This is a genomic window from Siminovitchia acidinfaciens (genome assembly GCF_003605385.1).
Taxonomy (GTDB): domain Bacteria; phylum Bacillota; class Bacilli; order Bacillales; family Bacillaceae_C; genus Siminovitchia; species Siminovitchia acidinfaciens.
Genome location: NZ_QYTV02000008.1, coordinates 1 through 115,343 on the forward strand (window position 1 = coordinate 1; position 115,343 = coordinate 115,343).

Here is a 115,343-nt window from a genome sequence, read left to right on the forward strand (position 1 = left end):
AAATACGTCGATGTCAAACCGGGTTCATCGCTGAATGTTCGCAGCAGTGCTTCCAGCAGTGGAAAAATAGTAGGGAAGCTATCTAGCGGCACTGCTGTTTCAGTTGAATCTGAATCCAAAGGGTGGGCAAAAGTGAGAGTGAATGGGATGACTGGTTATGTGAGCACAGACTTTTTGTCCTCCGGTGCGCAGTCAAGCAAGCCGCCAACAGAAGCACCAGTCAAAACTACGACAAAATACGTAAATGTAAAAGCCGGTTCAATTTTGAACATGCGAAGCACGGCTTCAACCAGTGGAAGTATAGTTGACAGGCTCACACGCGGTACGGCCGTCGAGGTTGAGTCTGAGTCCAAAGGCTGGGCAAAGGTTAAAGTCAATGGGAAAACCGGTTATGTTAGCAGCGAATTTTTATCAGCTGATAATGAGGGTAGCCAGGCGGTTCAGCCAAAAACCAAATATATTGTCAGTTTATCCATGTCCGGAGTCAGCATGCACAAGGAACCATCAACTAATTCTTCCACAATGGTGAATGTAGCAGCAGGGGTAGCTGTTCAAGTGTATTCGGAAGAGAATGGCTGGGCTAAAGTCAGCGTCTATGGCTCTGAAGGGTATATTCAATCTAAATTCCTTTCAGAAACAAAGCCTGATACCAAACCGGAAGAAAAGCCAGAGGATCCGACCGATCAAATTCGATATGTGACAGTTAGTCCCGGCTCCAATTTAAACATGCGTTCTGAACCGTCAACAAATGCCGCCATCATTACAAAGCTGGCGAGCGGAACTGCAGTAAAATATCATTCCGAGGCAAATGGTTGGGCAAGAGTCACTGCGAACGGGCAAACCGGATACGTAAGCACCCAATATTTGTCTTCAGGCTCCAATGCACCTGGAGATTTGGACAATGGAACAAAAACAACCGAATACTCCAATTACAATCTGACATTGGATGAAATGGTCAAAATTCAGATGGCAGCTACGCCACAGACAGATAAAAAGTATCAAACGTATATCCGTGAGGATGCATTAAGGCTGGACTCACTGGCAAATCCAAAATCCGGAACTGTCAAAAGCGGAAATTGGAATGTAAGGACTGGGGCAGCGACAAGCTTCTCGGCAGTTGGGCTAGTCCAAAGCGGAACCAACATGAAAATTTTATCATCAGTCAAAGGGGCAGATGGATATACCTGGTACCAGGTGGAATATAATAAAACCTGGGTCAATGCAGCTCCGGAAGATGTAAAATATTACCTTGATCCGAACAACTTTATCAATGATCCTGTAAAATCGCTTCAGTTTATCAATCTATCGAAAACAGCGAATGCCCAGGCACAAGAGATAAATGAAAAAATTCTTTCCGGAAAAGGCATATTAAGCGGTAAAGCGGCTGCTTTTATAGAAGCAGGGAAAATTCATGGAGTCAATGAAATGTATTTGATTTCCCATGCATTGCTTGAGACAGGTAATGGAAAATCTCAGCTTGCTAATGGTGTAGTTGTAAACGGGAAAACAGTTTACAACATGTATGGCATTGGTGCCTTCGATGGAGTTGCCGTACAAAAGGGAGCGGAATTTGCCTACAATGCAGGCTGGTTCACTCCGGAGGCAGCAATCATTGGAGGAGCGCAATTTATCGGCAATAATTACATCAGTGCCGGCCAGAACACTTTATATAAAATGAGATGGAACCCACAGGCAGCAAGTAACACCGGAAAAGCCACCCATCAATATGCGACGGATATCGGTTGGGCGGTAAAACAGATTACACAAATTCATAATTTGTATACATTGGTAAATTCATATACACTCGTTTACGACATCCCGGTTTATAAAAAGTTATAAATGATTGTTCGATATATTGAAGCACTCCCGCAGATTTGCGGTGAGTGCTTCTTTCGTTTAGGCTTTAAATTTCCCTGCGCATTGCTTGAAGGACATCAATCTGCGTAGCTCGCTGTGCAGGCCTCCATCCTGAAAAGACAGTGACCATCAGGCAGATCGCGATGCTGATCAAAGCAAGTGTCCACGGAATATATGAAAACAGCAAATTTTCGGGCGGTGCTTCATCAAAAATATTTTCAACGACGAGCGGCAGTGAAAAATTGACAGCGATACTAATTCCATAAGCGACAATCGTTCCAACCAGAGCTCCAATCAATCCGATATAGCTGCTCTCCAAAAGGAAGATCTTTTTTATTGTACCTGGATTTGCGCCGATTGCTTTCATAATTCCGATATCGGGGGCTCGTTCCGTCACAGCCATCGCCATCGTATTATAAATTCCAATTGATGCAATAATAAGAGCGATTGTACCAACTAATATCAGTCCGATTTTCATTATGGTAAAGATCATATTCACTTGCTTCATTTCACTGACGATGGAATATGTAGCGTAATTGTCCGCTTCCAATACTTCATTGATGCCTGTTACAGATTGAACATTGTCGGCGTAAATCTTCACCTGATCGTAAGTTTTTTCATCCGAATCTTTGATGCCTTCTGTTTCAACATCCAAAGAGCCGCCCGGTGTTCCTGTAAATGCTTCTATTTCTTTTAAAACTGCTTCAGAGATGAATACATCTGAATTAGCCATCCAGTCCCTGGCCGGTTTTTTGGCTATCCCCACAATAGTGAGAGGAATCGTTGTAGACGACTCTTTTTTGTCCAACACTTCCATTTGAACAGTTTTTCCGAGCACCTTATCCGTAAAGGCGAATTCCTTTTTTACAGTCCCATCCTCGTTATAAGGGTTGACATCTTCTCCGACTTCCCGTGACAATCCTTCCGGAAAGGTATAGCCAACGACAATTTCATTGGGGTTCCCAGGAAGCCGGCCTTCCGATAACTCGAACCCCGCTTTTACTTCTTCCGGGAAAAAAGTGACAAGGGTATTTGCCTGAATATGATACTCTCCAATCTGAAACACAGGCGTCTGCTGAAGCATTTGCCTCCGGGTGACCGCCTTGACATCATCCAGCGCCTCGAAATATTCGATATGGCGTTCATTGATTGCTTTATAGTTTCCTTGATCATCCATTTGGGCATGCACTTCGATCTCCGTTACAAGCCGGTCTTCCATCAATTCCTGAATGATCGACTTATGCAAGCCAAAACCGACGGAGGCAAGGACGATCAGGAATGCACATCCAATCGCTGTTGCTAAAATCGTCATGAAAACACGCGACTTGTTCTTTTTCATATTTTGTCTGACAAACTTGATTTGATCTTTCATAGTCATGCCAAAACAGCCTCCAATACTTTTCCGTCAGCAATTTCAATCGTTCGATGGCCAATTTCCGCAACCTTGTCGTCATGAGTGATAATCAAAAAAGTGATGCCGGACTCCTCGTTCAACTCTTTAATAAACTGAAGGAGCTGATCCTCTGTTTCACTATCGAGGCTCCCCGTTGGCTCATCCGCTAGAATAAGAGGAGGATTGACCGCAAGGGCGCGCGCAATGCTCACTCGCTGCTGCTGACCCCCTGACAGCTCGTTCGGGTAATGGTTTTTATATTCAAGCAAACCAACCCGGTCCAACGTTTCATCTGTCTTCAATTTGCGCTCCTGCTCATTCATGCCTTTTAAAACGAGCGGCAGCTCCACATTTTGAAACGCGGTCATACTCGGGATTAACTGGAAGTTCTGAAAAATAAATCCTAGTTGTTCTAAGCGGAAATCCGCAAATTTCGCTTCATTCAGATCACTGACCTTTACTCCAGCAATCCAAACTTCTCCTTGCGAGGGTTTTAGAAAGCCGCTGATAATATTTAGAAGAGTCGACTTTCCCGAGCCGCTTCGGCCGACAATGGTGACAATTTCACCTTTATTGACTGATAGAGATACATCCTTAAGTATACGAATTTTATGCTTTTTCCCTCTTTTTCCGACTTCAAAAGCATGGCTTACATTTTTTACAACAATCACATTCCATCCCACCTTTAAAAAATGACTCTAACCTATTAGACGAACCAAAGGTGGAAAACACTACGGATAGTTTTAAAGGTTTTTTTATTAAAGGTGAGCAGGTAAAAGAAAGCGAGGAATTTAGTGTAATGATGTAGAATAGGAGGCGACAAGATATGAAGAAATTAAAATAACCCGGCTGTTCCCGATGAAAGGATGCCAGGCGATTGAGTTATTTTGTGAACCATCTCATCAACAAGGCAAACAAGCCAATACCGGCAAAAGATCCAAGAGCAAATCCCAAAGAAAAATAATCAGCGACAAAGAAAACGATCAACATACATACGAAATAGCCGAAAGAAAAGCCGATCAGGTGATTTTTTAATCTCATTTTTAGCAACTCCTTTTTTATATAAAGAGGGAAATCGAGCTGATAAGCAGAGTAAGTAAAGTTATGATCTGCAGCACATTATGCTGGGCATCGGGTATAATATGGTCCTTTATAGGTGGTAAAAATTTGACTGTATTTTTAAAGTGAGATTCATATAAAGATTTTGGAAACTGTTTTAAATGTTTCCCCGTCAAGTACGGCATCCACCAGGTGAGAAGCTGCATCAATAAAAAGATGAACCAAAAAACAACTGAGATGATCATGAGCCATTTGATCTTTGTTATAAAGAGTCCGATAATTATAATCATGATCAGACCATTAACGGTTGCTTCCGTGTATTTTTCCTTAGGTGAATATTTGGATAAATCATTCCAGGGGTAAAGAGGAACCAGAGTTGTCACTTCAAAATAAAGAAGCAGCAGAATCTGAAGACAAATTGCAACGGTATAATAATCCACGCAAATTCCTCCAATCCTTAAAATTGCAGGTCAATATAAACGGCTTTTTTAAAAAATTATAGAGTGCATCTACTAAAATATGAAAGGTGGTACGTCGAATTGCCCCAAAAAAACCATCATCCGGCTTGGCTGGAACAATATATTCAATCACCGGAAAAGCAGCGAGATCTGTATCGACGGACATTATGGATAGTTGTCATTTCTCAGATTTTTGGCGGAGCGGGGCTCGCGGCCGGAGTTACGGTGGGAGCGTTGCTTGCGCGTGACATGCTGGAAACAGACAGTTTTGCGGGAGTGCCAGTCGCTTTATTTACATTGGGTTCTGCTGCAGCTGCACTGATTGTAGGGCGCCTTTCCCAGCGTTTCGGCCGGCGGTTCGGACTTGGTGCCGGATTCATAACAGGAGGCATCGGTGCCATTGGTGTGGTAGCGGCTGCGGTGTTGAGTAATATTTTCCTGCTATTCGTTTCGTTGTTCATCTATGGAGCCGGAACTGCCACCAATCTGCAGGCACGTTATGCGGGAACAGATTTGGCAAATTCGGCCCAAAGGGCAACGGCTGTAAGTATCGCAATGGTCTCTACCACATTTGGTGCAGTTGCGGGCCCAAACCTTGTGGACGTCATGGGAAGATTCGCGGAAGGAATCGGCATTCCACCGTTAGCAGGTCCTTTCATATTGGCTTCTATTGCATATATTCTGGCCGGACTTGCACTGATTGCTATGCTTCGCCCTGATCCTTTGGTAGTCGCCAAAGCGATAGCAGATGCGGCAGAAAAAGGGGAAACTAATGTATCAGGCGAAATGTCCGGTATGTCAAACAAGCGCGGTATCGTTGTTGGGGCCACAGTGATGGCTATAACACAAATAGTCATGGTCGCCATCATGACGATGACGCCGGTACATATGGGGGATCATGGTCACGGTTTAAGAGAAGTCGGGCTAGTGATCGGAATCCATATCGGAGCGATGTATCTGCCATCGCTTGTAACGGGCATACTTGTCGATAAAATCGGCCGGAGAACAATGGCTGCAGCTGCAGGAGCCACTTTATTGGCAGCGGGTCTTCTGTCAGCATTGAATTCCGGGGAGTCATTGCCGATACTTATCACTGCACTCGCCTTGCTAGGTATCGGCTGGAATTTCGGCTTGATCAGCGGAACGGCCCTCATCGTAGATGCAACAACGATGTCAACACGGGCCAAGACGCAAGGTGCAGTCGACGTTTTAATTGCCCTGGCGGGAGCGTCAGGCGGAGCGTTATCCGGTATAATTGCAGCCCAATTCAGCTATGCGGCGCTGTCACTTGCCGGCGGCCTCCTGTCCCTGCTGCTGATCCCGGTTGTCATCTGGTCACGCGGTGAAAAGGAAACTGCAAAAGCGGCTTAATCATCCAGTTCCATCAAGTCCCAATTGATTTCAGACAGCCTGTGTCTGAGGACCAATTGGGACTTTCTTGCTTTTTCATTTAAAGTAGCAATGTCCTCCGTCTGTTCCTGCCAAGGCAAGCCGGTTTCTTTTTCGAGCTTGGATACTTCTTGTTCAAACCATGAGCTGTAGCTTTCATATAATTTTGCGGCTTCCTCTTCATTTTGAAAATCTTCTGGAGTTCTGTAATTCAGATTGCTGTACCAAGCCTGAAATTCATTCTCACCAGATCTTTCAATCCTCTTTTGAAAAACATCAAGGATTTCCTGGGCTAACCCGGAATCTAATCCGTATTGAGTCATTACTTTTTCGATATTGTATAAAGTGATCATAGACAAATCCCTTTTTCTGAGCATAACGAATTCACCTCTATATTCCTATACGAATTTCCTCATTGGAATTCTCCCTTAAATGGTAAAATAAATAGGTTGAATTAATTGCACGAGTTATATAGATAATTGCATAAATACAGCTTATAATTGCACGAACCCCGCGCTTAATTGCACGAACTTGGCCTGGAATTGCACGAGTTTCGTTGGTATTGCACAAACGGACCGTATTCTTCAAAGCTCGGACCATAATGATCAGAATTTGAATCATATTTTTCTCAAATTGATTATATTAGCTCAAACTCGTATCTATTTTCCCATTCGGAACTATTAGCTCTAACTTGGACCAAATTTCATCTCAAACGGATTATAACCTAATTCGAGCGCATAAAACTCCGCACCACGTTTGTATATGAATTCGTTGCAGGCGGGATTGTTTCCTTTTTAGAAAAAATTTTAATAAAAGTGTAGTACCCATACAACTAGCTGGCGTCTATAGGGTTGACGGCTTGAAAGGGGGGAGAGAAGTTTTGGATGATGTGCTCATTGAAAAAATCAAGAGCGGCAATGACCATGCATTCCGATTGCTTGTGGAAAAATACCGCAATTATATTTTCCACACAGTGTATGGCGTCCTACGCAATGAAAAAGATGCGGAAGACGCTGCACAGGAAGTGTTCATGAAAATCTATACTTCTCTCCCCCAATATGAGAAGCAAGGTTTTAAAACATGGATTACAAGAATCGCGGTCAATCATGCCATTGATATTAAAAGGAAAAAGATTCGACGTCAGGAAGAAATGAATGTGGAATATGAAGAAACAAGCCATGCCCCGCCTGGAGTAAGCGTGGAATTCCTTGTTTTAAGAAAGGAACAGCAGCAGCTTCTGAGGGAGCGGCTCGATGACCTTCCGGAAAATTACAGAGGGGTCGTCGAAGGATTTTACATAGAAGACCGCACCTACGAGGAATTGGCACAGGAGCTAGATGTCAAAGTGAAAACTGTCGAAGTAAGGCTATATCGGGCAAGGCAATGGATGAAGAAGCACTGGAAGGAGGATGACTTTTCATGAACCATATCGATTATGAAAATTGGCTGTTGTACGCGACGGATTCTCTTGATGAAAAAACGCGCTCAAAATATGAAAACCATCTTTACAGCTGTGACCACTGCTTGGAGCTTTACTTAGAAGCTGTCGAAGAAGCAGAATCACAGATGCCGGTGCTGTCTGATCCATCAGGCTTCACGGACGCAATCATGAAAGAAATTGGCGGGGTGAAAGAAGAGCCGCCTCCCCAAATAAAGTCGAAGAAGAACATGCGAAGGCAGACTTTGGTCCATTACACTGTAGCAGCGGCCATGACGCTCGTGCTCATGTCCACCGGAATCTTCTCGCAGTTAACGTCAACTCTTAATGCATTTGAAAATTCGGCTGCAAAACAAGACCATTCTGTCATCAGCAGCTGGTTAAATAAAACAGATTCGATTACGGAAAAAATTGAGGACAACATTAGGGAGGGAAACGAACATGAATAAAAATCCGATTATTGCTTTTCTGCTCGCATTTTTTCCCGGCGGTGGATTGATGTACCTTGGGAAAGTATTGCGGGGGTTTTTCTATACAGCTGTTGTATTTGGTATTCCGGCCTTGTCGGCGGCCGTAGTATTCATGACAGGTGCGGAATTTTTTCTAGTTTTCGCTTTAGGCGGGCTGCTGATGTATCTAGTCAACTTTATTGATACTGTGGTGACAGCTTCGAAGCTGTATAATCGCGCAGGGCAAATAGATGAAGGAGCAGCGGTCGAAAAAAACCCTGATTCCGAGCGGTTTTTCACGATTGTCCTTTCATTCATTCCAGGACTTGGCCACTTCCAGTTAGGCCTTGTCTATCGAGGGATGACATTGCTCGCGGTGTTTTTGGGCCTTGGCGCAATGATTCTGTTCGTCACAATGATGACAGGACGCACTGAATTCCTTGTTTTCCTGGCTTCATTGCCGGTTATTTGGATATATGGATTTTTCGATGTTATGCAGTTGCTTGACCGTAAATCAAAAGGAGAAACATTGGTGGATCGGTCAGTACTTGAAGAATTTGAAAAGAAAAGACCGGATAGCAGTAAGAGCAAGGCGATTGCCACGTTGCTTTCAATCGTTCCAGGTGCCGGGCATTTATATCTTGGGCTGCAAAAACGTGGCATCCAGTTAATGGCAGCTTTCTTGCTGTCGATCTATATACTTGATGTGTTACGGCTGGGGATTTTCCTGTTCATCGTACCAATCATCTGGTTTTACAGCTTTTTTGACGGTCTCCAAAAAGCTTCGCAGTCGGAGAGTGGAGAACTGGAGGATGAACCGATTGTGTCTTACTTGATTAACCATCAAAAATGGATTGGCATCGGGCTGATCCTATTGGGATTATATTACATCGGCATGAATATCATCATTCCAATGGCTAATCCGATCTTGGGGGAGCGATATGGTATTGATCTTCATTACTGGATATATTCATATGTTCAGCCGGCGATCATCTGCCTCATTTTAATAGGCGGCGGAATCAAGCTTTTGTCAGGAAAAAAAGCGGATAAGGAAGGTGAAGCAAAATGAGGACATGGCGAGTGGGTTCTTTTTCAATGGGAGCAGCCCTGCTGCTTCTGGGTGTCTTCTTGTTATTGTCACAAGTTTTTAAGTGGGGTGATCCAGCTGTTGCCCTCTTTTCCTGGTGGCCAATCATCTTCATTGTTCTTGGTGTCGAAATCATTGTGTATCAGGCCGGTTCCAAACAAGAAAAAACAACCATCCAGTATGATTTTATCAGCATTATCTTCATTGCCGTCCTGGGGACCTGTGGCCTTGTGATGGCGATGTTAAGTGCGAGCGGATTATTGGAGCTGGCGGGAAATGTAGTGAAAGCCGAGGTCCGGACAGCTGACCTTCCAGCATATGAAGAAACTTCGCTGAACGGTGTGGACCGGATTGTCGTCGATGCGGGAACTTTTCCTTTAACCGTTGAAAGTACAGAGGCGAAGGCAGTCTCATTATTTGGAACGTATCAAGCGGAAACAATAGGTGATAATAGTTTGATAGAAAACGCTTCTGATTATGTGATGGCGGAGAAAAAAGGGGATACACTATTTATTAAACTGAAGGAACTTCCGCATCAGCGATTTATCAATAATTATAATAACGCCGACGCTACTTTGCTTATACCGGCTGACAAGGAACTGGAATTCAAAGGATACGACAGGAATCTTGTCTTTAAACCTAGGGGGTTAAAGAGTGACTGGGCGGTTGATTCATCCGGCTGGGTAAGAATAGAGTCGGACGAAAAATCTGATATGAAAATTGAAGCAAATAATGTATATGAATTGGAAGGAGCATGGAAGGGGATCAAGGATGTAAATGAAGAAGGCTTAAAATCAGGCTACATCAACTTCGAAAAAGGAACAGCCACACTTACGGTCAACCATGCCAATATGGTAGAAGTAGACTAACAAGTGATAAAAAGGTATGATTACTTAGTGAAGCATAATCATGCATAAAACGTTTCGCATTTAGAGTTCGAAGGATGATGTGAATTGAAAAGAGCACGAATCATTTATAACCCGACAGCTGGCCGTGAAATATTCAAGCGGCACATCGCTGATGTTTTACAAAAACTTGAGCAAGCGGGATATGAAGCGTCATGCCATGCTACAACGGGTGCTGGTGATGCGACAGCTGCTGCCCGGACGGCTGTAGAAAGAAAATATGATGTTGTTATCTGTTCAGGCGGCGACGGAACAATCAACGAAGTGGTCAACGGTATCGCAGAGCAGGAATACCGTCCGAAACTCGGAATCATACCAACAGGAACAACAAACGATTTTGCACGCGCATTGCATATTCCGCGGGATATAGACGCCGCTGTGGATGTAATAACAGCTGGTGATACGATACCGATGGATATCGGGCGCATGAACGAACATTATTTTATCAATATCGCAGGCGGGGGAAAACTGACCGAGCTCACTTATGAAGTACCCGCAAAAATGAAGACAGTCCTTGGACAGCTGGCCTATTATTTAAAAGGGATTGAAATGCTGCCGTCCATTAGGGCAACGGACGTTAGCATCGAGTATGACGGTAAACTTTTTGAAGGAGAAATGATGCTATTTCTCGTAGCTTTGACAAACTCTGTCGGCGGCTTCGAAAAGCTCGCGCCGGATGCTTCGATCAACGATGGCTTGTTTTCATTGCTAATTTTGAAAAAGACTAATCTGGCTGAGTTCATCCGTGTGGCATCACTCGCATTAAGAGGAGAACATGTAGATGACCCGAACGTAATCTATTCAAAAGCGAATCATATAAAAGTCAAATCAAAAGAAAAAGTCCAATTGAATATCGACGGAGAATATGGAGGATTGCTTCCAGCGGAATTTTACAATCTATACCGCCATTTGGAAGTGTTTGTTCCAATTAACGATATTCGCCCGGAAGATAAAGTATAAGCAGCCGTGACAGATTTCACGGCTGCTTTTTTTTCGTGGATTATTATGTGGTCAAATTAATTGGGAGAGGGTCTGGGACGGGGAAGGTGGAGATAAGCGGCATACTTAGCAACTAATTGGAAACGAGCGTTTTATAGCGCCCCGGTTGCAGATTATTCCTCATGATTAGTTATTATGGAGGCTTCATAGATTCCCAATCGTAGATTATTTTTGTTGATCGGTCACTATGAACGCTCCATAGAACCCAAAACGCTGATTATTTCGCTCATTCAGTCGCCATGAACGCCTAATCCCTTAGAATGATATTTCGTATCTATTTTTTCGCCATTATGATCGTAGCCTTCGCGCAGTAAAAACGCAAATTTGCAGTACATGTACCGGTGCAATTTATAACAATTTATATAAATAAAATTCATCAACTGGCTTTCCGTTAATCATCAGTGATTGAATCTTTTCACCTTCCACTTCGAAGCCCATTTTCGTGTACATGCTGAAAGCCCTTTCGTTATGCTTCATGACAGTAACACCGAGGCGCGTCAGTCCAATCTCTTTTGCCCAGCGGAATGCTTCTTTCAACAACCTTGTCGCTACGCCTTTACCGCGGTATTCCTCGGTCACACCGACAGAAATCCGTGCAGCATGTTGACTGCGTGAGGTGAACCCTCCGAGTACGACAACAAATCCAACGAGACGATCATTATCTTCTGCAACAATAATAGAGGAATTACCTTGAAGAAGAATTTTTTCTATATTTTGCTCTTCTTGCTCTGTACTGGTTTTTCTTTCACCAGGTTCAAATAACATCATGTTGGAGGAGTCAACACTTGTAATCAAATTGGAAAATTGCTCGGCGTCCTCCAGGCGGATATGCCTGATCTCCATATATAGTCATTCCTACTTTCTCTATTTTAATTTTCATTTTCTCTTTCGTTATAATATCCAATGAAAAACGCCAGTCCTGATGCGAAGAAGCAGCCTGTAGCCAGCATCAGCCAGGAAATGACGAAATCAATATTACTGGAAAGCTTTTTTGCAAAAATAATATAGCCGATAGAAAGAATAACTCCCACCACCAGCAGATTTTTAGCAACTTTGAATTTCTTTTTCCTATCTGCATTGATATTTTTCCGGGTATATTTAATACCCCATAACGCTAATACTCCTACTAGGATAAATGAGAAAATAACGACTCCCAAGCCGATCAGCATACAAAAAGCCCCCCCGTTCGACAAATATATCTTACCATAATTAATAAATATACGCAGTTTTTAATAGGACAATGGAAATATGTTCACTGACATGTTGGAAAGAGCGACTATATATTGTTGAAAAAAACATTTAGTAAAAGTACACTTTTTGTATAAATAATCATTGAGAGGAAGTCGTACAGGATGAAGAAGCTGTTCATTGTCGCTTTAATCATGATAAATATGGTATTGGCCGCGTGTTCGAATACAGAGGACGGGCATGCTGAAAAACATACAGACGAGGGAGTGGAAGTACACCTCGGAGATATCCGGGAAGAGACTGGCGGTCCACAGGAATTGCCGGAATTTCTTGAAGGAAAGCCTGAAGATATGAAAGTTGTTTACCAGGCTGTCGCACTAAATAGAGAGCTGTTGGAAAAAATACCTTGCTATTGCGGTTGTGGAGAATCAGTGGGGCATAAAGATAACTATGACTGCTTCATCCATGATAATAAAGAGGACGGCCGTATCGTTTGGGATGACCATGGCACAAAATGCCTAGTCTGCCTAGAAATCGCTGCCCAATCGATCAACGACTATAAAAATGGTAAGTCCATAAAGGAAATCCGTAAAGAAATAGATGAGAAATATAAAGAAGGATATGCAGAACCGACTCCGACTGAGGAAGTATAAGAAGGAAGGGGCACAGGCAGGGGGCTTGTGCCTCTTATTTTTGGATCAGTTAAGGGTGCGGGTCTACAATGGGCTGATTGGATTGTACAATAGGTTTCCAATTTTCCATGCTATACTTAAGTGAGAATCGAAAGGGGTGCTGGAACAGGTGTTGCTCGATAAATTGAAGGAATCGAAATATACCGTTGTTTTGACAGGTGCAGGCATGTCGACGGAGAGTGGGCTTCCGGATTTTCGTTCTTCTGATGGACTTTGGGAAAAAGAGGACCCCAGCCGGATTGCCAGCACGGATGCACTTAACCGTAATGTAGAGAAGTTTTTCGAATTTTACCGCCACCGTGTTCTCGGTCTGCAGGATTGCAAGCCGCATGCCGGCCATGAAATTTTAGCGAAATGGGAAAGAGAAGGCGTGATTCATAGCATCATCACACAGAATGTCGATGGTTTTCATACGGAGGCTGGAAGCAGGAATATTGCGGAGCTTCACGGCACTTTGCAAAAAGTCCATTGTCAATCGTGCGGAAAAGAATATGACAACGACAAATATGTAAATGAGCAATATCAGTGTGAATGTGGCGGGAAACTGCGTCCATCTGTTGTGCTTTTTGGTGAGATGCTGCCTGAAGATGCCCTGCAATTGGCAGCGGAAGAAAGTGAGAAGGCTGATCTGTTCATCGTTTTAGGTTCATCACTGACAGTAACACCAGCGAACCATTTTCCTTTAATGGCAAAGCAGAACGGGGCCTATCTTGCCATCATCAATATGGAGCCGACAGAGCTTGACATCTATGCGGATGAAACCATTCATAATCGGAAAATAGGAGATTTATTAAAAGAATTGGACGATGGGCTTACAACTAAAAAGTAATAATAGGGAGGCTTCGGCCTTCCTTATTTTTAAGGTAAAGGTATAACTTGCTATGGAAGACCTTATTAAAAGAAGGCTTTTCCGTGTCTAGCTCCAGCACCTAGCCCCTCGAGGTCACAAGCCGCTTCCCTGTGGTGGCTGAAGAGCTGCCTCCTCGGGAATCGTCTAGTGCTTGTCGGGGCTGAACAAGGCGCTTGCGCTTTTCTTTTATGGTACAATCGTTACAGCAAAAGAAAAGGAAGAAAACAATGAGCAAACAACAAGTACCCATTAAGAAAAATGATGAAATAGATGTCATCTTTGAAGATTTGACCCACGACGGAAAAGGCGTGGCCAAAGTGGAAGGTTATCCGTTATTTGTGGCCAATGCTTTGCCGGGTGAAAAAGCGAAAATCAAAGTGACCAAGATGAACAAAGGTTACGGCTTCGGCCGTTTGATTGATTTATATGAAAAAAGCGAGTTCCGAATCGAGCCGGCCTGTCCCATTTATGGGGAGTGCGGCGGCTGCCAGCTGCAGCACATCAGCTATGAAGGACAGTTGCATGCGAAAGAGAAACAGGTGCGCGATGTTTTGGAGCGGATCGGTAAGCTTGAAAATGTAAAAGTGCATCCGGTGTTGGGGATGGAAAATCCATGGCATTATCGGAATAAAGCACAGGTACCTATCGGCGAGCATGAAGGCGGCCTCGTGGGCGGTTTTTACAAACAGCGGTCCCACGAAATTGTTGATATGGAAGCCTGCCTTATTCAGCAAGAGGAAAACGATGAAGTTTTACAAAAAGTAAAAGCGATCTGCAGCGAATTTGGAATCAGAGCATATAACGAAAAGACCCACAAAGGAACATTGCGGCACATCATGGTTCGTACCGGAAAAGTGACAGGAGAAATCATGGTCGTATTGATTACCCGTACGCCGGATATTCCGAACCGGAGGAAGCTCGTTGAAAAAATTGTGGATGTGGTTCCGGGAATCAAGTCAGTCGTACAGAACGTAAATACAAAGCGGACCAATGTAATCTTCGGTGACCAGACGAACGTGCTGTGGGGTGAAGAAGTCATCTATGATTATATTGGCGACGTGAAATTCGCGATTTCAGCCCGTTCCTTCTACCAGGTCAATCCGGACCAGACGAAGGTGCTGTATGACAAAGCGTTGGAATACGCCGGATTGAGCGGCGAAGAAACTGTCATCGATGCTTATTGTGGAATCGGAACTATCTCATTATTCTTGGCGCAACGAGCGAAAAAAGTGTACGGCGTCGAGATTGTGCCGGAAGCGATAGAAGATGCGGAGCGGAACGCTGAGTTGAATGATATTGATAACGTTGAATTCGCAGTTGGTGAGGCAGAGAAAGTCATACCGCGCTGGTACGAACAGGGAGTGCAGGCTGACGTGCTGGTTGTGGACCCTCCAAGGAAGGGCTGCGACGAAACATTACTTCAGACCATCATCGAAATGAAACCGAAAAAGGTCGTCTATGTATCCTGCAATCCCGCTACCTTGGCGAGGGATCTACGGATCTTGGAGGATGGCGGCTACGAAACCGTGCAGGTCCAGCCGGTGGATATGTTTGCACACAGCGTTCACATAGAGTCTGTTGCTGAATTACGGTTGAAGTTGTCCAATTAAAATAAACATCTCTCACTAAAAATAAATATCTCTCAATCCAACCCCGATTCGTGAAAATAAACATTTCCAAATTCGGGGTCTATTTCCGTCTGAGCCTTTGTCTTGCCCCGCTTTTTTCTTATTTCCCTTATGCAACATTCAGGGAGAACTCCATTTTAACTTGCGAAAAAAGGTGAAAAAAAAGCTGAAAAAGAGGCGGGAAAACCGTCATTTTTGAATCAAAAAACCCCCATTTTGGGGGTTCCGCAGGAAATCTTTATTTTAACGGCAACGAAGGAATGCGGGTTGAGGGCGGGTGAAATGAGAGGAGTTTAATATGGTTGTACATAGGAGAGAGAAGAATTGAAGGGGGGTTTGTAATATTTCATCCATAAAATAGGAGATAAGATGCACTATTTATCTGTTGCCTTACAATGGAATTTAGCAAAGAGTCTAAGAAATATAAGTAATCTCTATTTGCCTCCCTCATTTATAGCTCCTCCCTCTACTAAAAAGTCGGTACCCGCTTAGCAGGGGGGCTGGCCAAATCTACAGAATATCCAGGCTATCTCCGGGTCACTTTCAGTTCTAATTTAAGCGTAAAAATGAATTGAGGCTGGTTCCGAAACGAGCTCGGTAATTTCCTGATGTATGCTCAGTTTATTACCCATTTGGGCTATCCGGAGCCAACCCATACAGCCCAAATCCCATACTCGCCAAGTTCATCAATGCTTACAACACTTTCCCCTAAGGCCATAAAATATTAAGTAAAAAGCGAAGGGATTTTTGCACTTATCATGGAATATTAATTGTAGAATAGGCATAACAAAAGGGGGGGGGATGATATGGGGCTTTTCAAGCTGATGTTTGGAGTAGCAAAAAAAATGGATAAAGAAAGAGAGAAAGAATTTAATAGAAAGCTAAAGCATCAAAAAAAACAAGATCAAATAGAACAACAGCAGAATCAAACAAGGCTTTTGCAATTGGTAGTTGAAAATATAACAGAAATGGTTTCGACTCAAGAGGAGTGGAGTGATTCTTATAACTTTAAGAACCAAGCCTTAGACTATATTGGAGTAGATGGAATTGACGAAAGTGATGTGGATAAATATTTTGCCGTTATTGATGATATCGTTCACGACACCAAGACCGCTTATGAAAAGATAAAACGGGTTGCTGATGTAGTTGAGGTTCACGAAGTCACCCAAGAGTATTTGAAGAGCATCAAAGAACATATGTTATTGCAATTAGAATATATGATCAAGCATTATATTGGTGTAAAGAATTATGTTCAAGAGTATTTTAATAAAGGTTTTAATGAAGAATATATAAAAGAAGTCATTAATGAAGATTATCGAAAGTCCGAATCACATGCAGAAATTTGCCAATCCTATATCAATAAAGCGGTTCAATCCATACAAAATCTATAAAGAAGTTTGTCTTTCTTTCTTCCTTCCTTCCTTCTATCTCTATGGTGGGAGGTTTTTATTTGCAATGATGTAGAGGCGGATATACAAGGCTTTTTAATCAATTATTCTGACCATGCGTCTTACTTCAATTTTCATCAACCCACATGAATCGATTATAGGTTTGGCTCTCTCATTCCGAATGAAAAAGATAGAGGGCTACTGTTTCACTTGGTTGAAAAACACACGAATATAAATTATAGAAAAGATAGAAGTGATGATTCAAACAAATATGAAACATCACATTACCTTAAAAGTGAGAATAACAGATTCGGGCTGGATCCAATACGGATTCAGTCTTTTTCTTTTGGTTTAATATTTCTTCAATCCTTTGCCAGTACCCATGACTTCCAATTTCCTTTTTTCATAACAGAAATTAAGTTGGTATTTAAAGTGGATTGAGCCCTTATTAAGTATATCTTTATGTTTATTTTTCTTTTCTATTCCAGGGAAAAGCTCCTTTATCTCGGCGGGATGCTCCGTGTAACACAGGATATTTTAGAGGGAATAATAGATACTTCCCAGTTTGTAATCATAAATCCCGTTTTCTGTATTTTAGGCAACAGAAAACATGGGGGGTTGGTCAAATTCCACTAGGTATTCATCAATTTTAATAGAATCATAAATTTCATTTTCTATAAAATATCCAATCTTGTTATCAAAGACGGAATTTTCCTCTGCTAAAGTCAATCCAGCTTTTTGTAATAAATCACGAGTTTCTTCAATATCTAATCGTAATGCTATTGCAAAGCAAAGAAGTTTTTGTTTTGACGGTTTTATTTTATTTTTAATAACTTTATTCTTATAGAATCGGTCAATACCAAATTTATCAAGGTCAATAGGGTAATTATTTTTTTTTAAAAAAAAAGGGATTGCACGTATTCCCCTAATGTTTGGGCACTTTTTACTCTTTTAACTCTCTGCTCTAGGACTCCAAAAAAATTTTTCTTAGGGGGTGCTTGATTATAAAGTACTGTTGGGTCATTTGAAAAAATCTGTTTTTCTAGGTTCTTTATAGCTTTAAAAAGTCCATTGGTCTCGATATATATTTTCAGTTCTTCTTTAACCTGCGGATCCATATGTTTCTCCATAAATATTCCTCCAAAAAAACTCAATGTGACTTGCCACGTCACCTTTTATTTCCATTGACTTTATACAATAGAATCATAGAACAATGAATTCAAGGAGAAAAATCAGAGTGAGTCCCATCAAATAAATGAAAATTGAACGCTATCTACTTTGTGGAGATTCAGAAAAGGGGTAGGTAAGTCCTACTCCCTTTTGTTAATTGACTTGTTTTAATCTATATACAGCGGCTATATTATCCATTGCATCATATTCGATTTGAAGATTAACTGGCCCAACAATCGAATCCTCATCATTACTTTTCAATTGGACAATATGCTGGTTGACTGCCGACATGTTATTATTAATGGTTTTGTAATGATATGATAAATGCTTTTTAATTTCTTCTTTTTTATTATTAACTGTTTTATTTCTTCTGAAAATTGCATCAAGAGCAAGGTTTTTATCCTTTAAGATGTTTTCAAATTGGTTGCTGTACTCGGTTAATTGTTTATAATAATTTTCAATATCTGCTAATCTATTGATATTGACTTCTGAATTATTTCCTAAATCATTAATAATTTTTAAGCAGACCGACATAACTTCTAAATTACCGTATCCTAATAATACTTTTTGTTCAAACGAAGATGTAAGCTCTTTAATTTCATTAACAATTTTATCCAAGCCAAACTTTGCCTTTTCCTTGATGAGGGAAGCATTATTTATTAAAAATGGTAGTTCACGCAAAACAGACTCTATTTCATTGTAGGATGTTGATGAAAAATCTTCGATTTTTATTAAATAAGCCTGTAATTTTTCATCTTGGTTAAGAATACTTGGTAAGATGGATTTTAAATAACGGATATTCCCTTGTATTTTCCCAAATTTATCATTATTGTATTGGCGAATTAATGTATCAATCTTTTGATCAATAACAGTTAATTGCTTATTTATTTTATCTAAATGCTCTTGAGCAGTAATAACAGTCATTACACCTAAAACTGCATTCGATAATTGAGCAGGGTTCACTTTTTTTATGTCTTTAATTTCTAACCAACCATGCTTATTTATTTTATTTTTATTATCAATAGCAATCGGCCTAAACTGATCCGCAGAGCCTTTTTTCTTCATTATACTAAGTTCTCCTGATTTTATTTTTTCGAGAACCTCTTCACTAAATTTAACTATTACCTTCTTTTCACTTTTTACAATGTCTTTGGCACTTGGCGAGATTTTAATTACTTCTCCAATGTGACTTTTTAGATTATCTGTTAAAGTCAAGGGTTCTGGCTGACGGTATAAAGTTAGATCTGCTGATTTAAAACTTTCTATCTTCCAAGGAAGTTCAATTTGAAGAATATCTTCATTATCTAATTGTGGAAGAGAATCTCCATTATCTAATTGTTTATCACTTGATACTTTGCTTTTGTTATTGAATTTATTAAAAATAAAAAGGGTAATGATTATTGCTACTATGATCGCTGTAATTATTCCAAGTATATTTTCCATTTATATTTCCCTCCAACGTTAGATTAGTATTTAATATATATTGATACATATCGAGATTAATAATACCGTTGTAACGCATTTACCTCGATTGTTTCAGTAACTGTTCATGGAATAACCCCCGAACGAATTCCAGTTGTAGCCGTATTATATCATTAGTTTTTTAAACTTTCCTTCAATTATTCGGGTTCAAATAGCGTTTGGGTTCAGGTCGGTCTCAAATCCTTTTCAGTTGTATCCTTTCCAGTTTCAGAAAGTTCTCCGTCATCTACTCCGTATTCATACGAAAAGGAACGTAATTTTTTTATAACGGAAAATTGGATGGGTAGGGGAAGTAAGTGAGCCCTTTGGAAAGAAGGGGTTGAGAGGAGCGGGAGGAGGAGAGGGGAGTAGTAAACGGATAAGGGACAGGAATAAAGGTTTGAAAGGGATTTTAGTATAATAAATAGCGAAATGGTATAGGAAGATAAGTTAGGATGTGAATAAGAATGCTTTCAAAAATCTTTTTGGGGAGCTTTAGTTGATAATCCCAATGCCTGTGAAGGAACTGAAAGAAGCTAACACTACGATAATTTTGTATTGGTAGAAAGGGAGATTGCTCAATTCCAGAGTAATCTCTTTTTAAGTTTTTGCTCATTGATTTAAAGTATACAAAATTTCAACTTCCTTTATGTTACGATATTATTAGGTGACTATTATCAGATAATGCTGAAAAAGGGGGATTTATAATGTTTATATCAAGATTGAATATTAATAACTTTAGATGTTTTGATGAAATCGAGATTGAATTTAATGAAGGAATGAACGTATTAATCGGTTCTAATAATGCTGGGAAAACTACAGTTATCAAAGCGTTAGAACTTATATTTAACCGTACAAAGTCTAAGACCCTAACTATAGATGATTTCAATAAGAATGTGGATATCTCCATACCTCCTGAGATTACCATTACTGCCACATTGCAATCTTCTCAAAATGACACAAAAGATGATAAAGCTATTGTAGCTAGTTGGCTCACGAAATTAATTACGCCATGGGAAGCAACTCTTACATATAGATTTTATCTTCCTGAACAAGAACATAAAGCATATCAAGAACAATTTGAAAAAATAACAAATAAAAAAGACCAGTGGGCTTTTTTAGAATCAACTTTAAAACGGTATGTGTCAAGGATTTACGGAGGTGATATTCGAAACAGACTCAGGGCAGAGGGAGAATATTTAGAAAAGATACACTGTGAGACTTTAGATGCCCTACGTGATGTTGAAAGTAAAATGTTTACGGGAAGAAACACGTTACTCAAACAGCTACTTCTACATTTTAAAGATAGCGGTCTTGAAAATAATCAAAATGAAACTACAAATGATGATGAACAACAATCACAAGAGGATTTATTTACGTACCACTCAGGAAAGTTAGTTGATAACTTAATTTCAAAAATAAATCAAGAAGAAGTCTTAGACTTTGCTGAAAAAACTGGAGCATCTATAGGAGGGACTCCTGCTTTAGAAGGTTCATTAAACGAAAGTGATGTATTGTCAGCTTTACGTCTAATTATTAAGGATCACACAGGTATAGAAATACCAATTATAAATAATGGTATGGGTTACAATAACTTAATCTATATCTCCTTAATTCTTTCGAAGTTTAAAATGATTACCTCAATAGATTACGGTGAAAATGCGAAGACTTTTCCAATTCTATTAGTTGAGGAACCAGAGGCCCATTTACACCCTGCCTTACAATATAATTTCTTAAAGTTTCTAAATGAAGAAATTAAAAATCAAACTTTCAGTAGACAAATTTTTATTAATACTCACTCTACACAAATTACTTCTGCTGTTGGTTTAGATCCAATAATATGTTTAGAAAAAAATAGTAGTGGAAAAGTTTCTGCTAAGTATCCAAGCAAAGTTTTCTCTGATAGTAAAGAAGATCAAAATTCTAAAAAATACGTTGAACGGTTTCTGGATGCTACTAAATCTGCCATGTTATTTTCAAACTCTGTTCTATTAGTAGAAGGAATGGCCGAACTTGTACTATTGCCTGTGTTAGCAGAAAAAGAAGGTTATGATTTAGACAAACACCATGTTTCACTTGTGAGGGTTGATGCACTTACGTTTAAGCATTTTATAAAGTTATATGGTGCAGGTACCAAACCTGAGAGATTACATTTTGCTTTGGAAAAAAGAGTAGGCTGTATTATTGACACTGATCCAAGGAAAATTGAAAGAAAAAAAGATGAAGTAGAACAAAAAAGAAGGAGCTGGAAAGGGTGCTGGCCTTTTGAAATAAATAGTGATCCCCAAAACTATGAATACAATAGTAAATCTGGTGCATTACTAAATTTGATAGAACAGCAGGAAAGCAGTACAAATGTTAATATTTTTTATTGCGAAGAAAATGGTAAAACATTTGAGTATGATTTAGCCTGGGAAAATTACCAATCTGATTTGCTGTTTGATGAATCAGTAGAAATTATTGAAATTCCAGAAATAATTCAAAGTGGATGGGAGAGTGAAAAGAAAGAGCGTGCTAAGATGGCTTCAAGTTTCCTTATGTATGCGGAAAAATGTAAAGGAGAAGTTGCTTTTAATTTAGCTACTAAGTTAGAAGATGAAGAAGCACGTTTAATTTTGCCTGCTCACATAACAAACGCACTGATTTGGGTATGTCATAAAAATAATGAAGGGAATTGAATTAATGGTGAAACCAAGAATAACTATTACTTCAGATGATAGATTAGAAGATATTGATAGTCCTTTCAAAGTAATTGCAGGGCCTGGTGCGGGGAAAACACATTGGCTTGTTGAGCATATTAAAAATGTACTTCTTAATTCTACTAAACTTTCTAATATATCTAAGATTTCCTGTATTACATATACTACTGTAGGTGCGGAAGAAGTTCTAAATAGACTAAAGGATAATCAGGACAAGGTTGATGTGTCTACTATTCATAGTTTTTTATACTCTAATATCGTTAAGCCATATATCCATCTTTTAAAAGATGAGTCAGGAAGAAAGTTGGTCAATATTTATGAAATGGATGGACACATTGAAAATGTAGCTACTAAAGGAAAGATTTATAAATGGCAAAGGGAAGTTAATAATGCAGGTTTTATAAGGGACCAAAAAAAGATAAAAAGGTGTTTGGAAAATATTGATTGGGTTCTTGATAATGGTACATTTATATTAAAACCACGAAATGAATATTTGAGAAGAATAGGAAGATATAGCATAAGATTAGAGGATTTACATATCTATAAAAAAATCTCTTGGGATGATGGGATTATTCATCATGAAGATGTTCTTTATTTTTCCTATAGGATATTAAAAGAGTTTCCAATCATTCTTGAACACTTAAGTGCTAAGTATCCGTACATGTTCTTAGATGAATTTCAGGATACCAACCCAATTCAGTCTGAAATAATTAAATGGTTAGGAGATACTGGAACAATAGTAGGTGTTATTGGCGATCCAGCCCAATCAATATACAGTTTCCAAGGGGCTTCAAGATCTGATTTCATAAACTTCTTTTTACCAAATCTCAATGAATATGTAATTGGGAATAATAGGAGAAGTGGGGAGAGGATTGTAGAAATCTTAAATCATTTAAGACAAGGTGATACAATAGCCCAGCGTTCAACTCATAATCAAAGCAATAATCCCATCTATTATTTTGAGTGTGAAAATGAAATAGCTCAAACGCTTTCGGATTTCCATAATTTAAGACGAGAGTTAGGAATGGGGCATGATTATTGTATTTTAACTCGTAATAATGATTCTGTAAAAAGACTTCAAAATATAGAAGTTACAGATGTCTGGACAAGTTTAAACGAGGCTGACTCGGACAGAGAAAGATTATTGAAATCGCTTATTACCGCTTATAAGTTAGTGGAAGATGGTAGGAATGAACTCGCTGTAAAAGAAGTGATACGTTCTCTAAAGACAGATAAAAACAATATATTAAAATCCCCATTCCAAGGAAGTCAATTTATTGATTCATTATCGAAAAGAAGTCTTGCTGTTGATTTGGTTGAATTCTTAATGAGTGAAATTAAACAATCATTTAATTTCACATTGTTAGTATTCTATCAAATACTTTATGAATTTCTGAAAGCAAAGGGATATAATTTAATAAAAATAACAAGAGGTAATATTAAAACACTATCTGAACAAATATCGATTCAGGAGTTAATTGAAAATCTTATTCTACCCGAAGAAAAATCTACAGATATAAGAACTATTCATAAAGCAAAAGGTGCAGAGTTTGAATCCGTACTCTTATATCTAGATGACGTTGAAGAGATAGAAAACATTATTCATCCAGAAATAAATTCAGAAAATGATGATACAAGAATTTATTATGTGGCTTTGAGTAGGGCAAGAGATTTACTATGCCTTGCTGGCCCTCCATTAACTAAGGTAAATAAAGAAAAAATTTCTGAGTTTAATATAATTGTTAAGAAGAAGTCTCACAATAATTAAACTAAAGAAGCAAAAATGGAATTGGAAAGCTTTTGAATAATAATATCACAGTTTTAAACATACATTATAAACTGCATTAGGATTAATTATATTTGATTCCTGTTAATTAGCTTTACATAGTGATCTTAAACGTTTATATATACGATTTAAAATGAGGAGATGATTATATGACTGAAACGACTTACAAACCGATTGTTGAATCAGAGTTTAAAGTTTCTGGGATATACTCAATATGCATTGACAGGTGTATAAAAATTGAAGACGGAGAAGAAAAAGGCGAGCAAGTAGTAATGAGGTATAAAAAGAACGGTCACAGGATTCCAAGGCAACCTGCATTTGATGAACTGAGTATTACTAAGGCAATAATTGAAGCCTTTAAACAAGGAGTGTTCTCTAAAGAATCGTTAGATTTGTTGAAGAAGGAAATTAGAGAAATATAGTAACAGAGGTTAGTATTTTTATACATAACTATTGAGATAATAGCTGTAGCAGTAAAAGGTAGAGACAATACGGTTTCAGAAGTAATTCCTATAGGTGACCTATTCGAATCATTTCAAAATAACGAAATGACTAAAATAATGAATCATAATATTACTGAAATAGTAAAAGATGTGAACCCTACTACATCGACTTGAAAATAAATTTTCAATACTCTTTTACTTTTTCTACTATGTCTCCCTAAAATAAACATATCTCAATCCGACCCCAAATTTCGTGATAATAAACATCTCCGAAACCGGGGTCTTTTTCTGTCTGAACCCTTGTCTTTCCTGGTCTTTCTCTTCTTTCCCATGGTCAACATTTTGAGAAATCTTAATTATAAAACCGATAAAATGCGAAAAAATAAGCGAAAAACAGGTGGAAAAGGCGTCAATTTCGAATCGAAAAACCTCCATTTTGGGGGTTCGGTAGGAAAACATTATTTTAACGGCAACGAAGGAATGCGGGTTAGGAGAGGGGTTTTTGAGAAGAGTAAAATATTAATGCACAGAAAGTAGGCAACTAACCCATTGGGGGTTGCCTATTTACTTTTTTGATAACCGATTTACGATGAGGTAGTATTAGATTAATCAATTGTTCAGTATCTTTGTTGGGACAGAGGATTGACACTATTTTCTTTGATGGAGGTCTATTGTGGATAATAACGATATATTAATTCGATTGAGATATGCGCTGGAAATTAAAAATAAAGAAATGGCAGAGATCTTTAAACTTGGGGGAGTGGATGTAACAGTGCCAGAAGTAATAAAGATTCTCACCAAATCAGACGAGTATGATGCGAAAAGTGACGAGCAAATAAAATGTAGTAACAGTATGTTAGATTCATTTTTAAATGGTTTTATTATTTATAAAAGAGGAAAACAAGAGCCCAAACTAGGTCAGTCTGATACGCCAGATCAGTCTATAAAGAAAAATGAAAATGTTAATAATCTCCTGTTAAAGAAGGTGAAAATTGCATTAGCATTAACGACTGAGGATATGCTGGTTATATTCGAAAATGCAGGAATCACGGTAACCAAAGGGGAGCTGGGCGCATTATTAAGAAAAGAAGGACATAAGAACTATAAAGAGTGCGGAGATAAATATGCCAGGAATTTCTTAAAAGGATTGGCGATGAAATACAGGGGATAAGCCTTAATATAGGTAATGAAATGATACATAACTACTTAGGTGAGACATTACGTTTAGAAATCAAGTAGTACACGATTTTCTTTGCACTTTTTATTTGTTAATATTAAGATGTTAATGATTAAAATTTACTATTGTTTGATAAAAAGTGCTTTAGCACGGTATAGGTGCAGTAAAAGCAGGGAGAACCTTGCTTTTTATTTTTGGGGACAAGGGCTTGCCCAGGTGTCCAATAATGAGAGGATTTGAATATGAAAGATAATTTTTGGCGTGATTTACCAAGGCCGTTTTTTATACTGGCACCAATGGAAGATGTGACGGATGTTGTTTTCCGCCATGTAGTGAGTGAAGCAGCCAGACCAGATGTGTTTTTTACAGAGTTTACAAACACAGAGAGTTATTGTCACCCACAGGGGACTCAGAGTGTGCGTGGGCGTCTGACATTTACAGAAGATGAACAACCAATTGTGGCCCATATATGGGGGGATAAGCCTGAATACTTTCGTGAAATGAGTATAGGTATGGCGAAACTAGGCTTTCGAGGTATAGATATCAATATGGGCTGTCCTGTACCTAATGTGGCACAGAATGGGAAGGGAGCCGGCCTTATCCGTCGTCCAGAAGTTGCGGCAGATTTAATACAAGCAGCAAAAGCAGGAGGCTTACCCGTAAGTGTAAAGACAAGGCTTGGCTACACGGATGTAGACGAATGGCAGGATTGGCTGACACACATATTGAAACAAGACATTGTCAATCTGTCCATTCATCTTCGTACAATGAAGGAAATGAGCAAAGTAGATGCTCATTGGGAGCTAATCCCGGAGATTAAAAAACTTCGTGATCATGTGGCACCAGGTACACTTTTGACGATCAATGGGGATATCCCTGACCGTCAAACTGGCTTGAAGCTCGTTGAACAATATGGTGTTGATGGGGTTATGATTGGGCGTGGTATTTTTAAAAATCCATTTGCCTTTGAAAAAGAGCCGAAAGATCCTAGCAGTAAAGAATTGCTTAATCTATTAAGATTGCATATGGATCTCCATGATAAATATTCAACCTTAGGGCTACGTCCATTCAAGGCTCTTCATCGGTTTTTTAAGATATATGTCAAAGGATTTCGAGGGGCGAGTGAATTAAGAAATCAATTAATGAGCACTGAGTCAACAGACGAAGTGCGTGCGATGCTCGATAATTTTGGATCAAAGAATCTTGATGCAATGGGGAAACAGTAGAATGATGTGCCCCCCCTGTATAAAATCGGGGGGCTTTGGTCCATTTCTTATGGTCCCAAACTGATTCATTCGGTGGTTTCCTTGGTTGCTTATTTAAGAGGATCAGGCCTTCCTCAGCTAACAGCCCACAATGCTCTTCTTTTACTGGAATGCCGATCTACGATGGTTTTATTATTATACCTTTTAATTTCATTTGTTTTTCTTCCCATTTGCTTTTATTTCTACTATGTAACCAAAAAATAAACTCTTCTCACATAAAATAAACATTTCCGATCCCAGCCCTGATTTTGCGAAAAAATATTATTCCGATTTCGGGGCTGTTTTGCTGCTGAATCCTTATATCAGAGATCTTTATTTAAAACCGAATAAAAGGTGAAAAACAGGCGGGAAAACGGGTAAAACTGTATCTTAAAAGTATATTAAGTGGGTTCGGGAGGAAATCTTTATTTTACGGCAACGAAGAATGCGGGTTGAGGGTGGTTGAATTGGGAAGAGTATATTTATAGTTGTACAGAAGTTGTCTCAATAAAAGATAGGGGAGATTTTTTATGCTAGGAACTAAACGAGAAAATATAAGGCAAGGCACGAAAGTAAAAGTTGTACAAAAACAAGACCAGCGTTCGGGAAAATTAACAGAAGGTGTGGTTTTGGACATATTAACTAACTCAGCCACTCATCATCATGGAATAAAAGTCCGGCTTAAAAGCGGCATTGTAGGGAGAGTAAAGGAGATACTGGAGTAGTATATACTCCAAGTTGATGTTTTTTTATATATCATTTTTCCCATTTTGGGATAAGTATCCAGCTATACGATTAAGCAATCATTCTATTTTTCAGCCGATGTTATATTAATAAAAACTTCGGGTAGTCCACTCAATAAGATTTAAAGTTAATATTCTCAATGCAATAATTAATTTCGTCTAACCCCGTTTTGTGAGAAGTCGGGGTCTTTTCTGTCTGATCTATCTAAGATATGGTAATGGTTCAATGAAAGAGCGTCATGGATTAACTCAGAAATAATAATAGAAACCACTAATAAGTAAGCCCCCAATCAAACACCGCCTGTCATAATTGCGAAATATCCAAATAGAAAAGACATGGACAAAAGTCATTTCAATAAGAAATGTCTCTGTTCATGTCTTTGTTCATTTTCCACCAAATTATTTTAGGGAACTCAGTCTTTTATCCAAAGCTGTGACCAGTTCTCTATGTCTCGAATGATTGGCTCAATTGAACGTCCTTTTTCAGTTAATGAGTATTCAATGACTACAGGCGTTTCAGGGATAACCTCACGTTTAACTATTTCTTTATTTTCTAAATCCTTTAAGCGATCAGATAGAACTTTTCCACTTATACCAATCGCAGATTGAATTTCATTAAAACGTTGTGTGCCGGATAATAATTGATAAATAACTAATGCGGTCCATTTTTGACTTAGAAGTGAGAGGGCTTTTTCAAACTTTGGACAAATAGTTGGCTGCGTCATTGTCTTTACCCCTTTTATTTATAGTGTACCACAATATATAACTTATTAATAAATATAAAATTGCTTACTTGACAAAACATAATAACTATAATAAATTAAGTTACATAAAGTAACCAACTGAAAAAAGGAGAGTAAAGAAATGAATAAAAACGAAATTGGGAAAGTTATTTTAAGAGTAATATTAGGCCTTACATTCTTCATTCATGGATTAGCAAAATTCCAAGATGGAATTTCAAATACAGTGGGATTTTTTGATATTCTTGGTATTCCAGGATTCCTAGCCTATGCAGTTGCTGTTATAGAGTTAGTTGGAGGTATTGCCTTAATTTTAGGAATTGGAACAAGGGTCATTGGCCTATTGTTTGCATTGATCATGGTAGGAGCTATTATTACAGCAAAACTTCCAGCTGGATTCCTTGGCAATGGTCAAATGGCAGGATATGAACTTGATCTTGCATTACTGGCAATGTCTATTTACTTTGTAATGGCTGATAAATCGGTATTATCTTTAGACCAAAAAATATTTAACTCAAATAACAACTAGGAGGTCTATGATGGTATTTCACAAAAAACCAACGACATTCATTGGGCATGTAAAAGTTAAGGTGGAAAATTTACAACGTTCAATAGAATTTTATAAAGATGTCCTTGGATTCGATATTTTAGAACAAACATCCTCTACCGCAAAACTCACAACGGATGGTAAGACAAGTATCTTATCACTTGAACAACCTGAAAATGTCATACCGAAACAGGGAAGAACAACAGGTTTGTATCATTTTGCATTATTGTTGCCAACAAAGTCAGACCTGGCTAATATCGTTGTTCATTTAGTCAATAATGACATTCGTTTTGGTTCATCGGACCATCTTGTCAGTGAAGCATTGTACTTACATGATCCTGATGGGAATGAAATTGAAATTTATATCGATAGAGATCCTTCTGAATGGAGATGGGAAGGCGAAGAAGTGGCAATGGCGGTAGATCCACTAGATTTTGAAACTCTATTAAACAATGTTGTACCTGGCAAGACCTGGAAAATGATGCCTGCTGCAACGGTAATGGGTCACATTCATTTACACGTGTCAGAACTAAAGAAGACAGAAGAGTTTTATGTAAATGGACTGGGAATGGATGTAGTCAATCGATATGGAGCGCAAGCCTTATTCCTTTCCTACGGAAAATATCACCATCATGTAGGGGTCAACACATGGAATGGCGTAGGGGCAAAAGCCCCGGCCAAAAATAGTGTAGGTCTTGAATCGTTTACGCTTGTTTTTGATCATGAAGAAGCTCGGAAACATGCAGTAATGAATTTAAAGCAAATTGGTGCGGACGTATTAGAAGAAAATGATCATTTTATTACTTATGATCCTTCTGGGAATCGCATCGAGTTAGCTGTATAAGATGGGAGGTATCCGATTGGCTGCTAAAAAAAGTGCCGGAATTGAAATCGGTATCTACACACTTGCGGATATTGGTACGGATCCCCATACAGGAAAGACGATAACGGCAAAGGAAAGAATAAAAGAAATCATTCAAGCCGCAAAACTTGCTGATGAGGCAGGACTAGATGTATTTGGAGTAGGAGAGCATCATCGTCTGGATTACGCTTCTTCTTCTCCTGCAGTTATATTGGCTGCTATTGCACAAGTAACAGAACAAATTGGATTAACAAGTACGACAAGTGTTTTAAGTACGCTTGATCCTGTTCGTCTATTTGAAGATTTTGCTACATTGGATTTGATTTCGGACGGCCGAGCTGAAATACTGGCGGGCAGAGGAGCATTTATAGAATCATTTCCTCTTTTCGGCTATGGTACAAACGATTATGATGAATTGTTTGAAGAACATATGGAACTCCTATTACAGCTGACTCAAAATGATACCGTCACTTGGTCGGGGAAGTTCCGTTCTCCTTTAAGGAATGCTGAGATTGCTCCAAGACCAGTACAAGAAAAACTACCCATTTGGATTGGAGTTGGAGGGACACCCGAGAGTGCTGTTCGGGCCGGAAGATTCGGGGTGGGGATGGCTTTAGCCATACTGGGTGGTAATCCAAAACGTTTTAAGCCGCTTGTTGATCTTTATTGTCAAGCTGGAATAGACGCTGGATATGAACCAGAAACATTGAAGGTTGGTGTAACCGGTCATGCTTATATAGCCAAGACAACCCAGCAAGCGAAGGAAGAGTTTTATCCTTACTACTCTAATTACTGGGAATATGTAAACCGTCAGCGTGGAATGGGGACAAGAATGTCAAGGGATGACTTCGAACAAATGGCTAGCCCGGATACTGCTTTGTTCGTGGGAAGTCCACAGCAAATCGTCGAGAAAATCCTTCAACAGCACGAACTCTTTGGGCACCAACGTTTCTTGGCTCAGTTAGATATAGGTGGCCAACCTTTTAAGAATGTAGCAGAAGGCATTGAATTGCTAGCAACAGAAATTGCTCCAATTGTTCGAAGAGAAACAAGTAAATAAACTTTTTAATAGGCGGTGTGAAAAATTGGGTATTATTGAAAGAATTTTTGGTAAACAGACTAAGGAGGAAGAAACAATGACTACAGAAAAATTAAACATTGGAATTATCTTAGGAAGTACTCGTCAAGGACGTGTGAGCCCACAAGTAGGTGAATGGGTAAAAGGACTTGCTGACAAACGTGGAGACGCAAATTATGAAATTGTAGATATTGCTGACTTTAATCTTCCATTTTTAGGGACAACCGATGGAACAGAGCCAGGTATTGCTGATTGGAATGCAAAACTGGCCAGTCTTGATGGGTTTGTATTCATTGTTCAAGAATACAATCACAGTATTACAGGAGCGTTAAAAAACGCCATCGATTTTGCCCGTGAAGTTTGGTATGACAAAGCAGCTGGTATCGTAAGTTATGGTTCTACTGGCGGGGCTCGTGCAGCTGAACATTTACGAGGCATTCTTGCAGAACAGAAAGTTGCGGATGTTCGTACACATCCAACATTGAGCTTGTTTACTGATTTTGTTGATGGGGCTGAGTTTAAACCACAAGAATTACATCTCGATAATGTAAATGCTATGCTTGATGAAGTTGTTGCTTGGAGCGGAGCATTAAGAACCTTACGGTAAACTTATATGATTACAGTAATCATTTTGGTTACTATATGTAATTATAGGAGGGTTGAAAATTGAAAATTGGTATTATTGGTGCAAGTGGTAAAATAGGAAGACTTATTTTGGAAGAAGCGGTTAGTCGGGGACATGAAGTAACAGCAATTGTAAGAGATGCGTCAAAAATTAAAGATAAAAGTGTTGCTGTCATAGAAAAAAATATTTTTGATCTTACATTAGAGGATGTAAAACCGTTTGACGTAGTGGTTAATGCCTTTGGTGCTCCTCTTGGTGAAGAGCAGGCACACGTTGATGCTGGACATGCATTAATTGAGGCACTAAAAGGAACTAATACAAGAGCAGTTATTGTAGGTGGAGCAGGAAGTCTTTATGTTGATGAAAATAAAACTATTAAGGTAATGGATACACCAGATTTTCCAAATATATTTTTCCCAACAGCTAAAGGGCAAGGGCGAAACCTGCAGGAATTACAAGAAACATCTGATATAAAATGGACATTTATAAGTCCTTCTGCGGTATTTGATCCGGAAGGAAAAAGAACTGGATCTTATCAGTCTGGAAAAGATCATCTTCTTGTGAATTCAAAAGGTGATAGTTACATCAGCTATGCAGACTATGCAATTGCAGTTTTGGATGAGATTGAAAATCCGCAACATATAAATGCTCGTTTTACAGTTGTTGGTGAAGCAGAATAAATCTTAAATCAAATAAAAATTTAAAGTACCATTAGTGTTTAGGATAATGGTACTTTTCTATTTGAATAGAAGAATGCGGGATTTTGAGCGGGGATTTATAGGGATTTTACTGTGGTTTTCAGAAGCAGGGAAGCTAATATAACCATCTCCAAGTATTTAATAAAAAGCTTTTAAAAATGATGAATCCGCCCAACATTATTTTTCCCCATCCATCATTAAATAAAGTGAAAGTGAATTTTACCTTGAGGGATGGATGGAAATGGCGAAGAGATACCGGGGGAAGACATTATGGAGACTGCCTTCGAGGGCCCGAGGAAAATGTCCACTGTGTGGAAAGACTAGAATTAAATTACCATATCCCCACAGAACCGAAGAAAATGAAATGATCAAGGTATGTAAAAATTGCCAAAAAAAATAATATAGCGTAGGGCGTATTTACCGAAGGTATTTTAGAAGAATTACTAAGCGGAAGGGCAAAGCCTCCCGTTTTTTTCTGTTGATAGGATTGATAGGATTTCTTCCGCAAATGCTTTGAATTAAAGCAGCAGTTCGTATGTTCATTTTAACCATATTTTTCCCACCTGTTAAAAACGAAAGGGTTGGAAAAAAGCTAGAGTAGCCATTGAGTATAAACATTAATCCTATAGTAACCGGTTGACCGAATCTAAAAATGGAAGAAGCTTTTTGGTGTAGAAGCAATTATAAAAAAATGCTTTTATATAAGGGAAGTTTGATAAGCGATCCTTGGTCATCTTGATCACTTCTCTTATGGATTTCCTCCACTTTTTTTGTGGTAAAATGGATACAGATATGGATTCACTTTTCGGAGGTATTTATGAAAAAAGTCGCTGTAATACAGGATTTATCATCTTTTGGTAAATGTTCATTAACAGCTGCCATTCCAGTTCTTTCGGTAATGGGGGTGCAGGCATGTCCTTTGCCGACAGCCATATTGTCCGCACAAACGGATTATCCAAGCTTTTTTTATGAAGATTTGACATCTAAAATGCAATTTTATGAAGAGGAATGGAGCAAGCTGGATGTAACCTTTGACGGAATTCAGACCGGCTTCGTTACTGGGAGAGAGCAAATCAATAATATTTTTCGTTTTTTAGATAAATTTTATAAAAAAGAAACGCTTTTACTTGTTGATCCGGTAATGGGAGATGTAGGTGAAGCCTATAAGCTTTTTACAGATGAAATGCTGGGACGAATGAGAGAACTTGTGAAGTGTGCGGATGTAATTACACCAAATGTTACAGAGTGCTGTCTATTAACAGGATTATCCTATGAAAAGTTACATAATTATTCAAATGAGAAGGACTTTTTGAAGGCGCTCGAAGAAGTTGGCCGCATTATGCAGCAAGAAACTGCTGCTCAGGTTATTATTACTGGCGTGAATCCGCCGTCAGCGGATACAGATAAGCAGTTTATTGGAAATATGTATTTGGACGGAGATCGAACGTATTATCGAGCTATGCCTTACAATGGGAAAAGCTATTCCGGAACTGGTGACTTATTTGCATCAGTGATTATGGGGAGCATGATGCGTGGAGAGGATCTTAAAAAATCCATTAAACTTGCAGAAGAGTTCCTGTCAGCGGCAATCAGTGATACGTTCCTTGAGCAAACTCCAGAGGTGGCAGGAGTTAACTTCGAGAAATATTTGAGAATGTTATTTATAGAACGATAAATATCGAATAGAGTTATTAATTCTTAGAAACATAATAGAATCAAGTGCTTGGTTCTTAAAACCGATTTAGCTTATTGTATAAATCCATAGCATTTATCCATTTCCTCCGGGACAGGTTTGTCTAATACGCTTCTGATGTCAAGGGTCTTTTTCAGTCTAAAAACCAAATTAAAAAAAGTTTATCAGGAAGTTTCGAACTTCGAGAAAACTTTATTTAAAGTTGGAAAAATAAGCGGCGTTAGCCCTGGAGACAGGGTTAACGCCGCTGGGATTCAGTATTGTTATTTCATCTATCTACAATAGAGGGGCTATGGCGAAAAGTGAACCCATGTTTAAGCTGTTTTCTCCACAAGTTCGGCCCGAACAGGTTCTTTTTTCCCTTTCTTACCTTACCAACAATGAATGAACCAAATGGCAGGTATGAAATCAATTTTATCGTTACAATGGAAGCCGCCAGTGAAACAACAAACAATAATATTACGCTGGCCAAGTAGTTTGAAAACATTCCGGCTACATGAGGCGCCAAAAGCCTTTGAAATTGCCAATGCAATAAATAAATCCCAAAAGAATAATTACTGATCAGATTGACTACCTTGCTTCCTGGCATTTTCTGTCCCCAAGCCAATACCGCTAAGCAGAAGGAAATGACCAACGGAAACAAGTCCATTCTTCTGGAATGGGTCCCCGTTATTAAACCGGAATCATACGAAAAATACACTATAGTGGCTGAGAGTGCAAGAAACATTAAGGTAAGCCAACGGTATTTCAATAGTGTTTTTGAAAGTGAATTGTAATATTTTCCTATAACGTATGCAACTGTAAAGTAGCCAAACCAAGCAAGGAACGGAAGTCTAAGAACATGTGAATAGCTATCAAGCTTAATGAGGCCTTCATTCATCATGAATAAATAACTGAACATCAATATTAGGCTTAGCGGCAGCATCCATTTCATTGAAAGCTTCCATTTGGTAACCAAATAATGCAGAACGTAAAATTGAAAAATGACAAGAATGAACCAACCGACAAAATTACCAGTCAGTATGTTTTCTGTGATTTTTTCATCTATCATGATATTGCTGTTGAAATACTTGGTCACAAGCGCATCAATTACTGCAAAGAATAAAAATGGAATCAATATATAATTCACTCGTTTTACCCAAAAGTTATCCGGCAATCGATTTGGATATCGATTTGCCAAAATCACAATGGACAAAACGATAAAGGCAGGTGTCGCCATACATAAAAGGATTCTGACGTAGTGGTAAAGTTCAACTTCTGGATGGTCAATCACCTTTGACATCTGTGTTGTACTATGAAGAAATAATATACATAAACAGGCAAGTGCCCGTAATAAATTCCATTCTTTTATCATATGGCACCTCCATAAGTTTGGACAGTACCAAAGTATAAGTCACTGCTATAACATCTTCAATATGGGAGTTTTGGCAGCGATGGGATTATAATGAAATCTTTAGAGTGAAATTTCCAGGTTTAAATCCCAAATAATAATGCTGATTGTTTTAATGCTTTGTAGATGTTCCATGATGTCGTTGTCCTCTTTTATAGTAACGTGATGTTGTACTATGAGAATATAAAGACATTGGGGTGAGAAAAGAACTACAAGGCAATATTCTATTGGTGAGATTGCAAAAATAACCGATGTAACAGTACGTACGCTTCATTATTATAATAAATTTGGGATTTTGCTTCTGTATTTTACAGAGCGATCGAAGATCTACGATGCAAAAATTGCATCATTAAAATAAATACGATTATCGTTACCTATTCAATCACTATTTTACTAACTATTGGGCAGCTAAGATAAGTTATAATTTTGTTAAGTTCTTTGTACGAAACAGCTAACAAATCGTTTGTCTAATCCTCTTGTTCCCAATGAACAATCGGGTGTAATTCCATAAAATGAATTACACCCGATTGTTAACTTTTAGATTGTTTAGAGACTATCCTCAGTATGAACTCTTTCATATCGACGTGACGTGGTAATGTTGGTTTCTCTGTAGTTCCTGCAATTACTAACGGGACAAGAGACTCTTGTTTGTGTAAGGAACCGTGTGCTGCACCACTGAGGTGGAATGGTGTGGACTGAGCTTTAAAGTCACAGCCAGGCTTAGCATTCACCACAATGAAACGCCCCGAATGGGAATGCAAGGCACTATAAACCCTAGCCAACGCATCTGGATAATCCCCATAGGACAATTTTTTGTCATTAGTTACGTTCAAATCAAGAAGATCATGATTTCCTTCCATTCTCCAGCTTTGGTTATATACATCCGTATATTCACCGGTTGGACAGTAATGCAATGAACCTTCTTTCATGCCGGAGGCGATGTGAACGGAGTCTTTTTCCTTCCAGGCAATAATGTCGATCCGTTGATCACTCTTTAATCGTTCGATAATAGAAGACATCGAAAGGTTTTTATCCAGCAGGTAAATATAAGCCATACGCTGGTTTACACAAAGGACTAGTTGGTCCTTCTCATGTACTTTGCGCTGAATTCGGGCGATACGATACTCTTTTAGTATTTTGCGCAAATCAATAATAAACTCCCGATACTTGGTTCCCGTGGAAGAGTGGCCGTTGTCCCCCATTACCATCCATACATTCCGGTTTAGAGCTTCTTTCCAGCTTGAATACATGCTCAATATTTTTTGAATTTCCCGATCAATTTTGGCAATGCCTTTTATATCCATTGGTCCCTTAAAATGTATGCGAAAGTCCATATCCTGAAATATACAGAATGTAAACCCTGGAAGGTTGTTCTTACGAATTAAATGTTGAAGCTCCCTAGTGGTATATTTATCGCTTCCAGCAGCTATTTGCGGTGTATAACCCCACGGCCGTAGTTTGGAAAAAAGACCTAAAGAAAAAATAGGTGGAGTATTGGTTATCCACTCACCATCTTCGAAGCGGGTCAATGTACTAAAGAGTCGAGGGACATGTAACCTCTTAGGCGTATTTCCACGATAGACGAAAGAATTAATAGAGGCGGAAGGGATCCCCATACTAGCCAAATCCTCAAAGATTGTAGTAACCTTACTGCTCAAGTGCTCATTATTTAGTCGATAGAGCATGTTATGAACGGACCGACGTATGCCTAGCCTGAAGGTTTCACGAAAACCGGTTCCGTAGTTAATGATTTCTTTTTTAGAGTCATCGAACCAGTTTAATCCAGGCACACGATGCTTGTCAGCATATGTACCTGTTAAAAGACTGCTATCAATCGTTACTGACATTGTTGGAAACGAACTGACCATATTGGAGAAATAACTACCGTTTTCTATTAGAAATTTTAAGGCGGGAGCACGTCCAGTTTGGACAGCCATCTCCAGCGGTTCGGGCATTAGTGAATCGATGTTAAGCAAGATTACCGGTTTTAGTTGACTCAAATTGTTTCATCCTCACGTACTCTCAAATTTAACCCAGGAAGCTGAAAAAAATGAAGGTTTCCTACGAGGAACTGTTTATGTTACGATGAAATACTCTATTTATAGTTTGTTTTTTAGTTTTTTTAATACTCTCCACTTTTTTCCTGTATAAGTAAGGCGTTAATGAAGTAATCGGTATTGGGATTGGAAGAAGCTTACATTTTTATTAGCGGTCTATTATTTTGACAAGACGAAAAGGAAATACTATATTTTTTATTATTAATTGTATATATTTCCATACCCTTTATAATATTAAATAGGGTTTTGTAAGCGAATTCAAAATATGTAGGTAATGGTTGTTTTTTTATAAAAAAATAGGAGGGGAATCATGGGTAGATTAATTCATTTCGAAATTCATGTGGATGACATGGAACGGGCAAAGAAGTTTTATGGAGAGGTATTCGGATGGTCATTTGAAGACTGGAGCGATTATGCGGGAATGCCTTACTTTGGAGCAGTGACGGGGGAGGCGAATGAACCAGGGATTAACGGTGCTCTGATGCAACGGCAAAGTGCTCCGCCGGAAGCAAACCAAGCTCTAAATGGATTTACTTGTACTATGGGAGTGGAAAATTACGATTCAACGGAATCTAAAATTATTGAGAATGGCGGTAAGGTAGCAATGCCCAAATATGCCCTTCCTGGAATGGCGTGGCAGGGATACTATATTGATACCGAAGGAAATATTTTCGGGATTCATCAGCCGGATGAGAATGCAAAATAATATGAAACCCCAAGACACGGCAGGTATGCTGGATAATGTGCGCAACATTTGTCTTGCACTGCCCGAAGCAGTTGAGCACATCGACGGTTTCGGTCACAACACTTTTAAAATCAATGGAAAATCATTTGTAATTTCAGGTGAAAACGAGAAAGGATTCGGCTTATCGTTCAAGTCAGATCGGGAAACTCAAGAAATATTGCTGCAGAAAGAGTGTTTTTTCAAAACACCATATATCGGGCATCACGGTTGGGTATCTATCCAAAATCCAGCCGGGGAAGTATGGGAAGAATTGACCGATCTAATTCAAGAAGCCTATTTACGTGCGGCTCCGAAGCGTTTGGTTAAGCAATGGCTTGATTTGCATAAAAAATAAAGAAAGGCAAGAAATCTGCCTTTCTTTTTTACGTTCCATTATTAGCTATACACGCCTCGTACCTGTGTAAATAGCTATTTAAAAAGACCGCCTAGGTCTAAAAATGACATTATTTAGACTGGAATTTTTCCTGAAGTTTATTATAATACCGCACACTAGTTATAGCACCTTCGTCCACCATTTCGGCGTCATCTATGTTCGAAGGCTTGCCCAAATTTTTAACATATGATGAATTTAACCTTTTTATTGCTTTATTAAGCTGTCCTTGTACTTTCCGACGATTCTCACTTTTTGACAGATACGCCGCACCGGTAACTACTCCGGCTACCCCAACTAATTTTGTGAATTTCCCCATTGAATCAGCATCCTTTCATTAGAATGTTAAACCAATGACCGTAATACCATTTACAAAACGTTTTTCCATCATTATTATCTCATATGGGTAGGTGAAAAGGAAATTAATCAAATTACTTCCCTCTTTGGGCGAGGGATACCCGCCGAGCGTGATTATTCTATTGAAGCGCATAGGTAAATACTTTTTACTCATGGTATCTTATAATAAAAAAAGAAATTCAAAGAAGCAGAAGTTATGTAATACTCATTACCAAGCAACATTCTTATGAATGGGTTAACGAAGAAGTCTTTCGAGTAGACTTTTTTACACTTTTTTTCGATTTCCTCAAATCTCTTCTCTCTTGATATGAATATGAGAGGGGGGAGTTGAGAGAGAAGAGCAGGAGGGGGATATGTTTTTTGTTTTTTTATCAATTCGTTATTCTGCTTTTTCCAATATCTCCAGTATGCTGTCAATCACAACCGTTGGTTGATCATGATGAATGTAGTGGCTGGAATGTTCAACGATGTGTCTCTGACTGTTGGTTGATAACTGAAGTAATGCATCTTGTGAGTTCTGCCAGTCTTTGTGCTCTTTTTCTTCGGCTCTGGATGAAAGAATTATTAATGGAAGATCTCCGAAACCTTCTTCTTGAACAAGTTTAAGCTGCTTTTCATCAGTTGTAGTCATAAATTTGATTTCACTTTTCTGGTCTTCGTTATAAAAACTGCGGTATAAAAATTCCTTCGATCTTTCATCAGACATAGCTGCTTCTGGAACAGGCAATATGCCTAAATCACCCATTAACCTCATAACGCCCAACTCCCTCAACGACTCTTGGAAAAATAAAGCCGAATCTGTTACTTCAGGACTTTTCCCTATAAGAGAGGAGTCCAATAATACCATTCCTGCCACTTGATTCGGGTAGCGGTGGGCAAATAGTTGCATGTTAAAACCACCAAAAGAATGGCCGACCAAAATGAATGGTCCCTCTTCATTTGAAACTTCTAACATTTTATGGAGATCGTTTATGATTTGCTCGCTGGTCCGATCATTATGCGCTTGGTCACTCCACCCGTAACCTGCACGATCATAGGTAATCACTCTAGTCGTTTTAGCCAATTCAGGTTGAATATATCTCCAATCCGAAACAGAAGAAGGGGTGCCAGATCCAGATTCTAATATTATTGTAGGAAGATCAGTTTTTTTACCCGTTGCGTACATATGGAGTTGATAATCACCTATATCAAACAATTCACCAACAGGCGGATATTTAGAAAAACTGGAATTGGATAAGAAAGATTGATAAATGAATGTAGAAACAAAAGCGAAAATTGAAATAATAGTCGTTAATATTAGAGCTTTTAGCCCCTTTTTTCTTTTTGATCTGTTTTCTAACTGTGCTTCCATTGCATCATCCACTCAATTCTTATTGGATTTGTCTGTATCCCGCTGATAGTTATGGAGATTTTAAAGGTCCTCTATTTAAAAACACCCTTCTTAAGAGTAGCTCATGGTTTAATTTGAATTTGAAGTTTAATCTGCTATTTTGATAAACCAGTACAAAAACTACTATAAGAAGAAAAATAAGCCTTGAAAGGCCTATCCCCACTGTTCTTTATGTTTCTTTAATCCTTCTTCACCATAAAAGTGCATGATGTATTGTTCTTCCTTTTCAAATGTCCTCTTTTTTATTTCGTAACCATATTCATCATCACCTGTTAAAACATTTTTTGCAGCCATGAAGTCTTTATCGATATCGGTAAAGTTTTCTTGGCTCCATTTATTCAGAATCTCTTCGAGGACAGGATCTGAGTCGATAGTTTTGGCTTTTTCTTTAAGAAAGGCAATGTTCTCTCTGGTAATCTGAGGGCGATGACGAATTATAGTTCCTGCTATCTCAAAGTTTTCATTTTCATGTAGTTTTACTTTCTGTAAAGCCATGGCCATTATATTACTGGCCAGGAACTCTTCGTCTTCAATCTCTCCCATTTCTGTAGCAATTCGTTCTCTTGCTTCTTCGGATAAAGAATATTCCTCAACGATGGGCGAGATTTTTGGTTCTGCATTTTCTTTTGTTTCCACTTGGGTATTGTTTCTGTCGCTTTGATTAGAATTTGCGTTTTCATCATTAGGTAATAATAGAATCGCACCTCCAACCACTATTGCCATTCCGAATATGAATATTAATATCTTCTTCATGTGCTTCTCCTATCACTTGAAATTGTTTCTAATAAATTCCACTTCTTCAGCCTGGGACATCGTATCATAAGCACGGCCTACTGTACCGCCCTGATATTCCCAGAAATAGTTATGATCTTCATCGGCACTTAAGAAATTGTTGTTCTCCCATTTTTGAAGGATATGCAACAAATCCTCCTTCAATCCAGCGTCATCAAAGTCTCTTTTGGAAACTACTTCGTAAACCTGTTTAATTGTATCTTCAGTCATAGGGATTGCTCCCCATTTATCTTCAGCCCGAACTTTTTGGTGAGTCATTTTGTGCATTACCGATATAATTTCATCATCAGTAGAATTTTTATCGAGATCGACTTCATAATCAATACCACCAATCAATTGGGTTTGTTCCATGAATTCCTCTTCACTAATACCTGCGGCTTCAGCTTTTTTTTCAACCTCAGCTTGCTTCTGCTCGTCTTGATGAACCAAATATTTGTAGGCCCCAAATAAACCCAAGACTATAACTGACAAAGATGCAGCAGCAATAATTAGAATTTTTTTCACGGTATTTCCTCCAATTGGAAAATTAATTCAAATATTATTATAACAAATCTAAAAATTGTATAAATAAATTTACCGGAAAAAAGACTCGTCAAAGAGGGACAGTGAACGCCAATTTTTATGAAAAATTGAATGCTAAACGGTAATAAAATTCGATTAATTGCAGCAAGGCAAGTCAATGATTTAGATAAAAAAAGACTCCTACATTCCGTAGAAGTCTTGATAGGTATACTGTTGATGCCGTGAGTGGGAGTCGAACCCACACGCCCTCGCGGACACTAGAACCTGAATCTAGCGCGTCTGCCTTTCCGCCACCACGGCAAGGAATCTAGCTTCATTATTATAACATAAATCCAAGGCTTGAATAGGTTTTTTTATGAAAATGCTTTTGAAAAAAAGGGAGGAACTGGTACATGATTTTTGTATACGGTGGAACAACTTCCTTCTAAATATTAAAAAAGCTCTTCCATTTTTGTTAAATAAGGAATTTTTTGGGGTAACAAACAAAAGATAAAGGTGTCGCCAATTAAAAAGTTTTGGGGAATAATTTTTCTACCCAAGAACCTGCGTTGCTGGCATCATAATAAATGTTTGGAGGGTATAGAATGTCTGTTGTGGACAAACAGAAAATTGTATCCAGTGTTCCCCAAAAAGGTTTTTTTGGACACCCAAAAGGGCTTTTTACTTTATTCTTTACGGAGTTTTGGGAGCGCTTCTCATATTATGGGATGAGGGCAATCCTGGTTTTTTATATGTATTATGAAGTGTCCAAAGGCGGTTTGGGCATCGATGAAAAAACTGCTCTTTCGATTGTGTCCATTTATGGTTCACTCGTTTATATGTCGGGGATAATTGGAGGGTGGTTGGCCGATAGGATATTCGGTACTTCAAAGGCTGTCTTTTATGGCGGGATTCTGATTATGTTAGGCCATATTGCTCTTGCTATGCCTGGAGGACTACCGATGTTCTTTGTTTCTATGGTTCTCATTGTAATCGGCACCGGCTTGCTTAAGCCGAATGTATCTGCAATGGTCGGTGATATATATAGTGAGAAGGATGATCGCAGAGACGCCGGGTTCAGTATTTTTTACATGGGGATTAACCTGGGAGCTTTCATTTCCCCTTTGCTTACAGGGGCTGTCATGGATTATAGTTTCCACTTGGGATTTGCCTTCGCTGCTGTTGGTATGTTCTTCGGACTCTTAGTTTATCTCTTTACAAAGAAGAAAAGTTTGGGACTGGCAGGTACTTATATTGCCAATCCTTTATCTCCTGCCGAGAAGAAAAAGGTCTATCTTATCATTGGAGGCGCTGCCCTTCTACTGGGAATTGTTTTAGTCGTCACAATTCCAACAGGATTGCTTACGATACAATCATTCATTGCTCTCGTTGGAATTTTAGGTTTTCTAATACCAACCTTATATTTCGTCTTTATGTATCGCAGCCCCAAAACAACAGAAGTGGAACGTTCCCGCGTTCTGGCTTTTATTCCGTTATTTCTGGCTTCGGTCATGTTTTGGTCTATTCAAGAACAAGGGGCAACTATTCTTGCCAACTTTGCGGATAAAAGAACTCAGTTGGACGTTGCAGGAATTCACCTGTCGCCTGCGTGGTTTCAGTCATTGAATCCTTTATTCATCATCCTGCTAGCTCCGGTTTTTGCTTGGTTATGGGTGAAATTGGGAGAACGCCAGCCCACGATCCCACAAAAGTTTTCATTGGGATTATTGTTTGCAGGCCTTTCCTTTCTCATCATTTTATTGCCAGCATATTTCGGAGGTGCCAATTCATTGGTGCATCCGATCTGGCTTGTCCTAAGTTACCTAATTGTTGTAATCGGTGAATTATGTTTGTCACCTGTCGGGCTATCTGCCGCCACGAAATTAGCGCCTGCTGCATTCTCGGCACAAACAATGAGCCTATGGTTTCTTTCCAATGCGGCAGCCCAGGGACTGAATGCACAGATTGTGAAGTTTTATCATAAAGAAACAGAAATGCTGTATTTCGGCGTCATAGGTGTTATCGCCATCTTGCTAAGTATCATTTTATTTCTTGCCACACCATTAATTCAAAGACAGATGAAAGGTGTGCGGTAATGTTGTTATACTTCCGGCATGGCTTCTAAACAGGTTGCCTGTCCGTGTAAATTTCACGAAAAGCCACCCTTCAGTAAATTTGAAGGGTGGTTTTTAATGTCATATCTTGCTGTATATTAACGAAAGGTTATCGATGGAGGAAGCGTCATTTCATTGTATGATATATACGAACTATTAAAAGAAGAGAATGCTGGTAATTACAATGGAAAGTTTAAATGAACAGAGGGGGCAATGCAAAAGTTATCTAAAATTTCAAGGTGCGTCCAAGCCTTTAGATGAAGATAGTAATACAGAGAGATTAGGCCTACGGTTGGAAATCTGAATTCCTGATCTGAAAGTACATACGTCTAATCGAAAGCTTGAAGTCCTTATATAGATAAATTAATGCGATTTTCAACAGTAACAGAAAGTCATATTATTTGTATGAATAATGTATTGACTGGGGTCTCATAGTGAAACCCGTGGAACAAATCAAAAAAATGTTTGCAAATTATGACTCTGTACGACAATTGCTTTGTAAATCCTCTAAGGATCGAACGTTTGTGACAAATATTTTTAATTTTCAAAATTATGAAAAGGTCAATAGCTGACTTGGTTTGGAGAAAAAGAAAAACGGGTATTCCATCATTGATTTTAATACATGCATAGGGGGAATGCGGTCATGGGGGATAGCTATCCTAGTCGCGAAGAATATAAAAAGAAGATGCTTGAAGGGCATCAAGAAAAAAGGATAGTTGGAAAACTCGCCATTCGTACCATGATGGCATTTTTTATCTGCGGAATTTTACTTATTGGTGTGTTTGGCTATACCGCTATGGCTTATGTTAAAGAAGCACCGAAATTAAATCCGGAGTTGTTGAATTCTCCGCAATCGTCCACCTTGTACGATATGAACAATAAAAAAATAACAGATGTGGCTGGAGCGGAGTATCGGAAGACCATCTCTTTGGATCAAGTGCCTAAGGAGGTCCAAAATGCGTTCCTTGCGGTTGAGGATGCCAGGTTTTGGAAGCATCGTGGCATTGATGTTAAGCGGGTTGCTGGTGCTGTGGTAGCAAATGTCAAGGAAGGCTTTGGGGTAGAGGGCGCTAGTACGATTACACAACAACTCGTAAAGATGTCTTTTTTATCCACTGAAAAAACGATAGAGCGCAAGGTGCAGGAAGCGTATCTTGCATTGAAATTAGAGAAGCAATATACAAAAGAAGAAATATTGGAGATGTATCTGAACAAGGTGTATTTTGGCGAAGGTGCCTACGGAATTGCGACTGCAGCGGAAGTGTATTTCGGAAAATCTGTTAAGGATTTGAATATCAGCGAAGCGGCACTGTTGGCCGGATTGTTGCAAAGGCCAAGCGGCTATAACCCGTACAATAACCCTGAGCTTGCGGAGACTAGGAGGAATACGGTCCTTTCCTTAATGGAGCAGCATGAATATATATCGGCAAAAGAACGACAGGAAGCCCAATCGATCCCTGTAAAGGAAATGCTCCACAAGCAAAAGAAAAAAACTGCGTATAACAGCTTCACGGATCAGGTTGTCAGAGAGTTGAATGAAAAAGGGATTAGTGAGGAGGATCTTTATACACAGGGTTTAAAAATTTATACAACATATGATCCGGAAGCGCAAAAAATAACGGAAAAAGTTTTAACTACAGACGAATATATTGCGTATCCTGAAGATGACTTCAAAGCGGGGGTCGTACTATTAGAAACAAAGACAGGAGAAGTACGGGCAATCGGCGGAAGCCGCGATTCAAATGCAGAGGTTCAAAGGGGATTCAATTATGGCACTCAAATGAAACGGCAGCCCGGATCTACTGCAAAACCGATTATGGCTTATGGGCCGGCAATTGAAAACTTGAAATGGTCGACAGCTGAGCAGATAAAGGATGAACAGATCGAGTTGAACGGCAAGGTTTTTAAAAACTGGAATAACCGTTTCCATGGAAATGTCTCAATGAGGACTGCGCTGCAATGGTCCTATAATATTCCCGCAATTAAAGCTATGATGGAAGCCGGTCCTGAAGAAGCCAGACAATTTGCCGCGAGGCTTGGTATCGAATTGGAGGAAATTTTCCCCGCATACGCAATTGGTGGTTTTAAAACTGGAGTTTCACCCCTTGAGCTGGCTGGAGCTTACGCGGCGTTCGGGAACGATGGAGTTTTTAATGAGCCGCATACAGTTCGAAAAATCGTGTATCCAGATGGAAAGGAAAAGAACCTCAAACCGGAACCTGTTCAGGCGATGAGCGATTCTACAGCTTATATGATAACGGATATGTTAAAGACGGCAGTTGTTGAAGGGACAGGACAGATGGCCAATATTCCCGGGCTCCCCATCGCGGGAAAAACCGGAACAAATGAGCTGCCTGATCATATTTATGGATCGGGAGTAACAGATGCCTGGTTCGCCGGATATACAACACGTTATTCCGCTGCTGTGTGGACGGGATATGATACGATTTCACAGGAGAGCTTCGTCCGAATGGAGGACTCCCATAACGCCAAGTTGATTTTTAAACACATCATGTCCCAAGTTTCTGAGGACATTGAAACCCCGGATTTCACCATGCCTTCTTCGGTTGAAAAAATGGTTATTGGTAGTCGGGCTGAATTATTCATCAATGGAACTGCGCCAAAAAGGAATCCGGTGATTATCAATAAGCCGCAAAAAAGAAATGAAGAGGAAAGCGAGCCGGAGATTACGGAAGAGGAAGAAAAAGACGACGATGCAAACGAGGAAGTGGAAGAGGAGGAAAAGACAGAGGATAAAGAAAAGCAGAAGGAAGAGAAAAAGGCACCGAAACCTGAAAAAGAACCGCAAAAACCACCTGTAGGAAAGAAGCCGCCAGCCCCTGTTAAAGAGAAGCCGAAGGATAACAGTCCGAAGCCGACAGAAGGAAATAAGGGTGATGGTGGTCAGGGTGATAAGGGCAACAAGGGTGGCGATGGGAAGGATAATGGAAATAACGATAAAGGAAAAGGAAACCCGGATGATAAGGAATCCGGAAATAAGGACTCTCCTCCTGAGGGGGGAGGTGGATCCGGTGGTTCCGATGATAAGAAGGGGGAACCGGCCGGCCAAAGCTCATCGCCACCCCAAAAAAGTGAAAGTAGAGATTAAGATAGAAAATAAGCCCAATGAAGTGAGCGCAAAGCTACCTTTCATTGGACTTATTTTTTCATTGTGGAAATTAGAAACGCTTAAGTTTATTGTTAATTGTTAACTATTTGTGCTACGTCCAACTTCGACGGACGGGATGTTCTAGTGCAGGCGAAACGACAGGACGTCGCTGCTTGAGCCTGCCCACGGACAGGATATCCTAATGCCGCCGGCGCCACAGGACAAGGAGTGCTTTGGCAGTGTTACATCGCACGAAGGAAAAGCGTCAGCTTTTTCAAGGGCGTGGCGATATAAGGAGGCTAGAGCCTAGTCCTAAAAGGTCACAAACTGGAAGCAGACTCACGAAGAATGTGCTCCTGCGCCAAAGTTAATTCAGGGAAGTCTTGTTCAGCTCGTCGCGAAGCTGCATGAAGCAACTCAAGGAAGTTTCACATGATGTGATTGAAGTTATTAGCTTCCCTGTGGTGGCTTAAAAACTGTTCCTCGGGAAATCGTCTTTGTTTGCCCGTGCTGATCAAGGCGCTTGCGCTTTTGTGCGTCCATTCATGTAATGATATATGGCAAATGCCAGTTCTTTTGCTGTTGTTTCATAAGGTGTATCGGTAAAGGTTGCGCCAAAAGCGCCAAGGATAGTTTCCAATAAATGGACTCTCGGGTTTTCTGACTGGATTTCATTCAAGAGGAACTCGGCGTATTGCTTTCCTTTTTGCTCTTCCCCCAGCGAGTTTGAAAAACTCAATAGCCTATCAAGTATTTGCTTCTTATTATAAAAGCTTTCCTCCAGGTTTACGGGGGCAAGTAGAGATATACGTTCCCCAAACAGCCTGTCTTTTGTTTCAATCATATGAAGAATAATGGAATCCGTTCGGCGCAATATAAAGCTGATAAGCCTGTATGTGTCCAGCTCCTCTTTCAAGCCGGTCACCCAAACATTTATAAAATGTTTGACCATGCCCATGACCATAATGGCGCAATCAACCGCATATGGTTCTGCTTCCTCTCCAAACACGTCAATAAGTCTTCGGGCCAGCCAGGCAAGTTCAGCCATATGATGTTTTTTAATAAAGCCTCTTAATTCAGGGTCTTTGGAGTGGAAAACTGCTTCGAAAAGGGGGACTAATTGATGCTCCCGATAGATTTCCAGCCTGATGGCAATTTGCTTGGCAAAAACTTCTTTATCAGCACGGTCTTTTCCAATCATTAATTCCTTTCTTCTGGCGGCAGTAATTTCTTGGGCGTGAACAAGGATTGTCATCAGGCATTCATTTTTTGATGAAAAATAATTATAAAATGTGCCTTTTGAAATTTGTGATTCATCCAATATATCCTGTACCGAAGTGGCGGCGAAGCCTTTTTCTATAAAAAGCCGTTGAGCGGCTAATAAAACACGCTGTTTACGGTCGTTCATTTCATCACCTTTAGACTGATAGTATAGTTTTATATTATCCGTTAATCTCATATTTATCAATGTTTCAATCATGTTAAAAAAATCTGTTGAAAAAATTGAACGCAGAGTATAAAATGTGAAAAGTGATATTGAATGGACGATTTTTTGATTCAGGAAGGAGAAACAGGATGAATATAGAAGAACTGCAAAAAAAGCCTCCTTACGGTATGATCGCCATACTTTTTTTCGGAGCGTTTGTAGCATTTTTAAATAATACCCTGCTGAATGTGGCGCTTCCAACTATTATGGCGGAGTTTGATGTAAAACCGGCTATTGTGCAATGGCTGACTAACGGATACATGCTCGTCAACGGGATTTTGATTCCGGCAAGTGCGTTTTTCATTCAGCGGTTCACAAACCGCAAATTGTTTCTAACAGCTATGTCGTTGTTTACTTTAGGAACTGCACTTGCTGCTTTTGCCCCTTCCTTCGGTGTTTTGGTGGCGGGAAGAATGGTTCAGGCTTCTGGATCCGGCATGATGATGCCTCTTCTTATGAATGTGATGCTAACTGCATTCCCCGTTGAGCGAAGAGGAGCTGCCATGGGGATGTTCGGACTAGTAATCATGGCTGCGCCGGCAATCGGACCGACACTTTCAGGCTGGGTAGTGGAACATTACAGTTGGAGGACTCTCTTTGAAATTATCCTTCCTTGTGCTGCAATAGTTCTGATCCTGGGCTTTTTTAAATTAAAAAATATCACACCAAATCGTGATATTAAAGTGGATGTTTTTTCACTTGTATTATCGAGCATTGGTTTTGGGGGACTTCTTTACGGGTTCAGTACTGCTGGCGATAAGGGCTGGGATGCCCCAGAAGTATATGGAACAATCATTATTGGCCTAATTGCAATTACGACCTTCATTCTTCGTCAGCTCCGAATGAAAGACCCGATGTTGGAATTCAGGATCTATAAATATCCCATGTTTGCTTTGTCGTCAGTCATCATGGTTGTTGTTTCTGCTTCTATGTTTTCAGGGATGATATTGACTCCGATTTATGTGCAGACAGTCAGAGGGATTTCACCATTCCACGCAGGATTATTAATGCTCCCAGGTGCGATTCTAATGGCAGTAATGTCACCGATCACCGGCAGGCTGTTTGATAAATACGGCGGACGGATTTTGGCTGTGATCGGTCTCTCTATAACTGTGATCACTACACATCTCTTTACTAATCTTAACGTGGATACCGGATTTTATCATATTATGTTCTTATACACGCTTCGCATGTTCGGCATGTCTCTCGTTATGATGCCTGTTATGACGAATGGTTTGAATCAGCTTCCGACGTCCGCAAATCCTCATGGTACAGCAATGAATAATACATTGCAGCAAATTTCAGGAGCGATTGGGACGGCAGTCTTGATTACAATTATGAATAAGCGGATGGAATCGGTCGGGGCAGAGCTGGCTGCAAAAGCTGCAGCTTCCGGTAATGCGCCGGGTAATCCCGAAGCGATGAAAGAATTAACCCAGCAGGCTTTGCTGGACGGCATCACTTACACATTCCATGTTTCAACTTACATCGCTTTAGTTGCGTTATTGTTGGCCTTGTTCATGAAGCGGGTGACCCCGCAGAAGAATAGTCGCGCGCATGCTAAAAAAATGGAACCCCAAACTGAATAAAAATTGTATTAAAGGATGGAGTGAGCGCTACTTACCCATCTTTTTTTGCGTCAATGATCAACTACCTCCACATCTGTCCCTAACATCAACGAATTACCTACATACAATAAATGGGAGAATATATGTCAGGACGTGAAAAAATGAAAATAAAAAACAATAGGAGAATGAAAGTAGACCCTTCCAATCCCGACACTATTCCAAAGTATGTAGATGAGCTTCCGGTTCCACCAGTTGCCAAGCCGCTAGCCGAAATTAAAGGAAATCCTTACTATGAAATTGCAATGAGACAAGTCCCGCATAGATTTCATCGGCTTTTTCCATCCACAACGGTTTGGGGATACGATGGTATGCTGCCAGGTCCTACGATAAAAGTTCAAAAAGACGAAAAGATTTATGTGCGATGGAAGAATAAGTTGCCGGAGAAACATCTGCTGCCAATTGATCGAACTCTTCATGAATCAGCTGGTCCCCCCGACGTTCGAACAGTTGTCCATTTACATGGGGCGAATGTTGCCTGGGAAAGCGACGGACATCCTGAGGCATGGTTTTCCAGGGATTTTGCCAAAACGGGAGCCACCTTCAGACGTAAAGTATATGAATATACGAATAAACAAATGGGGGCTACTCTCTGGTACCACGATCATGCCATCGGTATTACAAGATTGAATGTGTATTCGGGCTTATCCGGTTTTTACTTGATTGAGGATCCAGTGGAAAAACACTTGAAATTACCGAAAGATGGCTACGATATACCATTGATGATACAAGATCGGTCCTTCCGGTCGGATGGTTCTTTATCTTATCCGGAAAACACTAACCCGCCAGCACCCGTAAATCCTTCTGTCCAGCCTTTTTTTATTGGTAATACGATAGCAGTTAACGGAAAGATTTGGCCCAAGTTGACGGTGGAGCCCCGCAAATATCGCTTTCGGATATTGAATGCCTCCAATACAAATGCCTATACTTTAAGACTTGGGGATGGACGTAAGTTTTATCAAATCTCTACAGACGGTGGATTGCTTACCGAACCCGTCGAACTTACAACCCTACCATTGGAGCCTGCGGAACGCTCGGATGTCATCATTGATTTCTCACAACATAAAGGCAAAAAATTAATATTACAAAATACAAATGCCGAAGGCAATATGGGCGTCATTATGCGATTTGATGTCTTACTGCCTCTGAGAGGGAGAGATACCAGCGAAATACCGGCAAAGCTTATTTCAGAAGAACAAGTTTTATATGAACATCACGCCGATAAAACAAGATTATTAAAGCTCGATGCAATCCAGGATGAGTATAACAGGCCGGTGCTTTTGCTCGATGACCGAATGTGGCACGACCCAGTTACAGAAAAGCCGGTCATTGGTGATACGGAAGTATGGAAACTGATCAATGTCACAAATTTTGCCCATCCTATTCACATCCATTTAATTCAATTCAAAATCTTGCATAGGACGCCATTTGACCTTGAACGTTTTCAACAAGATGGATACATCGACTATACGGGCCCGCCTATTGAGCCGGCGGTGCATGAAAGAGGTTGGAAAGATACGGTAAAAGCTGAGCCTGGAATGGTAACAAGCGTCATTATGAAGTTTACGGAAAATCCTGGGGAATACGTTTGGCACTGCCATATACTCGAACACGAGGATTATGACATGATGCGGCCGATGAGGGTTGTGGAGAAAGAAAAATAGGATGGATGGGGCGTGCCTTGCATGCACTGCCCTATGCTACAATGAAATGGACAAGCTACGTTAGGGTGTGGGGCATATGGAGGAAAGAGAGCGGAATCAGGTTGACAGTGATTTAATTGAACAGATTGATGAAGAAGAAATGCATGAACTTGTCCGCCAAGCCCAGGATGCTGCGCTGTTTGATGCTGAGCTGAAAAAGGCGGATGAAAAACCGGCGAGACGATTTCCAAGGTGGCTATTTTGGCTAATCTCCGGGGTCTTTTTGTTCAGCACTTTCTCGTTTGTTTTTCAAATCTATTCGATTCCGGCGATTGAATTTTTGGCTGCATCTGCTCGGCTTTCAGCAGATGAGAAAATTAAAGAATATAAAGCATCAGTTGTAACAATTGCTGCTGGGGACAGTAAGGGAACTGGTTTTTCCATTTCAAGCGACGGCAAGATTTTAACAAATTATCATGTTGTCGAAGGAAATAAGCAGGTTATGGTTGATTTTCCGGATGACGGAATTTATATGGGAGATGTAGTTGCGACATACGAAGAGATCGACTTGGCGCTCCTGGACGTTAATGGAAATGATTTGCCATATTTGGAACTAGCTGAGCAGCCGGATTATATCGAAAACGATTCGGTGATTTTTATTGGGAATCCACTACGTTTTCATGGAATTGCTAATGAAGGATCAATTATTCATCCTATCCGTTTAAGCGGCTGGGAGGAGGATACCGTTATGATGAAAGCACCGGTTTACCGTGGGAACAGCGGCAGCCCTGTCATTAACGAAGGCGGACAGGTCATTGGAGTGGTCTTTGCGAAGATGAAGCATGAGGATTATGGGAAAGTAGGCCTATTCGTGCCGATTGAGTCGTTTCGAATGGCGAAAGAGCAGGGGAAGTAAGCCAGCACTAAGGACTGCTTTTTCGTCTATTTAATAGGGATGTGAGACAAATGCCGGATTAACTGAGACAGCTTTTGAGAGAATACTCTTCGCTTTTCGGCAAATACTCTGCGGAGTGGAAAAATACTCTTCAAATATTGTAGATACTCTCCATATTTCGTTAATACTCTTCGGTTTGAAAAATACTTTTCATTGTTTTAATTAATACTCCTTTTAAACTAGTGTACAATTCCATCCGCTTTGTCCAAGGCCTTTTCTTGCAATAGCTCTTGTGTTTTTTCATAATAAAAGAAACCTTGATTGCTATTATAATTGATTTTCACAAAGGTTGCCGGAGGGGATGAAGATGTTCAGGAGAAAGCTCAAGCATACCCAGAGATACCAGGAAATCATCAATACATTTTTAAAAAATGGCCTTAGTCATTTTCTATTTCGAATGGGCGTGATTGACCGCTCAAAAAAGACGGAGAATTCAGATGTTGATTTGAATTTGAAAGATATTGGGGTAAGACTCCGCGCAACTTTGCAAGATTTGGGGCCCACTTTTATCAAACTCGGCCAGATTGCTAGTTCTCGCCGTGATCTGATTCCGGAAGAGGTCGCATCTGAGCTGGAAAAACTTCAGGACGATGTTGTGCCCTTTTCGTATGAGGAAGTTCATGACATTATCGAGCTGGAGCTTGGTGGTTCGGTTGATAATCTTTTTCAGACGTTTAACCAAACGCCCCTTGCGACTGCTTCCATTGGACAAGTGCATACTGCGCAGCTTTTCACCGGTGAAGAAGTTGCTGTAAAAGTTCAGCGCCCGGATATCCAGTCGGTTATTGAAACAGACTTGGAAATCTTGCATGACCTTGCAAGAGGAATTGAAAAGAGGATGCAGTGGGCTAGAAGGTATCGGATTCGTGAAATGATAGAGGAGTTTTCTACTTCTTTAAGAAATGAACTTGACTATGAACTGGAAGGACGCAATGGAGAAAGGATTGCCCAGCAATTTGTAAAAGTACCATCGATCCATATACCAAAAATCTTTTGGGACTTTTCATCCAAGAAAGTTTTAACGATGGAAATGATCAAAGGAATCAAAGTGACCCATGTGGGAGAGCTTGATGAAAAAGGTTATGACCGTAAGTTGATTGCGGAACGGCTGGCAGACTCGATGTTCTGCCAGGTGTTGGATTACGGATTTTTTCATGGTGATCCGCACCCGGGCAACATTTACATATTACCGAATAATGTGGTGGCTTATTTGGACTTCGGTATGGTGGGTCAGTTAAGGGAAGATTTGAAATATCATTTTGCCTCTCTTTTACTCAACCTGCAGCAAGGCAGCTCCAAAGGAATGATCAAGACTTTTACCGCAATGGATCTGCTCGACGAGAATACAGACGTGGCAGAATTGAAGTACGATTTGGATGGTTTGATCACCAAGTATTATGACACTTCCTTAAAAGAGATCAGCATGGGAGCGGCGCTCACCGATGTGTTTACGATCGCCTATCAGCATCGTGTAAGAATACCGACTGAGATTGCTATCCTTGGAAAGGCGATCCTGACAATGGAGGAAATCCTTAAGAAGCTGGACCCGGAGTTCAGCGTAATGAAGGCGGTCGAGCCCTTCGGAGAAAAGTTGTTTAAACACAGGTATAATCCTAAAAATATTATAAGAAGATCTTTCGATGAGCTGGTTGAAAATATTGAAATTGTCAGGGATTTGCCAAAGGATCTTAAAGAAATCGCAACAACAGTAAAAAGAGGCAGATTGCGTTTTGATATCAATGTAAAAGAGCTGCAGACTTTTTTGCAAAGGCTGGATAAAATAAGCAATCGACTTTCCTTCAGCATCATTCTTCTTTCTTTCAGCATTTTGATGGTCGGCTTGATCATAGGGACTGCTATTGCTGACAAACAAGCATTGTTATTCAGGCTCCCTGTCATTGAAATAGGCTCAATTATTGCCACACTTATGTTTTTATTTATGATCTTTTCGATATTCAGATCAGGAAGGATGTAGCTGGGAACGCAGGGGGTGGCAGTGATTCAATGGGTGTCGTATTCGTATATTTGCTGCCTGTTGTGATGTTCAATGCCATTTGGGATAAAAATATAGGCCGTCATAAAGAAAACTATCTTTCTTTCTGGCGGCTTATCTTCGATGAAAAAATACTGCTATAATAGAATAAAAGATTTCCGGGAAGGAGTCCTCCCAATTTATGAAGATCAATAAATTTGTCATGCCGGAGCTTATCTTTGGAAGCGGTTCCATTGGTCAGGTAGGTGAGTGCTGCGCCAGGCTTGGCGCAAGGAAAGTTTTTATTGTCACGGATCCGGGAGTCCAGGCTTCCGACTGGTTTGAGCAGGTGGTTGATAGTTGCAAAGACGCCAGGCTTCCCTATGCTATTTTCTCAGGTATAACGACGAATCCCAAGGATTACGAGGTGGACAAGGGCGTACAAATTTATTTGGAGGAGGAGTGTGATGCAATCGTCGGGGTTGGCGGGGGCAGTGCCATCGATGTGGCAAAAGCGGTCGCCATCCTGGCTACGAATGGTGGAACCATTCAGGAGTATGAAGGCGTTGATAAAATCAAATTTCCGCTTCCTCCGCAAGTGATGGTGGCCACAACTGCCGGATCAGGCTCAGAGGTTTCTCAATTTTCAATTATCACTGATTCAAAGAAGAAGAAAAAGCTGACAATCATTTCGAAATCTCTTGTCCCTGACATTGCAATAGTCGATCCGCAAACATTGATAACAAAGAGCCCTCTTTTGACAGCAACGACAGGATTGGATGTATTGACACATGCCATCGAATCATTTGTTAGTATTGCTGCAACGCCGTTAACAGATGTCCAGGCAAAAAGTGCAATTATGTTAGTTGCGCAAAATTTACGCCCGTCAGTCGCTTCCAAAATGAATAAAGAAGCAAAAGAGAAGATGGCCATGGCTAGCGTACAGGCGGGCCTCGCGTTCTCGAATGCTATTCTTGGAGCAGTACATGCTATGAGTCATGCGATTGGCGGACGGTTCCTTCTGCCGCACGGGGATGTGAATGCCATTTTACTTCCATACGTTATGGAATTTAATTACCTGGCCTGTCCAGAAAAGTTTTTTCAGATTGCAGAGTTGTTTGGTGAAGAGACCAGCAGCAGATCAATGATGGACGCAGGACAGAGGGCGATTGAATACGTCAAAAAGCTATCGGTGGATATTGGTGCACCCCAGCGGTTATCCGAAATGGGGCTGTCGGAATCTCATGCACCCATCATCGGTCAGGTGGCCATCGAAGATGCCTGCATGATTACAAATCCTCGTGATATTACAGCTACAGATGTAGAACGGTTATTTAAACTCGCGTTATAGGAGGCACATCTTATGTCAGACAGGCAACAGATGATTGAACGGCTTGTTGGAGTAACGTCATCGAAAATCAATTATTATACCGAGCTTAAAAAATCAATTGATGAAATGAAAAAGAAAAATACACAGCTCGAAATCATTAATGAAGTGATGAAAAGCTTTAATATCGATATGTCGATGGATGACATGCTGAAAAACATATTGGAAAAACTGCAGCAGATTTTTCCTTTTAAAAGATTAAGTCTGTCCATTTTGCAAAACGGGGTACTTACCTTGGCAAATGTGTATCCACAAGACTTTTCACATATTCAAATCGGAGATGAGATTCCAAAGGAAAGGTCTCTTTATTGGGAAGTGGCGGAGTCAGGCCTCTTCAGTGTATGTACGCCGGGTACGGATGAATGGGAAAAATACACTGAAAGCCTGCGTTTTGAAAAACTAAGATTGCAACAGCTGCTTGTTTTCCCTCTTTATGGAAAAGGGCGTATTATCGGTGTATTAAGTATTGGAAGTGGTCGGCGAAAGGAATACGGAGTGGAAGACCTCGCTTTTTTACAGCAGCTTTCAGACCAATTAGCTGTTTGCATCGAAAATGTGCGTTTGTATAACGAGGTGTTGAATAGTAAGAAGGAGTGGGAACAGACATTTTTAGCGGTCTCAGATCCCATCATGTTAGTTGATTTGAACGGAAACATTTTAAGATGCAATGGGTCGGCCATGTCTTTTTTTAAAATAAACAGGATGGAAGACTTGCATATGACATTGGACGAATTGTTTTACGGACAACAGGCCGTGGGAGAAAGTCCATTTATGGAAACGCTGCAGACGAAAGAAATGGCATATCGCGAAATCACACTATTTGACCAGACTATTTGTGATGTCCATACATATCCGATTATGAATGAAAATGAAGAGATGTATGGAGTTATTGCGTATGTCAAAGACGTGACTGAAAAGCGTCACATTGAAGCTCGGATGATGCAATCCGGCAAGTTGGCCGCGCTTGGTGAAATGGCAGCAGGGGTTGCCCATGAACTAAATAATCCTTTGACGGCAATTCTTGGAAACACTCAGCTGTTAATGAGAAAAATGAATAATAGTGAGCCTCCCTATGAATTGCTGAAAGACATCTTTAAATGCAGCAAGCGTTGCCAGGATATCATTCGAAACTTGCTTACTTTCTCCCGACAGGATGAATACCTGTTCCAGACGTGCTTGATCAATGAGGCGGTCAAGCAAGTGCTGAGTCTTGTCGGGTATCAAATTCGTCAAAACCATATTGCATTGGAGGTTGACCTGGATCCAGACGTACCCCTTGTTGACGGGAGTATCCAGCAATTGGAGCAGATTATCATCAATTTACTTTTGAACGCAAAGGATGCATTGGAAGAAGCTCAGAGGAAAGATAAAGAAATCATCATTCGCACAGAGAGCGCGTTGGATATGGTTACCCTTTCGGTCATCGATAATGGAACGGGGATAGATTCAGAAGAAATGAATGATATATTCCACCCTTTTTACACAACGAAAGAAGCGGTGAAAGGTACAGGACTTGGCCTTTCCGTCAGTTTGGGGATAGCGGTGGCCCACCGCGGAACGATTGATGTAAAAAGCGAGCCGGGCAAGGGGAGTATTTTTACTCTCCGTTTGCCGGTGAAAAAGGCGGTTGAGATGGGTGACTAACATATTGATTGTTGATGATGACCGTGAAGTCGGCAATTTCTTAAATTATTTTTTAAAGGAAAAAGGATTAAATGTATACATGGCATACAGTGGGAAAGACTTCTGTGAATTGTTTGAAAAGCAGTCCTATCAGCTGGCATTAATAGATGTGAAGCTTCCCGATACGAGCGGACTGGATATCTTAAAGAATATTACAGAAAAAATGCCTGCCTGCAAAACTATCGTCATGACTGGTTATAGCACGGTAAAAGTCGCCGTTGATGCGATTAAGCTCGGAGCAAATGATTTTATCGAAAAGCCTTTTGATGATTTGGATGCATTGGAAATGACAATCGACCAGCTCCTGGCAAACAAGGTGACAACGGCTGAAAGTGATATTCAAGAACTGGCAAGAACGAGCGGCATTATTACAGGAAAGAGCGATACGATGAATCGTCTGCTTGCCCTGGCTTATAAAATTGCCCCGAAAAATATCAATGTCCTTATTGAGGGAGAAACAGGCACGGGCAAGGAGCTTTTTGCCAACTTCCTTCACTATGCGAGCCAGCGGAATGGACAGCCTTTTATCGGAATCAACTGCGGCGCTTTATCTGAATCGCTGCTGGAGAGCGAATTATTCGGCCACGAGAAGGGAGCTTTTACAGGTGCATCAAAGGAAAGAAGAGGTGTATTTGAACTAGCAGGAAAAGGGACCTTGTTTTTGGATGAAGTTGGAGAGGCTTCCATGTCCACGCAGGTGAAGCTGCTGAGGGTTTTAGAAACAGGTGAGTTTATGCGGGTTGGAGGTGAAACTGTACAAAAGACAAATACCAGGATTGTTGCAGCGACTCATGTCGACCTTACTGAAGCAGTAAAAAATAGAGCGTTTCGGGAGGACTTGTTGTATCGGCTGGATGTCGTAAAGCTTGTCATACCCCCTCTACGTGAAAGGCGGGAAGATATCCCGCTGATTGCAAACCACTTGTTGAATAAGGCTGAAGAAAAAATCCAATTGAGCGAAGAGGCAGCGGAACTTATGCAACAATATGACTGGCCGGGAAATGTTAGGGAGCTCTCGAATGTAATTAAAAGGACGTTAACAATCATGGATGAAGGAAGCAGTATGATTTCACCTAGACATCTACCAGTAAACATTCGAACTGGAAAATTACTGCTGATTGAAAAAGCAAAGCCAACAGAAGCGACTTTTGAAGAATATTTAAAAAAGTGGACAGATGACATGCTTGATGTCTGGAGAGCAGAAGAGAAAGTGGAAATGGAGATGATTCTTAATAAAGTAAAAGATCTTGAGCGGGAGATAGGGCGTGCTTTTGTTTTGAAAGTCTTGAAGGAAACGATTGGAGATCGGCAGGATGCGGCCAAGCGTTTAAATATTAGTATGCGGAAGTTAAGGTATTTATTGAATGAAAAAGGGCAGCCGTCCGTGAAATGAACGGCTGCCCTTTTTTTAAAAGTAAAGCGCAACTTGTTATAGAATTTTTTTAAAAAAGAATCTTTTCTTTGTCCAGCGAAGCATAGGGTGTGCTAGTTCAGGCGAAGTCGCGGGAGTCGCCGACCTACTTCCAGTTCGTCTGGCTTGTCGCCTTAGTCTGCGCACCTTGCGCTTTTTACTACTGCTCTAGTAAGGGGAGTACACCTTGGACTGTACTCCCGAGTCATCGGTTGGAAGCGGATGACCAGAGTTTTCCTCGGTAAAAATTAATTTTTTAACATTCCTGACCCGTTCAGGGGACTGAATTTCATGATAACTGCTCTTTAGCTTGGTTTTGTGGCAAAAATTGAACATGTCCTATAGGTACATTAAAACGTCAACACAACACGTCCGTTGATCTGGCCTTTTTCCATCCTGTCAAATACTTGGTTAATGTCATCCAGCTCTGCAGTGGAAACGATGGCCTTTACTTTTCCATCCGCGGCAAACTGGAGCGCCTCCTGCATGTCTTTTCTTGTGCCCACAATCGAGCCTTTAACTGTTACGCCATTTAATACCGTATTGAAAATTGGAACAGGAATATCATCATTTGGCAGTCCGACAAGAACTACTGAGCCTCCGCGTTTGACAGAATGGTATGCCTGCTCAAATGCGGCTTTGTTCACCGCGACGCTAATGGCAGCTTGTACACCGCCTACTTGATCCTTAATGGCCTGTGCCGGGTCAGATGTTTTTCCATTTATAGCCAAATCAGCACCTAAGTCTTTGGCAAGTTGAAGCTTGTCGTCGTTGATATCCACGGCCACTGCATTGAAGCCCATCGCTTTCGCATATTGAAGCGCAATATGACCGAGCCCGCCGATACCGTAAATGGCCACCCAATCACCTGCTTTCGCGCCAGAGACCTTTAATGCTTTATATGTTGTTACTCCTGCACATAAAATCGGTGCAATTTCCACGGGATCGACGCCATCTGGAATCCTTGCGACGTAATCGGCCGGTGCTACGCAATATTCGGCAAAAGCCCCGTCGGCCGAGTATCCGCCGTTTAATTGATTTGGGCAGAGCGTTTCATTTCCAGACAGACAGTATTCGCATTCACCGCATGCTGAGAAAAGCCACGGAACTCCGACACGGTCACCTTTCTTCAAAGTCGTTACTCCATCACCGGCCTGCTCAACAATCCCCACGCCTTCATGGCCCGGAATAACAGGAAGCTTCGGCTTGATGGGCCAGTCTCCGTGTGCTGCATGTAGATCCGTGTGGCAAACCCCGCACGCTTCCATTTTGATCAAAACCTCACCAAGCTTTGGCTGAGGAATTTCCACCTCCTTAATTTCCAATTTTTCTTGGAATTCATTGACGACTGCTGCTCTCATTACTGACTCCTCCTTGAATATGATGGGCTTGCTTGAATACTTAATATTGCAAAAACAGTGCCAACTTCATATCCCATGAAGTTCAACGAGAGAGCGCAATTACCGCCGTTTTTTCGTTTGATTTTGCCGATATTTCGGCTCGTTTGGCCAAAATATCGGCATGCAGTTGCATTATGATTTTGCTCTTTCTTTAAAAAGCAGACCAAGAATCATTATGATAAAGAGAAGAATAAAAGACGCCATACTTACAACGAGAATTGTTTCATCTGTCAAATTCGAAAAACGGAAAAGCAAATCGGGTATAAACAAAATGGCGGGAATCCAAATGGACAGCCATGATTTACTCCAGACGGCAAGCAGGATAAAAATACTTGAACAAGCGCTGACAATGATCCAATTTACCGTAGTGCTTCCTATATAAAAAGGTTCAACAAAAAGTCCGCTTCCCAATAATAGAAGGATAAAAAGGCCTGTTACACTTGCGCTGGCAATCACTCCAATGAGGAAGAAGTTTTTTGTTGAAAATTGCTTTTTCCCAGCCTGCTGCAAAAAGAAAACGTAGATAGTTAGAACAATGATAGTGATAATGGGAAATCCTATCACTTGTACGGTGTTAAGTGCGAATTCATCTCTGAGGGCAGGACCCATGAGGAAGTATGCCATAACCCCTGCAAAAAATATCGGCAGATTTTTAGCAAGGCTTTTATAATCCGTGTCCATTTCGTTTTTTAAGGAGTTCATATAGTGCTCAGGGCTGCAGTCTATGATTTCTTCAATGTTTTTTCCTTGTTTCTCCGATTCAATTAAGTGAAGTTTCAACTCCTCTGTTAACTCGTTTACTTCTTTTTCTTTTTTTCCTGAAGTCATAAGGTAAAGCCGCAGATTTTCGATAAATGTTTCACTTTTAGCGGACAACAATGTCTTCTCCCCCTTATATCAATCTTTCTTTTCCACATAAATAATAAGCCAGAGGATTGTTCCTGCTAATAATGATACCCACCAGGGAAAGTCGATAGATGGACCAATCTCGGGAGTGAGTTTTGCTGTAAGTAATACGGCACCCATCCCGGCTGCACCAACCAATCCGGCTTTTAGCATGTTCCCCTTATCGTTGCGGTTTTCTTTAAATAAGCTGTTATTTACGAGTTTTAAAATATACCAGGTTGTAAGAACTACGAAACATGCGATCATTAAGGAAACGAGTGCAGTGACAAAGAGGTTGATCCCTGCGTTAACCTCTGTAAAATAGGACAGAACCAAAATCAGGATACCTCGGATCATTAAAACCCAGCTGACAATATTGCCAACAATAGCTGCGACAAACGGTATAACAGTACGTTTTTTCTCATGAGGCAGCTGCTCGATAATTTCATTTGCAAAAGCTTTTGGGTCATCTCCAAAAATGTCTTTGGCTGTTTTACCTTCTTCCTGGCCATCAAGCAAATGGTCAAGCATTTCCATTAATACTTCCTCGGATTGCTGTTCGGAGAGGCTCCATTGCAGCCGTATGTAGATAAGCATATCGCTGTAATAAGTCTCATTTTCAGGTGTCAGCAATTCTCTTTTACGATTGTTTTCTTCAATTAATTCTTGAGCAATCATTTTTTTCACCTTCTTTTTAATAATTCATTAACAGGGTCTGTGATCCGATTCCACTCTTCGATGATGGACGTTAAAGCGTCTTCGCCGGCCTCAGTTAAAAAGTAATATTTACGATTCGGTCCTGAGTCAGACGGGCGCATCTCACCTCTGATCAATCCATTTTTTTGAAGTCTTAATAAAACCGGATAAATCGTACCTTCACTCACATCCTGAAGGCCGATATCCTGCAGCTTCTTGGACAGCTCGTAGCCATAAACGGCTTCTTTTTCAATCACTGCCAATACACAGCCATCCAGTATTCCTTTCAATAACTGACTTCGTACAGACATAGGCACCTTCCTTTATAAACGTAACTTGCTATGCAAGATAGTGGGTCAATAATATATAGCAGCGTTTTAAAAACTGCCAGTAAGATACTTTGCATTGCAAGGTAGTTGATAAGAGAATCACTACCTGGCAATGCAAAGTAGTTCGATAAAAAATATAACTACTTTGTTATGCCCAGTAGCTATATTCAATATAAGTGTTTATTTTTTTCAAGTCAACAAAAAGTTTTTAATGGTTAGATTCCTTTTTGCTGGCAATAGGTATCGACCAATTCTTCAATCTGCTCCAGCTCCGGGTATTCTCCTAAAAAGGAAAACTTTAGCTCTTCAATGAACTCTCCCTCATGATAAACATGAATGGCCCCATTTTGTTCAATGACACTGTATTCCGGTTCAAAAATATATCCGCTTCTTTCAATGGCTCCCATTTTTATTCAGCTCCTTTTAAATTATCGTACCCTGTTCATTCTCACTGTAGACAACAAATGAAAAGAGATGGAAAATTGTCATTCTTTAAGGTTAAAATAGACTCAATGATGATAAGGGAGCTTTAGGGGTTGAATATTTCCAATCTTGAAAATCGTCTAGAGGAGGTTATTTTAAAACGGGGCAGAGATTATTTAGAGAATGGTAATTTTCAAGGGATTAAAGAAGCATTACTTGATCATTGGAGAAGGTGAATAAGGTGCTTATTTGAAGCTATTCTGTTCAAATTAGTCCAGTTTTTGGGCGCGATTACTATAATCTTAATATGAGGAGAATCTTATGAAAAAAACACTTTTTTTCGCCGCTGCCCTCATAGCTGGAATTTTATTAAGTATGGAGGCGGCAATTGGAGGAGCACTTGGGGAAAATATCGGCGAACTGGAAGCTTCGTTGTTTGTGTTTGCGATTGGCGCAGTTATTTTGGTTCCATCCGCTCTTTTTTTACAGAAACAAAAATTCACCACTGCGCTCAAGCGTCCCAAATGGGAGTTGACAGGCGGATTCTTAGGAGCATTTTATCTTGTTCTACTATTAATCAGCGTAAATATGATTGGCGTCGGTGTATCGATGGTCGCTGTGATAATCGGACAAATTTTCATAAGCATTGTTATTGATCACTTTGGCTGGATAGGCATTCCGGAAATGAAATTTGACCGGAATCGGCTAACAGCTACAGTTCTATTAATCGGGGCGTTATTTTTAATTGTGTAGGCGGTGGACAAGTTGACTTTGTTGATGGTGCTCGTTCCAATCATTGCCGGGGTAAGTATTAGCGTACAGGCGGCTGTTAATGGAAGTCTCGGAGCGAAAACTAGCAGTCTTGTAAGTGCGGCTTTGTCTTTTTTTACAGGAGCGACTTCGCTGGCCGCAGCAGTTGTTTTTCTTGGAAATGGAGATGTTTTCGTAGTAAAAGATGTACCTGCTTGGCAGTTGCTAGCTGCTGTCTGCGGGATTCTATTCATTACTATCATGGTTTACGTCGTCCCGAAAATCGGCGTGACGGCGGCGACAGTGACGGTGATTATCGGCCAATTAATAGCAAGCCTGGCTATCGACCATTTCGGATGGTTCCTTACAGAAGTGAATCCATTTGGCTTGAAAAGGCTGTTGGGAGTCATTTGTTGTTAGGGTCTTTGTATTTTGTCTATAAAGGAAAAGAAGGGGAAAAGCCGGTAGCCGGATTGAAAAAGTCCGTTCAATAAGTGTGAAATCAAGGGCTTTTTCTTAAAAATGTTAAAATGAATAAAAATCAAAGGGGTGGACTGTTATGACAAATTCCTCGAAAGTGAAACTTACTTCGCTTTCCTCCAAAGGAGGTTGCGGGTGCAAGATTGGACCTGCCGATTTAGCTCAGGTTTTACATGAACTTCCACCGGGGATATCCGATCCCAATCTACTGGTCGGATTAGATACGAGCGATGATGCGGGCGTATACCGTTTAAACGACACGACCGCCATAGTTCAGACAGTGGACTTTTTCACGCCGATAGTCGATGATCCTTACGATTTTGGACAAATTGCTGCAGCCAATGCAATCAGCGATGTATATGCGATGGGAGGAAAACCGATCACAGCCCTTAATGTTGTTGCTTTTCCAATTGCATCTTTGGAAAAAAGTATCCTTGCAGAAATTTTAAAGGGTGCCGGAGACAAATTAAAGGAAGCTGATGCTGTCCTTGTGGGAGGGCATTCCATTGATGATCCGGAGCCGAAGTTCGGCATGGCTGTCACAGGCGTAATTCACCCTGATAAGGTCAGGACGAATGCTGGAGCTAAACCGGGAGACAGACTCGTGTTAACAAAGCCGATTGGCGTCGGTATCATGACGACATCACTGAAAAAAGGATTGTTGACAGAAGCGGAAATTGATCGTGTAACAAAAGTAATGACAACATTGAATCGGAAGGCAGCTGAAATCAGCGATAAATATACGATACATGCATCAACGGATGTAACAGGTTTTGGTCTGCTTGGACATGCGTCTGAAATGGCAAAGGGAAGCGGTGTCGGACTCCGTATATATAATGACCAGGTACCAAAATTGGAACGCACAAAAGAATTGGCTGAATCCGGAGGCGTACCTGGCGGAACGAAAAATAATTTCGCCCATCTGGAAGATCTGGTGACCTATCCTGGATCCATGAGTCAGGTGGAAAAATGGATATTATGCGATGCAGTGACATCCGGCGGCCTGCTTTTATCCGTTGCCGGGGAAGAGGCAGAAGGGCTTGTTAAGGAGTTAAAGGATAACGGAGTTGAAGCACAAGTCATCGGGGATGTACTTGAGGATAACAAAGGGCGCATATCAGTCCAATAGTTTGGGGTGAATAATATGTTTCAAGATATTACTGTAACTGACCTTCTCATTTTAAAAGAAAAGCAAGCGTATACAATGATTGATGTCCGTTCTCCAAAAGAATTCAAGGAAGCGACCATCCCAGGGAGCATCAATATTCCAGTTTTTAACGATGAAGAACGTGTGGAGGTCGGGACGATCTATAAGCAGGTGGGAAAAGAGGCAGCGATGGAAAAAGGGCTGGCTATTTTTTCAAAAAAGCTCCCCGCATTCATCGCCGAATTTAACAAGGTCGATACACCGATGACTGTGTTTTGCTGGCGGGGCGGCATGCGCAGCAAAACAGCGGCCACTGTGCTTGAATTGATGGGAATCCGTGCGAACCGTTTAAGCGGAGGCATCCGAGCATACCGACGCTGGGTGGTCAAATACTTGGAGACGAAGGAATTCGGTCCGGAATTGCTCGTATTAAACGGTTATACGGGAGCGGGCAAAACCGTCATTTTACAGAAACTACAGGAAAAAGGCTACCCAGTGATTGACCTTGAAGAAATGGCTGGACACCGCGGATCGATTTTCGGACAAATTGGTTTGACACCGAGCAACCAAAAGAAATTCGACTCTGCGTTAGTGACGGAAATGCTGAAGTATGAAGATGAAAGATTTGTTTTGATCGAAGGCGAAAGCAAACGGATCGGCAGAGTCTATTTACCGGATGTAATTTTTGAAAAAAAGGAAAGAGGCCTGCAAATATTCATTAATTTGCCTCTAGAGGAACGGGTAAAAAACATCATTGAAGAATATGAACCATGGAGCAAACCGGAGCTATTCCAAGAAGCTTTCAGTTATATTAAAAAGAAAATCCATACTCCGGCGGCAAAGCAGATACAATCTCATCTGGAAAAAGGCGAGTTTGAACCGGCGGTGAAGCTCCTTCTGGAATACTATTACGACCCGAGATACGAACACTCTGCCTCACATTTTCAAGAATCTCAAAAAATGACAATTCAGGCTGTTTCAGTTGACGATGCATTGAAGAAGCTGCTGGATATCCTACATAATCAGAAACAGAGTAAAATTAGGGCGTAAATGAAAAGAGGAGGCCGTTTAGAAGTCAGTGCAAATTGATTTTCTGGACGGCTTTTATACGAATCGGTTTGAGAGCTTAATTAAGGTTGAAGCCGGTCCACTATTGGAAACCTGTTTGGGTGGAGACACCGGATAATGGCAGAACGAATTCACAAAGAGTCAGGACAGTAACTAAATGCGGCTCTAAGTGACCGCGGCGTCGAAAGAATTGCCGTGACGGTAACTAAGCGTGTCTCTAAGTGACCGCGGCGTCGAACAAGTTGCCGTGATGGTAACTAAGGGCAGCTCTAAGTGACCGTGTCGTCGAAAAAATTGCCGTGATGGTAACTAAGCGCAGCTCTAAGTGACCGTGTCGTCGAAAAAGTTGCCGTGATGGTTACTAAGCGCAGCTCTAAGTGACCGTGTCGTCGAAAAAGTTGCCGCGATGGTAACTAAGTGCGACTCTAAGTGACCGCGGCATCGAAAAAGTTGCCATGATGGTAACTAAGCGCAGCTCTAAGTGACCGCGTCGTCGAAAAAATTGCCGTGATGGTAACTAAGTGCGACTCTAAGTGACCGGTTCGTCGGAAAAATCGCTGACCTGGTCACTAAGAGGAGCTCTAAACTCTTTAAGGATGTCTGTTTCCCCATGGCAAGGGCAAAAGGTGCTTACCAATCGCCATATATCAGTTTGGCCAGCTCCTTCTTTTCATTCAAGAGACAGTTTAGGCTCAGGATCACTTGACTCATCACAAAAGGTCGCCTGTTCCTTTCGGCCAGGCAATCCAGGTAACGATGAAAGCGGGGGAAATAACAAAAGACTATTTAATTCACAGCTAACATTTCTAAGGAAATATGTGAAATTATTCACAATAAATGACATTTGTCATATCAAAGTGATGACGTTTATGTCTACTCCAAAATAGTACTTGCTTTTATTATTAGATATAACATCACTTGGGAGTGGATTTCATGGAAAGAGAGAAAATGAAGCAGTTGCAAAAAGGCGTAGCGGCTTTTGCAAAATCAGATACGAAAAAGAGTACTATGCAAATATTAAACACAATTCCTCCGTTTTTTGTTTTATGGTTTTTGGCTTACCAAAGTTTATCGATTTCTATCTGGCTGACATTAGGACTGGCTCTTGTAGCTGCAGGGTTTGTTGTCCGGACATTTATCATCTTTCATGATTGCACACACGGATCTTTTTTCAGAAATAAAAAAGCGAATGATTTGCTCGGCACGGTTACTGGTGTTATGACACTTTTTCCATATGAGAAATGGAAAAGGGAGCATGCGATTCACCATGCATCCAGCTCGAATCTAGACAAGCGGGGTGTCGGGGATATTTGGGTGATGACCATCGAAGAGTATAATCAGGCATCGAAATGGCAGCGTCTCGGGTACAAGTTTTACAGAAATCCGCTTGTTATGTTCGGCTTGGGACCACTGTATCTGATCCTAATTACCAATCGTCTTAATCGGAAGGACGCCAGGAAAAATGAGCGATTCAATACGAATCTGACAAATGTAATGATTGTTGTGGTTTACACGTTAATGATTATTGCTGTCGGCTGGCAATCTTTCTTTATTGTCCAGGGCTCCATCATGTTCGTTGCGGCAATGCTGGGCATCTGGTTATTTTATATCCAGCATACATTTGAAGACTCCTACTTTGAGGAAGAGTCGGAGTGGAACTATGTAAAGGCAGCGGTTGAAGGCAGCTCCTATTATAAGTTGCCCCGCATCCTTCAATGGGTGACAGGAAATATCGGCTTCCATCACGTCCACCATTTGGCGCCGCGTGTTCCGAATTATCATTTGGAAGAGGCTCATGAGTCGAACCCGCCGCTTCATCATGCCACGACGATTACATTAAAGACAAGCCTTGAATCATTTAAATATAAATTGTACGATCCGGAAAACAAGGGATTCGTTACATTCAAGCAGGCGGAGAAACAGCTTCGCAAGGAAAAAAATCGAGTGAATGTCAAACCAAAGCATATGAGTTTTGAAACGAAATAAAAAGTGCAGGCCATTCCACACTGATGGAATGGCTTTTCTTTCATGAAAAGAAAGTATAAAATTGTACGAAATGTTTTGTTCGAATTTTGAAGTGGTGTGTCTAGCTTCAGGCGCCATCGGCTCGAGGTCACAAGACAAATTACTGTGGTGGCTGAGGAGCTGCCTCCTCGTAATTTGTCTTGTGCTTGTCGCCTAAAGCTACGCGCCTTGCGCTTTTCTACTATGAACTTTGTTATAATATTCCCAACAGACAGGAGTGAACAACTGGTATGGAAAGCTGGTTCAGCTTATTCCCGAGAAATAAATGGCTCAGTATATATGCGTGGATCATTTTTTGCCTGTTGCCGTTCTTTTTTATTTTTAGATCGTCATCAGAAATTGAGATTTCAATTGGCATAACCTTGCTTTTGTTGTACTTTTTATCGTACATGTTTTCGTATAAGTTTTCAAAAAGCGGTCTTGTATATATGTGGGTTAGCTTCGAAATAGTGATTAACGTTATCATGACCTTGTTATTTGGATATGTATATTTGTCTATTTTTACTGCTTTTTTTATCGGAAACATCCGTAATCCTGTCGGCTTCTACATCATCTATGGCCTGCATATCGCATTTACGGTCGGTGCCATTGTTGCTGGCTTTTTCATAGAAATCAATTTATTCCTTCCCCAAATCCACTTTATTATAGTGTCGGTTCTTGGGACTGTGCTTTTACCTTTTAATTTGTATTACAGGAATAAGCAGATCAATCTGGAAGGGCAGCTGGAGCATGCAAACGAACGGATTTCAGAATTAATTGTCCTTGAAGAAAGGGAGCGTATTTCAAGGGATTTGCACGACATTCTCGGTCAAAAACTATCGCTGATCGGTTTGAAAAGCGATTTGGCTGGAAGGCTGATTAAGCGTGATCCCCAGGCCGCTGAAAAAGAGCTGCATGATATCAGGCAGACGGCGAGCACAGCCTTGCGCGAGGTTCGTGAGCTCGTTGCCGATATTCGCGCGACAAAGCTTGAAAATGAATTAGTTAGGACAAAGCAGATGTTCAAAGCGGCTGAAATGGACTTGAAAATAGAGGGCAATCCTTCCTTCGCACATATACCGGGGATTGTTGAAAATGTACTGAGCATGTGCCTGAAAGAGGCTGTGACGAATGTAGTCAAACACAGCCGCGCAACGGCGTGCTGCATAACATTCGAACAATTGCCAAACGAATTTGTCATTATGGTTGAAGATAATGGAATTGGAATGGAGAGCGGAGGAACAATGCAGCCAGGAAGCGGGTTACGTGGGATAAGGGAGCGGCTGGAATTCGTGAACGGGAACCTTCAAGTGGAGGGAGAGGAAGGCACGAGGTTAACCATCCGTGTTCCTGTGGTTCTTACACATATCATTAAGGAGGCTGATTGATATGATTCGCATTGTCATTGCGGAAGACCAGGGGATGATGCTTGGGGCGCTCGGCTCCTTGCTGAATATGGAAGAAGACATGGAAGTTGTCGGAAAAGCAAGGAATGGAGAAGAAGCTGTTCAACTTGTCAGAGAGCTTGATCCGGATGTTTGCATAATGGATATTGAAATGCCGGTAAAAACTGGCCTGGAGGCAGCGCAGGAATTAAAGGGATCATCTAGTAAAATTGTCATACTGACAACTTTTGCACGGGCTGGATATTTTGAACGTGCGCGAAAAGCTGGGGTGAGAGGCTATTTACTAAAGGATAGCCCGATTGAGGAACTTGTTTCCGCCATTCGCTTGATCATGGATGGGCGGCGGATGTATGCACCAGAACTTGTAGATCTGGCGTACAGTGACGATGACTATATGGAAAACCCGTTAACAGAAAGGGAAACTGAAGTGCTAAGCCTTGTTGCCGAAGGAAAGACGACAAAAGAGATTGCAAAAGAACTGTACTTGACTCCAGGTACGATACGAAACTATATTTCTTCCATTTTGGAAAAGTTGAATGTAGGGAACAGGATTGAAGCCATCTCAAGATTCAAGGAAAAAGGCTGGTTTAAGTAAAAGTTATACGGCATTCTACAATAATTAAAATCACCCAAGCCGCCATTCCATTGGGATTGGAATTCTCCCCAGTCGATACATATAGTTCTCTTCAGCTCAATTAAATAGATTGTATGGGAGTTAAAAGTCCCGTAAAGAAGGCAGCCATTCTTAAGAACGGGTGCCTTCCTTATTTAGAATTGGCATACTCTATTGAAATTAGATGTTGAAAGTTAAACAACGCTTTCCTGATTAAGCAGTTTTTCAATCTCATGTTTTGTTACCGGTCGACTATATAGGTAGCCCTGACCAATGTGGCAGCCATTTTCGATCAGGAATTCTGCTTGTTCCTCGGTCTCAATACCTTCGGCAATTAATTCGAAGTTCAAGTTGCTGCCCATTTCAATGATTGTTTTTACAACGGAAGCGGTATTGGTGTTGTTCATCATACGATGTACAAAAGATTTGTCGATTTTTATAACATCAATAGGCAGATTGCTCAGTACGCTCAAAGATGAATAACCGGTGCCGAAATCATCGATTGATACTTTAATACCTATGTTTTTCAGTTTACCGATAATTGCAAAAGATTGATTGATTTTTTGCATGACGCTTTCTGTAATTTCCAATTCAAGATATTTTGGGGGCAGCAGGTTCTGGCTTAAAGATTCGTTGACAAGCTCGATGAAGTGGTGATCTTCAAATTGCAATGCCGAGACATTCACGGCAATTTTAATCCGAATGCCTGAACTTTGCCATAATCTAATCTGCTTGCATGCTTCCTGGATTACCCATTTTCCAATCGGTATGATCATCCCGGTACTTTCAGCGACTGGAACGAATTCATATGGGGAAATATTCCCTAATTCCGGATGCTTCCATCGAAGCAGCGCCTCTACTCCAACAATTCGTTTGCTCTTTAAATGTACCTGCGGCTGATAATACAGCTCAAATTCATTCTTATGGAGCGCCTTCTTTAATCCTTGCTCTATTTTTATTTTCCTGTCTAATACCCTTTCATCTTCTCGGACGAAAAATTGAAAGTTGTTGTATCCGCTTTTTTGAACGAGATGCATTGCTTTATATGCGTGCTTCATCAGTGTGTTTTCATTCTTACCGTCATCCGGATACATGCTGATGCCGATGCTTGTCGTTGTAAAAAACTCTTTTTCATTTAGAACAAAAGGCTTCATAAATGAGTTTGAGATCTGTTGTGCGACTTCTATTACACTTTCCTCGTCCGTGTTTTCCAGCAAAATAATGAATTCATCGCCGCCATGTCTTGCCACAATTCCATTTGCGGGAACACTTGTTATTAATCTTTCGCCGACCTTGACCAGGAAATGGTCTCCCTGGTGATGCCCCATTGAATCATTGACAAGCTTGAACCTGTCCAAATCTATGAACATCACTGCAAGTTCCTGGTCATTTTTCTTGCATCGGACAATTGCTTCACGTAAAACACTTTGAAACTTCATCCGGTTTGGAAGTCCTGTCAATTGATCATAATAGGCCATGTAATTCATTTTGGACTCATGATGTTTGCGCTCTCTTATTGAAAGAGTGTGCATCAATCCCACTACGATGAAATTGATAATAACAATCCCGATCAATACAGTATTCGGCTTAATGGCAAACTCCCAGGCCTTGGGCTCCAATAGAATGGTTTCAAAATAATTTTCGTATATTGTGATCGATTTCATGCCAATATAATGTGTCAAACAGACACCGAGCGCCAATATGACAGCAACGGGAATATGAAGAAAAGAGAAGCTTTCTTTAATCGTTTTTGTGAATAAATATGCCGAAATGACAGAAAATCCAATAGCCGTCCCGATTGATGCAGCTACCAGAAAGGGATCATATTCGATGATAGAACTTGTGACCACTCCATTCATTCCGGTAAAATGCATCAAAACAATACTTGAACCAAGTAAGACGGCCGCTGGGAGTAAGTTGGAAATAGTTGTTTCTTTGGATGTGAAAACATAAAAAGCAGCATACGACAGAATGACTGCGATAAAAAGCGAAAACAACGTTGTCGGGCCCTTGTATATGACTTCGCCGCCTGTTTGCAAAGAAAGCATTGAAGTAAAATGCATCGACCAAATGCCAATGCCCATCATGGAGGCGCTCGCTGCCAGCCAAAGCCTTCTTTTTTTCAAGGTATCCGCTTTGTGAACCCTTCTAAGCAAATCAAGTGTTGTGACACACGCAAAAATTGAGATTAAAATGGAAATGAGTACAATAGAACTGTTATATACAAACGTGATTTTTTCCATTAACAAGACCCTCGTTCCACTGAATTTAGGTAATTGAACTATTCATTCTTTTTATCGGCTTTTATCGAATTTTGTAAATAGGATATTTGGATTTATACTATAAAGCATTGAATCTCCTTCGATAGATGAAAATGCTGCACAGAGGGATCGCCTTATATCCCCAGATTGAACAAGGAATTTCCATGTTTTGGATCGGTGTTTCTAACATTTTGGTGAAAGTTGATTGTTCGCGTGTGCGAAAAGGAAAATTCATATTATAATGGATACAGATGTTTTATAAATTACTGATGAAATGCGCAGGGGTGAATGCTCCTGGCGGTACGGTTAATATAATGGCGGGGCGGATTGCCCGGCCTTTTTAAGGGGTCGAAATCATATGATATTGAGTAAGACAGAAGCTCATGATGGACATGTGAGGGGAGGACAAGTTGCTGCATTCTTTGCAGACTTTATGGCACTTTTTAAGGGGATAGTGCTGATCGCTAACGTGCTGCCGGTTTTTACAGGGTTTTGGCTGGCATTGGTTTTTACCAATACATCCTTTGCCATACATGTGGATTTATTTTTACTGACTATTATTGGGAGTACACTTGTCATGGCTGGTGCGCTTGTCCTTAATAACTGGTATGAAGTTGATTTGGACACTGTCATGGACAGGACTCAAATACGTCCGACGGTTACTGGCAGGATATCGCTTAAGACAACTTTGGCTCTTGGAATTGTCTTAAGCATAGTTGGATTTGTATTTTTGGCTTTCACTACATGGGAGGCTGTTCTTTACGCATTTATCGGCTGGTTCACTTATGTCATCATGTACACGATGTGGACGAAACGGAAGTATACACTAAACACAGTTATCGGAAGTATTTCCGGCGCGGTTACACCATTGATCGGCTGGGCGGCAGTCGGTTCAGCTAATCACATCGTACCGGTCGTACTATTCATGATCCTATTCATTTGGCAGATGCCACATACTTTTGCCATTGCGATGAAAAGGCACGATGAATATAAAGCGGCAGGAGTGGCCATGCTGCCCGTCATCCGAGGATTTGAAATGACGAAGCGCCAAATCTTTGTTTATGTCGCATGTCTGCTGCCATTTCCTTTCTTCCTTGTACCGCTTGGAACAGCCTTTATAGTTGTTGCAACTGTACTGAATCTTGCATGGCTGGGGCTGGCGATTTGGGGATTCTTTGTAAAAGATGACATGAAATGGGCACGGATTAATTTTGTGGTATCAGTCAACTATATTGCGATCCTGTTCATCATGATGGTTATAGTTACTTTGTAAATTTGAGGAGTTGATTTTCGGCTCCTCTTTTTTCATGTAAACTTTGCAGTTATAATGAGGTAACGTAATAGATAGTGAAAGGATTTTTAAGTATGTCCATTGATTTTTTCGACCGTAAGGAAACGGAAACAGGCGTGATCTTAAATGAAGTTCAAAAACAGGCAGTGCTTCAAACGGAAGGGCCATTGCTACTATTGGCTTCGCCCGGATCAGGTAAGACAACGACGATTATCATGAAGATCGGCTATCTTATACAGGAGAAGAAAGTAGCGCCTTCCCGCATAAAAGCAGTCACTTTCAGCCGGGCATCAGCCAATGATATGAAAGAGCGCTTCAAGCTGTTTTACCCGGAAGTTCCGCCGGTGGATTTTTCCACGATACATAGTCTCGCTTTTGAAACGGTTAGGGAACAGCTGTACAAAGAGCGGGTCGACTGGCAAATTATTGAAGGAAATACGGAAGACGGTTTACACAAGAAATTGATTTTACGGAAGCTGTTTGAATCCGAAGTTGGTGAGACAATAACCGAGGATCAACTCGAAGAACTCATGACGTATATCAGCTTTATTAAAAATAAAATGATTCCGCAAAAGGACTGGTCATCGGTCAAGTGCACAGTCCCGAAAGCGGCGAAGATTTTTCGGAAGTATGAAAAATTCAAGCAGACGGGACATCACAAATTGTTGCTTGACTTTGATGACATGCTGACAATGGCAAACGATATTTTTGAGAATGAGAGTGAACTTCTGAGGAAATATCAAAGCAGATATGATTATATATTGACGGATGAGAGTCAAGATACGTCGTTGGTGCAGCATCAAATCATTGAAAAACTGGCAAGGGAGCATCAGAATCTGTGTGTGGTGGCTGATGATGATCAGTCGATCTACAGCTGGCGGGGAGCGGAGCCGTCTTATTTATTGGATTTCAAGAAGACTTATCCGAATGCGGTAGTTTTGTTCATGGAGCAGAATTATCGATCTTCCAAGGATATCGTGGAAACGGCCAACGAATTTATTAAACAGAATAAAAACCGTTATGCCAAAAACATGTACACGAAAAATCCTTCGTTAAAGCCTATTATATTTAAAAAATTTTCAGATTACAAGAGTCAAGCAAAATATTTGGTGAAAAAAATCATAGAAGAGGGAAATTTGTCAGAAATTGCTGTTTTGTACCGGAACAATTCATCCTCAATTGCATTGATGAATGAATTTGATCGGGCGGGAATCCCTTTTTTCATGAAAGATGCGGACAATCGCTTTTTTTCCCACTGGGTCGTCGATGATATATTAAATTTCATGAGAATGACTTTTACGGACAAGCGTCCGGATATTCTGGAAAAGATTTATACGAAACTCAATGGATACATCACGAAGAAGCAAATGATTGCAGTCAAACAAATCAGAAATAACGAATCTGTTTTTGATAATCTGATCAACTACGCCCAATTGAAGGACTATCAGGTGACAAAAATAAAGGAGAACAAGGAGACTATCGAGCAAATGAAAGGCATGCCGCCGCTGCACGCAATTCATGTTATCCGGGATAGGCTAGGCTACGAAAAGGCAATTGAAAGAATGTGTGAGCGGCTCGGATTCCGAAAAGAATATTTGGTCGGTATATTAAATACACTTGAGGAAATTGCCAAGGATCTTAAATCAATGGAGGAATTCGCTGCAAGGTTAAAACATCTGGAATCGACATTGAGGACCTCTAAATTCAAGAAGGACGAAAATGCAGTGACGTTTTCAACCTTCCACAGCGCGAAAGGCCTGGAGTTTGAAAAAGTGTACATGATTGATTTGATCGACGGCGTCATCCCATCGGCTGATGATAAGAAAGGCGACATGGAAGAAGCTGTACGTTTGTTTTATGTCGGTATGACCCGGGCTAAAAGACATTTGGAACTTATTTCGTATCAACAGAGGGATGGAGCAAAAGAAATGGAATCTCAGTTTGTCAGCGATGTTTGGAATATTATTCATCCGCCAAAGAAGATTGAGTCCAAAGGTTCGGAGCGGCACGGTGCTGTAAAAAAGGAGTACACTAAGCCTGATACTGCCATCAATCCAAACGCAATCCGTGTCCAATCTGCACTGCAGTCTGGCATGACAGTGAAGCACAGAGTATTTGGGACGGGCACGATTACTAATTTAGACCAAGAAACAATCAGCATTCAGTTTTCCAAGCAGGAGAAGGCGCTCTCTGTTGAAATGTGTCTGGAACGAGGGTTGTTGGAGCAAGTTTAAACTGGTTGGGAGCATTTTTAAAAATTTTAAAGTCTGATGAAAGAACTTAAACCAGATGAACTTTATAGGACATAAATTTGGGCAAAGGATGGCGTCCATTGTTCCTATTGCTTCCGGGATAAACGCCTGGTATTTAATACGGAAGCAAGACAGGGTGAAAACTAAGTGGATCTTATCAAATCGATAAGATCCACTTTTTTTATGCTTTTTCCCGCAACGGCACAGTCCTGAAGAGTCTTGGCTTCGTCTCCGAGATTAAAATGGCAAGCAGGATCAAAGCCGCTCCGACAGCCATTTTCACAGTGATTACTTCACCCAGAACGAGAATCGATAAAACCATACCCCAGAATGATTCTGTAGATAGGATAATGGCCGCCTTTGTTTCGGAAATGAATTTCTGAGCCACCGTCTGCAATAAGAAGGCAATGGCTGTTGCAAAAACACCCAGATAAACTAAGGAAAATACAGCGCCGTCTACCATTGGTATGGCAAGCTCTCCCCTAAATGTCAAAACGATGAACCCGAGTATAGCTGCAGTGAGCAGTTGAACAACCGTTAAGTGAATTGGATCCTCCGTACTCACAAATTTGGCGGTGTAAATGATATGGAATGCAAAAGCGAAAGCACAAAGGAAGGACAAAATATCCCCTATGTTCAGTTCCGCTGAAAATCTGATAGATAGAAATGCAATGCCAAGCATGGCAAGCACCGCTCCAGCGACTTCGTGTTTATCCAGCCGTTTCTTATACATCGCCCATCCGATCAAAGGGACAACGACAACATTGACCGCTGTCAGAAAAGCATTCTTGGAAGGTGTCGTGAACTGGAGGCCCACTGTCTGCAGGGCAAAAGCCAAGTATAAAATAGCTCCAAGTATTACACCCTTAATCATCGTTTCTTTTTTTACGGATTTTAATTTTTTATAAAAAACAAGCCCCAATATGGCGGCGCCAATTAAAAATCTGACAGCCATATTCTGATATGCCGAATAATAATCCAGCGAAATTGAAGTGACGACAAAGCCGCTTCCCCAAATGATGGCGATAATAATTAGACCAATTTCCCCGATGTATTTGCGCATGAATTTCCTCCAAAACAAAAAATAATTACAATTTGTTTATCAAATAGTGCCAATTCTACCATTATAACTTGCAATTAACAAAATACGCTATATTTTTCTTTCGTGAGACGACAATAAAGGCAAAGTTTGAAAAGAATACTTGATTTATAAATCAACATATAATAATGAATAAAACTATGTTTTTTTCAGGTATTGTGTTGCTAATTATTAATGTGTTTTTATCTCGTTGACAACGGAGTTGTTTGATGATAATTTATTAATATCGAATTCTTTATAGAGAACAACACCTGTTCCGTCAGTAAAAAAATAATATATTTTTTACTATTTGTTCTTTATTGAGTACAAAACAAAGGATCTCAATGAGTGCAATTGTTGGAATTATTCATTATCACGACGAGCCGATCCAAAGAGAGGACAGCGAAGGAATCATGGCTGATTTATCCAAATTTCCCGCTGAGAATATGCAATCATGGCAGGAGTTCTGGGATGCCACGTACAATGGATCACACCGGAATGAGTAGGTTAACAATTGCCGTTTAACGATTATGAAAGAGAGTTGGCAATAACAGCAGATGCCATTATAGATAACCGTGATAAATTATTCGAAAGGCCGCAGGTAGAGCGTGAAGATCAAAAAGAGCCTGGAAGTTTACTAATTTTATTGGCTTATGAAGAGTGAAGAGAAGAATGGCCGGAGTATTTAAAGAAATAGCCATACTAAGTCAAGATGAGATTTCGGTAAAAACTAGAATCGATCTTGATTTCCATCAAATAATCAAAACAATCAAATAATCAAAACAATCAAATAAACATAAAAAAATTTTGGAGGGAAATACAATGAGTGCAATCACCGGGCTTTTCAACCATAACAATCAAATTGTTGACGCTGAGCATTGCACTCGGTTAATGGGGGCATTAAAGAAATTCCCATCCGATGATAAATACACATGGAGCAGTAACTGTATTTTTATGGGGTGCCATAATCAGTGGATTACAAAAGAATCGATTGGTGAAAGGTTGCCTTATTATGATAGCGAGCGGCAGCTTGCAATAACAGCAGATGCCATGATTGATAATCGTAGGGAATTATTTGAAAGGCTACAAGTTAAAAAATCTCTACAGAAAACTTTGTCTGATAGCCAACTGATTCTCCGGGCATATGTAAAGTGGGGGAAGAATGCTCCCAATTACTTAATCGGGGATTTTTCTTTTATGATTTGGGATGAAAGAAATCAAAAGCTGTTTGGAGCCAGGGATTTTTCAGGGGCCCGCACCCTTTATTATTATAACAATCCTGAGCAATTTGTATTTTCTACTCTCATCGAACCAATGTTAACACTTCCATTTGTAAAAAGAAAAATTAACGAGGATTGGCTAGCGGAATTTATAGCCATCCCTACCATCGTAGAAAGTGCGGATATAAATCATACAGTATTTGAAGATATTTATCAGGTTCCTCCCGGTCATACAATAACGATAGACCATGGCCGTATAAGATTGCAGAGATACTGGTATGTAGGACCAGTTAAGACATTGAACTTAAAGTCTGAAAGTGAATACCAGGAAGCCTTTCAAGATGTTTTTCGTCTGTCAGTCACTGAAAAAATGAGGTCACATGGAGAAGTCGGTTCACATTTAAGCGGAGGACTTGATTCGGGGTCAGTAGTGAGTTTTGCAGCAAAAGAGCTCAAAAAAAAAATGAAAACTTTGCACACATATAGTTATATACCGGAAGAAACCTTTGAGGACTGGACACCCAAATATTATATAGCTGATGAAAGGCCATTTATTAAAGAGACAGTGAGATATGTGGGAAATGTAAAAGATAATTACTTAGATTTCAAAAGCGAAGACCCATTCTCAGGAATAAATGATTTTTTAGAGATTATGGAAATGCCCTATAAATTTTTTGAAAATGCATTTTGGCTAAAAGGGATTAATGAAAGAGCACAAGTAGATGGGGTAAAAATACTATTAAATGGTGCAAGGGGTAATCATTCCATTTCCTGGGGATCAGAAAGGTTAAACATTGAATATTATGCTTCGTTATTAAAAGGGGGGCGGTTGCTTCAGCTTAATCAGGAGCTAACCGCTTACTGTGCAAACTTCTTAACTGGAAAAAAAATTATGCTGCCAATTGTTGCAAGAAATGCTTTTCCAAAGATTTTCCGGTTGCTTTCTATGCAAAACAATACTAAGTATGCATTTCCTTCATTTATCAATCAACAACTAGCTAATCGGACTAATGTATACAACAAGCTTAAACAATACAGCATTGTAGCTGGTCATGTTGACGGTGGATTGGACGAATACAGAAGAAGTTATTATGATCAGCTCCACGTGTGGAATAAAAGCGGGACTGCGACGACGAAATTATCTCTTCGATATTCTCTTTGGGATCGAGATCCGACAAATGATCCAAGGGTCATCCGATTTTGTTTATCGGTTCCAGAAAAACAATATGTAAAAGAGGGAATGGAGCGCTCTTTCTTAAGACGGATGACAAAAAATATCCTCCCCGATAAAGTGAGACTCAACCATTATTCCCGCGGGATACAAGCGGCCGATACAATACATAGAATGAAGCCGATCTGGATGAAATTCAAAGAAGAGATATCTGAGATATGCAGAGATTCAGTAATGGCAGACATTATCGATACAACAGTTATTGAGAATATCCTTACAGATTTAAGTGATCAGCCCAGTCTAGACTTCGTTTGGACGGATAATTTTAAAATACTCACAAGAAGCTTAATGATCCACCGCTTTCTCAAAAAGCAGCATGTGAAAGGAGGTGACTAGATGAAAAAAAAGTGGACTTTGCCGCAATTAGAGGTTTTGGACGTCAGTATGACGATGAACGGTCCCGGTAATGCGAATGCAGATTGTTTTGATGTTTCTGATGGTAAAACGGAAACCCACCCAGGAAGATCTAATGCAAGTTGTCTTGGGAGTTGAGAAGAGCAGTCCTTATACAAAATTACATGTATAAGGGCTGCATTAAAAATAAACAGAAAGTTCGGAGATAGCGTATGATACCCACATTGAAAACAGATCATTATAAAGCTTTTGGTCTATGTATTAAAAGTGCTATTCATTTACCAGAACTTCAGGAAGTCCCAAGTCTGCCAGATCCAAAAGATATTGATATAGTGGTAGAGCTCGAAGAATTATCAGAACAGTGGCATGAAACACTAGACACCAACCGTTACTTTTCAGTGCAAGAGAACGCCGTTTTGTTTCATGTTCCTGAAACGGCCATTTATCGTATAGAAAAGGGGGAAAAAATTACTGTTTCTCCTTTTCCAGAAACTCACCTTGATCATACACGGCTTTATCTTCTAGGTACATGCATGGGTGTTATATTAATGCAAAGAAAGATACTTCCCCTGCATGGCAGTGCTGTAGTGATTGATGGGCAAGCATATGCAATCATTGGTGATTCCGGAGCTGGAAAGTCAACCTTGGCTTATGCTTTCCTTAAGAAGGGTTATCAACTAATCAGTGATGACGTGATTCCAGTCAATCTTTCAAAAGACGGTATACCTTTTGTCACCCCAGCCTATCCACAGCAGAAGTTGTGGGAGGAGAGCCTACAGGCATTTAACATGGAATCCGATGACTTAAGGCCAATTATTGAAAGAGAAAAGAAATTTGCTGTTCCAGTAGACTCTCAATTTGCAAAGCAACCGATACAGCTCGCAGGAATCTACGAGCTTATTAAAACGAGCGACGGTCCCCTAACAGTTACTCCCATTACAAACTTAATGCGCTTTCAAACGTTATTTAATCATACGTACCGTAACTTTTTATTATCCCGTCTTGGCTTAATGGAGTGGCATTTCCAAATTACCGCAAAGATTATTCAAAGCACAGGACTGTATCAATTGCGAAGACCGGTTAACAGATTCACTGCCGATGACTTTACAAGATTGATTTTAAATACAATTAGTAAAAGAGGGATATATGATGGCTGTTCAAACAATCTCACTTAATACTCAAATTGTCCAAACGCAGGGAAATATTGTTAGCGATATGGGTGAAGAGAAAGTCATGCTCAGCATCCATAAAGGTAAATACTACAACCTTGGGGAAACTGGAGGTCGGATTTGGGAATTAATGAAGGATCCCATTACTGTTCAGAAACTGATATCCGCATTGTTGGCAGATTTCCAAGTGGAAAAAGAAACATGTGAACAGCATGTGGTCACTTTTCTGAACCAATTAATGAAGGAAGGATTAGTCGAGGTTGTAAATGGGCAAACCCTTGGGTGAAAAGAGATGCAGGTAAAATCTAAAATAAATACATTGATATCACTGAAGCCAAAAACTATCTTTCTACTGCTGGAGGCATATTTATATTTGGGCTGGGCGCGATTACTAAAAATAATTCCCTTTTCTAAAGTGGCACCTTCATTAGGAGAGCATATGGAGGAAACACCAAATCATGTAAAAGCGGAGCATACTGCCGTCATCAAAAATATTTCTCATGCCCTTCATATCATGGGCAAATATACATTTTGGGAAAGCCAATGCTTGGTCAAAGCTGTTGCAGGTATGAAAATGCTTGAAAAAAGAGGGATTGATAGCACCTTATACTTAGGGACAGCTAGAGATGAATCTGGCCAGATGGTTGCACACGCATGGCTCCGCAGCGGTCCTTTTTACTTATCCGGTGCTGAAGGGATGGAGAAATTTACAACTGTGGGCATGTTTGCTAAGAAGGTAGGCGCTCATCATGGTAAAGGGGGAAGCTATGAATAAAACTATTAATCTCAACCTGGAAAAAATACCTAATGAACTTATGTTAATGCTTGAATTGATTAGCGTTAACAATAAGGAACATATATCTGAAGGAAATTATAAAAATATTGATTGGGACCTTTTTTTTCAACTGGCCTTGCATCATCGCCTTTATCCTTTGCTTTCCATAAAAATTGCGAAGTTTAATTGCCCTTGGATTCCCTCGGATGTTTCTAAATCCTTGACCACTTATTATCGAAATAACACATTTCAAATGCTTCACCTCTGCGGAGTCATGGAAAAAGTGAGTCAGCTTTTTGCAGAAAACGATATTCGGTCTCTTTTTCTAAAAGGTCCTATTTTGGCCGAAGACCTGTATGGTGATATTTCTATGAGGACATGTGGAGACCTCGATATTCTCATTCCATTAAATGACTTACAAAGAGCGGATGATTTACTTGTGGGACTCGGCTATGAAAAGAATGAGTATATTAAGACTGTGTTAAATGACTGGAAATGGAGGCATCATCACTTTACGTATTATCACCCAAATGAAGGAACGAAAATAGAAATTCATTGGAGACTAAACCCATCACCCAGCACAGAGCCGGCATTCGAAAAATTATGGGAACGAAGAAGAAAAACTGCTTTAGTAAGCTCCCCTACTTTTTATTTGGGGCAAGAAGACCTATTCTTTTTTTTAGTTACCCATGGGGCCAGGCATGGATGGTCCCGTTTAAGATGGTTATTGGATATTCATAAAATGGTGCAAACAGATATCTATTGGCAGGATGTGAAGAGGCGATTAAAAAAATATCAATGTGATTTCATTGGGGGGCAGTCTTTGATATTGTCCTCACAATTGTTCAATACCATTTTACCCAAAGATATCCAGTCTCTGGTATTTCAGAAAAATTCAGTAAGGTTAGCGCAGGAAACAATATTTTATTTAGAAGGAATGGTCAACTTACATAACGCACCGCTCCCAAAAGAAGTTTCAAAGTATCATGAAAAGTATTTGCTTTCTATAATGTCCTTTAAGCAAAAAGTGTTATACACACTTAGTGTCTTGCATCCTTATTATATGGATGCTGAAACATTACCCCTGCCAAAAAGACTGCACTTTTTATATTTCCCATTGCGACCGTTTCTTTGGTTTTGGAGAAAGACAAGAAAGCACGCTTTACCTTAGGAGGAAATAATCATGAAGCCGGTTTTATTTTTTTTCAAACAGTTGTACGACTATGCTGGAAATAAGCTTTATATTAACCTCCTTGGAATGGTGTTAATCAGTTTATTGGATGGAATTGGGTTATTATTGCTCATACCTGTAATCAGCTATAGTGGAATTGTGAATTTTGATGGGGAAAATTCGACAGCGTCTAGGGTACTCTCATATATTCAACAAATACCTGAGGCTTTTGGCGGGCTGACATTTATTCTAATTTTATTTGTTATCATAAACATTGCTCAAAATTTGTTTCAACGATATGTAACGATAGAAAACGTGAAGATACAACATGGATTTGCCCGGAGTCTACGGTTAGATATTTATAAAGATCTTCTTCAAGCCAATTGGGCTTTTTATGTAAAGAGAAGAAAATCGGATATTATTAATACATTTACTGCCGAGTTGGGGCGTGTAAGTGCAGGAACTAATACATTTTTACAGTTTATCACTTCTATCATCTTTACTAAAATCCAAGTGGTTATCGCCTTTTTTCTCTCACCAAAAATAACAATGTTTGTTCTGTTGAGCGGATTTTTCTTATCCATTTTTTCTAGGGGATTCATAAAAAGATCGAGATTATTGGGGAGCAGGACTTCTGAGATTGGGCAGAGTTTATTGGCAGGTATAACCGACAATTTTAATGGCATGAAGGAAATCAAGAGCAATACTCTAGAAACGTCGAGAATGGATTGGTTTCAATCCATATCTCAAAGAATGTACGATGAACAGATGGAATATACCACATTGAAAACTGCTTCCCAATTCTATTATAAAATTGCTTCGGCTTTTTTAATCGCCATCTTTATATTTCTATCTGTGAACCTATTTAATGCCCAGGCTGCACAATTGATGTTAATTATTATTATTTTTACAAGACTGTGGCCGAGGGTGACTGGTATTCAAGCCAGTTTGGAGCAGATTGCGGCGACTATTCCGGCATTAAAGTCAGTCATCAATTTGAAGAATGAGTCGCGGGCTGCCAGAGAGTTGGAAGAGTTTGGAACGAAAAATATTAAACCGATGGATATTAAACTAGGGATAGAATGTAAAAATGTATTCTTTCGATATAACACAAAAGAAAACATATATGCATTAAAAGAAGTCAACGTGTATTTTCCGGCTAATTGCATGGCGGCGGTGGTTGGAAAATCCGGCGCAGGCAAAAGTACATTGATTGACCTTTTAATGGGGTTAAATCATCCAGAAAAAGGAGGAATCCTTTTGGATGGTACCCAGTTAACAAAGGATAATCTCCAATCTTGGAGGCGTTCCATCAGCTATGTTCCTCAAGACCCATTTTTATTTAATACTACGATACGTGAAAATTTAAGTTTAATCCAACCGGAAGCTACAGAAGAACAGCTGTGGGAAGCATTGAAATTTGCTGCAGCAGACGATTTTGTAAAGCAGCTTCCCAAAGGCCTGGATTCATTTATAGGAGACCGGGGAATCAGGCTGTCAGGCGGGGAGCGTCAGCGTCTTGTTCTGGCACGTGCAATCTTAAGAAAGCCATCAATCCTTGTGTTGGATGAGGCAACAAGTGCACTCGATACGGAGAATGAAACTAAGATTCAAAAAGCTCTAGAACGGTTAAAGGGGAAAATGACAATCATCATCATTGCACACCGCCTCTCCACCATCCGAAATGCGGATCAAGTAATCGTGCTGAACAGGGGAGAAATCATACAAAAAGGAGAGTTTAAACAATTGGCGAATGAGCAGCGCGGGATGTTTAATAACCTTCTCAAGAAGCAAATGGAAATTTCTTTATAAATTGGAGATGCTTGTGCATGTAACTTTATGTGTTGAAGGGGCGTTTTCAGTTCTTTTATCCAAATAACAAACATTTACTTAAATAATCTTCATAAATTTGATGACACTAAACTATCCTGAGTATATAGGCTCAATGTACCGTATAATTAATGTAGAAAATGATCGAGAAATTCATGTTGACTTGTTCTCTATAATGAAATAATATAGAAATATGTTATAACTATGTTCTTTATTAGGAACGAAATAACTGATAAGGTGGTCTATTATGAATCAGTTAGAAAATAGAACCGTAAAAGAAATTAATCTAAAGGACTTATACAGAGTAATCAAAAGGCGCTTATGGCTAGTCGCACTCATCGCAACTTTGGCAACTACAGCAGGTTGGTTCTATAGTAATCTTAATAAAACAGCCCCAATATATCAGGCTTCTTCAAATATAATTATCGATGCAGATCCTGCGTATAAAAACACTCTACAGGTAATTATTAAAGATATCACTGTTATAGAGAAAGTAATACAAGAATTGGGGATTGAAAACTCTCCGGAGACATTGGCCGGACAGATTAATGTTGAAAGTATTGAGGATTCCCAAGTAGTGAAGATTAGTGTGACTGATACAGATCCTGAAAGAGCTGCGAATATTGCAAATACGACTGCTAGAATATTTAAGGGGCAAATTCCAAAAGTTATGGAGTTTAAAAGTGTGAGCGTTTTATCAGAGGCTAAAGTAAATCCTTTTCCGATCAATGAAAACAATCAAAATAAAATTATTTTAGGGGCTATGATCATTGGAATAATGATAGGAATTGGACTAATATTCTTAATTGATTCGTTAGATGACTCAATTAAATCAGAACATGATATAGAATCAATACTGGGAATTCCCGTTTTAGGGAGTATTTCCAAAATAAATAAAAAGAATGTAACTAAAAGGAAAATCAAGAGTGAGAAATTAGAGCTTAGAGGTGAATCCATTGGTCTTAAATAAAAGAAGATCCTCAGCAACAGCTAAAAAAACAAATCTAGTTGTAGATAAAAATCCAGAGTCTATTATTTCCGAGCAATTTCGTACGATTAGAACGAATATTCACTTCTTAAAGGGAGATAAAAAAGAAAGCATTTTATTAATCACATCGCCTGGAAAAGGTGAAGGTAAATCTACCATAGCCGCTAACATCGCCGTCTCAATGACCCAACAGAAAGAAAATATACTATTGATTGACGGAAACTTAAGAAATCCAAGCGTTCACAGCCTATTCAAACTCTCCAATACGAGCGGCTTATCAGATGTACTGACAGGAAAAATTACTTTTGAAGAAGCAGTGATTTCAACAGGAATTGGGAATTTGGATATTATTACGAGTGGAACAAAACCATTCAATCCGGCTGAACTGTTAGCCTCCCCAATGATGAAGGAATTTCTGCAAACAGTTAGTCCTTCATATGATACTGTACTAATAGATTCACCACCACTACTTGAAGTAACAGATACAAAAATTATGGCAAACTTATGTGACGGGGTAGTCTTAGTCGTTAAAAAAACCAAGACAAATTCCGAGAGTGCTTATCAATCGAAAAAAGTATTAGGATTTGCAAAAGCCCAGATTATAGGAGTCATATTAAATGAGTAAGTGCATATATTTTTTGCCAACATGTTCTTAATAAGGAACAATCGGTTCTTAATAAGGCGATAAAGACAAGGTTAGGGACCACTGATACATATGCTCTGAACACTCTTTACATTAAACCAATCGTTATCTTCTGGAAATGTCTCCTTTCCATTATCAATGGAGGTACTCGGTCATGCTGTGGGTTGAGAGACCTTAGACGCCAGTCGTCAAAAGTGTGATGTGAGGGGGGGTTAAATGCCCTATTTTAAAGTTTTTAATTAGGGGGGGTCTTAAGACCCCCCCTAATTAAAAACTTTAATTCAAGCTAAAGAATAGTAAAGAGGAGGGTATTATGTCATATCGGAAAAGGATATCTATTTTCATCACTTTAGATTCAATTATCATTTTATCAGCTTTATACTTCGGAAATTATTTAGTAACCACGGGCTTTCCTGAATTAAATCTATTATTTGTTCTTAGTTCGTTTACCCTTTTACTTAGTTATCATGTTTTTTCTTTAATATTCAAAATTTACAAAAAGGCGTGGGAATATGCGAGTGTCGGTGAGTCGATTATTATTCTAAAAGTAGTCTCTCTATCGATCATTTCGGTTTCAGTCGTCCAGCAGCTGATGATGAATGGGCTTCATTTTAGATTGCTTGCGGTCACTTGCCTCCTATGCCTGTTGGGGATTGGAGGTACAAGATTTTGGTGGAGGATTTTTCGTGATGATTATCTAAATAACAGCCTTTATAAAAAAAGAACCCTAATTATAGGGGCCGGTTCCGCGGGAACAATGGTTGCTAGGCAACTACTGAAGAGTATAGATTCAGACCTCAAGCTGATCGCGTATATAGATGATGATTATAATAAACATCACTTGGATATATTGGGAATTCCAGTCATTGGAGGAATTAGTCAACTGGAAAAGGCGGTTGAAGAATTAAATATTGAAAATATTATTATTGCTATCCCTTCACTATCCAAGAAAAAATTAAACAAGATTTTCCTGGAATGCGCAAAAACAAAAGCACAAACACAGATTCTTCCTATGCTGGAGGATCTTGTAACAGGAAAAATTTCTGTTAATAAGTTTCGTGACGTAGAAGTGGAGGACCTCTTGGGAAGGGAGCCAATTGATTTAGATATTGATAGTATTTCAGGGTATGTAACGAACAAAGTAGTGTTAGTAACCGGAGCGGGAGGATCAATTGGATCTGAAATATGTCGCCAAATATGCAACTTCAATCCAAAGCAGTTAGTATTGCTGGGGCACGGAGAGAATAGTATTCATTCAATTGAATTAGAGCTTAAAGAAAAGTTCGAGCATTCACCTATCGAGTTATTACCCGAAATTGCAGATTTAAAAGATGCCCATAAAATGCAGTCCGTCATGAATAAGTATCGCCCAAATGTTGTATATCATGCTGCAGCCCATAAACATGTTCCTTTAATGGAACGAAATCCAGAAGAAGCTGTAAAAAACAACATCATCGGAACAAAGAACTTGGCAGAGGCTTCCAGCTTACATGGGGTAGAGACGTTTGTAATGATTTCGACTGACAAAGCGGTTAATCCGACAAGTGTGATGGGGGCATCGAAGAGGCTTGCTGAAATGATTATTCAGCATATGGATAGAAATAACAAAACGAAATTTGTGGCGGTAAGGTTTGGGAATGTTTTAGGCAGCAATGGTAGTGTAGTCCCTATATTTAAACAACAGATAAAAAAGGGGGGGCCAGTAAAAGTTACCCATCCGGAAATGGTTCGTTATTTTATGACTATACCCGAGGCTTCACGATTAGTTATCCAGGCTGGAGCCCTGGCCAATGGTGGAGAAATTTTCATTTTGGATATGGGAGATCCCGTCAAAATAGTTGACTTGGCTAAAAATCTCATCAAATTATCCGGGTTTTCGATTGAAGATATTGGCATAGAATTTACTGGAATCAGACCGGGAGAAAAGCTTTTTGAAGAGCTGTTAAAAGAAGATGAAATACATGAACAGCAAGTGTATACCAATATTTACATTGGGAGAACTTCAAACCTATACCTTGAAGAAATTAATGAGATTATTGAAAATTACAGTAGTTTAGAGAAGGAAATATTAAGAGAAACACTTATTAACTTGGCAAATAATCAAGTGAAACTGATAGATGAACCTCTAATATCAGCTTCAGGATAAGGGGAGTGGAAAGTAATGAAAGTAAAAAAGGCAATCATACCCGCAGCAGGATTGGGAACAAGATTTTTACCGGCCACAAAAGCGATGCCAAAAGAAATGCTGCCGATTGTCGATAAACCGACGATTCAATATATTGTTGAAGAAGCGATAGATTCAGGAATAGAGGACATCATTATTGTAACAGGAAAGGGAAAGCGGGCCATTGAGGACCATTTCGACCATTCCTTTGAGCTGGAGCAAAACCTGTTGGAAAAAGGTAAATTTGACCTGTTGGATCAGGTTCAAAAGTCATCAAAGATGGTGGATATTCACTATATACGTCAGAAAGAACCAAAAGGACTGGGCCATGCCGTTTGGTGTGCACGTAAGTTTATAGGAGATGAACCCTTTGCTGTTTTATTGGGCGACGATATTGTCAGGGCGGAAAAACCGTGTCTTAAACAAATGATAGAACAGTATGAACGCTATAATGCAACGATATTGGGAGTCCAGACAGTAAAAGAAGATGAAGTCTCAAGATATGGAATTGTTGACGGAGATGCTATTCGTGACCGCTTTTACAGTGTCAATAGCTTGGTAGAAAAGCCAAATCAGGAGGAGGCTCCCTCCAACTTGGCTATCATGGGGAGATATATTCTCAGTCCGAGAGTATTCGATATTTTATCCAAACAAAAACCAGGTGCAGGCGGCGAAATCCAGTTGACGGATGCCATTGCAGGCTTGAACCGTTTTGAAGCTGTATATGCCTATGACTTTGAGGGAGTCCGATATGATGTAGGAGAGAAGCTGGGATTTATTCAAACAACAATAGAGCTGGCCTTGCAAAGAGAAGAGTTGCGAAGTGAATTGCTTGATTATCTATCCTCTGTTTTAGATGAACAAATGATTGGGTGATGGTTATGGCAAGTAAAATTTTGTTTTGTGCAACAGTAGATTATCATTTTAGTGCTTTTCATCTGCCCTATTTAAAATGGTTTAAAGAACAGGGATGGGAGGTTCACATTGCTGCTGCGGGTAACATGGAGCTTCCTTACGTAGACAAGAAATATGACATACCTATTCAAAGATCCCCATTCAAAAGAAAGAACTTAGATGCATATAAGAAATTGAAATCAATCATTGATAACAATCATTATAAAATCATTCATTGTCATACACCGATGGGGGGAGTCTTATCACGATTGGCAGCCCGGCATACAAGAAAACAGGATACTAAGGTAATTTATACTGCGCATGGCTTTCATTTTTGTAAAGGCGCGCCTCGCCATAACTGGATGATTTATTATCCTATTGAAAAATGGCTTTCCGGGTACACGGATTGTTTAATCACTATTAATGAAGAGGACTATAATCTTGCGGTGAATCAATTCAAAGCTAATCAAATAGAACACGTTCATGGTGTAGGGGTTGATACGGAACTGTATACTCCGGTCGCTGAATTCTCTAAATCAGTGCTTAGAGCCAAGTATCATTATCAAGATGATGCTTTTTTGATGTTTTACGCCGCTGAATTTAATAAAAATAAAAACCAAAAAGTTCTCCTTGAAGCACTAGCTTTGATAAAAGAGCAAGTACCAAATGCAAAGCTTTTATTAGCAGGAGAAGGCCCACTTATGGACGAATGTAAACAGCTTTCAATCGATCTTAATATAGAGGGTATGATTCATTTCCTCGGCTATCGTAATGACATCGATTCATTATTAAAAATGTGTGATATTTCCGTGGCATCTAGTTTACGGGAAGGCTTACCTGTCAATATATTGGAAGCCATGGCTTGCGGGTTACCCATTATAGCGGTTGAAAACAGAGGGCATAGAGAGCTTGTATATGTTGATAAAAACGGGTGGCTTGTTGGAAATAATGCTATTGAAATTTCTGAAAAAATCATTAGTCTTGCGGAAAATGGGGATTTAAGAAGAGAGTTTGGAAGCCAAAGTCGAAAGATCATTTTGGCTAAATATAGTTTAAATAAAATTTTAGATGAAAAGTGCAAAATTTATAAAAGATATATGGATGATTTGGAGGAAGTTCAGTGGGCGGTCCATTAAGGGTATTACATGTCGTCGTAAATATGAACAGGGGCGGAGCCGAAACACTTATTATGAACTTATATCGAAACATTGATCGCTCCAAGGTTCAATTTGATTTCTTAACATGCAGGGCCGGGGTATTCGATGAAGAAATTTCAACAATGGGCGGGAGAATCCATCGAATTCCTTATATTTCGGATGTGGGACATTTCAAATATATAAAGGCCTTAACACAGTTTTTTTCCGAACAGGATCATTATGAAATCGTCCATTCGCACTTAGATAAGATGAGTGGAGTTGTGCTTCGGGCAGCAAAAAATGCTGGGGTTCCTGTCAGGATTTCACATAGTCATAATACGCAAAGTGAAGGAGGAATAGCTACAAGAACATATAAGTGGCTTGCTGGAACATTAATTCCTCGTAATTCGACAACATTCTTTGCTTGTTCTACTGAAGCTGCAAAATGGTTATTTAATGGGAAGTCACAAACCGCTCAAATATTAAAAAATGGGATAGAATATGAAAAATTTGCTTTCTCACATGAGGTAAGAAAGCAAGTAAGAGATGAATTGCAGCTGAATAATAAACATTATGTGCTTGGACATGTAGGAAGGTTTTCTCTCCAGAAAAATCATTCATTTCTCATAGATGTCTTTGCAAAATACTCTAAGATGAATGATCATGCGGTTCTTTTACTTATTGGGGATGGTCCTTTACGCAAGGAAATGGAAGAGAAAGTCCGGACTTTGTATCTAGAAAAAAAGGTGTTCTTTTTAGGGGTAAGAAGTGACATTAACCGAGTACTTCAAGGATTGGATTTGTTTGTTTTTCCGTCTTTGCACGAAGGTTTGCCCGTTTCGTTAATGGAAGCGCAAGGAGCAGATTTACCCTGTCTCATATCGGATCGTATTTCAAAAGAAGTTGATCTAGGAGTGCACTTAGTTCATTATGCGTCTTTGGAAGATACAGTGGAATGGGCAGAGCAAATAAAAAAAATTTCAAATAAGTGTATTTCAAAAACTAATGTCCCTGCAGCTTTAACAGCCCAAGGCTATGATATTACAGCCACTGCTAATCAGATTGAAGATTTTTATTTATCCGTTTCGGGGTGAACAAAAAATGAAGCTACTAACCGTTTTTACTCCGACTTATAATCGGGCATATTGTTTGGATAACTGCTACCAAAGTCTATTGCGCCAGACTAGTAAGGATTTTGTTTGGCTCATTGTAGACGATGGGTCTACGGATAACACAAAGCAGTTAGTAGATGAATGGATAAAAGATAATAAAATTGAAATAAGATATTACTGGCAAGAAAATCTAGGTATGCATGGGGCGCATAATACTGCTTACGACCTTATTCATACTGAAATAAATGTTTGTATTGATTCCGATGATTGTATGCCAGATGATGCTGTAGAAAAGATAAATGCCTTTTGGAGAAAATTTGGAAGTGAAGAAGTAAGCGGCATCATTGGACTCGACTCATACACGAATCAACAAATCATCGGTACAAAATTACCTGTACACCTCAAAAGCTCCACGTTGTTTGATCTCTATCATAAGTATGGGGTTATGGGAGATAAAAAGCTTGTATATCGAACAACATTGACAAAACAGTATCGGTATCCTATTTTCGCCAACGAAAAATATGTAGGGCTCGCTTATAAGTATTATATGCTCGATAAACAATACAAAATGTTACTTCTAAATGAAGTATTGTGCTGTGTTGAGTATTTACCAGATGGTTCTTCTTTAAATATGTTAAATCAATACGTAAAAAACCCGAAAGGCTTTGCTTTTTATAGAAAAGAACTCATGAAGCTCCCTTTTGCAAGTCTAACATTTAAATTTAGGCAGGCAATACATTATGTATCTAGCAGCTTATTGATGGATAATAAAAAGTTTTTAGGAGAATCACCTAATAAAGGCTTAACGATATTAGCTATCCCCTTTGGCATCCTATTATATCTTTATATTACATCCAAAACTAGGACTGCACCGGGGTGATATAACATTCTATGCTGTCCTCTTTTATTGGAAAGGAAAGGAAATATGACTGTTCTGTGGATCAATCTTGCTATCGTTTTTATTTTATCTTTTTTTGCAAGGTACTTCGCTACAGCTGTAGTTGCAACAGGAACAACACCTCCTATTAGACCGAACAAAATATTAGTATTAGCTGCTCTTATACCATTAGTACTTATTTCAGGCCTCAGATCAGGTATAGGCGATACTTTTTTTTATAAACATATATATGTGATTAATGATTTTACATGGGAGTATATCCTATCCCAGAAAGATATTGCATTTGGGATTCTCCAAATGCTCTTAAAAAAATTCTCAGATGATCCTCAGATATTAATTCTTACAACTGCTTTAATTACTAATGTACTGATTGTATATGTCCTATATAAATATTCACGGATGTTCGAGCTTAGTATGTATGTGTATATTACAGGGGGCTTATTTTTAGTTTCAATGAATGGGATAAGGCAAGTGTTAGCTGCGGCGATTATATTTACTGCGACAAAATATTTAATCGAGGGTAATTGGATTAAGTATTTTTTGATTGTTCTTCTGGCCTCAGCTTTTCATCAAAGCGCATTAATATTAATCCCTATATATTTTTTTGTAAGATATAAAGCCTGGTCAAAAGCAACGTTGCTTCTTCTTGTATTTTCAGTAGTCATCGTAGCAGGTTATGCTCAATTTTCCTCCATATTATTTTCTGCACTTGAAGAAACGCAATACGGTCACTACTCAGACTTTCATGAAGGTGGAGCAAACGCCATTAGGGTTGCAGTAAATGCCACCCCCCTTTTAATTGCTTTCCTTGGTAGAGAGAAATTCAGAGAGATATTTCCCAGCAGTGATTACATCGTTAATATGGCTCTGATTGGTTTTATGTTCATGATTATATCAACACAAAACTGGATTTTTGCAAGGTTTTCAATTTATTTTAGTTTGTATCAATTAATCTTGATATCTTGGATAGTAAAGCTTTTCAGTGATAAAAATCAAAGGCTCATTTACTATTTATTATTGATTTGTTACCTCCTATATTTCTTCTATGAAAATGTGATTAGTTTAAATATCATATATGAAAGTGATTTTTTTGGTGGGAGCAAATGACCAAATTAGACCACCCTAAAAGGGTCTTGCATATTGTAAGTTCAATGGGACGAGGCGGGGCTGAAACACTGATCATGAATATATACAGAAATATAGATCGGAAAAAGCTCCAATTTGATTTTATCACCCATAGCAAGGCATCTGGTGACTTTGACGATGAAATAAAATCAATGGGTGGCACTATATATAATATATCGAGCCTTGGCACAAAGGGTCCAATGAATTATATAAAGCAATTAGTTAATGTGATGTCTTCCAATGATTATGTAGCCGTCCATGCTCATACTGACTACCAAAGCGGCTTTCCAGCGTTGGCGGCTAAAATTTGTGGGATAAAAAATAGAATTTGTCATTCGCATAGTAATTTTTGGTTGAAAAGCAATAGTTTTAAAACATGGTTCACGCTTAAAATTTTGCAAGCTCTAATTAAGTCCTCCGCTACAAAGTTTTGCAGTTGTAGTGAAGAAGCTGCGGAATTCTTATTTGGTAAAAGGACGGTTATTAATGGCGGTGTACACATCCTGAAAAATGGAATTGACATAAGTGAATATATCGATATTGAAGCAAATAGTAGAGAAAGTGTGTTGAAAGAACTTGATTTATCAGAAGATACAAAAATCGTTGGTCATGTAGGGCGTTTTTCAGAATCAAAGAATCATAAGTTCATCTTAAAAATCATGAAAAAGCTGGTTGAAGAAGACAATCGTTTTACAGCTGTTTTAATCGGGGATGGCCCACTAAGAAAAACAATTGAAATGGAAGCTAAAAAATTGCGGATACGAGATCATATAAAATTTTTAGGGGTGAGGTCAGATATTCCTAGGCTTATGAATGCTTTTGACGTTTTTCTTTTCCCTTCATTATTTGAGGGGTTCGGTATCGTGATGTTAGAGGCTCAGTGCTCAGGGACGCCATGTATTGCATCGGACTTCGTGCCTAAAAGTACGGACATGGAGTTAGGTTTAGTAAAATACTTTCAACTAGAGGATGACATTGATAAATGGTGTGATGGCATTAAAGCAGCTGTATTAATGGATGGCCCAACTAACAATTCACGTATAAAAAACATCTCTAAACTTGGTTTTAACATTCAAGAAAATTTGAATGATTGGTTAAAATTATACGGAATTCAAAGCCAGTAAAGAGGTGTTATATTAATGAAGAAAAAAATTTTAATTGCTTCTTTTGATTTGGCAATAGGTGGTGTAGAACGCAGTTTAATCGGCTTATTAAATCAATTAGACTATAGTACATATGATGTGGATTTAATGCTATTTAAACACGAAGGAGAATTTCTTCCATTCCTGCCTGAGGGGCCGCATCTTTTGGATGAGGTGCCTCAATATGCAACTTTCAGGAAGTCTATTTATCAAATTTTAAAAGAAGGATATTATCCGATTGGTGTTTCGAGATTGTTAGCTAGATCCCTAAGTTCCATTCATGGGAAAATCAAACGTATTGATGAACCGGGTTATTTGGCGATTCAGTACGGTTGGGAAATGTCAACTCCCTTTCTCCCAAAACTAAATAAAGAATATGATGTGGCCATAGGTTTTCTATGGCCACATCATTTTATAGGGGAAAAAGTAAAAGCAAAGAAAAAAATTGGTTGGATACATACGGATTACTCAAATATATATGTGAACAAAAAGTTGGAAAGCCATATGTGGAATAAGTTAGATAATATTGTTGCTGTCTCTAATGATTGTTCAAAAACGTTTCTGAATATTTTTCCGAGTTTCAAAGGGAAAACGTCTGTCATTGAAAATGTCCTTTCACCTCTAATAATCAGAGAGCAAGCTAATTTAGAGATGCCGACAGAAATTAAGAAATTACCAGGAAAAACGATTTTAGTAACAGTCGGCAGATTTTCACATGCAAAAGGTTTGGATTATGCCATAAGAGCATGTAAGGAATTACTTGATACCGGATATGATGTTGAATGGTATGTGGTGGGATATGGACCTCTTGAAGATGAGCTAAATAAATTAATTAATGAATTAAATCTTAAGGATCGCTTTTTTTTACTAGGCAAAAAGATTAATCCTTATCCTTATATAAAAGCATGTGACATCTATGTTCAACCATCCAGATATGAAGGGAAGGCTGTAACCATTCGTGAAGCGCAGATTCTAGGAAAGCCAGTCGTAATGACTAATTTTCCTACCGCAAAAAGCCAAGCGCGAGATGAGTATGATGCGTTAATCACACCACTTAGTACCTCAGGGATTGTAAAAGGGATAAAGAGATTAGTAGATAATGAGGATTTAAGGGCAAGACTAATCTCAAATATACGCAAAAAGGATTATGGAAACGAGACCGAAGTGGAGAAGTTATATCAGTTAATTGAAGCGTAATCTAAAGGTAAGGGGGGATGAAAAATGGCTATACTTATTACTGGTGGAGCCGGGTACATTGGCAGTCATACGTGTGTCGAATTGTTGAAGGCAGGTTATGAAATTGTCGTGGTCGATAATTATCTTAATAGTAAACCTGAATCATTAAAGCGTGTGAGTGAGATTACAGGTAAGAGCTTTGATGTTTATCATGTTGACTTGATGGATGAGAAGAGTTTAGACCAAGTGTTTATCGAAAACCCCATCGAAGCTGTCATTCATTTTGCCGGATTAAAGTCGGTTGGAGAATCAGTTAAAACTCCACTATTGTACTATGAACATAATATTATTAGTACAGTCAAATTGTGTAACGTAATGGAGAAGTACAATGTAAAAAATCTTGTTTTTAGTTCATCAGCTACTGTTTATGGAGAGCCTGAGCGCATTCCAATTTCTGAAGATTCTCCATTAAAGGCAATGAATCCATACGGTCGTACAAAACTTATAATCGAAGAACTCTTATCTGATCTTTATGAATCCGATCATAATTGGAGTATTGCACTTTTAAGATACTTTAATCCAATTGGAGCGCATGAAAGTGGACTAATAGGTGAGGCTCCAAATGGAATTCCGAACAATTTGATGCCATATATTACTCAAGTGGCAATTGGAAAGTTAAAAGAACTAAATGTTCTTGGGAATAATTATCCAACTTGTGATGGTACTGGTATAAGGGATTACATTCATGTGGTCGATCTTGCAAAAGGTCATTTAAAAGCACTTGAAAAAATAACCGAAATAAATGGGGTCAATGCGTATAATCTTGGGACTGGTAAAGGATATAGTGTCTTAGAAGTGGTTGCAGCTTTTGAAAAAGCATCAGATGTAAAAATACCTTGTAAAATTGTTGGTCCAAGACCAGGCGATATAGCTATATGTTATGCAGACCCGTCTAAAGCTCAAATGGAACTTGGATGGATTGCTGAAAAAGGCGTTGAAGAAATGTGTGCAGATTCGTGGAGATGGCAATCTAGTAACCCAAATGGGTATGACACAAAAACTAAAATTAAGATAACATAAGTCCTCGCTTATAACATGAAAGCGGGGACTTTTTCTGCAAAAGTTTGTATAGGGAAAAGTGAGGAAGGCCCAGTGAATATTTCTGAAAGACTAACTCAGAAGAGTTTGAAAAGAATTTTAACGAATACTTATATTAAGGGACAAGAATCGGAAAATATAAAAGTCGAAGATTTATTGGAAGAAATAAAACAACAAGTTAAAACAGTTGTTAAAGGGAAAGAAAATATTGGTGATTTTGGTAACCTTTGAAGAGGAGAAAAACATGACTCAATTTGAAATAATTAACAATCCTTCCACATGGAATGTAAAACTTAAAAATTTTAGAGGAATAGATTGTTATTATTCTTATGAATATGGAAATTTATTTGCTAAGAAAGAAAATGGCAGATTATTTTCGGCATACTTTGAAAATAATCAAACTAAAATATTTTATCCATTTATCAAAAGGATCGTACCATTTGGAAATGGGGATCTATATGATATTGTAACTCCCTATGGATATGGTGGACCTTTTATAGAGGGATGTGAAGAATCAATCACGGAGTTTTACAAATACTTTAGTGATTATTGTGAAATGAATCATATTATTACTGAAACAATAAGATTTCATCCCTTATATAATAATCATAGATGGTTTAGGAATATTATTGATGTTGAGTATATAAAACAAACAACCGCTGCAGATTTAACAATTTCATTGGAAGAGATAAGACAAAATTACTCAAATATGAATAAACGCAATATAAGGAAGGCGATAAAGAACAATATATCTTGCTTTGTTGCGGAAAATAATTTAGAAAATATCTCTAAATTTGTTCAAATGTACAATGAAACAATGATTAAGAATAATGCAGCTGATTATTACTTTTTTGATGAAAATTATTTTATAGAACAAATGCAGGACACTAATTTAGGAAAAACTTATTTACTCTTCGCAAAATATAATAATGATATTATCGCCGGAACAATCGTAATTGTAGGTCAAGAATTTTCACACTATCACCTGGGGGCATCAAAATCCAGTTTTTTAGCTTTGAAGCCTAACAATTTAATGTTCGATTTTATGATTGAATTTTCTAAATCAAAAGGAGTGAAGCTTCTTCACTTAGGTGGAGGATATGAAGAGAATGATGGGCTTTTTAAGTTTAAATCTGCTTTTACCAATAATAATAATTTCGAATACTACATTGGGAAAAAGGTCCATAATACACGAGAATATAACAAAATAACAAATGATCTAAATAAACTATACGATGTTCAGGAAAATTACTTTCCGATTTACAGAGGGAAAATTAAGAAAAAGCAATTTGTTTAGATAATCGACTTAAAAGGTGTGATAACGTGAATAATCAATCAAAGATCTATTTATCTCCTCCTCATATGAGTGGAGGTGAACTGAAATATATTAATGAAGCATTTGAAACGAATTGGATAGCACCCTTAGGACCGAATGTCGATGCCTTTGAAAATGAAATAGCCCATTATATAGGAGCCAATGGAGCAGTTGCCGTAAGTTCAGGAACTGCAGCAATCCACTTGGCTCTTTCTTTATTAGATGTAAAGAAGGGAGACACCGTATTTTGTTCAACCCTAACATTTGTAGCGAGTGCTAATCCAATTCTTTATCAAGGTGCTGAACCAGTTTTTATTGATTCAGAGCCTGAAACTTGGAATATGTCACCAGAAGCACTGGAAAAGGCATTTATAGATGCTTCTAGAACAGGGAAGTTGCCAAAAGCAGTGATTGTTGTCAATTTATATGGTCAAAGTGCAAAAATGGATGAAATTCTTTCAATATGTAACCAATACGATGTCCCAATGATCGAGGATGCTGCTGAGTCACTTGGTTCTAGTTATAAAGGAATGTCGAGTGGTACATTTGGGAAATTTGGCATTTTTTCATTTAATGGGAATAAGATCATTACCACATCAGGTGGCGGAATGCTAGTTTCCGATGATGTAGATGCATTAAATAAGGCGCGCTTTTTAGCTACCCAATCAAGAGATCCTGCCCCTCATTATCAACACAGTGTGATGGGATTTAATTATCGGATGAGTAATATCTTAGCAGGAGTTGGAAGAGGGCAATTAGAAGTACTGGAGGAAAGAGTGCTCGCTAGACGGATAATATTTTCTAGATATTATCAAGGTTTATCTCATCTTCCTGGCATTTCCTTTATGCCTGAATTGGAAAATACAAGGTCTAACCGCTGGCTTACTACTCTAACAATAGACGAAAAAGAAGCGGGAATTTCGTCTAACTACTTAATACAATCTTTAGCTGAAGAAAATATTGAAGCTCGTCCGGTATGGAAGCCACTGCATTTACAGCCTCTATTCAAGAGAGTGAAATATTATCCTTATAAAAATAACCGGAGTGTTTCTGATCATTTATTTACGACTGGCGTTTGCCTACCTTCGGGTTCCAATTTAACTGAAGAAGAAATGATAAGGGTGATCGATTGTCTAAAAAATGCATTCAAACTAAAAATTTAGGGGAACAAATATTATGATAGGAAAAAATATATGTGAGATTCGAAAAAGAAGGGGACTTTCATTAACAGAGGTAGCTAACCAAGCGGGTATAGCCAAGTCTTATTTAAGCAATATTGAAAGGGGATTGAATCAAAATCCTTCTATAAATGTGGTGGAAAGAATAGCTTGTGTATTAGAGGTAGATCTTAAAGCATTATTAAAAACGGAAAACAGCATGGAATTCAGCACACAAAGGCTTGATGAAGAATGGGTTGATTTTGTTAATAGACTAGAAGAGTCTGGGATAGAAAAAAAACAGATTCAAGAATATAAAACATTACTGGAATTTATAAAATGGAAAAATAATCGGAAGTAAATACTGAAAAAATAGAGTGTCCTGTGAAAGTAGGCCGGGAAAAATGTTACAAAAAGTAAGTGTTATAGTTCCAATTTATAAGGTTGAAAAATATATTCATAGATGTGTAGACAGTATTTTAAAACAAACTTACACAAATTTAGAAATTATACTAGTTAATGATGGATCTCCCGATAACTGTGGGACAATTATAGATGAATATGCTAGTAATGATTGTCGAATTATTGTCGTGCATAAAGAAAATGGGGGCTTGTCAGACGCTAGAAATGTTGGAATGGAATATGTAACAGGAGAATATACGCTGTTTGTGGATAGTGATGATTGGTTAGACAGAAATATGATTCAAATATTGATGAGCACAAGTCTTATTTATAAAGCTGATATTGTTCAATCGGCTTTTTATTATGCCTATGAAGATTACTTGCTTTTCGACAATAGGTTTGATAAAAAGGATGACCCTCCAATTATTTTAGGGAATAAACCTTTAATGGCTGAGTTAGTTAAAAACGAAATAGTTAAAAACTTTGCATGGGGGAAACTTTATAAAACGGAAATCATTAGAGATATTCCATTTAAAAAAGGGGTTTTATTTGAAGACGTATTTTGGGCACATTTAGTTATGCACCGGGTAAATACGTATGTAATATTAAACGAACCCCTCTGCTTCTATTTGCAGCGAAGTGACAGTATTGTTTCCACATACACCCCAAAAAATTTAGATATCATTAAAGGATTGTTGGAAAGGCATCATTTTATTGAAGAGTTTTATGATCACTTAATAGATGAATCTTATAAAGGAATCTTAAATACCAGCTTAATCCATTATAACCTTCTACTAGCAAATAGAAATAAAATAAATGGTAAAAAATACAGATATGAAATAGAAATATACATTAAAAATAATTATGGCCGTTTAAAAAAGTCTGTTATTAATGACAATTTTTTAAAAAAACAACTCTTTTTGTTTTCTCTTCATCCTTATTTGAATATCTGTTTTCTAATAATTACACGGTTATTTAGGAGGCTGCACATACTGCCCCGTCCAATCAGATTGGAAAGGGTGACCTTAAGGGGAAGTGGGGATTTATGATATGAAGCGGGATATTTTATTTGTAATAGACTCATTAGATTGTGCTGGAGCAGAGAAAAGTTTGGTTTCATTATTATCTTTACTTGACTATTCAAAATACAATGTAGATTTAATGTTGTTTGCTCATGGTGGATTGCTCGAAGAACAAGTTCCAAAAGAAGTTAATATTTTAAAGCCATTGGCTTATACAACATTTACATGGTTAAACTTAAAAGAAGCTTTGGCATTCTCCATAAGAAAACTTGACTTTAAAATGTTAGCTTCTAGAATAAAATACTCCTATGCGATACGAAGGATAAAAGGCGGAAATACTTTGAAGGCGCGGGTATTTTGGCAAAGTATTTCAAAGGTTATTGAAAATAATGACAAAAACTATGATATTGCAATCAGTTATGCGCAAGGTATTCCAACCTTTTATATAGCTGAGAAAGTTAATGCAAAGAAAAAATTTGCATGGGTAAACACTATTTATCGATTAGATGCAAAAGAAAGAGAATATCAAAAGTTTTTTTACAATACATTTAATAAGATAATTGCAGTGTCTGATTCTGCAAAGGAGATATTTTTGGAAACTTTCCCAATGTATGATCGTAAGATGGAGGTTATTTACGACATTAACAATTTTGAGCTTATCTCAAATTTATCTAACGTTGGAAATCCATTTAATGATAATTTTGATGGAATAAGGATCTTAACAATTGGAAGGTTTGACAAAGTAAAAGGTTACGATATCGCACTTAAAGCTTGTAAAAAATTAAAAGAAAAAGGAATAAACTTTAGATGGTATGTATTGGGGAAGGGACCCCTTAAAGAAGAAATACTACAATTCATTAATGAATATAATTTAACAGATTACTTTGTGTTACTGGGAATTACCGCGAACCCATATCCGTATATAAAAAATTGCAATATCTATGTTCAAACATCAAGGTTTGAGGGATTTGGGCTAGCCATTGCAGAAGCTCGTATGCTCAATGTGCCTGTGGTCACGACAAGGTTTGATTCTGTATACAATCAGATGATTGATGGAAAAAATGGTCTTGTTGTCGATATGAGTGCGGAGGCAGTATGTGATGGGATCATAAGAATCATAGATGATCCTATGCTATCAAAAGATATTGTTAATTATTTAAAAACGGAGAAAAAGGGGAATGTCGAAGAAATAGAAAAGTTCTATAAATTAATTGGATAATACGAAAGTAGTGATACAATGCGAAAGAAAGTATTATTTACAATAATAAATATGAATGTAGGTGGAACAGAAAAATCTTTGCTTAACATGGTCTCAGTAATGCCTAAGGATAAGTATGATATTACAATTTTAATGTTGGAAGAGTACGGTGGGTTTCTAAAATTTATTCCATCTAATATTAGACTGGAATTTTTATCAGGGTATAACAACATTAAGGACTTATTGAACGAACCTCCACAATCCATTGCATTAAATTTATTAAAAAAAGGTCGAATCATTAAAGGCGGAACGATCCTGCTATTACATATAATCACTAAAATACTGAATAACAGAAGTGCTTTCTTTAAGTATGTTTTACGGACCTACCCTACTCTGGAACAAGAATATGATGTTGCAGTAGCTTATGCAGGTCCAACTGACTTTATAAGCTATCTTGTTATGAACAAAATTAAAGCGAAAAAGAAAATTCAGTGGGTTCACTTTGATGTAACTAAAATAGGCTTTAATAAAAATTTTGCTGCTCAAATATATAATAAGTTTGATAAAGTTTTTGTTGGTTCAAATGAAGGAAGAGATAAGCTTGTTAATCTTTTACCTGCAATAAGAGAAAAAACCGAGGTATTTCAATATATAGTGTCACCACAACTAATATCTAGTCAAGCAAAAGAAGGAAAAGGGTTTAATGATAATTTTGATGGATTAAAAATCTTAACCGTAGGTAGACTTTCTATTGAAAAAGGCCAAGATCTTGCTATCCATGTCCTTGCAAAACTAAAAAATGAAGGGTTGAATGTAAAATGGTATTGTGTTGGAGAAGGAAATTCTAGACAGACATATGAAGATCTGATAGAAAAATATGAGCTAAAGGAATATTTCATTTTATTAGGTTCAGATCCCAATCCATATCCATACATGGATCAGTGCGATATTTATGTTCAGCCATCTAGACATGAAGGATATTGTATAACTCTGGCAGAAGCCAGATGTTTTAAAAAACCTATAATAACCACTAACTTTACAGGGGCAAATGAACAGATCAAAACTGGGAAAACTGGATTAATTGTAGGTCCAGATGTAGATGAAATATATCACGCACTTAGATTATTAATTCATGATAGGAAATTACGTGAAAAATTCTCAGATAACCTAACTAAAGAAGAGTTTATTTCTGATGTACAGGTTGAAAAGTTTATATAACATGGCTTTGTATTTTTTGAATATTAAAATAAATGATCATCTATAGAAAAGGTGTGAAAGGTTTTGAGAGATACTATCAAAAAAATACTTATGCTACTTAACAAAAGAGAAAAGAAATATTTTTTACTATTATTTTTCATGATGGTAATCTCGGCATTATTCGAAACGCTTGGAATAGGGTTGATTGTACCTCTTGTAGGAATTGTAACAAACCCGGACATCATAAAAGAACAAGTAATCTTGGCTTATATATACGAATCATTTAAATTTCAATCAACTACTGCGTTTATGATATTTTCGGTAATTTTGTTGCTTACAATATTTATTATAAAAAATTTATATATACTCCTATACTTATATACACAAAACAAAGTAATTTTGAATCAACAGGTAAAACTGTCTCGAAGATTGTTTGAGGAATATTTAAAAAAACCATATACATTCCATTTACAAAGGAATACGGCAGATTTACTTAGGAATGTAAACCTAGAAGTACCTAGAGCTTTGCAAGGGATAATGCTGTCTTTTTTTCAGTTACTCACAGAATTACTTGTAGTCATTTGTATTTTAGCTCTCTTATTAGCAGCAGCACCGGTAGCTACCATAACAGCTTCTATCTTATTAGGTGGAAGTGTTTTTTTGTTTTTTAAATTCTTCCGCAAAAAAATGAATGAATTAGGAAAAGAGCACCAAACAGTAAATGGACAAATGATTAAATGGCTTAATCAAGGATTAGGAGCAAGCAAAGAAGTAAAAGTATCGGGAAAAGAAAATTACTTTGTTAATGCTTACACAAAACAAAGCCAGATCAATGCTGATAATATTCTCTACAGGATGATGTTAGACCAAACTCCTAGGCTTTTTATTGAAACTTTATTAGTATCTATAGTCCTAATTACAATGTTGATTATCATTTTTCAAGGAAATACTACGACACAGATTGTTTCGACAATGGCACTATTTGCTATGGCAGCATTTCGACTTATGCCCTCGATCAATCGTATTATGGCGTTGATAACAACTATTCGATACAGTCAACCTGCCTTATCTGTTGTTTATGATGATTTGTTTACGAATAAAGAGGAGTACTATAATAGTGATGTTACTGTATCAATATCGTCAAATAGTGCGAAGAAAACTTTTACCAATTCAATAAAGTTGAGCGGAGTATCTTTTCGCTATCCTAATCAAAAAGAATATTCAATAAATGATATTTCTTTAAAAATACCAATTGGTAAATCGGTTGCATTTATTGGTGAATCAGGTGCTGGAAAAACAACCCTTGTTGATATTATTCTTGGATTATTTCCTCCAGAAAAAGGCAGTGTTTTAGTAGATGGAGAGAATTTACATGCCTTAAAATCGTTATGGCAACAGAAAATTGGCTATATTCCTCAATCCATTTTCTTATCAGACGATACAATAAGGGCGAATGTTGCCTTTGGGATAGATAGTGAACTGATTGATGAAGAAGCAGTTTGGAGGGCCTTGGAGCAGGCACAATTGAAGGAATTTATTAAAGCCCTCCCCGGCAAATTGGAAACAAATGTTGGAGAACGTGGAGTAAGACTTTCAGGGGGGCAACGGCAACGTATTGGGATCGCCCGAGCTTTATATCATAATCCGGAAATAATCTTTATGGATGAAGCAACATCAGCATTAGATAATGAAACAGAAAAAGAAATCATGAAGGCTATTGATGGATTAAAAGGGGAAAAGACATTAATAATTATAGCACATAGACTAAGTACTATTGAAAATTGTGATATTGTTTTCAAAATAAATAATGGAAGACTTCTTACGATTGAAAATAAATTAGAAGAGTCAATCATACAAGAAGTGGGTGGATAAAAGAGTGAAAAGGATTATTAAAGGAAAGCTCGGAAAAATAAGGACTGTATATTACCATAGGAGGCAGTGGCGGAATTTAATTAGAAACATGGAAATGACAATTGAAAAACCTCAGTTCCATATACAAGATCAAGTAATTCCTTTCTTTAATAAACCAGGAATCGCATTTTCATTTGATGACAGCTTTAGAGTAAACGATTGGTTTATGTACGGAAAAGACATATTTGGATATTATGATGTGAAAGTAACATTTAATATAAATGCATTTCATCATTTCGAAGGACAAAGAGAACATACTCAGGAAGAAATAGATTTGTTATTAGAATTACAATCAAACGGTCATGAAATTGCCCATCATGGTTTTAAGCATCAAGACGGTAAAAATTACTCGAGGAAAAAAGGTTTATCCGGATGGATTGACGATGAGATTATTTCTTTGTTAAATTGGATGGAAAAACAAGTTCACTCTAAAACCAATGAAAAGTTTAGAAAACCAGTTTCTTTTGCGTTTCCATACTCTGAATACACTGAAGGAAATATTCAGGAGTTAGTCCCTAAATACTTTAAAATTGTAAGAGGACATTTATTCGATGATAACCTAACACGATTTAATCATACCGGGTTTGCTCCCTCTATTTGTATAGATAGCATACTTTTACCCGACATTAAGCATATTAAGAAAATAATGAAAATTGCAAAAATAATGGGGAGTAATTTAATAATCATGTGCCATTCTATATTACCAGAAGAGGTTAACTGGGCGGATTTTGGTTGGGGAGAAGACTCAATAGAGTCTGGACAATGGAGAGTTTCACCCAAAACTATTCGTGAAATTATTAATGAAGCAAGAAGAATTGATATGGAATTTTATACAACCTCTGAAATAGCGGGTGTAGCTTCATTTATTGACCGCAACATGGAATCTTGGGTAAGAAAACAGATTTCAAATCCAGATGATCAATGGATTTCCATACGAGAATTAAGCTTAATAAAAGAATTAGATTTAAGTAATAAAAATATTTCTAATCTAGACGGCATACAGTATTTTACTAACCTGGAAAAACTTAATATAAGTAATAATCATATATCTGATTTTAGGCTATTAGAGAAACTTCCTAAGTTAAAGAATATAGAAATTAGTAATAATCCAATATTAAATAAGAAATTATTAGTTGCAAAGGATCTAGAGGAATAGATTTGAGAGGTATAGTTTGATAATAAACTGGTGCAAATCATTAAAGTGTTTTTTTACAACCAAAGGGCCTGCATGGAAAACTACATAAAGGAAGATAATCAGTTTTTCCATAAATTGGATAAGGAGCAGAACGGATGAACCCGATAATAAGTATTATTGTGCCTATTTATAATGTAGAGCAATATCTAAACAAATGTATTGATTCAATTTTAGCACAAACATTTACTAAGTTTGAACTTATATTAGTAAATGATGGCTCACCTGACAACTGCGGCGAAATTTGCGATCAGTATAAGCTTAAAGATAATAGGGTTAAGGTAATACATAAAAAAAACGGTGGAGTCGCAGATGCTCGAAATGCCGGAATAGATGTTGCCAAAGGAAATTATATAGGATTTGTTGATAGTGATGATTGGATTGAGCCTAATATGTATGAGATTTTGTATGATTTAATTGTAGAACATAAAACAGGAATTAGCGCATGTAGTATTCAAAGCCCTACTAATGATAAAAAAGTAAACTCAGACGAAATTAATATTCTCGATTCGGGAACAGCTATTAACTTAATTTATGAAGGAAAACCACCTGGATTTGGACCATGCAATAAATTATATTTAAAAAATCTCTTTCAGGAAATTAGATTTCCTATTAATAGAGACTATGATGATGCAGCCATAATGTATCAGTTATTTGATAAGGCTGAGAAGATTGTTATGGTTGATTTCCCTTTATATAACTATACATATAGAGATTCAAGTATTACAAAAAGCCCTTTTTCGGAAAATAGATTTGATTTAGTGGTTAATTATTATGAAACGTACAGTTTTATGGAGAAATATTACCCCGATATGCGTGACAAAATAGTTGATGAATATTATTCTTCTCTGAGAACAATGGTGGTCGATATAGTAAACGAGAAAAGTATATTGAAAAATTATAAATATATAAGGAGAATTAGTAAGTTAATTAAAAAGGATAATAATCGTATATTAAAATGTAATTTAATATCTATCAGAAAAAAGCTTCTATCCCAAATTCTTATTTGGTGTCCAATTCTAGCTATTCTATTGTATAAGATATGTGATATTATTTTCAGGTTTGAAGCAATGAAGAAGAATGGGACTATAGCGGGGGTAGGAATCATCGCTACAATCCTTATTTAAAACGGGCGGTCTTTTAATAATGGCGGTAAATATATACTTGATGAATGTACTATAAATGTAGAAGGAAAATTACTGTTATTCTAAAGTTCGTATGGGGACCCGAAAGGCATTGTTAGGGCCTTGGATTTGGAAGTTTTTAGGGGAATAGAATTGTAAGCTTCTCAACTGTACGGTAATGGAAAAAATAATACTAAGATATCACAAATAATAAGGATTAGGCCATATGAGGATCCTGAACGCACAAATTTATTAGGTGCAACTATCAAGTCAAATCCTAACCAGCTTTCTATATAAGTAGTAGTGGTCTTGGACCTCAATCGGATAAAATTGAGTATATCCTGTAGAAAACGGAAGACCATGATTATGTTTCGTGTTGGGAGCTGAAGCAGGCATTAATGACTAATCGAAAAGCACCGACTAAATATGTAAATCAATATCCCTTGTATATGAAGGGATATCAAAATGTACAAATGGTTGAAGAGTTTTTGCAGGATATCCAAACGAATCAACCCAGAATAATTGTTGATGCATCCTCAAATGACAAGTGGACCCCGCCCATTAATTTGGCCAAAAGAAAGGTTTGGGAAGAATCGCCAGATGCCTCTATTTATATACTTTGGAGGAAAAGAACAGTGTATATGATTGTATAGAATCTAATTATTTATACAGTACTACAGTTGATAACTGGGATATATACGTTAAAAGATGATTAATGTGGCTTCGGTTGTTCGTTTTAAAGAATTATGTCAAGTAAAAGGGGAATAAATATGATCGTTGATATTCATAACCATATTTTGCCTAATCTTGATGATGGGCCAAGAAACTGGGAAGAAACGGTTCTGCTGGCAAAACAAGCGGTAGAAGCGGGGATCACTCATGTGATTGCTACTCCACACCATAAACATCGTCACAAAGATCATTTTTATGAAAATAATCGATTCAATATTATTAAATTGGTAGACAAAACAAATATAGTATTAAAAAAACATAACATTCACTTGAAAGTGTACCCGGGATTGGAGTTTCATCTCCATAAAGACATTGAGTATGACATCGAAAATAAACTAGATGATTTTCTAACATTAAATAATACTGGAAAGTATATTTTAATGGAACCTCCATGTAGTTATTATCCTAGTAATACTGAGAAAGTCTTATATAAACTAAAAATGAAAGGGTTTATTCCGATCCTTGCTCACCCGGAGCGGAATAGAGAACTGAGAAAAAGCCCAGAAAAAATTTATGATCTAGTTCAAAAAGGAATCTTGGTCCAAGTTACTGCAGGAAGTATCACGGGAGTTCATGGAAGGCGATTAAAGAATTTTTCACAACACTTGTTAAATCATCATCTTGTTCATGTTGTAGCTTCGGATGCACATCATTATATTCGGAGAAAATTTGAGTTAATGAATGCCTACGAATATATCGAGGTTAAACATTCATCAGATTTGTGTGAATATCTACAGGAAAATGCAATTCATATATTAGATGGAACTAATTTTAAGATCAAAAGTCCAAAAATAATAGATAAAAAGAGGCAATACTTCTTTTTTTACAATCATCCGTTAAATAAAGTCTAAAAAATTCAAAAAATAAATCTGTCGATTTCATAATGATTATTAATGAGGATGTGTAATGTAATGAAAAGAATGGTTGATTTAATTGGTGCATCCCTTTTAGTACTTGTATTTTCTCCCATTCTATTTTTTACTGCAGTTGCAGTCCGGATTAGTATGGAAACCCCTATTATATTTAAACAGATACGGCCGGGAATTTATGGAAAGCCTTTTTATATATATAAATTTAGAACAATGACTGACCAAAGGGATGAAAATGGGACGTTACTTCCCGGAAGATTGAGATTAACGAAGACAGGAAAATTTCTAAGAAAATATAGCTTGGATGAATTACCACAACTTTTCAATGTGATTAAGGGGGATCTAAGTTTAGTAGGGCCGCGACCATTGTTAATGGAGTATCTTCATTTATACACGCCGGAACAGGCGCGGAGACATAATGTTAAACCTGGAATTACGGGCTGGGCCCAGGTGAATGGTCGTAATACTATAAGCTGGGATGAAAAGTTTAACTATGATATTTGGTATGTTGATCATCAATCCTTTTGGCTGGATATAAAGATATTAGTATTAACCTTAGTAAAGGTGATAAAAAAAGAAGGAGTTAGTTCTCAAGGGCATCACAGTATGGAACGCTATAAAGGAATGATGCGGAACATCGAATGAATCAATTAGGAACACGCTTTTAAAATCAAACTGCAATGTTGGCAAATCATTATTAATTCATAAATAAACTAGGAGTCCCTAATATGAAAAAAATTCTAATTTCTGATGTTGGTGTAGCTCCAGCAGAAAATGTCATTAAATCATGGAAACAACTGCATGAAAATGAAGAAATTATTGGGGTTTCAAGGAATCCATTTAACCTTTTTACTTCAAAAGCCCAAACTAAACATCATATCCCCTATGAATATGCATTTGGAAAAGATTATAAAAGGTCATTGCTGCGGTTAATAGAACATGAAAAACCTGAACTTGCGGTATTTATGAGTGATCGGGAAATTCTTGAGGCGTCGAGGTTTAGGGATGAAATTACAGCAAGTGGAACTAAAGTTTTTATGCCAGAGCATGATGTGCTGGAAGTATGTACAGATAAATATCTATCCTTTAAAACGTGGGAAGCTCAAGGGATTAAAGTTCCAAAGACTGTCATTGTTAACGATCGAAATGATTTAAAGCGTGCATTTAATCAACTGGGTGATAGTGAAGGGAAAATTTGGTTAAGGGCTACAATTGGGGCTGGAGGTAAGGGGGCATTACCTACTAACGATTTTGAGTTCGCTCAAAATTGGATAGATATATATAACGGATGGGGAAGCTTTACCGCATCTGAATTACTTCAGTCAACAAAAACCGTTACATGGTTATCGATTTGGTTCGAAGGAAATCTTGTTGTAGCCCAAACGAGACGGAGAAAATCGTGGGGATTTGCAAATCGAACGATATCAGGAGTGACTGGAATTACAGGGATTGGCGAAACATACTCAGATGAAATAGTTAATAAGGTTGCTATGGATACTATATTTGCCATCGATCAAAAACCCCACGGTGTATACGGTGTCGACATGACTTATGACCAAAATGATTTCCCGAACCCAACTGAAATTAATATGCGCTTTTTCACTACCTGCTACTTCTTTACCGAGGCGGGACTTAATATGCCAAAGATATATAAGGATATTATTTTGTATGGAAAATTCCCTACGCTTGAAAAGAAAGTGAATCCACTTCCAGATGGATTGCTTTGGATTAGAGATATGGATAGAGAGCCAATTTTAACTACCGAAGATGAGGTAAACAAAATGATTAATAAACAAAAAAATTACAATTATTAATCTTTCTAACGTTAATCAGACTCCCGCTTAATAGATTAATATATAGAAGTGAGATGAGTAGGTTATGAGTAAAGTAAGTGTTGTTGTACCAATTTATAATGCTGGCAAAAGGCTGCATAGATGCATAAAATCTATTCTTAAACAAACATTTAGAGATTTTGAATTAATTCTAGTTAACGATGGTTCAACTGATGATAGTTTATCGAATTGTAAAAGGTATTCAAATCTAGATAAGAGAATCCGAGTAATGGACAAGGAAAATGAAGGAAGCATAATGACTAGAAAACGAGGTGTGGAAGCTTCAAGATCTCCTTATATCATGTTTGTGGATGCTGACGACTGGATTGATTGTAGAATGATTGAAATACTTTACAATGAATCGATTGTGAATAGTGTAGATATTACAGTATGCAACATGTATAAAGTTTTTGGGGATATTTTAACAGTTAAGAAAAAAAATGCTAATGAATATTTTAATGGAAACAAATTATATAATGAACATGAAATCAAAAAAAATTTAATTACTGCCTACTTCCATGGACATTCGTTTCCATCATCCCTATGTGCAAAGTTATATAAAAAAGAATATCTAATAAATTGCGGGCAATACTTAGATCGGATCAACTTTTTAGGTGATGATCTGTTTTTAAATTTAGAGATATTCTTAAAAGCAAAGAGCGTTAAAGTCATAGACAAACCACTTTACTATTATAGATTAGGTGGTTTTACAAATAAATACATGCCTCATTTGTTTGAGGATATGGTTAATGGTTTTCAAATACAAAAGGAAGTAATTGAGGAACATTATCAAAAAACAAAGGACAACCATTATAATGGAATATGCATCATGTTACTAAACACGTTTAAAACATGTTTGTATAATTTATTTGAAAGTGACCTTGGTAAATCAGAAATAAAAGATCTTATAAGAATATATGTAGCTAATAGTAGTGTGAAGGAAAGCCTACATAATAAAGGCTCAACCGAATATTTTACAAAAGAATATTTAAACGCAATCAAAAATAAAGATATTGATTATCTTTACCAAATAGGAAGACATATGTATTTTAGAAAAAAACCAAAAAAGACACTAAATAATATCATGTCTAAATTATAAATAGGATAACATTGTTGTATATTTAGTGGATATTATTTTTCTTATTGTTTTCACTATAAAGAATGATTCGTGCTAAGTGCTAAACTTTATTTGGTAGGTGAATCAATATTTTTAATAAGCAAACTCTTAGATTAAAACAATGTATCGGAAAATTTGAATCATTAATTAAGAAGATAGAATACATAAGAGGATTATATAGATATCCGTATAAAATGGTGGGGCGTAAAATAACATTTGATAATAAGAAAAATAATCCTGATGTTCTGGTTATAGCAGCTCATCCTGATGATGACGTAATTGGTTTAGGAACTATTTTATATCGACATAGTAAGAATAATGATAACATAAAAGTCGTTTTTGTAACGAATGGCTCTCGGGGAAATGGTGCAAGCTGGAGAGTGAAAGTCAATGAATCAAAAAGAAGATCAGAGGTAAGGTTTAGGGAGGCAGTCCAAGCTTTATCGCTTATAAATATTCCTAAAGAAAATATATTTTGTCTGGGCTATCCAGATGGAGGTACCCAACGGTATTTGAAAAATATGTCAGAGGATATTCAAACGCTCATCCTAAAATTTAATCCAGGTCGTATATATGTACATTGTATTGAAGGCGGTCATTTGGATCATGATATGACAAGTTATGTTGTAAAGTTTATATGTAGTAAAATAGGTTATTCAAATGTGTTTGAATGGACAGAATATCATCCAAAACAGCCGCTAGGGTCACAACATGTAAAGTTCTTGCCTAGCTACTCTTCAAAGCAAAAAGAAATTAAAGTTGATATTTCAGAAGAGGAGCGAAACTTAAAAAGAAAAATGTTAGCATTTCATCATTCTCAAGATGTTGAAAAGATCTATTTACAAGGCGAAGCTATTCGTCAAGCTAATACTTTTGAATTAGAAAAGGAATTATACGAACATTGCCAACTACCTAAAAGAAAATTACGACCAATAGTAAAAGACCTTATAAATCTTTGATGAATAAAAATTTTGTTAGTAATACCTATCTTTAAAAAGATTGGTAAGATGGAAGTGTTTTAATAATTGTTCTTTATAATGAATTAATCAATTCGAATTCTTTTAGGATAGGATGATTAAATGAAAAAAATTGTTATTGTGACTAGGAGAATGGTCATGGGTGGTATAGGAAGGGCATTGATTTCTATGCTAAATTCTATACCTGAAGATAAGTATAATGTAACTGTTTTAGTAATGGGCACAGGTGGTGAGCTTGAGGATGAGATACCTCAACACGTAAAGGTCGAGTGTTTATACGGCTATGAAAAAACTACAATAGAAAAGATTTGGAAATGTACAAAGAGGGGTAGATTTATTCGTGCTTTTAAAATTGGTTGGTACACACTCCTTGCTAAAATGACTAAAAATGTTTTTAAACAAGAATGGTATCACTCTAAAATGATATCAATAATTAAAACTGAATATGATTTAGCAATTGCCTATGACCCTCCGGCGTCTTTTCCTGTAGTATTTGTGATAAGAAATATAAAAGCCAAAACAAAAATCGCCTGGATCCACGCTGATGTCTCCAATTATGTAAATGAGCTAAAACCTTATAAAGAATTTTATGAAAAGTACGACAAAGTATTTTGCGTTTCAAAATATGGAATGAGAAAGTTCAATCAACTATACCCTAATCTAAAAGAAAAAACATCTGTATTTTATAATATTCTTGACACGAGACAAATGGCTATAATGGCAGAAAAAGATGAAGGTTTTAATGATCAATTCGATGGCATTCGTATTTTAACTGTAGGGAGATTAAGCATAGAGAAAGGGCAAGACATTATACCTAGTATTCTTATGAAATTGAGGACAGAAGGGAAAAATATAAGGTGGTATTGCATTGGAGACGGTAATAGTCGTTCAGAGCTAGAAAAATTGATTAAAAAACACGGTGCAGAAGAACACTTTATTTTATTAGGAACAAAACAAAATCCGTATAACTATATTAGACAATGTGATATATACGTCCAACCCTCTAGACATGAAGGATATTGTATCTCACTTGCCGAAGCTAAGGTATTTAATAAGCCTATCGTGACAACAGATTTTGCTGGTGCCAGGGAGCAGATAGAAAACGGAAAGAATGGTTTGATTGTAAAATTTGATGAATATGCAATTTATGCAGCCGTCAAAACTCTAATTAATAACCAAAGTTTATGTGTAAAGTTTAAAAACAATTTGAAAAGAACTAATGTAAATACTACGTATGAAATAAAGAAATTATATGACAGTGTAGGTTAATGTCTTTTAATAAAAATAAAGCGAGTGAGTATCTTGAGAATTGTAAAAAAACCTATCATTAACTTTATTCAATACATTCATGAACATGAAAAAATAATAAAAAAGGTAGAGTATATAAGAGGAATATATAAATATCCAGGTAAAATGTTGGGCCGTAAATTTCCAAATAACAACATAAATAATAATATTGATGTTCTCGTTTTTGCGGCTCACCCTGATGATGATGTATTAGGTTTAGGAACCACTTTATCTCGACATAGTCAGAAGGGCGATACCATAAAAATTATTTTTGTTACGAACGGATCTAAAGGAGTAGGCGAAAGTTGGAACATTAGAGAAAGTGAATCAATAAGAAGATCAGAGGTAAGGTATCGAGAAGCAGTTCAAGCTTTAGCAGTTATCAATATTCCTAGTGAAAATATATTTTGTCTGGGATATCCAGATGGCGGAACTCAACGATATCTGAAAAACATGTCAGTGGATATTCTAATGTTAATACAAAAATATAATCCTGGGCGAATATACGTACATTGTATTGAGGGTGGTCATGGGGATCATGATATGACAAGCTTTGTAGTAAAGTCTATATGTGAAAAAATAGGCTATTCAAATGTGTTTGAATGGACAGAATATAATCCAAAACAACCTCTAGGATCCCATGATGTAAATTTTTTGCCCTCTCAATCACCAAAGCAAAAAGAGATTAAAATTGATATCTCTAAAGAGGAGCAAAGTCTAAAACGACAAATGTTAGCATTTCATCAATCTCAAGATGTTGAACAGTTCTTTTTACAAGGTGAAGCTATTCGTCAAGCTAATACTTCTAAATTAGAAAAAGAATTATACGATCATTGTCAACTACCAAAGAGCAGGTTACTACCAATATTAAAAGAGTTTAATAAGTTTTTGAGTAAACTTGTAGCTAAACATTCCTTTTATTAAGTCAATTTAGACAAAATGGGGTAGGAAATATGACATTAAAATCAATTTTGAAAAGTAATAGATTTACAAATAATTTAATTACACAAATAAGAAAATTACAGTATAATATTATTCCTTATATTTCATCTATTATTATTTTCAATAT

At 38.6% G+C, this 115,343-nt stretch carries 108 protein-coding genes and 1 tRNA gene (1 of these 109 running past the window's edge); 84 read left to right on the plus strand and 25 right to left on the minus strand.

The window, feature by feature from the left end; genetic code table 11:
* Window positions 1-1,839, plus strand: a 1,839-nt coding sequence (locus D4T97_RS15520; protein ID WP_126051681.1) for an SH3 domain-containing protein, incomplete at its 5' end; no start/stop codon positions are given.
* 64 nt (window positions 1,840-1,903) lie between these two features.
* Here the strand turns inward: D4T97_RS15520 and D4T97_RS15525 are convergent.
* From D4T97_RS15525 to D4T97_RS15535, 4 genes are all read right to left on the minus strand, one after another.
* Window positions 1,904-3,235: an ABC transporter permease gene (locus D4T97_RS15525; protein ID WP_126051682.1), complete on the minus strand. Its 1,332-nt coding sequence runs from the start codon at window positions 3,233-3,235 to the stop codon at window positions 1,904-1,906.
* Window positions 3,232-3,921 carry an ABC transporter ATP-binding protein gene (locus D4T97_RS15530; protein ID WP_126051683.1) on the minus strand — a complete coding sequence of 230 codons (690 nt, stop codon included), beginning with the start codon at window positions 3,919-3,921 and terminating at the stop codon, window positions 3,232-3,234. The genes D4T97_RS15525 and D4T97_RS15530 overlap by 4 nt, the downstream gene beginning before the upstream one ends.
* A 211-nt stretch (window positions 3,922-4,132) precedes the next feature.
* On the minus strand, window positions 4,133-4,291 hold the full coding sequence (locus tag D4T97_RS20560) for a hypothetical protein (RefSeq protein WP_164525601.1): 159 nt from the start codon (window positions 4,289-4,291) through the stop codon (window positions 4,133-4,135).
* 17 nt (window positions 4,292-4,308) lie between these two features.
* The gene (locus D4T97_RS15535) at window positions 4,309-4,749 is read right to left on the minus strand and encodes a hypothetical protein (protein ID WP_126051684.1); all 441 of its coding nucleotides are present in this window, start codon (window positions 4,747-4,749) and stop codon (window positions 4,309-4,311) included.
* Window positions 4,750-4,848: 99 nt separating this feature from the next.
* Here D4T97_RS15535 and D4T97_RS15540 point away from each other — a divergent pair, with 99 nt between their 5' ends.
* Window positions 4,849-6,138 (plus strand): MFS transporter, encoded by a 1,290-nt coding sequence (locus D4T97_RS15540; protein WP_126051685.1) that lies wholly within the window; start codon window positions 4,849-4,851, stop codon window positions 6,136-6,138.
* Here D4T97_RS15540 and D4T97_RS15545 read toward each other — a convergent pair.
* The gene (locus D4T97_RS15545) at window positions 6,135-6,533 is read right to left on the minus strand and encodes a hypothetical protein (RefSeq protein ID WP_126051686.1); all 399 of its coding nucleotides are present in this window, start codon (window positions 6,531-6,533) and stop codon (window positions 6,135-6,137) included. The two genes, D4T97_RS15540 and D4T97_RS15545, sit on opposite strands and share 4 nt — an antisense overlap.
* Before the next feature lie 503 nt (window positions 6,534-7,036).
* On the opposite strand from D4T97_RS15545, the gene D4T97_RS15550 reads away from it, so the two are divergent.
* From D4T97_RS15550 to D4T97_RS15570, 5 genes are all read left to right on the plus strand, one after another.
* Window positions 7,037-7,579 (plus strand): RNA polymerase sigma factor, encoded by a 543-nt coding sequence (locus D4T97_RS15550; RefSeq protein WP_126051687.1) that lies wholly within the window; start codon window positions 7,037-7,039, stop codon window positions 7,577-7,579.
* Entirely contained in the window at window positions 7,576-8,043 is a 468-nt protein-coding gene (locus D4T97_RS15555) for an anti-sigma factor (protein ID WP_126051688.1), read from the plus strand. Before D4T97_RS15550 ends, D4T97_RS15555 begins: the two co-directional genes overlap by 4 nt.
* Window positions 8,036-9,112, plus strand: coding sequence for a hypothetical protein (locus tag D4T97_RS15560; RefSeq protein WP_126051689.1), 1,077 nt, complete (start codon window positions 8,036-8,038; stop codon window positions 9,110-9,112). The genes D4T97_RS15555 and D4T97_RS15560 overlap by 8 nt, the downstream gene beginning before the upstream one ends.
* Window positions 9,109-9,999: a LiaF transmembrane domain-containing protein gene (locus D4T97_RS15565; protein ID WP_126051690.1), complete on the plus strand. Its 891-nt coding sequence runs from the start codon at window positions 9,109-9,111 to the stop codon at window positions 9,997-9,999. Before D4T97_RS15560 ends, D4T97_RS15565 begins: the two co-directional genes overlap by 4 nt.
* Window positions 10,000-10,083: 84 nt before the next feature.
* The gene (locus tag D4T97_RS15570) at window positions 10,084-10,995 is read left to right on the plus strand and encodes a diacylglycerol kinase (protein WP_126051691.1); all 912 of its coding nucleotides are present in this window, start codon (window positions 10,084-10,086) and stop codon (window positions 10,993-10,995) included.
* Between the two features lie 387 nt (window positions 10,996-11,382).
* Here the strand turns inward: D4T97_RS15570 and D4T97_RS15575 are convergent, their stop codons facing one another.
* Both D4T97_RS15575 and D4T97_RS15580 read right to left on the minus strand, forming a co-directional pair.
* A complete protein-coding gene (locus D4T97_RS15575) occupies window positions 11,383-11,877 on the minus strand; it encodes a GNAT family N-acetyltransferase (RefSeq protein WP_126051692.1) in 495 nt (164 codons plus the stop codon).
* Between the two features lie 26 nt (window positions 11,878-11,903).
* Window positions 11,904-12,203, minus strand: coding sequence for a hypothetical protein (locus D4T97_RS15580; protein WP_126051693.1), 300 nt, complete (start codon window positions 12,201-12,203; stop codon window positions 11,904-11,906).
* A 183-nt stretch (window positions 12,204-12,386) separates the two neighbouring features.
* Here D4T97_RS15580 and D4T97_RS15585 point away from each other — a divergent pair, with 183 nt between their 5' ends.
* The 4 genes from D4T97_RS15585 (at window position 12,387) to D4T97_RS15600 (ending at window position 16,783) form a co-directional block, all read left to right on the plus strand.
* Window positions 12,387-12,875 (plus strand): PCYCGC motif-containing (lipo)protein, encoded by a 489-nt coding sequence (locus D4T97_RS15585; protein ID WP_126051694.1) that lies wholly within the window; start codon window positions 12,387-12,389, stop codon window positions 12,873-12,875.
* A 148-nt stretch (window positions 12,876-13,023) separates the two neighbouring features.
* Window positions 13,024-13,743 (plus strand): NAD-dependent deacylase, encoded by a 720-nt coding sequence (locus D4T97_RS15590; RefSeq protein ID WP_206435582.1) that lies wholly within the window; start codon window positions 13,024-13,026, stop codon window positions 13,741-13,743.
* 248 nt (window positions 13,744-13,991) lie between these two features.
* The gene (rlmD, locus tag D4T97_RS15595) at window positions 13,992-15,374 is read left to right on the plus strand and encodes a 23S rRNA (uracil(1939)-C(5))-methyltransferase RlmD (protein WP_126051695.1); all 1,383 of its coding nucleotides are present in this window, start codon (window positions 13,992-13,994) and stop codon (window positions 15,372-15,374) included.
* 824 nt (window positions 15,375-16,198) lie between these two features.
* Window positions 16,199-16,783 (plus strand): hypothetical protein, encoded by a 585-nt coding sequence (locus D4T97_RS15600; protein ID WP_126051696.1) that lies wholly within the window; start codon window positions 16,199-16,201, stop codon window positions 16,781-16,783.
* An 893-nt stretch (window positions 16,784-17,676) separates the two neighbouring features.
* Here the strand turns inward: D4T97_RS15600 and D4T97_RS15605 are convergent.
* Entirely contained in the window at window positions 17,677-17,910 is a 234-nt protein-coding gene (locus tag D4T97_RS15605; protein ID WP_126051697.1) for a hypothetical protein, read from the minus strand.
* Between the two features lie 193 nt (window positions 17,911-18,103).
* Window positions 18,104-19,393 (minus strand): hypothetical protein, encoded by a 1,290-nt coding sequence (locus tag D4T97_RS15610; RefSeq protein WP_126051698.1) that lies wholly within the window; start codon window positions 19,391-19,393, stop codon window positions 18,104-18,106.
* Between the two features lie 725 nt (window positions 19,394-20,118).
* Here D4T97_RS15610 and D4T97_RS15615 point away from each other — a divergent pair.
* The 6 genes from D4T97_RS15615 to D4T97_RS15640 all read left to right on the plus strand — a co-directional run bounded on the left by D4T97_RS15615 (window position 20,119) and on the right by D4T97_RS15640 (window position 27,485).
* The gene (locus tag D4T97_RS15615) at window positions 20,119-22,089 is read left to right on the plus strand and encodes an ATP-dependent nuclease (protein WP_126051699.1); all 1,971 of its coding nucleotides are present in this window, start codon (window positions 20,119-20,121) and stop codon (window positions 22,087-22,089) included.
* A 4-nt stretch (window positions 22,090-22,093) separates the two neighbouring features.
* Window positions 22,094-23,878, plus strand: coding sequence for a UvrD-helicase domain-containing protein (locus tag D4T97_RS15620; RefSeq protein ID WP_126051700.1), 1,785 nt, complete (start codon window positions 22,094-22,096; stop codon window positions 23,876-23,878).
* 167 nt (window positions 23,879-24,045) lie between these two features.
* Complete coding sequence (locus D4T97_RS15625) at window positions 24,046-24,318, plus strand: hypothetical protein (protein WP_126051701.1); 273 nt, start codon at window positions 24,046-24,048, stop codon at window positions 24,316-24,318.
* Between the two features lie 694 nt (window positions 24,319-25,012).
* Window positions 25,013-25,510, plus strand: a complete 498-nt coding sequence (locus D4T97_RS15630) for a YehS family protein (protein WP_126051702.1) — start codon at window positions 25,013-25,015, stop codon at window positions 25,508-25,510.
* A gap of 248 nt (window positions 25,511-25,758) precedes the next feature.
* Complete coding sequence (locus tag D4T97_RS15635; protein WP_126051703.1) at window positions 25,759-26,742, plus strand: tRNA dihydrouridine synthase; 984 nt, start codon at window positions 25,759-25,761, stop codon at window positions 26,740-26,742.
* Window positions 26,743-27,290: 548 nt separating this feature from the next.
* Window positions 27,291-27,485 (plus strand): YwbE family protein, encoded by a 195-nt coding sequence (locus D4T97_RS15640; protein ID WP_126051704.1) that lies wholly within the window; start codon window positions 27,291-27,293, stop codon window positions 27,483-27,485.
* A gap of 431 nt (window positions 27,486-27,916) precedes the next feature.
* Here D4T97_RS15640 and D4T97_RS15645 read toward each other — a convergent pair whose 3' ends face one another.
* Window positions 27,917-28,228 carry a winged helix-turn-helix transcriptional regulator gene (locus tag D4T97_RS15645; protein ID WP_126051705.1) on the minus strand — a complete coding sequence of 104 codons (312 nt, stop codon included), beginning with the start codon at window positions 28,226-28,228 and terminating at the stop codon, window positions 27,917-27,919.
* A gap of 139 nt (window positions 28,229-28,367) precedes the next feature.
* Here D4T97_RS15645 and D4T97_RS15650 point away from each other — a divergent pair, with 139 nt between their 5' ends.
* The 6 genes from D4T97_RS15650 (at window position 28,368) to D4T97_RS15675 (ending at window position 33,728) form a co-directional block, all read left to right on the plus strand.
* Window positions 28,368-28,772 (plus strand): DoxX family protein, encoded by a 405-nt coding sequence (locus D4T97_RS15650; protein ID WP_126051706.1) that lies wholly within the window; start codon window positions 28,368-28,370, stop codon window positions 28,770-28,772.
* Between the two features lie 10 nt (window positions 28,773-28,782).
* Window positions 28,783-29,634, plus strand: coding sequence for a VOC family protein (locus tag D4T97_RS15655; protein WP_126051707.1), 852 nt, complete (start codon window positions 28,783-28,785; stop codon window positions 29,632-29,634).
* Between the two features lie 16 nt (window positions 29,635-29,650).
* Complete coding sequence (locus tag D4T97_RS15660) at window positions 29,651-30,712, plus strand: LLM class flavin-dependent oxidoreductase (protein ID WP_408021619.1); 1,062 nt, start codon at window positions 29,651-29,653, stop codon at window positions 30,710-30,712.
* Window positions 30,713-30,788: 76 nt separating this feature from the next.
* Window positions 30,789-31,337 carry an NADPH-dependent FMN reductase gene (locus D4T97_RS15665; protein ID WP_408021621.1) on the plus strand — a complete coding sequence of 183 codons (549 nt, stop codon included), beginning with the start codon at window positions 30,789-30,791 and terminating at the stop codon, window positions 31,335-31,337.
* Window positions 31,338-31,396: 59 nt separating this feature from the next.
* Window positions 31,397-32,035, plus strand: coding sequence for an NAD(P)-dependent oxidoreductase (locus tag D4T97_RS15670; protein ID WP_126051710.1), 639 nt, complete (start codon window positions 31,397-31,399; stop codon window positions 32,033-32,035).
* An 835-nt stretch (window positions 32,036-32,870) separates the two neighbouring features.
* Window positions 32,871-33,728 carry a pyridoxamine kinase gene (locus tag D4T97_RS15675; protein WP_126051711.1) on the plus strand — a complete coding sequence of 286 codons (858 nt, stop codon included), beginning with the start codon at window positions 32,871-32,873 and terminating at the stop codon, window positions 33,726-33,728.
* A 286-nt stretch (window positions 33,729-34,014) separates the two neighbouring features.
* On the opposite strand, the gene D4T97_RS15680 is transcribed toward D4T97_RS15675, so the two are convergent.
* Entirely contained in the window at window positions 34,015-35,100 is a 1,086-nt protein-coding gene (locus tag D4T97_RS15680) for an acyltransferase family protein (RefSeq protein WP_126051712.1), read from the minus strand.
* Window positions 35,101-35,362: 262 nt separating this feature from the next.
* Here D4T97_RS15680 and D4T97_RS21140 point away from each other — a divergent pair, with 262 nt between their 5' ends.
* Entirely contained in the window at window positions 35,363-35,494 is a 132-nt protein-coding gene (locus D4T97_RS21140; protein WP_126051810.1) for a MerR family transcriptional regulator, read from the plus strand.
* A gap of 172 nt (window positions 35,495-35,666) precedes the next feature.
* On the opposite strand, the gene D4T97_RS15690 is transcribed toward D4T97_RS21140, so the two are convergent.
* Entirely contained in the window at window positions 35,667-37,136 is a 1,470-nt protein-coding gene (locus D4T97_RS15690; RefSeq protein ID WP_235872280.1) for an alkaline phosphatase family protein, read from the minus strand.
* A gap of 367 nt (window positions 37,137-37,503) precedes the next feature.
* Between D4T97_RS15690 and D4T97_RS15695 the strand changes: the two genes are divergently transcribed.
* Window positions 37,504-37,899 (plus strand): VOC family protein, encoded by a 396-nt coding sequence (locus tag D4T97_RS15695; RefSeq protein ID WP_126051713.1) that lies wholly within the window; start codon window positions 37,504-37,506, stop codon window positions 37,897-37,899.
* Window positions 37,889-38,272 (plus strand): MmcQ/YjbR family DNA-binding protein, encoded by a 384-nt coding sequence (locus D4T97_RS15700; protein ID WP_126051812.1) that lies wholly within the window; start codon window positions 37,889-37,891, stop codon window positions 38,270-38,272. The genes D4T97_RS15695 and D4T97_RS15700 overlap by 11 nt, the downstream gene beginning before the upstream one ends.
* Window positions 38,273-38,381: 109 nt before the next feature.
* On the opposite strand, the gene D4T97_RS15705 is transcribed toward D4T97_RS15700, so the two are convergent.
* From D4T97_RS15705 to D4T97_RS15725, 5 genes are all read right to left on the minus strand, one after another.
* Complete coding sequence (locus D4T97_RS15705) at window positions 38,382-38,627, minus strand: hypothetical protein (RefSeq protein WP_126051714.1); 246 nt, start codon at window positions 38,625-38,627, stop codon at window positions 38,382-38,384.
* 417 nt (window positions 38,628-39,044) lie between these two features.
* Entirely contained in the window at window positions 39,045-40,016 is a 972-nt protein-coding gene (locus D4T97_RS15710) for an alpha/beta fold hydrolase (protein ID WP_126051715.1), read from the minus strand.
* Window positions 40,017-40,208: 192 nt separating this feature from the next.
* On the minus strand, window positions 40,209-40,808 hold the full coding sequence (locus D4T97_RS15715; RefSeq protein WP_126051716.1) for a DUF6241 domain-containing protein: 600 nt from the start codon (window positions 40,806-40,808) through the stop codon (window positions 40,209-40,211).
* Between the two features lie 12 nt (window positions 40,809-40,820).
* Entirely contained in the window at window positions 40,821-41,351 is a 531-nt protein-coding gene (locus D4T97_RS15720; protein ID WP_126051717.1) for a DUF6241 domain-containing protein, read from the minus strand.
* Window positions 41,352-41,586: 235 nt separating this feature from the next.
* Window positions 41,587-41,669 (minus strand) — tRNA-Leu (locus D4T97_RS15725).
* 284 nt (window positions 41,670-41,953) lie between these two features.
* Here D4T97_RS15725 and D4T97_RS15730 point away from each other — a divergent pair.
* Together D4T97_RS15730 and D4T97_RS15735 are read left to right on the plus strand one after the other, a co-directional pair.
* Window positions 41,954-43,444 (plus strand): peptide MFS transporter, encoded by a 1,491-nt coding sequence (locus D4T97_RS15730; protein WP_126051718.1) that lies wholly within the window; start codon window positions 41,954-41,956, stop codon window positions 43,442-43,444.
* A gap of 661 nt (window positions 43,445-44,105) precedes the next feature.
* Window positions 44,106-46,571: a transglycosylase domain-containing protein gene (locus D4T97_RS15735; RefSeq protein ID WP_126051719.1), complete on the plus strand. Its 2,466-nt coding sequence runs from the start codon at window positions 44,106-44,108 to the stop codon at window positions 46,569-46,571.
* A gap of 514 nt (window positions 46,572-47,085) precedes the next feature.
* Here the strand turns inward: D4T97_RS15735 and D4T97_RS15740 are convergent.
* Window positions 47,086-48,051 (minus strand): TetR/AcrR family transcriptional regulator, encoded by a 966-nt coding sequence (locus D4T97_RS15740; RefSeq protein ID WP_235872281.1) that lies wholly within the window; start codon window positions 48,049-48,051, stop codon window positions 47,086-47,088.
* A gap of 95 nt (window positions 48,052-48,146) precedes the next feature.
* Between D4T97_RS15740 and D4T97_RS15745 the strand changes: the two genes are divergently transcribed.
* The 8 genes from D4T97_RS15745 (at window position 48,147) to D4T97_RS15775 (ending at window position 58,715) form a co-directional block, all read left to right on the plus strand.
* Window positions 48,147-49,646 carry a DHA2 family efflux MFS transporter permease subunit gene (locus D4T97_RS15745; protein ID WP_126051720.1) on the plus strand — a complete coding sequence of 500 codons (1,500 nt, stop codon included), beginning with the start codon at window positions 48,147-48,149 and terminating at the stop codon, window positions 49,644-49,646.
* A gap of 140 nt (window positions 49,647-49,786) precedes the next feature.
* Window positions 49,787-51,346 (plus strand): multicopper oxidase family protein, encoded by a 1,560-nt coding sequence (locus tag D4T97_RS15750; protein WP_126051721.1) that lies wholly within the window; start codon window positions 49,787-49,789, stop codon window positions 51,344-51,346.
* A 76-nt stretch (window positions 51,347-51,422) separates the two neighbouring features.
* Window positions 51,423-52,241, plus strand: a complete 819-nt coding sequence (locus tag D4T97_RS15755) for a S1C family serine protease (RefSeq protein ID WP_126051722.1) — start codon at window positions 51,423-51,425, stop codon at window positions 52,239-52,241.
* Between the two features lie 346 nt (window positions 52,242-52,587).
* Window positions 52,588-54,255: an ABC1 kinase family protein gene (locus D4T97_RS15760; RefSeq protein ID WP_126051723.1), complete on the plus strand. Its 1,668-nt coding sequence runs from the start codon at window positions 52,588-52,590 to the stop codon at window positions 54,253-54,255.
* Window positions 54,256-54,284: 29 nt separating this feature from the next.
* Window positions 54,285-54,416, plus strand: coding sequence for a hypothetical protein (locus D4T97_RS20935; RefSeq protein WP_268920449.1), 132 nt, complete (start codon window positions 54,285-54,287; stop codon window positions 54,414-54,416).
* A 38-nt stretch (window positions 54,417-54,454) separates the two neighbouring features.
* Window positions 54,455-55,603, plus strand: a complete 1,149-nt coding sequence (locus D4T97_RS15765) for an iron-containing alcohol dehydrogenase (protein ID WP_126051724.1) — start codon at window positions 54,455-54,457, stop codon at window positions 55,601-55,603.
* 12 nt (window positions 55,604-55,615) lie between these two features.
* Window positions 55,616-57,283 (plus strand): sensor histidine kinase, encoded by a 1,668-nt coding sequence (locus D4T97_RS15770; RefSeq protein ID WP_126051725.1) that lies wholly within the window; start codon window positions 55,616-55,618, stop codon window positions 57,281-57,283.
* Window positions 57,276-58,715 (plus strand): sigma-54-dependent transcriptional regulator, encoded by a 1,440-nt coding sequence (locus D4T97_RS15775; RefSeq protein ID WP_126051726.1) that lies wholly within the window; start codon window positions 57,276-57,278, stop codon window positions 58,713-58,715. The genes D4T97_RS15770 and D4T97_RS15775 overlap by 8 nt, the downstream gene beginning before the upstream one ends.
* Before the next feature lie 368 nt (window positions 58,716-59,083).
* Here D4T97_RS15775 and adhP read toward each other — a convergent pair whose 3' ends face one another.
* The 5 genes from adhP to D4T97_RS15800 all read right to left on the minus strand — a co-directional run bounded on the left by adhP (window position 59,084) and on the right by D4T97_RS15800 (window position 62,450).
* Complete coding sequence (adhP, locus tag D4T97_RS15780) at window positions 59,084-60,094, minus strand: alcohol dehydrogenase AdhP (RefSeq protein ID WP_126051727.1); 1,011 nt, start codon at window positions 60,092-60,094, stop codon at window positions 59,084-59,086.
* A gap of 171 nt (window positions 60,095-60,265) precedes the next feature.
* Window positions 60,266-61,012, minus strand: a complete 747-nt coding sequence (locus tag D4T97_RS15785) for an HAAS domain-containing protein (RefSeq protein ID WP_126051728.1) — start codon at window positions 61,010-61,012, stop codon at window positions 60,266-60,268.
* A gap of 18 nt (window positions 61,013-61,030) precedes the next feature.
* Complete coding sequence (locus D4T97_RS15790) at window positions 61,031-61,696, minus strand: DUF1129 family protein (protein ID WP_126051814.1); 666 nt, start codon at window positions 61,694-61,696, stop codon at window positions 61,031-61,033.
* Window positions 61,697-61,701: 5 nt separating this feature from the next.
* Window positions 61,702-62,025: a PadR family transcriptional regulator gene (locus D4T97_RS15795; protein ID WP_126051729.1), complete on the minus strand. Its 324-nt coding sequence runs from the start codon at window positions 62,023-62,025 to the stop codon at window positions 61,702-61,704.
* A gap of 233 nt (window positions 62,026-62,258) precedes the next feature.
* Window positions 62,259-62,450 carry a YbxH family protein gene (locus D4T97_RS15800; RefSeq protein WP_126051730.1) on the minus strand — a complete coding sequence of 64 codons (192 nt, stop codon included), beginning with the start codon at window positions 62,448-62,450 and terminating at the stop codon, window positions 62,259-62,261.
* Between the two features lie 337 nt (window positions 62,451-62,787).
* Here D4T97_RS15800 and D4T97_RS15805 point away from each other — a divergent pair, with 337 nt between their 5' ends.
* The 7 genes from D4T97_RS15805 to D4T97_RS15835 all read left to right on the plus strand — a co-directional run bounded on the left by D4T97_RS15805 (window position 62,788) and on the right by D4T97_RS15835 (window position 69,916).
* Window positions 62,788-63,219 (plus strand): DMT family transporter, encoded by a 432-nt coding sequence (locus tag D4T97_RS15805; protein ID WP_126051731.1) that lies wholly within the window; start codon window positions 62,788-62,790, stop codon window positions 63,217-63,219.
* A gap of 12 nt (window positions 63,220-63,231) precedes the next feature.
* A complete protein-coding gene (locus tag D4T97_RS15810; protein ID WP_206435583.1) occupies window positions 63,232-63,636 on the plus strand; it encodes a DMT family transporter in 405 nt (134 codons plus the stop codon).
* A 139-nt stretch (window positions 63,637-63,775) separates the two neighbouring features.
* Complete coding sequence (gene selD / locus D4T97_RS15815; RefSeq protein WP_126051732.1) at window positions 63,776-64,825, plus strand: selenide, water dikinase SelD; 1,050 nt, start codon at window positions 63,776-63,778, stop codon at window positions 64,823-64,825.
* Window positions 64,826-64,840: 15 nt separating this feature from the next.
* Window positions 64,841-65,893, plus strand: a complete 1,053-nt coding sequence (gene mnmH / locus D4T97_RS15820; protein ID WP_126051733.1) for a tRNA 2-selenouridine(34) synthase MnmH — start codon at window positions 64,841-64,843, stop codon at window positions 65,891-65,893.
* Between the two features lie 951 nt (window positions 65,894-66,844).
* A complete protein-coding gene (locus D4T97_RS15825; protein ID WP_126051734.1) occupies window positions 66,845-67,897 on the plus strand; it encodes a fatty acid desaturase in 1,053 nt (350 codons plus the stop codon).
* Window positions 67,898-68,166: 269 nt separating this feature from the next.
* Window positions 68,167-69,303 carry a sensor histidine kinase gene (locus tag D4T97_RS15830; protein ID WP_126051735.1) on the plus strand — a complete coding sequence of 379 codons (1,137 nt, stop codon included), beginning with the start codon at window positions 68,167-68,169 and terminating at the stop codon, window positions 69,301-69,303.
* A gap of 1 nt (window position 69,304) precedes the next feature.
* On the plus strand, window positions 69,305-69,916 hold the full coding sequence (locus tag D4T97_RS15835; protein WP_126051736.1) for a response regulator transcription factor: 612 nt from the start codon (window positions 69,305-69,307) through the stop codon (window positions 69,914-69,916).
* Window positions 69,917-70,128: 212 nt separating this feature from the next.
* Here D4T97_RS15835 and D4T97_RS15840 read toward each other — a convergent pair whose 3' ends face one another.
* Complete coding sequence (locus tag D4T97_RS15840; RefSeq protein ID WP_126051737.1) at window positions 70,129-72,177, minus strand: EAL domain-containing protein; 2,049 nt, start codon at window positions 72,175-72,177, stop codon at window positions 70,129-70,131.
* Window positions 72,178-72,553: 376 nt separating this feature from the next.
* Between D4T97_RS15840 and cyoE the strand changes: the two genes are divergently transcribed.
* Both cyoE and D4T97_RS15850 read left to right on the plus strand, forming a co-directional pair.
* A complete protein-coding gene (cyoE, locus tag D4T97_RS15845; protein WP_126051738.1) occupies window positions 72,554-73,468 on the plus strand; it encodes a heme o synthase in 915 nt (304 codons plus the stop codon).
* A 92-nt stretch (window positions 73,469-73,560) separates the two neighbouring features.
* Window positions 73,561-75,720: an ATP-dependent helicase gene (locus D4T97_RS15850; protein ID WP_126051739.1), complete on the plus strand. Its 2,160-nt coding sequence runs from the start codon at window positions 73,561-73,563 to the stop codon at window positions 75,718-75,720.
* 199 nt (window positions 75,721-75,919) lie between these two features.
* On the opposite strand, the gene D4T97_RS15855 is transcribed toward D4T97_RS15850, so the two are convergent.
* Window positions 75,920-76,801 (minus strand): DMT family transporter, encoded by an 882-nt coding sequence (locus D4T97_RS15855; RefSeq protein WP_126051740.1) that lies wholly within the window; start codon window positions 76,799-76,801, stop codon window positions 75,920-75,922.
* 359 nt (window positions 76,802-77,160) lie between these two features.
* On the opposite strand from D4T97_RS15855, the gene D4T97_RS21010 reads away from it, so the two are divergent.
* The 39 genes from D4T97_RS21010 to D4T97_RS16045 form a co-directional block, all read left to right on the plus strand.
* Complete coding sequence (locus D4T97_RS21010) at window positions 77,161-77,322, plus strand: hypothetical protein (protein WP_164525602.1); 162 nt, start codon at window positions 77,161-77,163, stop codon at window positions 77,320-77,322.
* Window positions 77,323-77,330: 8 nt separating this feature from the next.
* Window positions 77,331-77,480: a hypothetical protein gene (locus D4T97_RS21015; RefSeq protein ID WP_164525603.1), complete on the plus strand. Its 150-nt coding sequence runs from the start codon at window positions 77,331-77,333 to the stop codon at window positions 77,478-77,480.
* Window positions 77,481-77,638: 158 nt separating this feature from the next.
* On the plus strand, window positions 77,639-79,603 hold the full coding sequence (locus D4T97_RS15865) for an asparagine synthase-related protein (protein ID WP_126051742.1): 1,965 nt from the start codon (window positions 77,639-77,641) through the stop codon (window positions 79,601-79,603).
* Complete coding sequence (locus tag D4T97_RS15870; protein WP_126051743.1) at window positions 79,604-79,759, plus strand: paeninodin family lasso peptide; 156 nt, start codon at window positions 79,604-79,606, stop codon at window positions 79,757-79,759.
* A gap of 74 nt (window positions 79,760-79,833) precedes the next feature.
* The gene (locus D4T97_RS15875) at window positions 79,834-80,796 is read left to right on the plus strand and encodes an aldolase (protein WP_126051744.1); all 963 of its coding nucleotides are present in this window, start codon (window positions 79,834-79,836) and stop codon (window positions 80,794-80,796) included.
* Window positions 80,768-81,076, plus strand: a complete 309-nt coding sequence (locus D4T97_RS15880; protein ID WP_126051745.1) for a lasso peptide biosynthesis PqqD family chaperone — start codon at window positions 80,768-80,770, stop codon at window positions 81,074-81,076. The genes D4T97_RS15875 and D4T97_RS15880 overlap by 29 nt, the downstream gene beginning before the upstream one ends.
* Window positions 81,077-81,082: 6 nt before the next feature.
* On the plus strand, window positions 81,083-81,565 hold the full coding sequence (locus D4T97_RS15885; RefSeq protein WP_126051746.1) for a lasso peptide biosynthesis B2 protein: 483 nt from the start codon (window positions 81,083-81,085) through the stop codon (window positions 81,563-81,565).
* On the plus strand, window positions 81,558-82,736 hold the full coding sequence (locus D4T97_RS15890; RefSeq protein WP_126051747.1) for a nucleotidyltransferase domain-containing protein: 1,179 nt from the start codon (window positions 81,558-81,560) through the stop codon (window positions 82,734-82,736). Before D4T97_RS15885 ends, D4T97_RS15890 begins: the two co-directional genes overlap by 8 nt.
* Before the next feature lie 12 nt (window positions 82,737-82,748).
* Window positions 82,749-84,548 carry an ABC transporter ATP-binding protein gene (locus D4T97_RS15895; protein WP_126051748.1) on the plus strand — a complete coding sequence of 600 codons (1,800 nt, stop codon included), beginning with the start codon at window positions 82,749-82,751 and terminating at the stop codon, window positions 84,546-84,548.
* 265 nt (window positions 84,549-84,813) lie between these two features.
* Window positions 84,814-85,536, plus strand: a complete 723-nt coding sequence (locus D4T97_RS15900; protein ID WP_126051749.1) for a YveK family protein — start codon at window positions 84,814-84,816, stop codon at window positions 85,534-85,536.
* Window positions 85,523-86,179 (plus strand): CpsD/CapB family tyrosine-protein kinase, encoded by a 657-nt coding sequence (locus D4T97_RS15905; protein WP_126051815.1) that lies wholly within the window; start codon window positions 85,523-85,525, stop codon window positions 86,177-86,179. The genes D4T97_RS15900 and D4T97_RS15905 overlap by 14 nt, the downstream gene beginning before the upstream one ends.
* Window positions 86,180-86,510: 331 nt before the next feature.
* The gene (locus D4T97_RS15910) at window positions 86,511-88,343 is read left to right on the plus strand and encodes a polysaccharide biosynthesis protein (protein WP_126051750.1); all 1,833 of its coding nucleotides are present in this window, start codon (window positions 86,511-86,513) and stop codon (window positions 88,341-88,343) included.
* A 15-nt stretch (window positions 88,344-88,358) separates the two neighbouring features.
* Entirely contained in the window at window positions 88,359-89,237 is an 879-nt protein-coding gene (gene galU, locus D4T97_RS15915; RefSeq protein WP_126051751.1) for a UTP--glucose-1-phosphate uridylyltransferase GalU, read from the plus strand.
* A 5-nt stretch (window positions 89,238-89,242) separates the two neighbouring features.
* Window positions 89,243-90,391, plus strand: coding sequence for a glycosyltransferase family 4 protein (locus D4T97_RS15920; RefSeq protein ID WP_126051752.1), 1,149 nt, complete (start codon window positions 89,243-89,245; stop codon window positions 90,389-90,391).
* Window positions 90,376-91,485 carry a glycosyltransferase family 1 protein gene (locus D4T97_RS15925; RefSeq protein ID WP_126051753.1) on the plus strand — a complete coding sequence of 370 codons (1,110 nt, stop codon included), beginning with the start codon at window positions 90,376-90,378 and terminating at the stop codon, window positions 91,483-91,485. Before D4T97_RS15920 ends, D4T97_RS15925 begins: the two co-directional genes overlap by 16 nt.
* Before the next feature lie 7 nt (window positions 91,486-91,492).
* Window positions 91,493-92,383: a glycosyltransferase family 2 protein gene (locus tag D4T97_RS15930; protein ID WP_126051754.1), complete on the plus strand. Its 891-nt coding sequence runs from the start codon at window positions 91,493-91,495 to the stop codon at window positions 92,381-92,383.
* Between the two features lie 45 nt (window positions 92,384-92,428).
* Window positions 92,429-93,508: an EpsG family protein gene (locus D4T97_RS15935; RefSeq protein WP_126051755.1), complete on the plus strand. Its 1,080-nt coding sequence runs from the start codon at window positions 92,429-92,431 to the stop codon at window positions 93,506-93,508.
* Window positions 93,505-94,650: a glycosyltransferase family 1 protein gene (locus D4T97_RS15940; RefSeq protein WP_126051756.1), complete on the plus strand. Its 1,146-nt coding sequence runs from the start codon at window positions 93,505-93,507 to the stop codon at window positions 94,648-94,650. Before D4T97_RS15935 ends, D4T97_RS15940 begins: the two co-directional genes overlap by 4 nt.
* 15 nt (window positions 94,651-94,665) lie before the next feature.
* Window positions 94,666-95,865 (plus strand): glycosyltransferase, encoded by a 1,200-nt coding sequence (locus D4T97_RS15945; RefSeq protein ID WP_126051757.1) that lies wholly within the window; start codon window positions 94,666-94,668, stop codon window positions 95,863-95,865.
* A gap of 24 nt (window positions 95,866-95,889) precedes the next feature.
* Complete coding sequence (galE, locus tag D4T97_RS15950; protein WP_126051758.1) at window positions 95,890-96,924, plus strand: UDP-glucose 4-epimerase GalE; 1,035 nt, start codon at window positions 95,890-95,892, stop codon at window positions 96,922-96,924.
* Window positions 96,925-96,996: 72 nt separating this feature from the next.
* The gene (locus D4T97_RS15955; protein ID WP_164525604.1) at window positions 96,997-97,173 is read left to right on the plus strand and encodes a hypothetical protein; all 177 of its coding nucleotides are present in this window, start codon (window positions 96,997-96,999) and stop codon (window positions 97,171-97,173) included.
* Between the two features lie 13 nt (window positions 97,174-97,186).
* Window positions 97,187-98,239 (plus strand): GNAT family N-acetyltransferase, encoded by a 1,053-nt coding sequence (locus tag D4T97_RS15960; RefSeq protein ID WP_164525605.1) that lies wholly within the window; start codon window positions 97,187-97,189, stop codon window positions 98,237-98,239.
* A gap of 65 nt (window positions 98,240-98,304) precedes the next feature.
* Window positions 98,305-99,420 (plus strand): DegT/DnrJ/EryC1/StrS family aminotransferase, encoded by a 1,116-nt coding sequence (locus tag D4T97_RS15965; RefSeq protein ID WP_126051816.1) that lies wholly within the window; start codon window positions 98,305-98,307, stop codon window positions 99,418-99,420.
* Between the two features lie 13 nt (window positions 99,421-99,433).
* Window positions 99,434-99,775, plus strand: coding sequence for a helix-turn-helix domain-containing protein (locus D4T97_RS15970; RefSeq protein ID WP_126051761.1), 342 nt, complete (start codon window positions 99,434-99,436; stop codon window positions 99,773-99,775).
* Between the two features lie 43 nt (window positions 99,776-99,818).
* Entirely contained in the window at window positions 99,819-100,865 is a 1,047-nt protein-coding gene (locus D4T97_RS15975) for a glycosyltransferase family 2 protein (protein ID WP_126051762.1), read from the plus strand.
* A gap of 1 nt (window position 100,866) precedes the next feature.
* Window positions 100,867-102,057 (plus strand): glycosyltransferase, encoded by a 1,191-nt coding sequence (locus D4T97_RS15980; RefSeq protein ID WP_126051763.1) that lies wholly within the window; start codon window positions 100,867-100,869, stop codon window positions 102,055-102,057.
* Window positions 102,058-102,075: 18 nt separating this feature from the next.
* Window positions 102,076-103,254, plus strand: a complete 1,179-nt coding sequence (locus tag D4T97_RS15985; RefSeq protein ID WP_126051764.1) for a glycosyltransferase — start codon at window positions 102,076-102,078, stop codon at window positions 103,252-103,254.
* 63 nt (window positions 103,255-103,317) lie between these two features.
* The gene (locus D4T97_RS15990; RefSeq protein ID WP_126051765.1) at window positions 103,318-105,105 is read left to right on the plus strand and encodes an ABC transporter ATP-binding protein; all 1,788 of its coding nucleotides are present in this window, start codon (window positions 103,318-103,320) and stop codon (window positions 105,103-105,105) included.
* A 4-nt stretch (window positions 105,106-105,109) separates the two neighbouring features.
* On the plus strand, window positions 105,110-106,300 hold the full coding sequence (locus tag D4T97_RS15995) for a leucine-rich repeat domain-containing protein (RefSeq protein ID WP_235872282.1): 1,191 nt from the start codon (window positions 105,110-105,112) through the stop codon (window positions 106,298-106,300).
* Window positions 106,301-106,434: 134 nt separating this feature from the next.
* A complete protein-coding gene (locus tag D4T97_RS16000; RefSeq protein ID WP_126051767.1) occupies window positions 106,435-107,463 on the plus strand; it encodes a glycosyltransferase family 2 protein in 1,029 nt (342 codons plus the stop codon).
* Between the two features lie 395 nt (window positions 107,464-107,858).
* The gene (locus tag D4T97_RS16005; RefSeq protein ID WP_126051768.1) at window positions 107,859-108,113 is read left to right on the plus strand and encodes a hypothetical protein; all 255 of its coding nucleotides are present in this window, start codon (window positions 107,859-107,861) and stop codon (window positions 108,111-108,113) included.
* Between the two features lie 117 nt (window positions 108,114-108,230).
* Window positions 108,231-109,043, plus strand: a complete 813-nt coding sequence (locus tag D4T97_RS16010; protein WP_126051769.1) for a tyrosine-protein phosphatase — start codon at window positions 108,231-108,233, stop codon at window positions 109,041-109,043.
* 60 nt (window positions 109,044-109,103) lie between these two features.
* Window positions 109,104-109,706 carry a sugar transferase gene (locus D4T97_RS16015; RefSeq protein ID WP_126051770.1) on the plus strand — a complete coding sequence of 201 codons (603 nt, stop codon included), beginning with the start codon at window positions 109,104-109,106 and terminating at the stop codon, window positions 109,704-109,706.
* Window positions 109,707-109,789: 83 nt separating this feature from the next.
* Complete coding sequence (locus D4T97_RS16020; RefSeq protein WP_126051771.1) at window positions 109,790-110,875, plus strand: ATP-grasp domain-containing protein; 1,086 nt, start codon at window positions 109,790-109,792, stop codon at window positions 110,873-110,875.
* A 64-nt stretch (window positions 110,876-110,939) separates the two neighbouring features.
* On the plus strand, window positions 110,940-111,992 hold the full coding sequence (locus D4T97_RS16025; protein WP_126051772.1) for a glycosyltransferase family 2 protein: 1,053 nt from the start codon (window positions 110,940-110,942) through the stop codon (window positions 111,990-111,992).
* Between the two features lie 212 nt (window positions 111,993-112,204).
* A complete protein-coding gene (locus tag D4T97_RS16030; RefSeq protein ID WP_126051773.1) occupies window positions 112,205-112,969 on the plus strand; it encodes a PIG-L deacetylase family protein in 765 nt (254 codons plus the stop codon).
* Window positions 112,970-113,089: 120 nt separating this feature from the next.
* Window positions 113,090-114,256, plus strand: coding sequence for a glycosyltransferase (locus D4T97_RS16035; RefSeq protein WP_126051774.1), 1,167 nt, complete (start codon window positions 113,090-113,092; stop codon window positions 114,254-114,256).
* A gap of 33 nt (window positions 114,257-114,289) precedes the next feature.
* Window positions 114,290-115,198, plus strand: a complete 909-nt coding sequence (locus D4T97_RS16040) for a PIG-L deacetylase family protein (protein ID WP_126051775.1) — start codon at window positions 114,290-114,292, stop codon at window positions 115,196-115,198.
* A gap of 29 nt (window positions 115,199-115,227) precedes the next feature.
* Window positions 115,228-115,343, plus strand: partial view of a 6-hydroxymethylpterin diphosphokinase MptE-like protein gene (locus D4T97_RS16045; RefSeq protein WP_126051776.1) — the start only. Its footprint extends 742 nt past the window's final position; 116 of the gene's 858 nt are visible here — the first part of the coding sequence; it begins with the start codon at window positions 115,228-115,230; its stop codon lies beyond the right edge, outside the window.

Bases quoted from the DNA above. Each gene is read 5' to 3' on its own strand.
- D4T97_RS15655 (WP_126051707.1), top strand. From the start codon at position 28,783: ATGGTATTTCACAAAAAACCAACGACATTCATTGGGCATGTAAAAGTT.
- D4T97_RS15565 (WP_126051690.1), top strand. From the start codon at position 9,109: ATGAGGACATGGCGAGTGGGTTCTTTTTCAATGGGAGCAGCCCTGCTG.
- D4T97_RS15985 (WP_126051764.1), top strand. From the start codon at position 102,076: ATGCGAAAGAAAGTATTATTTACAATAATAAATATGAATGTAGGTGGA.
- D4T97_RS15675 (WP_126051711.1), top strand. From the start codon at position 32,871: ATGAAAAAAGTCGCTGTAATACAGGATTTATCATCTTTTGGTAAATGT.
- D4T97_RS16020 (WP_126051771.1), top strand. From the start codon at position 109,790: ATGAAAAAAATTCTAATTTCTGATGTTGGTGTAGCTCCAGCAGAAAAT.
- D4T97_RS15855 (WP_126051740.1), bottom strand. From the start codon at position 76,801: ATGCGCAAATACATCGGGGAAATTGGTCTAATTATTATCGCCATCATT.
- D4T97_RS15765 (WP_126051724.1), top strand. From the start codon at position 54,455: ATGAAGATCAATAAATTTGTCATGCCGGAGCTTATCTTTGGAAGCGGT.
- D4T97_RS15965 (WP_126051816.1), top strand. From the start codon at position 98,305: ATGAGTGGAGGTGAACTGAAATATATTAATGAAGCATTTGAAACGAAT.
- D4T97_RS15575 (WP_126051692.1), bottom strand. From the start codon at position 11,877: ATGGAGATCAGGCATATCCGCCTGGAGGACGCCGAGCAATTTTCCAAT.
- D4T97_RS15760 (WP_126051723.1), top strand. From the start codon at position 52,588: ATGTTCAGGAGAAAGCTCAAGCATACCCAGAGATACCAGGAAATCATC.
- D4T97_RS15980 (WP_126051763.1), top strand. From the start codon at position 100,867: ATGAAGCGGGATATTTTATTTGTAATAGACTCATTAGATTGTGCTGGA.
- D4T97_RS15730 (WP_126051718.1), top strand. From the start codon at position 41,954: ATGTCTGTTGTGGACAAACAGAAAATTGTATCCAGTGTTCCCCAAAAA.
- D4T97_RS15840 (WP_126051737.1), bottom strand. From the start codon at position 72,177: ATGGAAAAAATCACGTTTGTATATAACAGTTCTATTGTACTCATTTCC.
- D4T97_RS15555 (WP_126051688.1), top strand. From the start codon at position 7,576: ATGAACCATATCGATTATGAAAATTGGCTGTTGTACGCGACGGATTCT.
- D4T97_RS15605 (WP_126051697.1), bottom strand. From the start codon at position 17,910: ATGGAGAAACATATGGATCCGCAGGTTAAAGAAGAACTGAAAATATAT.
- D4T97_RS15740 (WP_235872281.1), bottom strand. From the start codon at position 48,051: ATGATTGAAACATTGATAAATATGAGATTAACGGATAATATAAAACTA.
- D4T97_RS15560 (WP_126051689.1), top strand. From the start codon at position 8,036: ATGAATAAAAATCCGATTATTGCTTTTCTGCTCGCATTTTTTCCCGGC.
- D4T97_RS15835 (WP_126051736.1), top strand. From the start codon at position 69,305: ATGATTCGCATTGTCATTGCGGAAGACCAGGGGATGATGCTTGGGGCG.
- D4T97_RS15715 (WP_126051716.1), bottom strand. From the start codon at position 40,808: ATGAAGAAGATATTAATATTCATATTCGGAATGGCAATAGTGGTTGGA.
- D4T97_RS15650 (WP_126051706.1), top strand. From the start codon at position 28,368: ATGAATAAAAACGAAATTGGGAAAGTTATTTTAAGAGTAATATTAGGC.
- D4T97_RS15615 (WP_126051699.1), top strand. From the start codon at position 20,119: ATGTTTATATCAAGATTGAATATTAATAACTTTAGATGTTTTGATGAA.
- D4T97_RS15600 (WP_126051696.1), top strand. From the start codon at position 16,199: ATGGGGCTTTTCAAGCTGATGTTTGGAGTAGCAAAAAAAATGGATAAA.
- D4T97_RS15755 (WP_126051722.1), top strand. From the start codon at position 51,423: ATGGAGGAAAGAGAGCGGAATCAGGTTGACAGTGATTTAATTGAACAG.
- D4T97_RS15970 (WP_126051761.1), top strand. From the start codon at position 99,434: ATGATAGGAAAAAATATATGTGAGATTCGAAAAAGAAGGGGACTTTCA.
- D4T97_RS15625 (WP_126051701.1), top strand. From the start codon at position 24,046: ATGACTGAAACGACTTACAAACCGATTGTTGAATCAGAGTTTAAAGTT.
- D4T97_RS15795 (WP_126051729.1), bottom strand. From the start codon at position 62,025: ATGTCTGTACGAAGTCAGTTATTGAAAGGAATACTGGATGGCTGTGTA.
- D4T97_RS15750 (WP_126051721.1), top strand. From the start codon at position 49,787: ATGAAAATAAAAAACAATAGGAGAATGAAAGTAGACCCTTCCAATCCC.
- D4T97_RS15545 (WP_126051686.1), bottom strand. From the start codon at position 6,533: ATGCTCAGAAAAAGGGATTTGTCTATGATCACTTTATACAATATCGAA.
- D4T97_RS15900 (WP_126051749.1), top strand. From the start codon at position 84,814: ATGAATCAGTTAGAAAATAGAACCGTAAAAGAAATTAATCTAAAGGAC.
- galU (WP_126051751.1), top strand. From the start codon at position 88,359: ATGAAAGTAAAAAAGGCAATCATACCCGCAGCAGGATTGGGAACAAGA.
- D4T97_RS15585 (WP_126051694.1), top strand. From the start codon at position 12,387: ATGAAGAAGCTGTTCATTGTCGCTTTAATCATGATAAATATGGTATTG.
- D4T97_RS15945 (WP_126051757.1), top strand. From the start codon at position 94,666: ATGAAGAAAAAAATTTTAATTGCTTCTTTTGATTTGGCAATAGGTGGT.
- D4T97_RS20935 (WP_268920449.1), top strand. From the start codon at position 54,285: ATGGGTGTCGTATTCGTATATTTGCTGCCTGTTGTGATGTTCAATGCC.
- D4T97_RS16030 (WP_126051773.1), top strand. From the start codon at position 112,205: ATGGTGGGGCGTAAAATAACATTTGATAATAAGAAAAATAATCCTGAT.
- D4T97_RS15645 (WP_126051705.1), bottom strand. From the start codon at position 28,228: ATGACGCAGCCAACTATTTGTCCAAAGTTTGAAAAAGCCCTCTCACTT.
- galE (WP_126051758.1), top strand. From the start codon at position 95,890: ATGGCTATACTTATTACTGGTGGAGCCGGGTACATTGGCAGTCATACG.
- D4T97_RS15850 (WP_126051739.1), top strand. From the start codon at position 73,561: ATGTCCATTGATTTTTTCGACCGTAAGGAAACGGAAACAGGCGTGATC.
- rlmD (WP_126051695.1), top strand. From the start codon at position 13,992: ATGAGCAAACAACAAGTACCCATTAAGAAAAATGATGAAATAGATGTC.
- D4T97_RS16010 (WP_126051769.1), top strand. From the start codon at position 108,231: ATGATCGTTGATATTCATAACCATATTTTGCCTAATCTTGATGATGGG.
- D4T97_RS15930 (WP_126051754.1), top strand. From the start codon at position 91,493: ATGAAGCTACTAACCGTTTTTACTCCGACTTATAATCGGGCATATTGT.
- D4T97_RS15890 (WP_126051747.1), top strand. From the start codon at position 81,558: ATGAATAAAACTATTAATCTCAACCTGGAAAAAATACCTAATGAACTT.
- D4T97_RS15635 (WP_126051703.1), top strand. From the start codon at position 25,759: ATGAAAGATAATTTTTGGCGTGATTTACCAAGGCCGTTTTTTATACTG.
- D4T97_RS15700 (WP_126051812.1), top strand. From the start codon at position 37,889: ATGCAAAATAATATGAAACCCCAAGACACGGCAGGTATGCTGGATAAT.
- D4T97_RS16005 (WP_126051768.1), top strand. From the start codon at position 107,859: ATGACTAATCGAAAAGCACCGACTAAATATGTAAATCAATATCCCTTG.
- D4T97_RS15880 (WP_126051745.1), top strand. From the start codon at position 80,768: ATGATGGCTGTTCAAACAATCTCACTTAATACTCAAATTGTCCAAACG.
- D4T97_RS15805 (WP_126051731.1), top strand. From the start codon at position 62,788: ATGAAAAAAACACTTTTTTTCGCCGCTGCCCTCATAGCTGGAATTTTA.
- D4T97_RS15680 (WP_126051712.1), bottom strand. From the start codon at position 35,100: ATGATAAAAGAATGGAATTTATTACGGGCACTTGCCTGTTTATGTATA.
- D4T97_RS15705 (WP_126051714.1), bottom strand. From the start codon at position 38,627: ATGGGGAAATTCACAAAATTAGTTGGGGTAGCCGGAGTAGTTACCGGT.
- D4T97_RS15695 (WP_126051713.1), top strand. From the start codon at position 37,504: ATGGGTAGATTAATTCATTTCGAAATTCATGTGGATGACATGGAACGG.
- adhP (WP_126051727.1), bottom strand. From the start codon at position 60,094: ATGAGAGCAGCAGTCGTCAATGAATTCCAAGAAAAATTGGAAATTAAG.
- D4T97_RS15710 (WP_126051715.1), bottom strand. From the start codon at position 40,016: ATGGAAGCACAGTTAGAAAACAGATCAAAAAGAAAAAAGGGGCTAAAA.
- D4T97_RS15875 (WP_126051744.1), top strand. From the start codon at position 79,834: ATGATACCCACATTGAAAACAGATCATTATAAAGCTTTTGGTCTATGT.
- D4T97_RS15865 (WP_126051742.1), top strand. From the start codon at position 77,639: ATGAGTGCAATCACCGGGCTTTTCAACCATAACAATCAAATTGTTGAC.
- D4T97_RS15745 (WP_126051720.1), top strand. From the start codon at position 48,147: ATGAATATAGAAGAACTGCAAAAAAAGCCTCCTTACGGTATGATCGCC.
- D4T97_RS16015 (WP_126051770.1), top strand. From the start codon at position 109,104: ATGAAAAGAATGGTTGATTTAATTGGTGCATCCCTTTTAGTACTTGTA.
- D4T97_RS15940 (WP_126051756.1), top strand. From the start codon at position 93,505: ATGACCAAATTAGACCACCCTAAAAGGGTCTTGCATATTGTAAGTTCA.
- cyoE (WP_126051738.1), top strand. From the start codon at position 72,554: ATGATATTGAGTAAGACAGAAGCTCATGATGGACATGTGAGGGGAGGA.
- D4T97_RS16035 (WP_126051774.1), top strand. From the start codon at position 113,090: ATGAAAAAAATTGTTATTGTGACTAGGAGAATGGTCATGGGTGGTATA.
- D4T97_RS15895 (WP_126051748.1), top strand. From the start codon at position 82,749: ATGAAGCCGGTTTTATTTTTTTTCAAACAGTTGTACGACTATGCTGGA.
- D4T97_RS15770 (WP_126051725.1), top strand. From the start codon at position 55,616: ATGTCAGACAGGCAACAGATGATTGAACGGCTTGTTGGAGTAACGTCA.
- D4T97_RS15790 (WP_126051814.1), bottom strand. From the start codon at position 61,696: ATGATTGCTCAAGAATTAATTGAAGAAAACAATCGTAAAAGAGAATTG.
- D4T97_RS15830 (WP_126051735.1), top strand. From the start codon at position 68,167: ATGGAAAGCTGGTTCAGCTTATTCCCGAGAAATAAATGGCTCAGTATA.
- D4T97_RS15665 (WP_408021621.1), top strand. From the start codon at position 30,789: ATGACTACAGAAAAATTAAACATTGGAATTATCTTAGGAAGTACTCGT.
- D4T97_RS15620 (WP_126051700.1), top strand. From the start codon at position 22,094: ATGGTGAAACCAAGAATAACTATTACTTCAGATGATAGATTAGAAGAT.
- D4T97_RS15825 (WP_126051734.1), top strand. From the start codon at position 66,845: ATGGAAAGAGAGAAAATGAAGCAGTTGCAAAAAGGCGTAGCGGCTTTT.
- D4T97_RS16000 (WP_126051767.1), top strand. From the start codon at position 106,435: ATGAACCCGATAATAAGTATTATTGTGCCTATTTATAATGTAGAGCAA.
- D4T97_RS15885 (WP_126051746.1), top strand. From the start codon at position 81,083: ATGCAGGTAAAATCTAAAATAAATACATTGATATCACTGAAGCCAAAA.
- D4T97_RS15960 (WP_164525605.1), top strand. From the start codon at position 97,187: ATGACTCAATTTGAAATAATTAACAATCCTTCCACATGGAATGTAAAA.
- selD (WP_126051732.1), top strand. From the start codon at position 63,776: ATGACAAATTCCTCGAAAGTGAAACTTACTTCGCTTTCCTCCAAAGGA.
- mnmH (WP_126051733.1), top strand. From the start codon at position 64,841: ATGTTTCAAGATATTACTGTAACTGACCTTCTCATTTTAAAAGAAAAG.
- D4T97_RS15975 (WP_126051762.1), top strand. From the start codon at position 99,819: ATGTTACAAAAAGTAAGTGTTATAGTTCCAATTTATAAGGTTGAAAAA.
- D4T97_RS20560 (WP_164525601.1), bottom strand. From the start codon at position 4,291: ATGAGATTAAAAAATCACCTGATCGGCTTTTCTTTCGGCTATTTCGTA.
- D4T97_RS21010 (WP_164525602.1), top strand. From the start codon at position 77,161: ATGAGTGCAATTGTTGGAATTATTCATTATCACGACGAGCCGATCCAA.
- D4T97_RS15920 (WP_126051752.1), top strand. From the start codon at position 89,243: ATGGCAAGTAAAATTTTGTTTTGTGCAACAGTAGATTATCATTTTAGT.
- D4T97_RS15525 (WP_126051682.1), bottom strand. From the start codon at position 3,235: ATGACTATGAAAGATCAAATCAAGTTTGTCAGACAAAATATGAAAAAG.
- D4T97_RS15800 (WP_126051730.1), bottom strand. From the start codon at position 62,450: ATGGGAGCCATTGAAAGAAGCGGATATATTTTTGAACCGGAATACAGT.
- D4T97_RS15735 (WP_126051719.1), top strand. From the start codon at position 44,106: ATGGGGGATAGCTATCCTAGTCGCGAAGAATATAAAAAGAAGATGCTT.
- D4T97_RS15640 (WP_126051704.1), top strand. From the start codon at position 27,291: ATGCTAGGAACTAAACGAGAAAATATAAGGCAAGGCACGAAAGTAAAA.
- D4T97_RS15870 (WP_126051743.1), top strand. From the start codon at position 79,604: ATGAAAAAAAAGTGGACTTTGCCGCAATTAGAGGTTTTGGACGTCAGT.
- D4T97_RS15580 (WP_126051693.1), bottom strand. From the start codon at position 12,203: ATGCTGATCGGCTTGGGAGTCGTTATTTTCTCATTTATCCTAGTAGGA.
- D4T97_RS15935 (WP_126051755.1), top strand. From the start codon at position 92,429: ATGACTGTTCTGTGGATCAATCTTGCTATCGTTTTTATTTTATCTTTT.
- D4T97_RS15610 (WP_126051698.1), bottom strand. From the start codon at position 19,393: ATGGAAAATATACTTGGAATAATTACAGCGATCATAGTAGCAATAATC.
- D4T97_RS15910 (WP_126051750.1), top strand. From the start codon at position 86,511: ATGTCATATCGGAAAAGGATATCTATTTTCATCACTTTAGATTCAATT.
- D4T97_RS16025 (WP_126051772.1), top strand. From the start codon at position 110,940: ATGAGTAAAGTAAGTGTTGTTGTACCAATTTATAATGCTGGCAAAAGG.